We start from the raw sequence: 112,364 nt of genomic DNA, 5'->3' as shown, positions 1-112,364 counted from the left end.
CGGCTTGTACGCGGACACGAACGGCAGGAACGCGTCGACGACGCGGATGCCGGCGTAGGAGTCCGCGACCGCGGTACCGACGTGCACCGCGAGGAACGCCAGCGAGAGCAGCGACAGGTTGCGGTGCACCGCGTGCACGGTGAACCGGGGCCAGCGCGCACCGGCCGTGCGCCCGGCGTGCTCGGCGCCGAGCACGACCGTGGCAGTGAGCAGCAGCAGCGACACGAGGCCGGTGCCGCGGCTGGCGAACCAGAGTGCCTGGTCCATCGGGTCTCTCACCTTCCTTCGGGGAACCCGGCGACCGTCGTGACGGCGCCGTCGGCGGCGACCAGCCGGGCGGGGAGGTTGCGGGCGGCGAGCCACTCGGGGGCGTCGGGGCCGAGCACGACCGCTGCGGTCGACGCGGTGTTCGCGTCGACGCAGCTGGCGGCCGCAACCGTGACCGTCCGCCAGTGGACGGGAGCGGCGTCGCCGGTGCGCGGATCGACGATGTGGTGCACCTGCCGACCGGCTCGCTTCCACGTGCGGCGGGTGGTGCTGGAGCTGGCCAGGCCGCCGCCGGTGATCGTGACGACCGCGTCGGGCTCGGTGAGCGCGCGCTCGTGGTCGTCGCCGATCGCCATGCGCCAGCCGCCCTCCGGGGGCGGACCGGCGACGGCGGCGTCCCCGCCGAGGCTGACCAGCACCCCCGCGCCGGTGGCGAACGCCGCGGAACCGGCGATGCGGTCGGCGGCCAGCGCCTTCGCGGTGGCGCCCAGGTCCAGCTCTACACCCCGGGGCAGCACGACGGTGCGCGAGACCGGTTCCAGCCGCACCCGCCACCAGCCCGGTGCGGGGGCGGCCGGGGCGGGCGGGGCCGGCTCGTCGAGGGCCAGCTCGGCGAAGTCACGGTCGTAGCCGAGGCCGCGCACCGCGGCTCCGACCGTCGGGTCGACCAGTCCGTCGGTCTGCTGGGCCGCGCGCAGCGCGACCTCCAGCGCCTCGGCCAGGAGCGGCCCGACGGGCACGGCCGTCCCGGCGCGCTGGTGCAGCCGGGAGATCTCCGAGTCGGGGCGGAACCGGCTGCACGCGGCGTCGATCGCGGCGAGTTCGCTGCGCATCACCAGCCCGGCCGTGGGGAGCGCGGCCGGGTCGGTGACGGCGAGCAGGGCCGTGGTGCCGAGCGCGTGCAGGACGATCCGGTCGGCGCCGGTGGTCGACGTGGTCACGAGCCGCCCGTCGAGCCGGTGGGGGCCTCGTCGTGGTGCGCGGCGGCCGGGGGTTCGGTGGGCGGGGCCGGCGCGGAGGTGGTGGCCGGGGCCGCCTCGGCGGCCGTCTTCGGGGCCGTCTTCGGGGCCGTCGGCGCGGTCGTCGGCGCGGTCGTCGGCGCGGTCGTGGACGCCGTCTTCGGCGTCGCGGTCGTCTTCGGCGCGATGATCGCCGGGGCGAGCGCGGCCGGCGCGGTCCAGTCCTCGGTCGCCTGCGCGACGGGCTGCGGCGTGGCCGGGTCGGCGGCGGCACCCTGGGCGAACACGGTGCCGAAGGCGACGGCGAGCGCCGCCCCGCCGACCGCGGTCGCGGCGGTGGCGCCGACGACGCGGCGACGGCCCGCGGCCCGCTGCCCGACGCGGTCCAGGGGGGCTCGGTAGCGCGGGGAGGTCATGTCGACCAAGCAATCACGCGTCGCGCGCGTGGTTGCCGAACCTGAGAGACCAGGGTTGCGAACGGCGCTCCGACACCGATCACCGACGCGCCGAACGGTCGGTGATCCACCCGGACGTCGGTCCGAGTGCATCCGTTCAGCCCAGTCGCGTTCTCAGGGTGCCGCTCGGCGCGCCGCTCGTCCGCCCGCCGCAGCGACGGGCGGGCGAGCGGCGCTCACTCCGGCTTGATCTCGGCGAACCCGGTGTACGGGATGAGCGCGTCGGGCACCCGCACCGAGCCGTCGGCCTGCTGGTTCTGCTCCAGGATCGCCACCAGCGTGCGTCCGAGCGGCAGTCCGGAGCTGTTGAGCGTGGCCGCGAAGCCGCGGGTGCCGTCCTTGGCCTTCGTGCGGATGCCGGCGCGGCGGGCCTGGAACGTGCCGAAGTCGGACGCCGAGGCGATCTCGCGGTAGGCCTGCTGGCCGGGCAGCCACACCTCGATGTCGTAGGTGATCTGGGCGGAGAATCCGATGTCGCCCGCGGCCAGCTTCACCACGCGGTGGTGCAGCCCGAGCCGGCGGATGACGTCCTCGGCGTGCGAGAGCAGCACCTCCAGCTCCTCGCGGGACTTCGCCGGGTCGGCGAAGCGCACCAGCTCCACCTTGGCGAACTCGTGCTGGCGGATCAGCCCGCGGGTGTCGCGGCCGTAGGAGCCCGCCTCCGAGCGGAAGCACTGGGTGAGCGCCGTGTAGGCCAGCGGCAGGTCCTCCAGCGGCAGCGTCTCCTTGGCGTGCAGGTTCGTGACCGGCACCTCGGCGGTGGGGATCAGGTAGAGCTCGCGGTCGCCGACGCCGGTCTTGAACAGGTCCTCGGCGAACTTCGGCAGCTGACCGGTGCCGGTCATCGTGGTCGGGGTGACCAGCGTGGGCACCGCGACCTCGGTGTAGCCGTGCTCCTCGGCGCAGGCGAGGAAGAACTGGCCGAGCGCGCGGTGCAGCTTGGCGCCCTGGCCGCGCAGCACCGAGAACCGCGGCCCGGACAGCTTCACGCCGCGGGTCAGGTCGATGATGCCCAGCGCCTCGCCGATGTCGACGTGGTCGCGCGGGGCGAAGTCGAACTCGGGCTTGTCGCCCCAGACCCGCACCAGCTCGGCGTCGGCGTCGGTGCTGCCGTCGGGCAGCTCGTCGAGCGGCAGGTTCGGGATGCCCAGCAGCAGCTCGTTCAGCTGGACCTCGGCGGCCTGCTGGGCCTCGTCCTGCGCGGCGGCCTCGGCCTTCAGCTCCTTCGCCCGCGCCACGAGGGCCGGGCGCTCCTCCGCGCTCGCCCCCTTGACGGCGGCCGCGATCTTCTTGCCCTCCGCGCGGAGGGCGTCGCCCTTCTGGATCGCGGAGTTCCGCGCCGCCAGCAGCGACTCCAACGCGGCGACGTCGAGGACGTAGCCGCGCCGCGCGAGCTTGCGCACGGCTTCGGTCGCGGGATCGAGCAGGACGCGGGGATCGTGCATGGACCGAGCGTATCGGCAGGTGGGGGAGGTTTTCGGGCGCCCCTCCAAAGGGAGGTGGCGTGGACCACTGCACTGGTGCGAACGTGGAAGAGCGAGCACTCTGTCCGACAGGAGGGTCCCAGAGCCGTGTCCACTCCAGCTGTCCCGTCCTACGCATCCGGTGTGTCCGACGTGCCGCTGCTGGGCGACACGATCGGCGACAACTTCGACCGCACGGTCGCGACGCACCCCGATCGCGAGGCGCTCGTCGAGGTGCCGACCGGTCGCCGCTGGACCTACTCCCAGCTGCGCGCGGATGTCGACCGGCTGGCGCTGGGCCTGGTCGCGAAGGGGGTGCAGAAGGGCGATCGGGTCGGCATCTGGGCGCCGAACGTCGCCGAGTGGACGATGGTCCAGTACGCGACCGCGAAGATCGGCGCGATCCTGGTCAACATCAACCCGGCCTACCGCACGCACGAGCTGGAGTACGTGCTCAACCAGGCCGGGATCTCGATGCTGGTCTCGGCCGAGAGCTTCAAGACGTCCGACTACCGGGCGATGGTGGCCGAGGTGCAGCCGAAGTGCCCGAACCTGCGCACGGTGGTGTTCATCGGCACCCCTGAGTGGGACCAGCTGATCGAGGCCGGTGCGCAGGGCGACCCGGCGCAGCTCGCCGAGCTGCAGGCGAAGCTCTCCCCGGACGACCCGATCAACATCCAGTACACGTCGGGGACCACGGGCTTCCCGAAGGGCGCCACGCTGTCCCACCACAACATCCTCAACAACGGGTACTTCGTGGGCCGCGGGTGCAACTACACGCCCGAGGACCGCGTGTGCATCCCGGTGCCCTTCTACCACTGCTTCGGCATGGTGATGGGCAACCTGGCGTGCACCTCGATCGGCGCCACGATGGTCATCCCCGGCCAGGGCTTCGACCCCAAGGCCACGCTCAAGGCCGTCGCGCAGGAGCGCTGCACCTCGCTCTACGGCGTGCCGACGATGTTCATCGCCGAGCTGAACGATCCCGACTTCGAGTCGTACGACCTGTCCAGCCTGCGCACCGGCATCATGGCCGGCTCACCGTGCCCGGTGGAGGTCATGAAGCAGGTCGTCGCGCGGATGGGCATGGAGGAGGTCACGATCTGCTACGGCATGACCGAGACCTCGCCCGTCTCCACCCAGACCAGCATCGACGACCCGCTGGAGCTGCGGGTGTCGACCGTCGGACGGGTCATGCCGCACGTCGAGGTCAAGATCATCGACCCGGAGACGGGCCTCACCGTGCCCCGCGGCACCCCCGGTGAGCTGTGCACCCGCGGCTACTCGGTGATGCTCGGCTACTGGGAGGAGCCGGAGAAGACTGCCGAGGCGATCGACAGGGCGCGCTGGATGCACACCGGCGACCTGGGCGTCATGGACGCCGACGGCTACATCAACATCACCGGCCGGATCAAGGACATGGTGATCCGGGGCGGGGAGAACATCTACCCGCGCGAGATCGAGGAGTTCCTCTACACGCACCCGGACATCGTCGACGCGCAGGTCATCGGGGTGCCCGACGTCAAGTACGGCGAGGAGCTGTGCGCGTGGATCAAGATGCGCGAGGGCGCCGAGCCGCTCGACGCGGACAAGCTGCGCGAGTTCGCGACCGGCAAGCTCGCGCACTACAAGATCCCGCGCTACGTCATGATCGTCGACGAGTTCCCCATGACGGTCACCGGCAAGATCCGTAAGGTGGAGATGCGAGAGAAGAGCATCGAGATGCTCGGTCTGCAGGAGGCCGCCGCCACCCGTACCGCCTGAGCCCGATATGACCATTTAACGTCTGCACAGACACCGCCCGGCGCAGTAGGGTGGCCGAGCGCGTCCCGGTGTGATGCCGGGGCGCGCTCGTCGTGTGGCCAGGTGCGCTCGCGACGAAGGACTTTGACACGAACGAGGAACGGGTGAGCACGTGCCGACCGGCAGGGTGAAGTGGTTCGACGCCGAGAAGGGTTTCGGCTTCCTCGCTCAGGACGGCGGACCGGACGTGTACGTCCGCAAGACGGCGCTGCCGAACGGAGTCGAGACCCTCAAGCCCGGGCAGCGGGTCGAGTTCGGCATGGCCGAGGGCCGTCGCGGGCCACAGGCGTTGCAGGTGAGGCTGGTCGAGACACCGTCGGTGCACGAGGCCACCCGCCGGCCGGCTGAGGACCTGCACAGCCTCACCGAGGAGCTCATCCGCCTCCTGGAGACCAAGGTGCAGCCGGATCTGCGCCGCGGCCGCTACCCCGACCGCAAGACCTGCAAGCTCACCGCGGAGGTGCTCCGCGCGGTCGCGCGCGACCTCGACGGGTAGCCGCGGTCACAGGCTCGTGTTCAGCACCCAGGTGGCGCGGGCCGGGAACTCGACCTCACCGGTGTCGGTGTTGGTCTGCACGACCGCGCCGAGCTGATGCACCTCGGCGACGAGCAGCCGGTCCGTGGGCTCGGGCAGGGTCAGCTCGTACTCGGTCCGCTGGTCCGGGCCGAACACCGGGGTGCGCCCGTCGGTGCGGCTGCCGTCGGCGCTGACGATCGAGAACACGATCAGCCACGGGCCGGAGGCGACCTCCTGCGGCACCCTGACCTGCACCGGAGTGCCCGGCGGCACGCGCAGCTCGACCGGGGCGTCGGCGTCGTCCTGGCAGTCGGTCAACTCGACCGTGCAGTACTGGGTGGGCCGCGCGGCCACCGTGCGACCGTCCGCGGCGAACGTGACCTGCGGCAGCTCGCCCGAGCTCGCGCTGCACGCGGTCACCGCTCCGGTCAGCGCGGCGAGGACGGCGAGGAGCAGGACGCGACGCACCCGGTCAGCTTCCCACCCGCGCCGTCGGGCCCGTCACGGGAGCCTGGTGGCGCAGGAACGGCAGCAGCGCGCGGCCCCGGGAGACCAGCGCCGTCTGGATCCCCGCGACCCCCACCACGGCCGCGACGACGCCGAAGCCGAGCGCGTAGCCGTCGTGCGGCAGCAGCACGCCCAGGGCGCCGCCGAACACCCACGACAGCTGCAGGATCGTCTCCGACCGGCCGAACGCCGAGGCCCGCGATTCCTCCGGCAGGTCGCGCTGCACGACCGCGTCGAGGCAGACCTTCGCCACCGCGCTGGTGGTCGCCGCGACCAGCGCCACGGTCGCGGCCAGCGCGATCCCCGGCACGAACACGGCGGTGACGGCCGCGGCCACCGCGACCGCGATGCAGCTGACGATCACCGTGTCGGAGTGGCCGAACCGCATGCGGGACCCGGCGAAGTTGCCGACGAACGAGCCGAGCCCGGCCGCAGCGCCCACGATCCCGATGAGGGTCAGCTGCTGGGCGGCGTCGACGTCCGGCTGGGCCTTCACCACGAACGCGACGAACAGCGTGAGGAACCCGGTGAGGACGCGGATCGCGCCGTTGCCCCACAGCGCCACGACCACCGAGCGGCTCATCGGCGTCTTGCCGCGGTGGATCCGCACGGTCGCCGGCACCTCGCCGGCGGTCGCCTCCACCCAGCGCGGGATGCGGAAGCACAGCCACGTGCCGACCGCGCACAGGGCGGCGGTGAAGTAGAGCGCGCCCGCCGAGCCCCACAGCCAGCTGAACCCGGCCGCGAACCCGCCGAACACCGCTCCCGAGATCAGCCCGAAGACGGTCAGCCGGGAGTTCGTCTTGACCAGCGTGATCGCCGTGGGCAGCACTCTCGGCGTCACCGCCGCCTTCAGCACGGTGCACGACTTCGACAGCACCATCGTGCCCAGCGCGGCCGGGTAGAGCAGCCAGGTGTCGTAGTTGAGCGCCATGACCACGGCGAGCACGCCGCGGCCGAAGAACGACACCGCCATCGCCGCGCGCCGCCCGCGCTGCAGGCGGTCGAGCAGCGGCCCGATCACCGGCGCCACGACGGCGAACGGCGCGACGGTGATCGCCAGGTAGAGCGCCACGTTCGTCTTGCTCTCCGCGGTGGCCGCCGCGAAGAACAGCGTGTTGGCCAGCGCGACCGCCACCGCCGCGTCGACCGCGTAGTCGAACATGTTCGCGTACGTCAGCGCGGTCAGCCCGGAGCGGTCGGCCCCGTCGGCGGTGGTGGCGCGGTGGAACGCGCGGATGCCCTTCTGGGTGAGCTCCCGGCTGCGCATCGCGGCCACCCGGGTGACCGTGAGCTTGCGGGGCATCCTCACGCCCGGCTCGGCCGGCGCGGGCTCCGGCTTGGTGACCTGCGGCTCCTCCCGCGGCGGGGCGGCGCGGGGCGGTTCCTCCGGCGGGACGAACGGCCGCGGCGGCGGTACCCGGCGGTGCTCGGCCGGGTCGTAGTCGGGATCGTCGTGCCAGGGGTAGCGGCGCCGCGGGGTGTACGCGGCCGGATCGGACCAGTCCCGGCCGGGCGGCGGCGTCCCGGGCGGGGTGGTCGAGGCGGGCTGGGCGGGCGGAGCGGCCCGAACGCCGGACAGCCACGACCGGCGCCCGCGGCGCGGCCCGGACGGTGACTGGCTCGGCACCTCCCCATTCTGACCCACGGCCGGGACGTCAGTCGGGCACGAACCGCACCCGGTAGGCGGCCGGCCAGAGCTTGCCCGTGAGCAGGTACTCGCCGGGGCCGAGCACGGCGATGCCGTTGAGCACGTCGGTGCCCGCACGCGCCTGCGCGGGCAGCAGCCCCGCAGCGTCGACGACGGCGGTCACCCGTCCCGTCGCCGGGTCGATCGCCACGATCCGCTCGGTGCGCCACACGTTGGCCCACACCCGCCCGTCGACGCACTCCAGCTCGTTGATCTCCGGCAGCGGCTGGTCGCCGAGGGTGACCGGCACCTCGCCGAGCTCGGTGAACGTCTCGGGATCGTGGAAGCGCAGGCGGGCGGTGCCGTCGGAGCGCACCAGCCGGGTGCCGTCGAAGCACAGGCCCCAGCCCTCGCCGTCGATCGGGACCCGGCGCAGCACGGTCAGCGTGGCCCGGTCCCACTCCAGCGCGTACCCGTCCTGCCAGGTCAGCTGCCAGATCCGCGGGCCGACCACGGCGATGCCCTCGCCGAACGCGCCGTCGGGCAGGTCCGCTGCGCGGCGCACCGCCCCGGTCGCGGGATCCAGCTCCCGCAGCTGTGACCGGCCGGAGAGCCCCGTCCCCTCGTAGAGGACGCCGTCGGCCAGTTCGAGCCCCTGGGTGAACGCCGTGCGGTCGTGCGGCTGCTCGGCCAGCACCTCCACCCGCAGCCGAACGACCCCCGGCGCGGCGGCGTCCGGGCCGGTCCCGGCGCCGGCCGGGGCGCAGGCCGCGAGGGCCACCAGGGCCGTTCCGAGCAGGGCCACCGACGTGCGTCGCACGGGGCAGAGGGTGGCACAATCCGTGCAGTGACCTCCGCTCCTGACTCCGACCACACCGCCGTGCTCGTCGCCGCGGTGGAGCAGGCCCGGGCCGCAGCGGTCGAGGAGGCCGTGGCCGACCTCGGCCCCGAGACCGGGGAGACGGCCGTCGGCGAGCACCTGCGCGCGTTCGAAGAGCCCGGCGGCGCCGTCACCCACCAGTTCGAAGCCCGCCAGCCCGGCTACCGCGGGTGGATGTGGACGGTCACGCTCGCCGGCGGCCACCCGGTCACCGTCAGCGAGGTGGTCCTGCTGCCCGGCGACGACGCGCTGATCGCCCCGCCGTGGGTGCCGTGGGAGCAGCGGGTCCGGCCCGGCGACCTGGGTGTCGGCGACCTGCTGCCGACCCGGCCCGACGATCCGCGGCTCGTACCCGCGTACGTGCAGAACGACGATCCCGCCGTCGAGGAGGTCGCCACCGAGATCGGCCTCGGCCGGGAGAAGGTGATGTCGCGGGAGGGGCGGCTGGCGGCCGCCGCCCGCTGGCACGACGGCCCGCACGGTCCCGACTCGGACATGGCCCGCGCCGCACCCGAGCGGTGCGGCACCTGCGGGTTCTTCCTGCCGCTCGCCGGTTCGCTGCGCGCGGCGTTCGGGGTGTGCGGCAACGAGTACTCGCCCGCCGACGGCTCGGTCGTCTCGGTCGAGTTCGGCTGCGGCGCCCACTCCGCCGTGCAGGTCGAGCAGGGCTCCCCGGTGGCGGTCGCGGAGCTGGTGTACGACGACGGGGTCGACATGGAGGTCGTCCCCGAGCACGACCCGGTTGTGGTGACCTCCTGAACGATCCGTTCGACACCGCCGCCCTGCGGGCCGCGGTCCTGCGCTCCTGGGCGGACTCGCCCACCCGGTTCCGTGAGGACGCCAACGCCGAGGAGGACCTGGTCCTCGGCGGCTACGCCGGCGCCTGGTTCGTCGAGCTCGCGCAGAACGCCGCCGACGCCGGGGCCCGCCGCGTCCGCGTCGCGGTCGTGGACGGCGAGCTGCGCGTCGCCAACGACGGCGCCCCGCTGACCGCGGACGGCGTGGCGGCGCTGGCGTCCCTGCGCGCCTCCGCGAAGCGGGACGACGAAGGCTCGGTCGGCCGGTTCGGGGTCGGGTTCGCCGCTGTCCTGCCGATCAGCGCCGAGCCGCGGATCGTGAGCACGAGCGGCGGGGTGGCGTTCTCCGCGGCGCGCACCCGGGAGGAGGTCGCCGAGATCCCGGTGGCGGCGGCCGAGCTGGCCCGCCGCGACGAGCCGCCCGTGCTGCGGCTGGTGTGGCCCACCGACGAGGAACCGCCCGCCGAGGGCACCGAGGTGCGGCTGCCGCTGCGGCCCGGCGTCGACGCGCAGCAGCTGGTCGAGCAGGCCGCCGCGCTCGCCCCCGACCTGCTGTTGGCGCTGCGCGGGCTCACCGAGATCGAGGTGGCCGGGACCGTGGTGCGCCGGGTCGACGACGGCGACGTGGTCACCGTCGGGGACCGGCGCTGGCGGCTGGCCCGCGCCGCCGGGGAGCTGGCCGACACCGACCGCGACCGGGCCGCCGAGCAGCGCACCCGCGCCCGCTGGACGGTGACCTGGGCCCTGCCCGTCGACGCCGAGGGCCGCCCGGTCCCGCTCGGGGAGGACGTCGCGCACGCCCCGACCGCGACCACCGAGCGGCTCGCGCTGCCCGCCCGGCTGATCGCGTCGCTGCCGCTGGAGGCCGATCGCCGCCGGGTCCGCCCCGGTCGCGCCCTCGACGTCGTGCTGGAGGGGGCTGTCGCGGCGTACGTGGACCTGGTGGCGGCCACCCCGCCCGAGCACCGCCTCACGCTGGTGCCCGAGGCCGGGTTCCCGCGCTCCCCGCTGGACGGGCGGTTGCACGAGCTGCTGCTCGCCGGGCTGCGGACGGCCGCGTGGCTACCGGCGCCGCGCGGTGAGCTGGCGCCCGGTCGGGCCGAGTGGCTGGACGTGCCCGGCGCGAGCCCGCGGCTGGTCGAGCTGCTCGCCGACGCCGGCCTGGACCGGATCGTCACCCCGGTCGCCGATCCTGCGCCGCTGACCGAGCTGGGCGTCCGCCGGATCGGCCCCGCCGAGCTCGTCGAGCGGTTGTTCGGGCCGGAGCAGCCGCTCGCGTGGTGGGCCGAGCTGTACACCGAGCTGACCGGGCCCGCCGAGGCCGTCCCCGGCCTGGTCGAGGACCTGCGGGCGCTGCCGGTCCCGCTGGCGGGCGACCGGGTCGCGGCCGGCCCGGCCACCGTGTTCCTGCCGCCCGACGAGCACGATGCCCCCGTGGTCGGTCCACTCGCCCGGCTGGGCCTGCCGGGGCTGCACGTGGCCGCGCTCGCCCATCCGCTGCTGGAGCGGCTCGGTGCCCGGCCCGCCGAGGCGTCGGCGCTGCTCGCGCACCCGGCGCTGGTCGAGGCCGTCGAACGGTCGCTGGACGACGCCGAGGCCGGACTGGATCCGCTGCCGCTCGCCGAGGCCGTGCTGGCGCTGGTGGAGCGCACCGGGGAGGCGCCCGAGGCGTTCCGGGCGCTCGCCCTGCCCGACGAGGACGGCCGGCCCGCGCGCGCCGACGAGCTGATGCTGCCCGATGCGGCGCTGCGCCCGCTGCTCGCCGACGACGTGCCGATCGACGTGATCGATCCGGAGCTGGCCGCGCGGGTGCCGCGGGCGGCGCTGGTCGCGGTGGGCGTCCTGGACGGGTTCACGGTGGTCGTCGACGAGGAGCCGACCGGTCCCGACCACGACCTCGACGGCGAGGACGAGTGGTGGGACGCCGCCGACGAGCCGCCTGCCCGGCTGGTCGCGGTCCGCGACCTCGATCTCGTCGCCGACGACGCCTGGCCAGGGGCGCTCGCGCTGATCGCCGACGACCGCGACGCCCGGGCGGCCGTGTTCGTCCCCGGCGGGTACACGGCGTGGTGGCTCTCCCGCCACGCGCGGCTGGGCGGGCGGCGGCCCGACCACTGGCGGCTGGCCTCGGCGCACGAGATCGCGGGCCTGTACGACGCGGTCCCCGCGGATCTGGACGAGGAGCTGCTCGCCGCGATCGGCGTGCGCTCCGGGCTGGTCGTCGCCGACCGGGAGAGCGCCGACGACCTGCTCGACCGCCTCGCCGATCCGACCCGCACCCCGGACGCCGCGCTCACCTCCGCTGCGCACGCCGCGCTCGCCGAAGCCGTCGCGGCCGGGCGCGTCGCCGCGGACGACCTCGCCCTGCCCGACCGGGTGCGGGCGCTGGACGGTTCGGTCGTCGACGTCGAGGTCGCCGTCGTGCTCGACGAGCCGTGGCCCGCGGCCGTCCTGCCCGCCGGGGAGCTGGTCATCGGCGGCGACCCGCAGGCGCTGGCCGAGCTCCTCGACCTGCCGCTGGCGACCGACGTGGTCGCGGGCGCCGTCGACTCCACCGGCACGCCGACCCCGTGGCGGGCGCTGGCCGAGGTCGTGGTGACCTGCGACACCCTCGGCGTCGAGGTGCCGGAGGGCGAGCTGGTCCTGCACGACGAGCTGTGGGTGCAGCTGACCAGGCCCGAGCCGGCCCGCCGCCGCGTCCCGGTGTGGCGGGACGGTGCGACCTGGCACGCGGAGGACCCCGTCCGCGCGCTGCTCGCCCTCCTCGCGGCATGACGCGCGCGACGAGTGACCCCCCGGTCCCGCCGCCGTGCTAGACAGGGGCCCGTGGGTTCACTTCCTCGGCGGGTCTGTCTGCTCTCGGTGCACACGTCACCGCTGGAGCAGCCGGGCACCGGAGACGCCGGCGGCATGAACGTCTACGTCGCCGAGACCGCGCGGCGCATGGCCGAACGCGGGATCGCCGTGGAGGTGTTCACCCGGGCCACGTCGTCGGAGCTGGCGCCCGTCGTGGAGATGGCGCCCGGGGTGCGCGTGCGCAACGTGGCCGCCGGGCCGTACGAGGGGCTCGCCAAGAACGACCTGCCCAGCCAGCTGTGCGCGTTCACCGCCGGGGTGCTGCGCACCGAGGCCCGCCACGAACCCGGCTACTTCGACCTCATCCACTCCCACTACTGGCTCTCCGGCCAGGTCGGTTGGCTGGCCCGCGACCGCTGGGGCGTCCCGCTGGTGCACACCGCGCACACCCTGGCCAGGGTGAAGAACGCCGCGCTCGCCGACGGCGACGAGCCGGAGCCGATGGTCCGGGTCATCGGCGAGGACCAGGTGGTGGCCGAGGCCGACCGGCTCGTCGCCAACACCGCCGAGGAGTACCGCGAGCTGGTCGAGCTGTACTCGGCTGATCCGCGCCGCACCGTCACCGTGCCACCGGGGGTGGATCTCGAGCGGTTCTGCACCGGCGACCGCGCCGCCGCCCGGGCCGCGTTCGACCTGCCGCTGGACGCGGTCGTGCTGACCTTCGTCGGGCGCATCCAGCCGTTGAAGGCCCCGGACGTGCTCCTGCGCGCGGCCGCGGAGCTGCTGGAGCGCGATCCCGCACTGCGCGAGCGGTTGATCGTCGTGGTCGTCGGCGGGCCGTCCGGCAGCGGGCTGGCCGAGCCGAAGGCGCTGCAGGAGCTGGCGCAGACCCTCGGCATCACCGACATCGTGCGGTTCCTGCCCCCACAGGGCGGCTCCGCGCTCGTCGACGTCTACCGCGCCGCCGACGTGGTGGCGGTGCCCAGCCACAACGAGTCGTTCGGCCTGGTCGCGCTGGAGGCGCAGGCGTGCGGCACCCCGGTCGTGGCGGCGGCGGTCGGCGGGTTGCCCGTCGCCGTGGCGGACGGGGTCTCCGGCCTCCTGGTTCCCGGTCACCGCAGTGAGCAGTGGGCCGACGCCCTCGCCGCCGTCGCGCTGGCGCCGGAGCGGCGCGCCCAGCTCTCGCTCGGCGCGGTGAAGCACGCGAACTCGTTCTCCTGGGACCGCACCGTCGACCGGCTGCTCGACACCTACGCCGACGCGGCTGCGGAGTTCCGCGCCCGGCAGAGCGAAGGAGTGTCATGACCGACGCGACCGACCTGGACTCCCGGCTCGACGCCGCGCTGGCCGAGCTGGAGGTCGACTTCCGCCGCCACGGGCCCGGCCAGTTCCTGGTCAAGCTGCCCGGTACGGCCCGGCTGGAGACGAACTGCTGGGTGATCGCGCGCCCGCAGTCGGTGTTCGTGCAGGCGTTCGTCTGCCGCAGGCCCGACGAGAACCACGAGGGCGTCTACCGGTTCCTGCTGCAGCGCAACGCCCGCCTCTACGGGGTGCACTACGCGCTCGACCGCATCGGCGACATCCACCTGATCGGTCGCATCCCCCACGCCGTCGCCGGACCGGAGGAGCTCGACCGGGTGCTCGGCCAGGTGCTGGAGGCCGCCGACGGCGACTTCAACACCCTGCTGGAGCTGGGCTTCGCCACGTCGATCCGGCGGGAGTGGGCGTGGCGCACCGAGCGCGGCGAGTCGCTGGCGAACCTCAAGGCGTTCGCGCACCTCATCGAGGATTAGTCCGGTAGTTTCCCGGAACCCCGTGCAACCCCCGGCCGGGCAGGCTCCGTCTGCAGGGTCGAGATCCCCGGCCGTCGGGGGGAACACGGGAGGCAGGAATGGCGCAGCAGAGCGGACGCCGGATCCGGCTCATCGCCGCGGTGGGGGCCGCACTCATCGTGCTGACGGCCGGGGTCTCCTGCAGTGCGGCGGAGAACGCATCGCCGGGTGCCGCGGGGGAGCGAGGGGTCGCCGCGGCACCCGGCCAGGACAGGGCCCTGGACTCCGCCCATGGATCGGCCACGGCCGAGCTGGCACCCGGGGGAGCACCCGGCCGCGGGGGCTCCCCGGAGGTGCCCGCCCAGCAGCTCGACGTGGAGCGATCGGTCGTGCGCACCGCCGCGCTCACCGTCGACACCGCCGATGTGGCGGCCGCGGTGCGGCAGGTGCGCAGCATCGCGGTCACCGCGCAGGGCATCGTCGCGGAGGAGCGGCAGACCGGTGGCAGCGGCGCGTCGCTCACGCTGCGGATCCCCGCCGACAGCCTCGACCGGGTGATCGACGACGTGGCAGCGCTCGGGAAGGTCACCGACCGGCGCTCGCAGGCCACCGACGTCACCGACCAGATGATCGACCTCGACTCGCGGGTGGCCAGCCAACAGGCCAGCGTCGAGCGGATCCGGGCGCTGCTCGCGCGGGCCGAGTCGATCGCCGACATCACCCGCATCGAGTCGGAGCTGGCTCAGCGGGAGGCCGAGCTGGACTCGCTGAAGAACCGGCTCGCCGCGCTGCGCGGCAAGGTGGCGCTGTCCACGCTGACCGTGGACCTGGTCGGGACCGGGGCCGCACCGCTGCCCCCGGCGTCGGACACCCCGGGCTTCCTGCAGGGCCTGGCGGCCGGTTGGGAGACGCTCGTGCGGATCGCGATCGTGGTCGGCGCGGTGATCGGCTTCCTGATCCCGTACCTGCCGGTGGCCGCGGTGATCGTCGGGATCGCCTGGTTCGTGCGCCGCACCCTGCGCCGGCGGGCGCCCGCGGTGGCCGGGGCGGCGGTCGGGCAGGGCGGCCCGGGAGCCGAGGGGGAGTAGTGACCCCGGGCCACCCTGCAGGTGCCGCGGGCCCGCTGAGCGACACGATCGGGGGCTTCGTGCCGCCGCCGACGCGGGAACGACGAGGGGCGCCTCCCGCACCTGGGCCGGTGGTGGTGACCACGTACGCGGCGCAAACACGATCGCAGTAACAGCGCGTGAGGACAACCCTTTCGGGCTACCCCTTCCGGGTGTTCTCTCCTGCTCCCGCAGGTGATCGAATGTGTCCGTAGCATGGTGTGATCCATCGCACGCAAGGGAGCGCTCCGCCGATGTCCTTCCGCAGCACCTACCCCGACGTCGAGATCCCGGACACCTCGCTCTACGAGTTCCTCTTCACCGACTTCGGCGACCGTGCGGACGCGCCGGCGGTGATCGACGGGCCCACCGGCAACGCGATCACCTTCCGGCAGCTGCACGAGCTCGTGGACAAGGTCGCGGCCGGGCTGGCCGCGCGGGGGATCGGCAAGGGCGACGTCGTGGCGCTGTTCGCGCCCAACAACCCGTACTGGGTGGCGGCCTTCCACGGCATCATCCGCGCCAACGCCACCGTCACCAGCGCGAACTCGCTCTACACCGCTCCCGAGCTGGTGCACCAGCTCAAGGACTCCGGCGCCCGGATGATCATCACGGTGTCGCCGTTCCTCGACCGGGCCAGCGCGGCCGCCGCCGAGGTGGGCATCCCGGACGACGCGATCATCACGCTCGATCCCGCCGAGGGCCGCACCTCGCTCGCCGAGCTCGCCGCTACCGACGCCGCTCCGCCCGCGCTGGAGGTCGGTGCCGAGGACGTCGCGGTGCTGCCGTACTCGTCGGGCACCACCGGCCTGGCCAAGGGCGTGATCCTCACCCACCGCAACCTGGTCGCGAACCTCTGCCAGGTGGAGCCGGTGTTCTCGGTGACGCCGGAGCGCCGGCTGCTGGCCGTGCTGCCGTTCTTCCACATCTACGGGATGACCGTGATGATGAACAACGGCCTCTACCACCGCTCGACGGTGGTGACGATGCCGAAGTTCGAGCCGCAGGAGTTCCTGCGCGTGATCTCCGAGCACCGCGTCGACTACGTCTACATCGCGCCGCCGGTCGCGGTCTTCCTGGCCAAGCACCCGATCGTCGACCAGTACGACCTGTCGTGCATCGACACGATCTTCTCCGGCGCCGCCCCGCTCGACGCCGAGCTCGGCCACGCCGTCGAGAAGCGGCTGGGCTGCCGGGTGCTGCAGGGCTACGGCATGACCGAGCTGTCGCCGGTCAGCCACGCCCACCCGTTCGACAGCACCTACGACCTCAACAGCGTCGGGCTCGCGATCCCCAACACCGAGTGCAAGCTCGTCGACCCGGAGACCGGCAAGGAGGTCGGCCCCGGCGAGCGCGGCGAGCTGTGGGTCAAGGGGCCGCAGGTCATGCGCGGCTACCTGAACAACCCCGAGGCCACCGCCGCGACGCTGGACGCCGACGGCTTCCTGCACACCGGTGACGTCGCCACGGTCACCGAGGACGGCGTCTACACGATCGTCGACCGGGTCAAGGAGCTGATCAAGTACAAGGGCTACCAGGTGCCGCCCGCCGAGCTGGAGGCGCTGCTGCTGACCAACCCGCGCATCGCCGACGCCGCCGTCATCGGGGTGCGCGACGAGGAGGGCGAGGAGGTCCCGAAGGCGTTCGTCGTCAAGCAGCCGGGCGCGGAGGACCTCACCGAGGACGAGGTCATGGCCTACGTCGCCGAGCGGATCGCGCCGCACAAGAAGGTCCGCGTGGTCGAGTTCATCGACGCGATCCCGAAGTCGGCGTCCGGGAAGATCCTGCGCAAGGACCTGCGGGCGCGGGAAGCGCAGAAGGTCTGAGCCGGATCAGGGTGGCGACGGGCCGCGGCGTGCGGGAGGCTCGCGGCATGGAGGACAACGCACCGGCCACGGTCACGCCGCTGCGGCCCGGCACCGTCGTCGAGCCCGCCGGGAGCGGACCCGTCGTCGCGAGCCGATCGGTGACGGGCAGCACCGGCGTCGCCGGCAGCGTCGCGGTCGCGGGTTCCGCGGGGGTCGTGGGGAGCGTCGCGGTCGCCGGCAGCGCCGGGGTGGTCGGCAGCGTTGCCACGTCCGGCAGCGCGGGCGTGGTGGCGAGCGTCGCGACCTCGGGCAGCGTCGGCGTGCTCGCCAGCATCGCCACGTTCCTCTCCGCCGGGATCCGGGCCAGCATCGCCACGGTCGCCTGCATCGGCTGCCGCCGCTGCATCGCGTGCGTCGGCTGCATCGACTGCGTGGACTGCATCGGCTGCGTGGGGTGCGTCGGCCTGCGCGGGGCGGTGGGCAAGCGGGGCGTGCGGGCGGCCTGACGGCTACGGCCGTTCCCACCCGTACTCGCGGGTGACGGTGGCGACCCGGACCCGGTAGGCCCGGTACCACCGATCCCGGCCCAGCCGCTGCGCCTCCCGGTGCTCGGTCACCTGCTTCCACGACCGCGCGCTCGCCTCGTCGCGGAAGTAGGCGACGGTGATGCCGAGGCCGTCGCGGGCCGACTCGATGCCCAGCAACCCCGGCTGCCGCGCGGCCAGCTCGGCCATCCGCGCGGACGTCTCGGCGTAGCCGTCGTCGCCGTCCGTCCGCAGCGAGGTGAAGATCACAGCCGTGTAGGGCGGTTCGGGGGTCTGCGCGAACTCCACCGGTCACATCCAAGTCGGCGCCGCCGCGCGCGGGCCAGCGAGTTCCCGACCCCGGTGCACCGGCTTTCCGCCACCGCTGCCGCGCCCGTACCGTGGAGGACATGCGCCCGGTGGTCGGACCATGACCGCCCAGCCGCTGGACCGGCTGGGCGCCCGTCCGCTGTGGGAGCAGCTGCTGGCGGACCTGCGCCGGCGGCTGGCCCTCGACGAGTTCAAGGACTCCTTCCCGGGTGAGCTCGCGCTCGTCGCCGAGTACGGGGTGAGCCGGCACACCGTCCGGGAGGCGGTGCGGCGGCTGCGCGAGGAAGGCCTGGTGATCGCCGGCCGGGGCCGCACCCCGCGCCGCGCGGACCGGGGCGTGATCGAACAGCAGCTGGGGGAGCCGTACAGCCTGTTCACCGCGGTGGAGGCCACCGGCCAGGTGCAGCGCAGCGTGGTCCACACGCTCGACGTGCGCGCCGACGGGGTGGTCGCGGCCCGGCTCGGGCTGGAGGAGTCCACTCCGCTGGTGCACCTGGAGCGGCTGCGCCTGGCCGACGAGGTGCCGCTGGCCGTCGACCGCGTGTGGCTGCCCGAGAAGCTGGCCGCGCCGCTGCTGGAGGTCGACTTCAGCCGCACCGGCCTCTACGCCGAGTACGCCGCCCGCTGCGGAATCCGGGTCACCGGCGGGAGTGAGCGGATCAGCGCGGTCGTGCCCGACTCCGCGCAGCGGCGCCTGCTGGGGATCGGCCCCGACGTGGCCGCGCTGACCATCGACCGGCTCGGCCTGGCAGGCGACCAGGCCGTCGAGTGGCGGCAGACGCTGGTGCGCGCCGACCGGTTCAGCGTCACTGCCCGGTTCTCGGCGTCCGACGGGTACCGGGTCGGTTGATCACCGTGGTTTCCCGATCGAGGCCGTAGGATCGCCCAGGTGACCGACCACGGTGAGCCGCGCTGGCTGGACGCCGAGGAACGGGCGGCGTGGCTGTCGTGGATCGCCGCCACCACGCTGCTGGAGGCCGCGCTGGACCGCCAGCTGCAGCGCGACGCCGGCATGCCGATGGCGTACTACCAGATCCTGGTCATGCTCTCCGAGGCGCCGGACCGCACGCTGCGGATGGGGGAGCTCGCCGACCGCACGCTGAGCTCGCACAGCCGCATCTCGCACGCGGTGTCCCGGCTGGAGGAGCGCGGCTGGGTGCGCCGCGAGACCTGCCCCGGCGACCGCAGGCGCACCTTCTGCACGCTCACCGACGAGGGTCTCGCGGTGCTGGCGGCCGCCGCGCCCGGCCACGTCAACGAGGTCCGCAAGTACCTGTTCGACCGGCTCACCCGGGAGCAGGTGCGGCAGCTCATGGAGATCACGAACGAGATCCGCGCCGGGCTGACCGGGGAGTTCGTCGATCCCACCGAGGGGGCCCCCGCCCACGTCTGAGGCAATGAAAAGGTAAGAGCATGTCGACCCTCGTGCTGCTCCGCCACGGCGAGAGCGTGTGGAACGCCGAGAACCTGTTCACCGGCTGGATGGACGTGCCCCTCTCGGAGAAGGGCGAGCAGGAGGCCCGCCGCGGCGGCGAGCTGATGAAGGCCGCCGGGCTGCTCCCCGACGTGGTGCACACGTCGTTGCTGCGCCGCGCGATCTCCACGGCGAACCTGGCGCTGGACACGATCGATCGGCACTGGATCCCCGTCCGGCGCAGCTGGCGGCTCAACGAGCGGCACTACGGCGCGCTGCAGGGCAAGAACAAGAAGCAGACGCTGGAGGAGTTCGGCGAGGAGCAGTTCATGCTGTGGCGGCGCAGCTACGACACGCCGCCCCCGCCGATCGAGCCGGGCAGCGAGTTCTCCCAGGACGGCGACCCGCGCTACGCCGACCTCGGCGACGAGATGCCGCGCACCGAGTGCCTGGCCGACGTCGTCAAGCGCTTCCTGCCGTACTGGGAGGAGGCGATCGTCCCCGATCTGCGCGCGGGGAAGATCGTGCTGCTCGCCGCGCACGGCAACTCGCTGCGCGCGCTGGTCAAGCACCTGGACAACATCAGCGACACCGACATCGTCGGGCTGAACATCCCCACCGGGATGCCGCTGCGCTACGAGCTCGACGACGACATGCGCCCGATCAAGCCGGGCGGGGAGTACCTCGACCCGGAGGCGGCCGCAGCGGCCGCCGCAGCGGTCGCCGCGCAGGGCCGGTAGGCCGCGCCGCGGCGGCCGGGTGAACCGGGGGTGAACGGCAGCGGAACTGTTGCGCTCCGGAGCGTCGTCAGCGTCACGAACGGCCCGCTGAGCTGGATCGATGGCGGGTCCGGCTGCATACGATGGCGCCATGACCGCCACGGTCGGCATCCTCCTCGCGGTGTGCGGGGTGGTGATCGGTTTCCTCGTCGGTCGCCGCACCGTCCGCCGCCGGACCGCTTCAGCCCGCCGGCCCGTCGCCCCCGGTCCCACCCTCGCCGATCTCCTGCAGCGGGCGTTCCGCACCACCGAGCAGGGGCTGGCGGTGCTCAGCCGGCACGGCGACGTCGTGCTGCACAACCCGCGCGCGGAGGTGCTGGGGGTCGTCGGTGAGAACCGCGCCGACCGGCGGGCGGTCGCCGCGGCCGAGCGCGTCCACGGCGAGTCCGGGCCGCTCGAGGTCGATCTCTCCCCGCTCGACCGGCGGGGCCGCCGCCCCGCATCGGTGCACGCCCGCGTGCGCCCGCTCGGTGACGGGTTCGTGCTGGTCGAGGCCGTGGACACCTCGGAGGCGGTGCGTCTGGAGGCGACCCGCCGCGACTTCGTCGCCAACGTCAGCCACGAGCTGAAGACGCCCGTGGGCGCGATGGGGCTGCTGGCCGAGGCGGTGCTGGACGCGGCCGACGACCCGGAGGCGGTGCGCCGGTTCGGCACGAAGATCGTCGAGGAGTCCACGCGCATGGGCAACCTCGTCACCGAGCTGATCGCGCTGTCGCGGCTCACCGGTGCCGAGCGGCTGCCCGAGATGCACACCGTGGAGATCGACGAGGTCGTCGACGAGGCGCTCGCGCGGACGCGGCTGTCCGCGGAGTCGGCCGACATCGCGTTCATCGTCGACGAACCGAGCGGGCTCACCGTGCAGGGCGACCGGACGCTGCTGGTCACCGCCCTGTCGAACCTGTTGGACAACGCGATCGCCTACTCCCCGCCGAGTTCGTCGGTGTCGGTCACCCGCCGCCGCAGCGGGGACTGGGTGGAGATCGCGGTGACCGACCGCGGCATCGGCATCGCGCCGGAGCACCAGGAGCGGGTGTTCGAGCGGTTCTTCCGCGTCGATCCCGCCCGGTCGCGGGCCACCGGGGGAACCGGGCTCGGCCTGGCGATCGTCAAGCACGTGCTGGCCAACCACGGTGGCGAGGTGCGGCTGTGGAGCCGTCTCGGCACCGGATCCACGTTCACGATGCGGCTGCCCGCCGACCCGGCCTCCCGCCGTGCGGACGAGCAGCCCGCCCAACCTGCCGCTGTCGGGGGGACGCCATGACCAAGGTGCTGATCGTCGAGGACGAGGAGTCGTTCGCCGATCCGCTGGCTTTCCTGCTCCGCAAGGAGGGGTTCACCACCTCCGTCGTCACCACCGGCCCGGACGCGCTCGCCGAGTTCGACCGCAACGGCGCCGACATCGTCCTGCTCGACCTGATGCTCCCCGGCATGAGCGGCACCGACGTGTGCAAGGCGCTGCGCACCCGCTCGTCCGTCCCGGTGATCATGGTGACGGCCCGGGACAGCGAGATCGACAAGGTCGTGGGTCTGGAGATCGGCGCCGACGACTACGTCACCAAGCCGTACTCGGCGCGGGAGCTGATCGCGCGGATCCGCGCGGTGCTGCGCCGCGGAGCCGAGAACGGGGCCGGCGACGGCGCGTCCGGCGTGCTGACCGCCGGGCCGGTCCGCATGGACGTCGACCGGCACGTGGTCGCGGTCAACGGCACCGAGGTGCCGATGCCGCTCAAGGAGTTCGACCTGCTGGAGTACCTGTTGCGCAACGTCGGGCGGGTGCTCACCCGCGGGCAGCTGATCGACCGCGTGTGGGGCGCCGACTACGTGGGCGACACGAAGACGCTCGACGTGCACGTCAAGCGGCTGCGGGCGAAGATCGAGGCCGATCCCGGCAACCCGAAGCACCTGGTCACGGTGCGCGGCCTCGGCTACAAGTTCGAAGCCTGAGCATCGGGCAGGACACGGCCGGATCACGGCGTGATCACGGAACGGGTAGGGTGACGCCGTGCGGCTCGGCGTGCTCGACGTGGGCTCCAACACCGTTCATCTGCTGGTGGTGGACGCTGTGCGCGGGGGCCATCCCACACCGATGACGTCGGAGAAGACCGAGCTGCGGCTCGCCGAGCACCTCGACGCCGCCGGAGCGCTCACCCAGGCGGGCGCGGACGCGCTGGTCAAGGCGGTCGAGCGGGCCCGCGCGGCACTGGAGGCCGCCGAGTGCGGCGATCTGCTGGCCTTCGCCACCTCCGCCCTGCGCGACGCCGCCAACTCCGCCGAGGTCCTCGCCCGCGTCCGCGCCGAGACGGGCATCGCGCTGCAGGTGCTGCCCGGTGTCGACGAGGCGCGCTACACGTTCCTGGCCGTCCGCCGCTGGTACGGCTGGTCCGCCGGGCAGCTGCTCGTGCTCGACATCGGCGGCGGTTCCCTGGAGCTCGCCGCCGGCCGCAACGAGCACCCGGCCGCCGCGGCGTCCCTGCCGCTCGGCGCCGGCCGGCTCACCCGGGAGTGGTTCACGAGCGATCCGCCGGGGCGCAAGGAGATCGACGCGCTGCGCGCCCACCTCGACGAGGAGCTGGCCCCGATCGCCCGGCGGTTGCGTGCGGAGGGCGAACCGGATCTGGCGGTCGGCACGTCGAAGACGTTCCGCTCGCTGGCCCGCCTCACGGGCGCGGCACCGTCGGCCGCCGGGCTGCGGGTGCGGCGCACCCTGAGCGCCAGTGGGCTGCGCCAGCTGATCGCGTTCGTGACCCGCATGTCCTCCGCCGACCTGGCCGAACTCGAGGGCGTGAGCCCGAGCCGGGCCCACCAGCTCGCCGCCGGCGCACTCGTCGCGGAGGCCACGATGCGCGCGCTGGACGTGCCCGTGCTGGAGATCTGCCCCTGGGCACTGCGCGAAGGAGTGATCCTCCGCAGGCTCGATCTGCTCGATGGGACGGCCCAGACCGACCGCTCGGCGCACGAGGGCCCGCATGCTCTTGGCCGCTTGACGACAACAGAGGCACGGTGTAGCGGATGACTTCCGAGACCGATCACCCCCGCCAGCGCACCGTCGCTGAGCTGCTCGCCGAGCACGGCGACGTGGCGGCGACCGGGCGTCGCCGCAGGCGGCGGGCCGCCGACGGTCCCGACGACGTCGAGTCGAGCGTCGGCTTCACGACCGGTGGCCCGTCCTTCGACTACGCGCCGCCGTCCGTGCCCGACCGCCGCATCCTGCGCCAGCCCGTTCCCCCGGACGAGCCGCTGCGCCGCGGCCCGGTCACGCCGCCGCCCGCGTACGACCGGCCGCGCGACATCCCCACCGAGCGCATGCCGCGCGTGCCGGACCTGGGCCCGCGGCGGTTCCCCGAGCCGTCCGCGCCGGCCACCCCGCCCGGGCCGTCGGCCACGGTCCCGCCGATGCCCGCGGCGGCCCCGGCGAGCCCACCCGGCCAGCAGACGCGCACCATGCGCGCCCCCGTCGAGCCCCCGGCGCCGGCGCGCCCCGCGGGCCCGCCGCCCGCCGACCCGTGGGCGCGCGCCCGCCCCGAGCGGCGCCCCGACGACGACGGGGGCCCGCCCACGCAGGCCGGCGTCCCGCCGCTCGACGACGACTACGACGAGCCGTACGGCCGTCGCGGCGCTGCCGCCGCGCCGGGTGGGCCGCGTGGTCGCCGGGCGGGCTACGACGACGACCTCGACGGCTACGAGGACGAGTTCGACTCGGGGTACGACTCCGACTTGGACTCGGACGACTTCGACGACTCCGAGCTCGAGGCCGCCCGCGTGGCGGACGACGACGAGGCCGAGGAGACGTCCGGCAGTCGGACGCGCCGCCGCCGGGCGGCCGACGAGGAGGCGCCCGCCACGCAGTCGTGGGGTGCGGTCGTCGCGCAGTGGATCATCGGTGCGATCGGCGGCGCCCTGCTGTGGGTGGCGTTCCGCTTCCTGTGGCGGGACCTGATGGTGGTGGCGATCTTCGCCGCGATCCTGGTCACCGCCGGGCTGGTGTACGTGGTGCGGAACCTGCTGCGCACCACCGACACCCGCACCACCGCGTTCGCCGTAGGGGTGGGGTTGTTGCTCACGGTCTCACCCGTGTTGCTGATCCTGTTGGGGAAGTGACCGCGCAGGTCGCGCTGTCCACGGCGGCGGCGTACCCGGAGCCGACGAGGGCGGCCTTCGAGCTGGCTGCCGAGCTGGGCTACGACGGCGTCGAGCTGATGGTGTGGGCGGACGCGGCCAGCCAGGAGGTCGCGTCGGTGGAGCGGCTCTCCCGCACGTACGGGGTCCCGGTGCTGGCCGTTCACGCCCCGTGCCTGCTGGTCACCCAGCGGGTGTGGACGCCCGATCCGGTGCTGCGGCTGCGCCGCTCGATCGAGATGGCGTCGATCGTCGGTGCTCGGACGGTCGTGATCCATCCGCCGTTCCGCTGGCAGCGCCGCTACGCGGACGCCTTCCCCGACGAGGTCGCCGCCGGCCGGGACTCCGGCGTCGCGGTGGCCGTCGAGAACATGTACCCGGTGGTGCGGGGCCGCGTGCGCTCCGTGCCGTACACACCGGGCTTCGACCCCACGGAGACCGGCTACGAGCACTACACGCTCGATCTCTCGCACACGGCAGCGTCCGGGCAGGACGCGCTGGCGCTGCTCGACCGCATGGGTTCCGGGCTCGCCCACGTCCACCTGGCCGACGGCAGCGGCCGGCCGCGCGACGAGCACCTGGTGCCCGGGCGCGGCAGCCAGCCGTGCGCTGAGGTGTGCTCCCGGTTGGCCGAGCAGGACTGGTCGGGCACCGTGGTGCTGGAGGTGAGCACGCGCCGCTGCCGCACCCGCTACGAGCGGGCCGAGGTGCTGGCCGAGTCGCTGCTGTTCGCCCGCCTGCACCTGACCCGATCGGACGGACAGGGCGTCGACAACGTCACATCGTCGTCCGCCGATCGCGGGTGATAGACACGGCTGGTGGCACCACAGCAGACGGCTCCCCCGTTCAGTGGCGCGCTCGCCGTCCGACCGGCCGGGGACGGCCGCTTCGAAGCGGAGCTGGGCACGACGTGGACCGTCGGGCCCAAGGCGCACGGCGGTCTGATGATGGCGCTGATGGCCAAGGCGGCCCTGCTCCGGCTGGCCGACGAGGCGCCGGGCACGGCGCCCGATCCGCTCGCCGTGGCCGCCGACTTCCTGCGGGCCCCCGATCCGGGCCCGGTGACGCTCACGACCGACGTGGTGAAGATCGGCCGCACCGCGTCCGTGGTCGCCGTGCAGATGATCCAGAACGACAAGCCGATGCTCTCGGCGTCGGTGACGGCGGGCCGGCTGCCCGACGACGAGCCCGCGTGGGCGGAGGTGCCGGACCTGCCCGCCGAGCCGCCCGAGGACGCGATGGCGCCGTACAACGAGCGGCTGCCCACCGGCATCTCGAGCGCCTGCGAGCTGCGCTACGTCGGCGCGACGCTGCCGTTCACCCGCGGTGAGACCGGCCCACCGGTCATCGAGGGCTGGGTGCGCCCGCTCGGTGAGGAACCGGACGTGCTGTTCGCGCTGGTGGCGGGCGACATCATGCCGCCGACCCTGTTCAACGTCCTGGGCCGGATCGGCTGGGCGCCGACCGTGCAGCTGACCGCGCTGCTGCGGGCCCGCCCGGCGCCCGGTTGGCTGCGGCTGCGGTCGCGGGCGACCCTGATCGCCGGGGACCAGTTCGACGAGGACTGCACGGTCGTCGACTCGGCGGGCCGGATCGTCTGCCAGGCCCGCCAGCTCGCCCTCGCCCCCCGCTGAGCCGACCCGGCCCCGCCGCCGGAGAGGCGGCGCGCAGTACCGTCGTCGCATGACGCGGATCGCGGTGATCGGTGCAGGGAAGATCGGCGAGGCGCTGCTGGTCGGGCTGCTCGGGGCCGGCCACGCGCCGGACGAACTGGTGTTCACCGAGCGCTACCCGGAGCGGGCGGAGGAGCTCTCGGCGAAGCTCGGGGTGAAGGCGGTCGACGTGTCGACCGCGGGCTCGACGGCCGACGTGGTGGTGGTCGCCGTGAAGCCGCAGGACATCGATCCCGTCCTGGCCGAGCTGGGACCGGCGCTGCGGCCGCAGACGCTCGTCGTATCGCTGTGCGCCGGGCTGCCGACGAAGCTGTACGAGGACGCGCTGCCCGCCGGCACCCCGGTCGTGCGGGTCATGCCGAACACCCCGATGGTGGTGGGTGAGGCGATGAGCGCGGTTTCGCCGGGCACGCACGCCACCGAGGAGCACCTGAGCACCGTGGAGAAGATGCTCGGCTCCGTCGGCCGGGTGGTGCGGGTGCCGGAGTCACAGCAGGACGCGGTCACCGCGCTCTCCGGGTCCGGCCCGGCGTACTTCTTCTACCTGGTCGAGGCCATGATCGATGCCGGCATCCTGCTCGGCCTGCCGCGCGCGGTGGCCGCCGACCTGATCGTGCAGTCGGCGTTCGGCGCGGCCCGCATGCTGCGCGAGACCGATGACCACCCGGTGATCCTCCGCGAGGCCGTGACCTCCCCTGCGGGTACCACGATCGCGGCCATCCGCGAGCTGGAGCGACACGGAGTGCGCGCGGCGCTCATCGCCGCGATCGAGGCCGCGCGGGACCGTTCGGTCGAACTGGGCAAGCACTAGGGTCGGACGGTCGGTCGATCACCGACCGATCGGACGACACGTCTCACCCTGGCGCGCGGCTTGAGCGCTCGCCCGGGTAGAGCGGCCGGTCGTGCTCGTCACACCGGTCCCGCTAGACTCAGCTGACACGCCTGCACCCGGTCGAGCGACCGGGCCCGGTGAGACCTGAAGGCGGTGATCGGATGGCGGCCGATGAGCCCGAGATCCACCTCGCCCAGATGCAGTTCCTCACGGTGGCCGAGGTCGCGGCGATGATGCGTGTGTCCAAGATGACCGTGTACCGCCTGGTGCACTCCGGGGAGCTCCCGGCGGCGCGGGTGGGCCGGTCGTTCCGGGTGCCGCGCAACGCCGTCGAGGACTACCTGCGCAACGCCTACTTCGACGCGGGGTAGATCAGACCTGTTCACCGGACCGTACGACCGGACCGGTAGCATGGGCGTCCGGTCGTCGTCCCGTCCTGCGCGTTCGCGCGCCAGCGCGGGCGGGGCACCTTTCCGTCGTACCGAGGTAGATCGAGAAGGTCACGCATGGGTTCCGTCATCAAGAAGCGCCGCAAGCGGATGTCGAAGAAGAAGCACCGCAAGCTCCTCCGCAAGACCCGCGTGCAGCGTCGCAAGCTCGGCAAGTGAGCCTGCCCCCGGGGTGCGTCCGGTCACTCATCGCGTCGTGTGAGTGACCCGGGGTCGCCCCGGGGTCTAGCATCGGTCACCCACCGCGTCCTCCTCCTATCTGGCAGGGGTGGTCCGTGCCCCCATCCGTCGTGCTCGTCACCGGGGTGAGCCGGTTCCTCGGTGGCCATCTCGCCGCCCGGCTCGCCGCAGATCCCGGTATCGAGCGTGTGCTCGGCGTGGACATCGTGCCGCCGTCGCGCGACATGCTGCGCCGCATGGGGCGCGCGGAGTTCGTGCGCGCCGACATCCGGAACCCGCTGATCGCCAAGGTCATCTCGCGCGCCTCGGTCGACACCGTCGTGCACACGGCGCTCTCGTCGGAGCCCGCCCGTTCCGGCGGTCGCACGGCGATGAAGGAGATGAACGTCATCGGCACGATGCAGCTGCTCGCGGCCTGCCAGAAGGCCAGTTCGGTGCGGCGCATGGTGCTGAAGTCCACCACCGCCGTCTACGGGGCCAGCTCCCGCGATCCGGCGCTGTTCGACGAGACGATGACGCCGAAGGAGATCCCCTCCGGCGGGTGGGCCAAGGACGCCACCGAGATCGAGGGCTACTTGCGCGGGTTCGCCCGTCGCCGCCCCGACGTGTCGGTGACCGTCCTGCGGTTCAGCAACCTCATCGGCCCGCGTGTCGACAACGCGTTCACCAGGTACTTCTCGTTGCCCGTCGTGCCCACCGTCCTCGGCTACGACGCGCGCGTGCAGCTGCTGCACGAGGAGGACGGGCTGGCCGTCCTCGAACGCGCCGTCAGCGAGGAGATCCCCGGCGTGTTCAACGTCGCGGCCGACGGCGTGCTGCTGCTCTCCCAGGCGATCCGCCGGGCCGGCCGGGTGGCGCTGCCCGTTCCCGGGATCGCCGTCGGGTCCGTGGGCAAGCTGTTGCGCACCGCCCGCATCGTCGACTACTCCCCGGAGCAGCTGCGCCTGCTCAACTTCGGCCGCGTCGTGGACACCACCCGGCTGCGCCGGCAGTTCGGGTTCACTCCCCGGTGGACGACCGTGCAGGCCTTCGACGACTTCGTGCGGGGCGCGGTGCTGCGGCCCCTCCTCCCGCCCGACCGGATCGATGCGCTCGAGCGCGTGCTGCGCGAGGGCGGGATCACCGCCGGGCGGCAGGTCGACAAACTCCTCTCCGCCGTGGGGGCCCGATGACCTCCGAACATCCCGCAGTCCAGCGCCGCCGCCGCGCCGTGGACCGGGCCCGCAGCCGGGTCGGCGCGCCGGACGCCACCGGGGGAGGTGCCGAGGTGAGCGAACCGGAGACCCGGGCCCGCGTGATCCCGCTGCACGCCGACGACTCCTCCGGGCGCACCCGCTGGCGCCTCGGCGGCTCCGGGCCGACCACCCGCCGCCCGGCCGTGCCCTCACCGCGGTCCGCGGAACCGCCACCAGCGACCGAGGAGTCCGCAGAGGCGGGCGCCGAGGAGCCACCGGTGGACGAGGCCGCGGAGCAGACCCCGGCAGAGTGGGAGGAGGCGCTGACGACCGCGCTGGACTTCCTGCGTCGCCGCCTCGAGGGCGACTACGCGGTCGACGAGTTCGGCTTCGACGTCGATCTCACCGACAACGTCTTCCTACCGCTGCTTCGCCCGCTCTACCGGCACTGGTTCCGCGTCGAGACGATCGGCGTGCACCACGTGCCCGATGTCGGGGCCGCGCTCGTCGTCGCCAACCACTCGGGCACGCTGCCGGTCGATGCGCTGATGACGACCGTCGCCCTGCACGACGAGCACCCCGCGCGGCGGCACCTGCGGCTGCTGGGCGCCGACCTGGTGTTCCGGCTGCCCGGCGTGGGCTCGCTGGCCCGCAAGGCCGGCAGCACGCTCGCGTGCAACCCGGACGCCGAGCGGCTCATGCGCAACGGGGAACTCGTCGGCGTGTGGCCGGAGGGCTTCAAGGGCATCGGCAAGCCGTTCCGCGACCGCTACAAACTGCAGCGGTTCGGCCGCGGCGGCTTCGTCTCGGCGGCCCTGCGCACGCAGGTGCCGATCATCCCGTGCTCGATCGTGGGCGCGGAGGAGATCTATCCGAAGATCGGTGACATCCGTCCGCTGGCGCGGCTGCTCGGCGCCCCGTACTTCCCGGTGACGCCGACGTTCCCGTGGCTCGGCCCGCTGGGGGCGATCCCGCTGCCGTCGAAGTGGTACATCGAGTTCGGCGAGCCGATCCGCACCGACACGATCGATCCTGCCGAGGCCGACGACCCGATGACGGTCTTCAACATCGCTGACCAGGTGCGCGAGACCATCCAGCACACGCTCTACCGGCTGCTCGCGCAGCGGCGGAGCGTGTTCCTCGGCTGAGGTCCCTCAGCGCTTGCGGTAGGCGTACCCGACGGCCACCGCGCCGGCGATCGCGCCCGCGCCCAGGAGCGACGGCACGCCGATCTTGGCGGCCTTGCGGCCGGTGCGGAAGTCGCGGATCTGCCAGCCGCGCTCCTTGGCGATGTCGCGCAGCTCGGGGTCCGGGTTGACCGCCACCGCGGTGCCGACGACCGACAGCATCGGCACGTCGTTGACGGAGTCGGAGTAGGCGGTGCAGCGGCGCAGGTCCAGCCCCTCGGCGACGGCCAGCGCGCGCACCGCGTGCGCCTTCGCCGGGCCGTGCAGGATCTCCCCGACGAGCCGGCCGGTGTAGACGCCGTCCACGCTCTCCGCCACCGTGCCCAGCGCCCCGGTGAGGCCGAGCCGGCGCGCGATGATCTGCGCCAGCTCGACCGGGGTGGCCGTCACCAGCCACACTCGTTGCCCGGCATCGAGGTGCATCTGCGCGAGCGCCCGCGTGCCGGACCAGATGCGGTCGGCCATCAGCTCGTCGTAGATCTCCTCGCCGAGCGCGACGATCTCGTCGACGTTGCGGCCCGCGACGAACGACAGCGCGGTGTCGCGGTGCTCCGCGACGTTGGTCTCCCGCCCGCCGATGCGGAACTTCAGCTGCTCCCAGGCGAATCCTGCGAGGTCGGACGTCGTGAAGAACTTGCGCGCGGCGAGCCCCCGGGCGAAGTGGAAGATCGACGCGCCCATCATCATCGTGTTGTCGACGTCGAAGAACGCCGCCGCGGTGAGGTCGGGCTGTGGTGCTTCGGCCGGGGCGGGTTCGTTGCCGTCGCCCGCGGCCACCGCGGCCGCCGCGGACGCCTCGCCGGCGATCCTGGAACGTTCCGTGCCCTCGCGGTCGTCCGACGCTCCGGTGAGCGCGTCCTCTTCAGACACCACCTGCGGCCCTTCCGACCGGTTCCTCCAGCGCCACCCAGCCTAGTAGGAGCGGCCGCGGCCGCCGCGGGGTTTGCGCGACGGCCGCGCCCACCGGGTGGCTCGGGTTGGTCAGCCGCCGATGGTGATGCCGCGGCCACCCGGCAACAGCGGCGGCAGGTTGATCGGCGGCAGCAGCGGCAGCGGCAGCGGCACGTTGATCGACGAGGAGCCGGTCGGCGCCGAGCTGGGCGTGCTGCTCGACGAGGCGGACGTGTCCTCGTCCGCCTCGTCGGTGCTCGCCGCCGTGGTGGTCTCGTCGTCGTCCAGGAGGTCCGGCAGCAGCCCGTCCGGTCCCGCAGTGGGGTCGTCGTCGTACTCGTCGTCGTGGGACGACCCGTAGCTCGGCCGGCCGGCCCCGCGCGGCGAGCCGTCGTCGGCGTAGTCGCAGTCGGTCGTCGCCGGGATCGGGCCGAGCTGGTCGGCGTCGCCCGAGGTGACGTCCTCGCAGTACACCCGCTCCAGCAGCGCGGCCGCTCGACGGCGCAGCTGGTCGAGCAGCTGGATGGAGCGGTCGACCTCGGCCTGCGCCGACGCCGGCAGCTCCGACCGCAGCGCGGACAGCCTGCTCACCTGCTCGGCCGCCCAGGCCTGCAGATCGGCCAGCCGCGCCGGGTCGTGCGCGTCGTCCTCGGTGAGGATCAGGCTCGAGCCCTCGCCCGTGGCGGCGTCGAAGTCCATGATCGCCCCGCTCACCAGGGCGGGATCGGCCTGTGCGACCGAGGTCTTCGCCAGCTGCTCCACCTCGTTGAGCCGGGTGGTCGCCAGCGCCAGGTGCCGCTGGGCGCGCGCGTTCTGGTCGAAGGTGAGCGCGGTGCCGGCCGACTCCGCGACCCGCTTGATCCCGTAGAGCGCGTCGCCGGGCAGCGCGTCGCGGCTGGCGAACATGCCGCCGCCCGCGATCGCGACGATCGCCAGGAAGGCCGCCGACGCCGTGACGGCCATCCGGCGCAGCGGGTTGCGGCGGCGGGCTGCGCCCCCGCCGCGGGCCGGCCGGCTGGGCAGGACGTGCCGGCCCGAGCGGCGGCTGCGCGAGCGCCCGGCCGCGCTGCGGGTCGCTACGTGCGGCTGCGCCGCGGATTCGGCGTCGGTCCGGTCGTCGGCCTGCTCGTCCTCGGTGTCGGTGACGGGCTCGGTGTCGGTGACGGGCTCGGTGTCGGTGACGGGCTCGGCGTCCAGGTCGGGCTCGACGACGGGCGCGATCCGGGAGGTGACCTCGGTGTCCGACTCCGGGTGGAGGTCGGCGATCCGGGAGGTCGTCTCCGCAGCCGTCGGCGCGGCGCCCGCCGCCCCGCTGTCGGCGGCGAGCGCCGCGAGGACCCGGGCGCGAGCCCGCGCCTTCGACGCGGGATCCGGCGCGAAGGCCGATCCCGCGGCGCGCAGCATCGCCACGATCTCGAGTTCGCGAGCGAGTTCGGCGTCGATGGAGTCGGGGGATCGCCCCTGCTCCAGCGCCGCGGCGAACCGCTCTGCGTCGTTGCCCCGTCCGGCGGGCATGTTTGCCGTCCTCACTGCAGTCTCGCGCTCGTCGGCGCACCTGCGCGCGGTTGCTGCGGGTGCCCGAACCTTCGTCGTCCATCCGCACAACGAACCGCGGTCGCAGAGGTTACGGGCTGAAGACCGTTCACCGCATCGAGTCGTTCATTCGTCGCTCGCGTAACGATCGGGGCAACCTCGGCGATGGTCCTTGAACCGGTCATCGCAACCCCTCCGGAAGGAGTTGCGCGAGCCGCCGGACGGCGCGGTGCTGCAGCGCCTTCACGGCGCCCTCGTTGCGGTCCATGATCTGGGCCGTCTCGGCGACCGAGAGCCCCTGCAGGAAGCGCAGCTGGATGCACTCCTGCTGGTCGGGGTTGAGCTTGCGGACGCAGCGCAGCAGCTCCTCGTTGGTCGCCCCGTCGAGCACCTGCTGCTCCGGCCCGCTCGTGGTGGGCGAGAGCTCCACGAGGTCGCTCGTGGCGTGCTCCAGCCGGTACCGGCTGGACTTCACGTGGTCGAAGATCAGGTTGCGGGCGATCGTGATGAACCACGCGCCGATGTCGCGGCCCATGTAGCTGACCGAGCTGATGCGCCGCAGGCCGCGGACGAACGTCTCCGAGGTCAGGTCCTCCGCCAGGGTGCGGTCGCCGACCCGGAACAGGACGAAGCGGAAGACGACGTCGTAGTAGCGGTCGAACAGCTGGCCGAAGGCGTCCATGTCGCCGTTCTGCGCCGCCTTGACCAGCGTCCAGCCGCCGGTCGACTCCACGTCGCCGGCTGCGGTGTCGACCTCGTCGGCGGGGAGGTTCGGCTGCGGGAACGGCACCGCGGGATCGGCGTACTCGGCGGCGGGATCGGCCTGCTCGGGAACCGCGGCGCCGGCGCGGCCGTTGGGCGAGTACGCGGCGGCCCGGGGGCGGGGGAGCGCGGGGCCGCCGGGGACGGACTTCCGGGGCGAGCCGACCGAGCCCTGGGGTGGCCCGACCGGTGCTGCGGTCGTCGGTGTCATCGGAACCTCCCCACCCGCCGGGGTACGGGTGGTGTCGGTGCGGAGAAGCCGGTGCGGTCGCATCGGGCGAGTCATGACTCCGGGTCGGTTTCGCAAGGGTGCCGGTCACCACGCCGAGGATCGGCTCGCGGTGCTCTGCACAGAGGCTGCATGCCACTCCCTCGGGTGAGTCGGTGCGACGTCCCGGAGCGTCGTCGCGTCGAACTGTCTGTAGCGGCGGAGCATACGGGCGGGGAGGTGTCGGGAGGGACGGAGCAGCGCCCCTTCGCCGGTTCGTTCCGGTGAGCGGCTGACTACGCGCGGTCAACGTAACGAATGGGGCGTGTCGGCGTGTCGCGACCGACCGGTCGACGCACTCGGCACCGTCCGTCGCACATGACAGACTCGGATGGATCCGAGTGCCCGGACGCCACCGCCGATGACCACTGGAGCACCGTGGACCGCACGCCAACCCCTCCCGCCGACGGCCGGCCCGAGCTGATCGCCGATCTCGTCTCCGCCGCAGCGGCGCGCACTCCCGATCACCTCGCGATCATCGATGTGACCAGCGGGAACAGGATCACGTGGGCAGCGCTCGACGCCGCGGTCGACGCGGAGGCGCTGCGGCTGCGGGCGGCCGGCGCGCTCCCCGGGGAACGGGTCGTCGTGCGGTTGCGCGGCGGCGCGGGCTTCTGCATCTCCGTGCTGGGGGCGCTGCGCGCCGGCGCGATCGCCGTGCCGGTCGGAGCGGTGGCCGTCCGCAGAGAGCTCGACATCGTCTTCGGCGACTGCCGTCCGAAGGTCGTGGTGACTGCGGAGGGTGACGACGCGGCGGTCGGCAGCGCAGCCGCTGTGGGGGCCGCAGTGCTCGGTCCGCCGGCCGCCGGCGCGCCGAGCGGTCCGCTCGCGGAGCCAAATGACAACGCTGTGATTCGGACTGCCGGCGACCCCGAGGACGTCGCCCTGCTGATCTACACGTCCGGCACCACCGGCACCCCGCGCGGCGTCTGCCTGTCGCACCGCGCGGTGCTCGCCAACCGGGCTCAGGCCGCCGCTCTGCGGCCGTCCCCGGTGACCCCGGTCGACCGGGTGCTGCTGACGATGCCGCTGTTCCACGTGCTCGGGTTCGCGGCCGGCGTGCTGCAGGTGTGCTGGTCCGGCGCGACCGTCGTCCTCGCCGACAACCCCGACGCCGAGACGGTCCTCGACGTGCTCGTCGCCGAGCGGATCAGCGCGCTCGCCGGGGTGCCGTCGATGTACCGCGCGCTTCTGGACCTGCCCGGCGAGCGGCTGCGGTCGGCCACCGCGGGCCTGCGGGTGTGCACCTCGGGCGGCGCGCCGCTGCCCCCGGAGTGGCTCACCGCCTTCCACGAGGCGACCGGCCTGTGGATCGTCGAGGCGTACGGGCTGACCGAGGCGGGGCCGGTCGTCACCAGCAACGCCTTCGACCGGCCGCCGAAGCCGGGCTCGGTCGGGCGGGTGCTGCCGGGCATCGAGCTGCGGCTGGTCGACGCCGAGGGGCGGCCGCTGGAGTCGATCGCGCCGGCGCAGGACGCGGGCGTCGACTGGGACGAGTGGGCCGACGACCCGGCCGACGACACCGGGCGCGTCGCGCTGCGCGGGCCGAACCTGTTCTCCGGCTACTGGCCGGACCGCACCGGCGGCCCCGACGCCGACGGCTGGTTCCGCACCGCCGACGTGGGCTTCCTCGACGCCGACGGCGACCTGCACCTGGTCGACCGCGCGTCGGACGTGGTGATCGTGAGCGGGTTCAACGTGTTCCCGCGCGAGGTGGAGCAGGTGCTCGCCGAGCTCGACGGGGTCGCCGAGGCGGCGGTGGTCGGCGCGCCCGACGAGCGGCTCGGCGAGGTCGTCAAGGCCGTCGTGGTGCGCAAGCCGGATGCCGAGCTGACCGAGGCTTCGGTGCGGGCGCACTGCGCCACCCGGCTCGCCCGGTTCAAGGTGCCCGCAGTGATCGAGTTCGCCGAGGCGCTGCCGCGCACGCCCACCGGCAAGGTCGCCCGGCGGGTGCTGGCCGGCGGCAACCGCTGAGCCGGCGCTCTCGGCGGGGACGGTGGGGCGAGGATGATGGGGCCGTGCACAAGGTGACCGTCTACACGCGCAGCGGCTGCGGCCTCTGCGTCACCGCGGAGCAGGACGTCGAGCGGATCTGCGGCGAGCTGGGCGTCGAGTGGGAGGTCGTCGACGTCGACACCGATCCCGAGCTGCGCGCGGAGTACGGCGACCGGGTCCCGGTGATCGCGATCGACGGCAAGGAGCACGGTTACTGGCGCGTCGAGGAGGAGCGCTTCCGCGCCGCACTGGTCTGACCCGAAGATGGGGTGATGCGCATCTCCCGGCCGGTCGCCGCCCTCGTCGGCGTGCTGGCGGTAGCAGCGGCGGTCGGTGCGGGGCAGCTGGTCGCCGGCCTGCTCGGGCCGGGTTCGGCGCCCCTGCTCGCCGTCTCCGACGCGGTGGTGCGGCTGGCGCCGGCGTGGCTGGTGCGGTTCGGCGAGGCGCTCGGGCCCGAACGGGACAAGCTGGTGCTCCAGCTCGGGGTGGGCGTCGTCCTGCTCGTGGCGGCGGCCGTTGCCGGCCTGCTCTCCCGTTCGGCGCCGCAGCCCGGCGTCCGGGTGCTGATCGGGCTGGGCCTCACGGGGTTCGCGGCGGTGCTGTTCTCGCCCACGTTCGCCCTGCTGGACCTGGTCACCCCGCTCGTGGCGCTGGGGACCGGGATCGGCGTGTTCCGGTGGCTGCACGGGCTCGTCTCCGCACCGGGTGAACCGGCGGCCGACGGGCCGTCGCGGCGGGCGGTGCTGGCCGGTGCGGCGGGCGGCGTCGGGCTCGCGGCGCTCGCCGGGGGAGTGGGCGGCTGGGCACTGGGCCGCCCGGCGGTGAACTCGCGGGCCGACGTCACCGCGATGCTGCGCGCCGCGCCGGTCGCCACCGCCCCCGCGCTGCCGCCGCTCGCCGACTTCAGGGAGAGCGGTACACCGTCCTTCCTGACGCCGAACGCGCAGTTCTACCGGATCGACGTCGCCCTGCGGGTGCCGTCGTTGCAGGCGGCGGACTGGTCGCTGCGGCTGCACGGGATGGTCGAGCGCGAGCTGACGCTGACCTTCGCCGACCTGATGAGCCGACCGCTGGTCGAGCGGGACGTCACGCTCGCCTGCGTCTCCAACCCGGTCGGCGGTGACCTGATCTCCACGGCCCGCTGGACCGGCGTCGAGCTGCGCCCGCTGCTGCTGGAGGCCGGTGTCCGGCCCGGTGCCGACCAGCTGTTCAGCCGCAGCGCCGACGGCTGGTACACCGGCACCCCGCTGGACGTGCTGCTGGAGCCCGATCGTGGCGCGCTGCTGGCCGTCGGGATGAACGGGGAGGCGCTGCCGCCTCAGCACGGGTTCCCGGTGCGGATGGTCGTGCCCGGCCTGTACGGCTACGTGTCGGCCACCAAGTGGGTCGTCGAGCTGGAGGCCACCACCTTCGTCGGGCAGCAGTCGTACTGGCTGCAGCGCGGCTGGGCCGAGCGCGGCCCGATCAAGACCGGGTGCCGCATCGACCGCCCGCGGCCCGGGGTCGACCGGCCACCGGCGGGGCCAGTCGTGGTCGCGGGCACCGCGTGGGCGCAGCACACCGGCATCTCCCGCGTGGAGGTGCGCGTGGACGGCGGCCCGTGGCAGGAGGCGGAGCTGTCGGCCGAGGTCAGCCGCGACACCTGGCGGATGTGGCGCACGACGGTCGTCCTCCCGCCCGGCGAGCACCGGGTCGAGGCCCGCGCCACCGACGCCCGGGGGGTCGTGCAGACCGAGGAGACGGCCGATCCGCTGCCCGACGGGGCCACCGGGTGGCCGGCCGTCGTCGTGTTCACGGGCTGAGCGGTGTGGATGGGCTGAGCGCGGCGGACCGGGCCGCGGCTTGGCAGGATCGGCGGGTGCGGAAGATCCAGCGCATCACCGTCCTCGGCGCCGCCGTCGCCGCCGCGCTCGCGCTCGCCGCCTGCGCCGACGCGAGCCCCGCGCCCGCACCGGCCCCCACGCCGGCGGCCCCCGCCACCACCGCCCCGCCCGCCGCCACCGGAGAGACGACGACCGCCCAGGTGTTCGGCCCGGCGTGCGGCCTGCTGCCGCAGGGCGAGGCCCCCGGCTCGCTCACCGCCATGGCCGAGCGGCCGGTCGCGACCGCGGCCGCCGACAACCCGCAGCTGTCCGCGCTGACCACCGTCGTGCGGGCCACCGGGCTGGGCTCCGCGCTGGACCAGCAGAAGGCCGTCACCGTCTTCGCGCCCGCCGACACCGCGTTCGTGGCGCTGCGCGCCGAGCTGGGCGAGGCCGAGTACGCCGAGCTGCTCGCGGACACCGACGCGCTGAGCGCTCTCCTCACCCTGCACGTCGTCGGCACCCGCTACGACGCGAGCGGGCTCGTCGCCGAGCAGACGGTGATGTCGATGGGCGGCGCCGAGCTCACCGTCGGCGGCACCGCGCAGGCGCCGACGATCACCGGCCCGGCCGGCACCGCCGCGGCCGTCCTCTGCGGCAACATCCCGACCGCGAACGCCACCGTGTTCGTGATCGACAAGGTGCTGCTGCCGAAGGAATGACGGCGCCGGGCGATCGGCGTGAGTCAGGGAACGACGTACTGAGGGAGGACGTGACGTCGACCGCACGCCGCATGCACCGTTCGGCGGTGTCCGGTGCCCGGCGGCGGTCCGCCGCGCACCATCGGCTCCCGGCTCGCGTCGAGAGGCGAACGGGGTGATGCCCGAGGTCCGGCGCCCGCGCGCCGGGTGCGCCGAACGGCCCGTCCCCGGCGCCCACCGGTTCCGCCTGCGGAGGGGCCGCGGCGTGAGCACGCTCTCGACCAAGATCGCAACTTTGTGCGTGTCTTCACAAGCGGCTACCGTGTTCTGCAGCCGCCGTCAACCCCCCCGTTCTCTCGGGGACTGACGGCCCCGGGACGAGCGGCCCCACGCGCCGCTGCGCCCGCCCACGGCCCAGCCGAGCGAGGAGACAGACGTGACTGCGCCGCCGGATCCCGCACAGGGTCCCGCAGAGGGTGCCACCGCCACGCGGCGGGCCATCCCCGAGGCCAGCGTCGCCCGGCTCGCGGTCTACCTGCGCATGCTGCGCGAGCTGGCCGAGCAGGGCGCCGAGACGGTGTCGAGCGAGGAGCTCGCCGTGGCCACCGGCGTCAACCCCGCGAAGCTGCGCAAGGACCTGTCCTACATCGGTTCGTACGGCACCCGGGGTGTCGGCTACGAGATCGCGCCGCTGCGCCACCAGCTGGAGGAGGCGCTGGGCCAGAACCACGCCCAGTCCGTCGCGCTGGTCGGCGTCGGCAACCTCGGGCACGCGCTCGCCGGGTACGGGGGCTTCGCCGGTACCGGCTTCCCGGTCACCGCGCTGTTCGACATCGACCCCGACCTGGTCGGCATCCGCATCAACGGCATCGTCGTCGAGCACGTGCGCGAGATCCCGCGCGTGTGCGCCGAGCGCAAGGTCACCATCGGCATCATCGCCACCCCGGGCCCGGCCGCGCAGGGCGTGTGCGATCAGCTGGTGTCCGCGGGTGTGCGCAGCATCCTCAACTTCGCGCCCGTCGTGCTCCAGGTCCCCGACGAGGTCGAGGTGCGCAAGGTGGACCTGGCCGTCGAGCTGCAGATCCTCGCCTTCCACGTGGCCCGCCGGCACCTGGAGGCCAACGCCTCCACCGAGGCGAACACCGGGGCCGGGGTCAACGGCCACACAGTGAACGGAACCGGAGGGCTCCTGCAGTGAGCGTGCTGGTCGTCGGGATGTCGCACCGCAGCGCCCCGGTCGGCGTGTTGGAGCGGGCCGCTGTCGGCGCGGAGGACGTGCCGAAGCTGCTCGACGAGATGCTGCGCAGCGCGCACATCTCGGAGGTCGTGCTGCTCTCGACGTGCAACCGCATCGAGACCTACGCCGTCGTCGACGCGTTCCACGGCGGGCTCGCCGACGTGAGCGAGGTGCTGGCCCGGCACGCCGGCGTGCCGGTGACCGAGTTGACCAAGCACCTCTACGTGCACTACGCGGGCTCGGCCGTGCAGCACCTGTTCGCCGTCGCCGCCGGGCTCGACTCGATGGTGGTCGGCGAGGCGCAGATCCTCGGCCAGCTGCGCGCGGCGTACGCCACCGCGAAGGAGCTGGGCACCGCGGGCCGGGTGCTGCACGAGCTGTCCCAGCACGCGCTGCACGTCGGCAAGCTCGTGCACTCGCGCACCGGCATCGACGCCGCGGGCGCCTCGGTGGTGTCCGAGGCGCTGGCCGACGCCGCGACCGCGCTCGGCGGGTCGCTCGCCGGCGTCCGCGCGGTGCTGGTCGGCGCGGGCGCGATGGGCTCGCTCGCCGCGGCCCACCTGCGGCGGGCGGGCGCGAGCGAGATCGTCGTGCTCAACCGCAGCACCGACCGCGCGGACCGGCTCGCCGAGATCACCCGCGAGAACGGCACCCCGGCGCGCTCCGGCGGGCTCGACGAGCTCACCGCGGAGCTGGCCGGCGCCGACCTGCTCGTCGCGTGCACCGGCGCCGTGGGCAGCGTGGTGGGGCCCGCCGAGGTCGGCGACCGTTCCGGCCGTCCGCTGGTCGTGTGCGACCTCGGCCTGCCCCGCGACGTCGAGCACGCCGTGGGGGAGCTGCCCGGGGTGACCGTCGTCGACCTCGCGACGCTGCAGCAGCGGCTGTCCGCGGGCGGCCGCGGTGCGTCCGTCGCCATGGCACAGGAGATCGTCGCCGAGGAGGCGCAGGCGTTCCTCGCGGCCCAGCGCTCCGCCGAGGTCACCCCCACGGTGACCGCGCTGCGCAAGCGGGCCGCCGAGGTGATCGACAGCGAGCTGCTGCGGCTGAACTCGCGGCTGCCCGACCTCGACGAGAAGGTGCGCGCCGAGTTCGCCAAGAGCGTGCACCGCGTCGTCGACAAGCTGCTGCACACCCCCACAGTCCAGGTCAAACGGCTCGCCGAGGGCCCGGACGGCGACACCTACGCGCAGGCGCTGCGCATCCTGTTCGAGCTTGACCCGCAGGTGCCCGCCGCCGTCGCCGCGCAGCGCAGCGGCGACGTGCTGGCCGCGCTGGAGAACCGGCCCGATCGCGAGGATCGCCGATGAACCACGAGAAGCTGCGCATCGGCACCCGGGCCAGCCGGCTCGCCGTCGCCCAGACCGGGCTCGTGGCCGAGCGGCTGCGGGCCGCGGGCATCGAGACCGAGCTGGTCGAGATCACCACCCCGGGCGACCGCTCGTCGGCGCCGATCCCCGAGGTCGGCGTCGGGGTGTTCGTCTCCACGCTGCGCGACGCCCTCGCCGCGGGCGAGGTGGACGTCGCCGTGCACTCGTACAAGGACCTCCCCAGCGCCCCGGACCCCCGGCTGGTGCTGGCCGCGGTGCCTCCCCGGGAGGACCCGCGCGACGCGCTCGTGGCCCGCGACCGGCTCGTGCTCGGCGAGCTGCCGCAGGGCGCCCGCGTCGGCACCGGGTCGCCCCGGCGCACCGCGCAGCTGCAGGCACTCGGCCTGGGCATCGAGGTGGTCCCGATCCGCGGCAACGTCGACACGCGGATCGGGAAGGTCACCTCGGGGGAGTTGGACGCCGTCGTCGTCGCGGCCGCCGGCCTGCGCAGGCTGGGCCGGATCGACGAGGCCAGCGAGCTGATCGACCCGCTGCAGGTGCTGCCCGCACCGGCGCAGGGTGCGCTGGCCGTGGAGTGCCGCGTCACCGACGTCGAGCTGGTCGGCCGGCTCGCCGCGGCACTGGAGGATCCCTACACCCGGGCGGCCGTCGCCGCCGAGCGAGCCCTGCTGGCGGGGCTCGAGGCCGACTGCAGCGCGCCGATCGGCGCACTCGCCGACGTCGTGTCCGATCTGGACGACGACGGCCGGCCGGTCGACCGCCTCTCGCTGCGGGGCGTGGTCGGCACCGTCGACGGGGCGCTGCTGCGCGCCTCCGTCACCGGAGAGATGGACGACGCCGAGAAGCTCGGCGCGGCACTGGCCGCCGAGCTGCTCGACCTGGGCGGCGACGCGTTGCCGTCGGGACCGCCAACGAGGACCTCTGGATCGGGAGCTCCCTAGAAGATGACTGCACCAACCGCACCCCCGGGACGGGTGGCCTTCGTCGGCACCGGCCCCGGCGACCCCGGCCTGCTGACCGTCCGTGCCCGGACGGCGCTGACCACCGCGCCCGTCGTCGTCCACGACGTCGACGTGCCGTCGCCGGTGCTCGCGCTCGCCGCCGAGGGCGCCGACGTCCGGCCCGCCGTCGGTGAGCCCGAGGACGTCGCCCGCGACCTGGTCGCCGCCGCGGCCGACGGCCGCACCGTCGTCCGCTTGGTGACCGGCGACCCGATGTCCACCGACTCGGTCGTCGCCGAGGCCGCCGCCGTGTCGAAGTCCGGTGTCCCGTTCGACGTCGTGCCCGGCGTGCCCGCCGGCACGGCCGTGCCCGCTTACGCGGGTGTGCCCGTCGGCTCGGCGCACGTGGAGATCGACGTGCGCGCCGGCGTCGACTGGGCCGCGCTCGCCGCCGCGCCCGGCGTCCGGGTGCTGCACGCCACCGCAGCGCACCTGGCGGAGATCACCACCGGGCTGACCGAGAACGGCGTCGACGGGCAGACCCCCGCCGCGATCACCGTGAACGGCACGTTCACCACGCAGAAGACCGTCGAGACCACGGTCGCGCAGCTGGCGGCCGCCGGTGGCGAGCTCGAGGGCCAGCTGGTGGTCACCATCGGCGAGCCGGTCGCGCGGCGCGGCGAGCTGTCGTGGTGGGAGTCGCGCGCGCTGTACGGCTGGCGCGTGCTCGTGCCGCGCACCAAGGACCAGGCCGGGGTGATGACCGAGCGCCTGGCGATCCACGGCGCCACCGCCGAGGAGGTGCCCACGATCGCCGTCGAGCCGCCGCGCTCACCCGCGCAGATGGAGCGCGCGGTCAAGGGCCTCGTCGACGGCCGCTACCAGTGGGTGGTGTTCACCAGCACGAACGCCGTCCGCGCCGTGTGGGAGAAGTTCGGCGAGTTCGGCCTCGACGCCCGCGCGTTCTCCGGCGTCAAGATCGCCTGCGTGGGCTCGGCCACCGCCGACGCCGTGCGCGCGTTCGGCATCAACCCGGAGCTCGTGCCGAACGAGACGTCCCCGGCCGAGGCCTCGTCCGAGGGCCTGCTGCAGATCTTCCCGCCATACGACGACGTGCTCGACCCGGTCGACCGGGTGCTGCTGCCGCGCGCGGACATCGCCACCGAGACGCTGTCCGCCGGTCTGCGCGAGCGCGGCTGGGAGATCGACGACGTCACCGCCTACCGCACGGTGCGCGCGGCCCCGCCGCCCGCCCCGATCCGCGAGGCGATCAAGACCGGTGGTTTCGACGCGGTGTGCTTCACCAGCTCGTCGACCGTGCGCAACCTCGTCGGCATCGCGGGCAAACCGCACGCGCGCACCATCGTGGCGTGCATCGGCCCGGCGACCGCCGAGACCGCCCGCGAGTTCGGCCTGCGCGTCGACGTGCAGCCGGAGCAGCCGCGTGTGCCCCTGCTCGTCGACGCCCTCGCGGCGCACGCGGCGAAGCTGCGGGCCGAGGGTGCCCTGCCTCCGCCGCGGAAGGTGAAGGCGCGGCGGCGCTGAGGTGACAGGTCCCGCCCGCCCGGTGCCCGGAGGCGGGATCCCACAGCCCCGACGCAACGAACGGCACTTTCGTCTACTCAGAGTGGACCAAAGTGCCGTTCGTTGCATTCGGGGCGGCGAAGCAACCGCCAGTTGTCCACATCGGCCCTCGGCCATCCACAGATCTCAAGATCATCGGGGGCGGCGCTCCGTACGCCGCACCATCGAGCACGTGCCTCGGAACGAGATCCCCGCGGAGGAATGCGCGGCCCTGTGCGGTGCCCTCATCGTGCACGTTTCCCGGTTGGAGCGGCTCGGGTTGCCGCGCAGCACGATCGCGAAGCGCTGCCGGCCCGGTGGCCCGTGGCGTCGGCTCCTGCCCGGCGTGGTCAAGCTGACCAACGGCCCGCCGACTCGCGATGACCGGCGCAGGGCTGCGCTGATCTACTGCGGGGCCGGGGCGCTGCTCACCGGGGCCGATGCACTGGAGCTGCACGGGATGCAACGGATGCCGAGCCCGTGGGGTCCGGTGCACGTCTTGGTCGACGAGGACTGTCGGCGCTCCGGATCCGGACGCGTGCTGGCCGAGCGAACGTCGCGACTGCCGGTTCCGGCACCGGGCCGGTGGCCACTGGCCCCGATCGGGCGCGCGGCGCTCGACCTCAGCCGTCGGCTGACCGATCGGGACCAGGTGCGGGCCACGCTGGCGGAGGTGGTGCAGCGCGGCAGGTGCACGGCGATGGAGCTGTCCGCCGAGCTGGAAGCGGGCAGCGGCCGCGGTAGTGCGTTGCCGCGCAGCGTGCTGCGGGAGATCGGAGTCGGAGTGCGCTCCGTCACCGAGGCGCAGGCGCGCGAGCTGGTCCGCCGTTCCGGGCTTCCGCTGCCGGTGTGGAACCCGCAGGTCTACGACGGAACAGGGCGGTTCCTCGCCATGCCCGATGCGTGGTTCGACGATGTGGCGCTGGCCTGGCAGATCGACTCCGTCGAGTGGCACGCGGATCCCGTCGGCTACCGGACGACGCTGGAACGGCGTTCCGCGCTCGCCGCGGCCGGCATCGTCGTGATGCACACCCTGCCGAGCAAGCTCGCGGTGAACCGCGACGAGGTGCTCGCGGAACTCCGCGCGATGTACCGACACGCCTGGTCGAGGCCGCGACCGAACGTGATCGCTGTGCCTGCTTGAGCTGAGCCCCGGCGTGGTGCCGCCCGAAGGCGACGAACGGCACTCTCGTCCACACCGAGTGGACGAGAGTGCCGTTCGTCGCGTCAGGCGTAGGGTCACAGCATGGGATTCCCCCTGCACCGCCCCCGGCGCCTGCGCTCCACCCCCGCGCTGCGCCGCCTCGTCACGGAGACCGATCTCGCGCCCCGGCACCTGGTCCTGCCGCTGTTCGTCAAGGAGGGCGCGACCGAGCCGGTGCCGATCGCGTCGATGCCCGGCGTCGTGCAGCACACCCGTGACTCGCTGCGGAAGGCCGCTGCAGAAGCGGTCGCTGCTGGCGTGGGCGGGATCATGCTGTTCGGCGTGCCCGCCGAGCGGGACGCGACGGGATCGGCCGGCGTCGACCCGGACGGCGTGCTCAACGTGGCCCTGCGCGACGTGCGGGCGGAGGTCGGCGACGACACGGTCGTGATGGCCGACACCTGCCTGGACGAGTTCACCGATCACGGGCACTGCGGTGTGCTGGACGAGCACGGCCGGGTCGACAACGACGCCACGCTCGACGTCTACGCGCGGATGGCGGTCGCGCAGGCGGAGGCGGGCGCCCACCTGCTCGGCCCGAGCGGCATGATGGACGGCCAGGTCGGGGTGATCCGGCAGGCGCTGGACGAGGCCGGGTTCCACGACACCGGCATCCTCGCCTACACCGCGAAGTACGCTTCGGCGTTCTACGGCCCGTTCCGCGAGGCCGTCGACTCCCAGCTCAAGGGTGACCGCAAGACCTACCAGCAGGACCCGGGCAACCTGCGGGAGGCGCTGCGCGAGCTGGCCCTCGACCTCGAGGAGGGCGCAGACATCGTCATGGTCAAGCCGGCGATGTCCTACCTGGACGTGCTGCGCGCGGTCGCCGAGACCGCCGACGTGCCGGTGGCCGCCTACCAGGTGTCGGGCGAGTACGCGATGGTCGAGGCCGCGGCGACGAACGGGTGGCTCGACCGGGACCGCGCGATCCTGGAGACGGTCACCGCGATCCGCCGGGCCGGCGCCGACATCGTGCTCACCTACTGGGCCACGGAGCTGGCGACCCGCCTCCTCCGCTGAGCGTGGCCAGGGGGGTGTGTACAGCGTCGAGACCACTGCGCTGCCCGACACGCCGCTCGGTACGCCACCACCTGGTGCGGCACGGCCTCGCCGAGCTGGACGCCGACCACAGGGGCAGGCTCGGGCGGTGTCTTCCCGAGCGTCGTCCTGAGCGAGCCAGGATGTCAGGCCGGTCGAGGCGACCGGGCTGAGCCGCCGCACGATCGTGTTCAGGTTCGCCTCCAGGTGCGCGCGCAGCTCGGCCTCGACCTCCGTGGGGTCGTCGCTGCGGCAGGCGGCGATCAACCCCAGGTTGGCTCGATGGCGTTCGGCGCTCATGTCGTCGCTCCAGTCGACGGGGTCGAACACCAGCCGGGTGTACCGCTCGGCAGCGTCCCAGAGCGGACTGAGCAAGCGCAGGTCCCACTTGCTCGCCGCGGGGCGGATGAGTGCGGCGTGGAACTCGCGGTGGATGTCCAGGCGCTCCTCGCCCGGCGGCGCGGCGACCACGCAGCCACGGACCTCGCCGCGCGCATCGGCGCCCCGCGGATCACGCAGCGGCTGCGCGCTCGGAGCACGCTCACCGAAGCCCGGAGTGCGCCTGAGCCGGGCACCACCGCACCCTGACCACAGCGCGCACACAGCCCACGAACGCAACGAACGGCACTCTCGTCCACTCGGAGTGGACGAGAGTGCCGTTCGTTGCCCTCCAGGCTCAGGGTTTCAGTCAGGGCTTCAGGTGCCCGCTGCTCACATCCCGACCGCTCGTTCCAGCTCGTGCGCCGCCGCGTACGGGTCCAGTTCCCCGGCCGCCACCCGCGCGGCCAGCTCCGGCAACGCGCTGCGCCCCCGGATCTCGCCGTCGTCGACGTCTTCGGCGTCGTGGGCCGCAAATGAGCTCGGGAACGTCGTCGACCAGGGGCTCGCCGCGATCCCGATGACCGATCCCGGTAGTGCTCCGCGATCGTCTCGCAGGGCGTACCGAGGCATGGATCCCGCATAGATCACGCTCATGGGGCGGGAACACCTGAGCATCGGGCTGCCGCATCAGTTCCGGTCGGCCATGTGCATCGTTGCGCGCGCGACCGGGTCGCAGGCAGTCATCGCACGTCCCTGCGTCTGCGAGAAGGTCCTTCACCGTTCACTGGAGACGCGCATGAGTGCAGAGCTGCACGGGCTCTCCCCTGCAGGAAATGCGCGGAGGTCGTACTCAGCCGGCCGGCACTGCTCGCCTCGTCTGTCGGGATCGGTTGCGGCCTCGGAGTGCTGCCGTACTACCCGAACGGCCTCTTCATCCCGAGCTCGAGAAGGCGTTCGGCCGGGGCCGGACCGCGCCGTCCGGCCTGGCGCTGATCGGCTCGCTCATCATGGTGCTGACAGCACCCTTCATCGGTTCCATCGTCGACCGGTTCGGCGTCAAGGTCCCGGCGGCCCTTTCGCTGGTGTCGATGGCCCTCGCGTACTTCGCGCTGTCGATGACCGGCTCCTCTTGCGGGGCCTACCCGGACGATCTGGGTGCTGATGTACGTGTTCGGCGCCGCGTCGACCGTCGTGGCCTTCACCCGCACGGTCGACGAACGGTTCGTCCGCGGACGCGGCCTCGCGCTCGGCATCGCGACGGGGAACGCCGGAGCCCCCTGCTGATGGCGGGGATCCGCGCTGCGACCGGCACCTGCACGCTCCCGCAGGTCCTGGGCCTTGCTCGTCGTGGCGGCCTCCCTGATGGTCGGCCTGCCGCGCTCCCCGCAGGTGGAGCACGTCGCACCCTCGACGCCGAGTGTGCCCGACACCGCCTCCTGAGCGGGGTGCGGCACGACGCCGAGCACCTCCCACCGGTCCCTGGCCCGGGCCGGTGGGCGGAGGTGCTCGGCGCGCTCGGGAGCACCCGCGCCACCCACCGCGCGAGCCGCAGGAGACCGGGCCGCACCGGAATCGCGGCGCTGAGGCCAGGCATCGGTGCGCTGGACGAACCGTGGTGCTGCGCGGTGCGTCACACCGTTGTTGCGCCGCCGTGCTGGACACGGACGGCGTAGGCCGCTTACGTTCCGCGGCATGACGTCGCCTTCCGACCCGCAGTGGCCGGGACAGCAGCCTCCGCCGGGGCAGGGGTACGGCCAGCCGGGTTACGGCCAGGGCCCGTACCAGCAGGGCCCGCCCGCAGGGTACGGCCCGTCCCCGCAGGGCTACGGTCCGCCACCGGGGTACGGGCAGCAGCCGCCGCCCGGGTACGGTCAGCAGGCGGCTCCCGGTTACGCGCCGCAGCCGGCACCCGGTTACGGTGCGCCGCAGCAGGGGTACGGACCGCCGCCCCCGCAGCCCTACGGCCAGGGTTACGGACCGGGCGCGCCGCTGCCGGTGCCGCCGGGCGCGCCGGGGCCGATCCCCGAGTGGTGGGAGCGGCTCGTCGGCCGCATCATCGACAACATCCTGTTCGCGGTCGTCTACTTCGTCGTCTCGATGATCGCCGGGGCGCTGTTCCTCACCGCGGTCACGTTCGATCCGACGACGGGGACGGTCAGCGGCGGGCTCTCGCCGCTGGCGCTGGCGCTGCCGGGCATCGTCGCGGGTCTGCTCTACGGCGCGTACGACGTCGTCATGCACGGCCGCTCCGGCCAGACGCTGGGCAAGATGGTCATGAAGACGCGCCTGGTCACCCCGTCCGGGCAGCTCGCCGACCAGGCGACGCTGCTGAAGCGGGCAGCGATCTACCCGGCAGGTGTGTTCATCGTCAGCGGCCTGCTCGGCTTCCTCGGCCCGCTGTCGCTGCTGAGCACCCCGGTGATCGCGATCTTCACGATCGTCGACGGCATCTTCGTGATCACGAACACGCCGCTGCGGCAGGCGCTCCACGACAAGTGGACCAACACGATCGTGGTGAAGGCCCAGTAGGTCGCGCAGCCCCGGCACCGGTCACGACATCCGATCGTGGCCGGTGCCGTCGTGTCTGCGGCACCGATCAGCTCTTACCCTGGACCGCGTGACCACCCCGCACGACGGGCCGTACCCGGGTCCGTACGCCCGGCGCGACGCCCACGGGGCGCCGCCGCCCGTGCCGGGCGTCTACAACCCCTACCGCGAGCCGATCACGCCGAGGAGCTCCGGCCTGCCGCCCACCCCGCCCACGCCGGCCCGTGAACCGCGGCCGCCGCTGCTGCTCGTCGCGCTCGGCCTGCTGGCGCTGGGCGCCCTGCCGTGGCTCGTGCTCGGACTCGCGCTCACCTTCCTCCCGCTCAACGTGCAGGGCGCGATCGACGAGGGGCAGCTGGCCGGCACCCCGCTGGAGACGTGGTCGGTGCAGGAGATCACCGACGTGGTGCGCACCGGCGCGATGGTGACGCTGGCGCTGGCCGTCGCCCACCTCGTCCTGGTGGGGCTCACGTTCCGCGGCAGTCGGGCGGCGCGGACCGCGCTCGCCGCGCTCACCATCGGGTTCCTGCTGGGGCTGGCGTTCCTCACCGCGACCTCGGGCTCGATGGTCTTCGCGGTGCTGCTGGTCGTGCCGTTGATCGGTACCGGGCTGCTGCTCAGCCGCGCGGTGTCCGCCTGGTTCGCCGGGCCCCGAGCCGGGATGTGAGACTGGCGGTCGTGGGTAGCCCCAGCTCCGTTCCGACCACAGCGCAGTCCACGAGCGCGTCCGCGCGCCTGTTCACCGACGCTTCCGCGGTCATCCCCGGCGGCGTGAACTCGCCGGTGCGGGCCTTCGCGGCCGTGGGTGGCACCCCGCGCTTCATCACTTCCGCGCAGGGCGCCTGGCTCACCGATGCCGACGGCAACCGCTACGTGGACCTCGTCTGCTCATGGGGCCCGATGATCCTCGGGCACGCCCATCCCGCCGTCGTGGACGCGGTGCGCGCCGCCGCCGGGCAGGGGCTGTCGTTCGGGGCGCCGACGCCCGCCGAGGTGGAGCTGGCGAAGGAGATCATCGCCCGGGTGCGGCCGGTCGAGCAGGTGCGGCTGGTCAACTCCGGCACCGAGGCCACGATGAGCGCGATCCGCCTCGCCCGCGGCATCACCGGGCGCACCGCGATCGTGAAGTTCGCCGGCTGCTACCACGGGCACGTCGACGCGCTGCTCGCTCAGGCCGGGTCCGGCGTGGCGACGCTCGGGCTGCCGACCAGCCCCGGCGTCACCGGCGCTCAGGCTGCCGACACGATCGTGCTGCCGTACAACGACCTCGAGGCGGTCCGCGCGGTGTTCGCCGAGCGCGGCGACCAGATCGCGTGCGTGATCACCGAGGCCGCGGCCGGCAACATGGGCGCGGTGCCGCCGAAGCCCGGCTTCAACGCCGGTCTGCGCGATCTCTGCCACGCGCACGGCGCACTGCTGGTGATGGACGAGGTCATGACCGGGTTCCGGGTCTCCCCGGCGGGCTGGTTCGGCATCGACGGGGTGGCCGGCGACCTGTACACGTTCGGCAAGGTCATGTCCGGCGGGCTGCCCGCCGCCGCGTTCGGCGGTCCGGCCACGCACATGGCCCACCTCGCCCCGGCCGGGCCCGTCTACCAGGCCGGCACGCTGTCCGGGAACCCCGTCGCCGTCGCGGCCGGGCTGGCCACCCTGCGGAACGCCGACGCGAGCGTGTACGCCGCCCTGGACGCCAACGCCGCCCGCCTGGCCCAGCTCGTCGGCGACGCCCTGAGCGCGGCCGGGGTGGAGCACCACGTGCAGCTGGCCGGCAACCTGTTCTCGGTCTTCTTCACCGACGGCCCGGTGCACGACTACGCCGCTGCCCAGGCCGCCCAGAACTGGCGGTTCCCGCCGTTCTTCCACGCGCTGCTGGAACGCGGCGTGTACGCACCGCCCAGCCCGTTCGAGACGTGGTTCGTCTCCGCCGCGCTCGACGACGACGCGTTCGCCGTCATCGAGGCCGCCCTCCCGGCAGCGGCGCAGGCGGCCGCGGCCGCGGAGGCACCGTGACCGAGCGCACGATCGTGCACCTGCTGCGCCACGGCGAGGTGCACAACCCGGAGAAGATCCTCTACGGCCGGTTGCCCGGCTTCCGGCTGTCGACCCGTGGGGAGCGGCAGGCCGAGATCGTCGCCGAGCACCTCGCCGACGCCGATCTCGCCGCGGTCGTGGCGTCGCCGCTGGAGCGCGCCCAGCAGACCGCGGCCCCGACGGCGAAGCGGCACGGCCTCGAGATCGTCACCGATGAAGGGCTCATCGAGGCGGACAACGCGTTCGAGGGCCAGCGGGTCGCCGTCGGGGACGGGGCGCTGCGCAGCCCGAAGCACTGGCCGCTGCTGCGCAACCCGTTCCGACCGTCCTGGGGCGAGCCGTACCGGCAGATCGCGGAGCGGATGCTGGCCGCGGTGCACCGCGCGCGCGAGCTGGGCGCCGGCCACGAGGTGCTGTGCGTGTCGCACCAGCTGCCGATCTGGACGCTGCGCCGCTACGTCACGGGGCAGAAGCTCTGGCACGATCCACGCCGCCGCCAGTGCGCGCTCGCGTCCCTCACCTCGCTCGTGTTCGAGGGCACCGAGCTCAAACAGGTCCGCTACAGCGAGCCCGCGGGGTCGAGCGACCCACGGGTCACGGGCGCATGAGGCGGCTCGCCTGCCTGCTCGCCGCGCTGCTCGCCGCCGTCGTCCTGGCCGGCTGCGGGGTGGGCGCGGACGCGGTCGAGCGCAACCAGGAGTTCGTGTTCGTCGCCCCCGGCGGGCAGACGGCGATCACCTACGATCCGCCGGAATCCCGCCGTCCGGTGAGCGGCATCGAGGGGGAGAGCCTGCTGCGGCCGGACGCGATCGCGGCGCTCGCCGACTACCCCGGCCGCGTCGTGGTGGTCAACATCTGGGGCTCGTGGTGCGGGCCGTGCCGCGAGGAGGTCCTCGACCTGCAGGCCGTGGCCGACCAGATGGCCGACTCCGGGGTCGCGGTCCTGGGCATCGACGTCAAGGACGAGCGGCACTCCGCCGCGGACTTCCTCACCGCCCGCGGCGTCCGCTACGACTCGATCTTCGATCCGGCCGGGCGCAGCTTGCTGAGGCTGCACGGGTTCCCGCGCAACGTGGTGCCGTCCACGGTGGTGTTCGACAAGCAGCACCGGGTGGCCGCGGTGTTCCTGGCGCAGGTGTCGCAGGTGCAGCTGCGACCGCTGCTGGACCGGCTGGTGGCCGAACCCGCGGCGTGACCCCACCGTTCCACTACGCGTTGTAGAACCCGGTCGCCGGGCTCGCGGCCAGGGTGCTTACGCTGGATGGGATGGATCCCGCCACCGCACTCGCGGTCTCCGGCCCGCTGCTGCTCGCAGCGGTCGTCGCTGTGCTGGCCGGGGCCGTGAGCTTCGCCTCGCCGTGCGTGGTGCCGCTGGTCCCCGGCTACCTCGCCTACCTCGCTGGGCTGGTCGGGGTCGAGGCGCCGCTGCAGCAGGACCGCGGCCGGTTCCGGGTGGCGGGGGCGGCGGCGCTGTTCGTCGCCGGGTTCACCGTCGTGTTCGGCGCGATCATGGTCGGCGTCGTGTGGCTGGCCGACGCGCTGCTGGCCAACCAGGAGGTGCTGCAGCGCATCGGCGGCGTCGTCATGGTCGTGATGGGGCTGGCGTTCGTCGGGCTGGTGCCGTTCCTGCAGCGCGAGCGGCGGCTGCACTGGGTGCCCCGCGCGGGTGTGTGGGGCGCGCCGCTGCTCGGCGCGGTCTTCGGCCTCGGCTGGGTGCCGTGCATCGGCCCGACGCTGGCCGGGGTCGTCGCCGTCGCCGCCGGCACCGGCGGAGGCTCGCTGCGCGGGGTCGTGCTGGTGCTGGCCTACTGCGCGGGCCTCGGCCTGCCGTTCGTGCTGATCGCGCTCGGCGCTTCGCGGGCGGTCCGGGCGCTGGGCTGGCTGCGCCGCCACACCCGCACCATCCAGATCGCCGGTGGCGTGCTGCTCGTCGCGGTCGGGGTGCTGCTGCTCACCGGGGTGTGGGGCCGACTCATCGCGAGCCTGCAGGTCGCGATCGCGGGCTTCGAGCCGGTGCTGTAGCCGTGGTCGACTCCCTGGAACGACCGGCTCCCGGTCCCGTGCGCACCTCGCCGTTCGCGGTGCTGCGCAACGCCTGGCGCGGCCTGACGTCGATGCGCACCGCGCTCGTCCTGCTGTTCCTGCTCGCGGTGGCGGCGCTGCCGGGCGCCCTGCTGCCCCAGCGCTCGCTCAACCTGAATCTGGTCGACCAGTACTTCACCGACCACCCCGACCTGGCCCCGCTGATGGACCGGATCGGGCTGTTCGACGTCTTCGCCGCCCCCTGGTTCGCCGCCATCTACCTGATGCTGATGGTGTCGCTGATCGGGTGCGTGCTGCCCCGCTCCGTGGAGCACCTGCGCGCCCTGCGCACCCCGCCGGTCGCGACGCCGCGCAACCTCGGCCGGCTGCCGCACCACGCCACCGGCCCGGTCGACGGCACCCCGGACGAGGTCGCGGACCGGGTGCGCGCGCTGCTGCGCGGCTGGCGCAGTGCGGAGCGGACCGAGGAGCGCGCCGGTGCCGGGGTGCGGGAGTTCTCCGCCGAGAAGGGTTACCTGCGCGAGGCCGGGAACGTGCTCTTCCACCTGGCGATGGTGGGCCTGCTCGTGGGCTTCGCGGCCGGCAAGCTGTACGGCTACGAAGGCAGCGTGATCATCCCGGTCGGCAACCAGTTCTGCAATTCCGGCATCCTCGGGTACGACTCCTTCCGGGCCGGGCTGCGGGTCGACGGCACCGAGCTGGAGCCGTTCTGCCTGCGCATCGACCAGTTCGAGGCCAGCTACCGCGCCGACGGGCAGGCGGCCGACTACCGCGCCGAGATCGGCTACCAGACCACCTCGGACCTGGATGAGGGGAGCACCGCCGAGTGGCGGCCCGCGACGCTGGCCGTCAACGCCCCGCTGCGCGTCGACGGGCTGCGCGTCTACCTGATGGACCACGGCTACGCGCCGCGGTTCACCGTGACCTTCCCCGACGGCCAGCAGCGCACCGGGGAGATCCAGTGGCGCGTCGTGGACCCGAGCACGCTGCTCTCGGAGGGCGCCACGAAGTTCGAGCGCCCCGGCATCACCGACGAGGAGCAGCGCCGCACCAGCCAGCTGGCGATCACCGGGCTCTTCGCCCCGACCAGCTCCGGTGGCGACGTGGTGACCTCGGTGTTCCCCGCGCTGCGCGATCCCGAGGTAGCGGTCGACGTGCTGCGCGGTGATCTCGGTCTGGACGACGGCCGCGGCCAGTCGATCTTCCAGGTCGATCAGCGGCAGATCGAGTCCGGTGCGCTGCAGCGGGTGGCCCGCGCCAACCTCGTGCCCGGCCAGGAGATCACCCTCGACGACGGCACCGTGATCCGCTTCGACGGGGTCAACCAGTGGGTGGGTGTGCAGGTCAGCCACGATCCCGGGCAGGACTGGGTGCTGGTGTTCGCGATCGCGGTCCTGATCGGCATCACCCTGTCGCTGACGATCCGCAGGCGCCGGTTCTGGGTGCGGCTGCAGGCCGCCGACACCGAAGGCCGTACGGTCGTGGAGCTCGGCGGGCTCGCCCGCACCGACCGCGCCGGCTACGGCGAGGAGTTCGACCGCCTCCGGGCGGAGCTGTTGGGCCCTGAGAAGAAGGACGGCTGATGCTCGCGCAGTACTCCGACTGGTTCTACATCGCCGCCGTCGCCGTCTACGTGCTGGCGATGGTGCTGCACGCCTACGCGCAGGCGGCGGTGCGGACCCGCCGACCGGTGCTGGTCGGTGCGGGCGGCACCCCGGCGGACATCCCCGCCGCGGAGGAGCAGCCGGCCCGGGCCGTGGGTGCTCGCGCGGCGAACATGGGCGTCTCGGTGGCGGTGCTGGGCGCCCTGCTGCACCTGGCGTCGATCGTCGCCCGCGGCCTGGCGACCGAGCGCTGGCCGCTGGGCAACATGTACGAGTTCATCTCGATGATCACCTTCGCGGCGGTCGTGACGTGGCTGGTCATGCTGCGCCGCGTCCCGGCGGCCCGTTCGGCGGCACCGTGGGTGCTGCTGCCGATCGTCGTGCTCATGACGCTGGGCGGCACCGCGCTCTACACGGCCGCGGGCCCGGTCATGCCGGCGCTGCGCTCCTACTGGCTGCCCGTGCACGTCACGGCGATCGCGATCTCGTCCGGCCTGCTGATCGTGTCCGGGGTGGCGAGCATCCTGTTCCTGCTGCGCAGCGGGAGCGGCGTCCCGGCGGCGATCGCCGAGCGCATGCCCACCGCGGACGTCCTCGACCGCGTCGCCTACCGCGTCATGATCGTCGCGTTCCCGCTCTACACGTTCGCGGTCGTGGCCGGCGCGGTCTGGGCGGAGGCCGCGTGGGGCCGGTTCTGGGGCTGGGACCCGAAGGAGACGGTCGCGTTCGTCGCCTGGGTCATCTACGCCGCCTACCTGCACGCACGGGCGACCGCGGGATGGCGCACGGGGCGGGCCGCGTGGATCAACATCGCCGGTCTGACTACGATGATCTTCAACCTGTTCTTCATCAACCTGGTCGTCGCCGGGCTGCACTCATACGCAGGAGTGGGGTGACGCTCGTCGGCTCGACCCGCGGGCACCTCGCGACTACCGTCGGCGTTCGTGAGCGGGTTCAGCGGTCAATCTGATGCGACCGGCGGGATGAGTGCATGACCCAGAGTGAGACCTCGAAGGGGACCGGTTCGGCCGAGGACTACCCCGACGGCTCCGTGGGCCGCTACGTGCGGGAACGCTGGGGTCAGACACCGGCATCGGGCATCCCCGCGCAGAAGCCGGACGAACCGGCCACCGGGCGGCACTCGCTCACCCCGCCCGGAGGTGTGGAGGAGGTGCCGGCCTCGCCCGCGCCGCGGCCGGCCGTGCGCTGGGTCGATCCGGCTGCCGTGGCCGCCCAGCAGGCGCAGCGGGCCCGGTCGGAGCAGGCGAACGGGCAGGCCGAGGGCGCCGACCTGGCCTCGGCGCGGTTGTTGCGCAAGGTCAAGCGGCCCCCGCAGTCGGGCTGGCGGCGCGCGATCTACCTGATGAGCGGGCGGATGATCAACCCGGGGGAGAGCCCCGCCGACATCCGCCGCCGTGAGCTGACGGCGCGGGTCAACCATCCGCTGCTGGGCTGCCACAAGATCGCGATGCTGAGCCTCAAGGGCGGTGTCGGGAAGACGACGGTGACCGCCACGCTCGGCGGCACGCTCGCGTCCCTGCGCGGTGACCGTGTCGTCGCCGTCGACGCCAACCCGGACCGGGGCACGCTCAGCCAGAAGATCCCGCTGGAGACCAGCGCCACCGTGCGGCACCTGCTGCGGGACGCGCAGCGGGTGCGCCGCTACGCCGACGTGCGCGCCTACACCTCGCAGGGCCCGTCGCGGCTCGAGGTGCTGGCCAGCGAGCAGGACCCGGCTGTGTCGGAGGCCTTCTCGGAAGAGGACTACCGGCGCACGGTCAACCTGCTGGAGCACTTCTACAACATCGTGCTCACCGACTGCGGCACCGGCCTGATGCACTCGGCGATGTACGGGGTACTGGGGCTGGCCGACCAGCTGATCATCGTCTCGTCGGGCTCCATCGACGGGGCGCGCAGCGCCTCGGCGACGATGGACTGGCTCGACGCGCACGGCCACGGCGACCTGGTCGCCAACGCCGTCGCGGTGATCAACTCGGTGCACCGCCGATCGGGGAGCGTGGACCTCGACCGGGTCGCGGAGCACTTCGCTGCGCGGTGCCGGGCCGTCGTCCGCATCCCGTTCGACGAGCACCTGGAGGAGGGGGCGGAGATCGATCTCGACCGGTTGGCGCCGGCGACCCGCGACGCGCTCCTGGAGCTCGCCGCCGTGGTGGCCGACGCGTTCGAAGCCGGCGCCTGAATCGCCGCGGCCGATCGACGTCATCTCGCGCGGCGGCCCGGCACCGGGCCGCCGCGCGGGGGACGTTCGCTGATCCTCGTCAGTCCTTCGGCGGGTCGTTCTGCTGGCGGCGGACCTGTTCGGCGAGTCTGCGGAGGAACTCCGGGTCGTCGTCGGGTCCGGCGATGCGCCGGACCGGACCGGTGGCCTGCCTGCGCGGCGGCGGCTCCGCGATGCCCGCGCGCGCCGAATGCATGGCGCGCCACAGCACCAGGGCAACGATGGCCGCGCCGATGAGCGCGACGAGGATCAGCATGGTCCAACCACCTCCACGTCCGAGATTAGCCGTTCGGAGGTGGGGGCGGGGTGAGTCGCGCGACTCGTCGCCGGACGGTCACGACCTCGCGGGCGGGACGGTGGCCTCGCTGGTGAGGTCGGCGAGCAGCTTGCGCACCTCGGATTCCCGGAACCGGCGGTGGCCGCCGGGCGTGCGGATCGATCCGATGCGGCCTGCGGAAGCCCACCTCGTGACGGTCTTGGGGTCGACGCGGAAGAGCGCGGCGACCTCTCCGGGGGTGAGGAGCCGCTCGTTGTCGCTGGTCGTGACGGTCACACTGGCCTCCACTGGTGGATGCACTAACCGGGCCATCGTGACATCGGGGACCCCGGGTAGGCGAACGGTTGGGTGTAGGTAAAGGGCTCTTAAAGGACGAACCGGACAGGGCGGGTGACCCACGCCGCGGGCTACCCTCGTGGGCATGGACGAGCCGGAACGCACCCACGGCCTGGCCGCCACGTTCGCGCTGTACGCCCTGGCCAGGGTCGGCCTGGTGGCGGTCGTCGCGGGCGTGCTGGTCGCGTTCGGCGTGCCGCTCCTGGTCGGCGTGCTGGTCGCGCTCGTGGTCGCGCTCCCGCTGTCCATGGTGCTGTTCCGGGGCATGCGCGCGCGGCTGGACGCCGCGCTGGACGCCGCCGTGCGTCGTCGCCGAGCCGAGCGGGAGGCGCTGCGGGCGAAGCTGCGCGGCGAGGACCTCGGCGGGGAGAGCGAGGCGCGGGTCGGCTCAGAGCCAGCCGGAGAGGGCCAGTCCGACGGCCGTTCCGGCTGACCACACCAGCAGCAGCAGGCCGGTCTTCGCCAGCACCGGGATCAGGTCGCGACCGCCGACGCCGCTTCGCACGGTCCGTGTGACGGAGATCGCGAGCGGGGCGGCGAGCAGCCCGAGCACCAGCGGCCAGGCGAGCAGCGCGAGCACGACCGAGAACAGCAGCGGGATCAGCACGATGGCCGCGTACAGCCGACGGGTGTCCCGGTCGCCCAGTCGGACGGCGAGGGTGCGCTTGCCCACGGCGGCGTCGGTCGGGATGTCGCGGAGGTTGTTGGCCACCAGCACCGCGGACGTGAGCATCCCCACGCCCACCGAGGCGACGACGGCCGGCGCGGTCACCGGGGCGTCCTGGGTGATCACTGTGCCGAGCACGGCGACCGGGCCGTAGAAGACGAACACCGCGAGCTCGCCCAGCCCGGCATAGCCGTACGGGCGCTTGCCCCCGGTGTAGAACCACGCCGCGAGCACGCACGCCGCGCCGACCGCGATCAGCCACCACGTGCCCGACAGCGATACCAGCGTGAGCCCAGCCAGCCCGGCGATCGCGAAGCAGGCGAGCGCCGCCGTCCGCACCGCCTCGGGGGAGGCCAGCTTCGACGCGACCAACCGCACCGGCCCGACCCGTTCGTCGTCGGTGCCGCGGATGCCGTCGGAGTAGTCGTTGGCGTAGTTCACGCCGACGCCCAGCGCCAGTGCCACGATCAGGGCGAGCAGGGCCCGCCACGGGCCGAACGCGTGCGCCCCGATCGTCGCTCCGCACCCGACGAGCACCGGGGAGACCATCGTCGGGAGGGTGCGCGGCCGCGCCCCCTCGATCCATTCCGCGACCGTCGCCACGGGGTGCAACCGTAACCGCTCAGCCGTTCGTGATGCCCGACGCATCGATCGTCACACCGGACTCGCCCGTCGAGGCGCCGGACGCGCTGATCGTGACGTCGCCGACGGTGACGCCGGACTCGTCGACCGCCGGGTCCCCGGCCGCGACCACGGTCCGGTCGAGCGCCGCGGGCGGGACGGCCGTCGGGGTGCGGTCCATCGCTGCGACGGGCGCCGCCGCGGCGAGCAGCGTGACCTGTTCGGGTACTGCCGCGCAGGGTGCGACGTCGCCGGCATCGGGCACGACGGCGGCGTCGAGGAACTGGTTCAGCCCGATCTGCAGGAACTCGCCGACCGCGGTGACCAGGCGGCAGTGCACGGGCACCCCGGCGTCGCCCGCCGCGATGCCGACGATCTCGGACGCCGGGTCGGGCGCGGCGTACACCGCGGCGGTGGCGTCGCTCGCGACGCGGGAGAGGCGGACCGAGCCGGTCCACAGGTACTCGACGGTGACCCAGGAGTTGTCCTTGAGGCCGAGGTCGTCCCAGAAGGTGCCGTCGGCGAGGTCGATGCCGGCCGGGTTCTTCACGGTGCGGCCGAACTGGTCCTTGCCGCCGTTGTAGCCGTCCCGGTACGCCGCCTGCGCCTCCGGTGTGCCCTGCGGTAGGTCCTTCCACTCCTGGCGGACGTCCGGCGGGTTCCAGTAGTCGTCACGGGTGTTCCACGGCCCCACGTCCCACACCGGCGCGAACGCGCAGCGGCCGTTCGGGGCGCACACCTTCACCGAGTAGTCGTGGCTGCCCTTCGGCGAGAGCGCGCGGCGGGACGGGAGGGCGACGAAGTGGTCGCGCTCGACGATCACGTGCCCGTTGGCCGTCGTGCCGCCGACCAGGCCCTCCCGGGTGGCGAACACGCGGTACGACAGCGGCGCGGCCTCGACGGCCTCGGGGGCGCCCTCGGCGCCGCGGAGGGGCTGCGCGGAGAGCGTGAGCTCGTCGACCTCGCCCGGGCCGCTCAGGACGAGCCGGCCCTGGACGTGCCTGGTCGGCTCGGGGAGCTCGACGGTGCCGGTGGCGTCGGCGGGCACCCACTCGGTCCAGTTGCCGTTCGCCCGCCGCCCGCGGACGTCGACGGTGGCGCCGGGGGCGTCGCCGGAGATCTGCGCGGTCACCCGGGTGGTCGGGTCGGGCAGCTCGTGGGCGGGGAAGGTCAGCAGGCCGATGGGGATCGGCGGTGCGCCGGCGCTCTCCGGGCTGCCCTCGGCGGCGGGTGCGGCGAACGTGCCCTCGTCGGCGAGTCGGGCGGTGCCGCCGTCGACGACGACACCGACCGCGTCGCCCGCGGCGAGGTCGACCGGCCACGTCGTCCAGGTGGTGTCCGCGGCGGCGGTCGGCGCCGCTCCGACGAGCGCCCCGAGCATGGTGGTGGCGATCGCCACCGCCGTCGCTCCGCAGAGCCGCATCCGCATCTGCCGTAACCCCCGAGTGACTGCTGTGACTGGAGTGCTTGTTGTGACTCGACAGCAGATCGCACAGACGAGTAACGGTCAATCAGCGGAGAGTGAGCACTCCCAACGGGCGTAGGGGTTCGTCACCCGCCGGAGTGGAAGAGATCGACCACCGCTGCCCGATCGGGCTTGCCGATGCCGCGCTGGGGGATGTCGGGGACGACGCGGACCCGGCGGGGCACGGCGTGCCGGCCGAGCGCCGCGCGCACGGCCGCGGTCGCCGCGTCGGGGGTCGCGCCGGGATCGAGCACCAGCGCCGCGGCCACGACCTGACCCCACTCCGCGTCCGGCAGCCCCACGACGCAGGCCGCGCGCACGCCGGGCTGCGCGGTCAGCACGTCCTCCACCGCGGCCGGCGCCACCTTCTCCCCACCGGTGATGATCACGTCGTCGGCGCGGCCGAGGACGGCCAACCTGCCGTTCACCCAGCGGCCCAGGTCGCTGGTGCGGAACCGGCCGCCGGCGAACGCCGCAGCGGTCTCCTCGGGCATGCCGAGGTAGCCGTCGGCGAGCGTGGGCCCGCCCAGCACGATCCGGCCGTCTTCCAGCTCGACGGTGACTCCGTCCAGGGGCACCCCGTCGTAGACGCAGCCGCCCGCGGTCTCGCTCATCCCGTACGTCGTGACGACCGCGACCCCGGCCGCCCGGGCTCGCTCCCGCAGCGGCGCCGGGAGCGCCGCGCCGCCGACCAGCACCGCGGAGAACCCGCGCAGCGCCCGCAGCCCGGCGTCGGCGCCCGCGTCGGCCGCGTCGAGGATGCGGGCCAGCTGGGTGGGCACGAGGCTGGTGTAGCGGCGCTCGCCGCCCAGCCGTTCGGCGGCCGCGGCGAAGTCGTCGGGCCGGAAGCCGCCGCGCAGGTCCTGCACGACCGGGCGGGTGCCGGCGAGCAGTGACCGCACCACGACCTGGGCCCCGGCGATGTGCTCGGCGGGCAGGGCGAGCAGCCAGCGGCCGGGACCGCCCAGCCGGGTCGCGGTGGCCTCCGCCGAGGCGCGCAGGGCGGCGGCCGGCAGCAGCACCCGCTTCGGACGGCCCGTCGACCCGGAGGTGGCGATCACGAGCGCGGCCCGGCCGGCATCGCCCACCTCGCCCGGGTCGCGGGTGCCGGGCAGCACCGCCGGTCCACCGTCGAGGGCCGCCTCCAGCGCCCGCGCCAGCGCCTCGATCGCGGCTGGTGAGCCGTCGACGGGCACGAACGTCGGCCTCACCATGTCGGGTGACCACCCGTTCGGACCAGTTCGTGACCTGTGGTCATCAGTTTTCGGACGAACGCCACCCGACCGCCCGGGTTTCGGATCCGCGCTGCTCGGGGACCATGAACCATGGCCTCAAAGGACGGACACCGCAGCGGCTGCCCGCCGCTGTCCGCCCCGGCCGTGCGCGCCGACGACGAGCTGATCGAGAGGCTGCGCCGCGGCGAGGTCCCCACCTGCGCCGATCCGCTGGTGCGGCTGCTCGCGGCCTGGCGCGCGGAGGTCGCGGCCGGGATCGACGCCGGGATCGACACGGGAATCGGCACCGGAACCGACACTGCGATGACCGGCGGTCAGTAGAACCACGGGTGACCCGACCAGTCGGGCGCCCGCTTCTGGAGGAACGCGTCGCGGCCCTCGATCGCCTCGTCCGTCATGTACGCCAGACGGGTCGCTTCGCCCGCGAACAGCTGCTGGCCGACCAGCCCGTCGTCGACCAGGTTGAACGCGAACTTGAGCATCCGCTGCGCCTGCGGCGACTTGCCCATGATCTCCCGCGCCCACTGCAGCGCCTCGGCCTCCAGCTGCGCGTGCGGTACGACAGCGTTCACCGCGCCCATCTGGTGCATCTGCTCGGCCGTGTAGGTGCGGCCGAGGAAGAAGATCTCGCGGGCGAACTTCTGCCCGACGTGCCGGGCCAGGTACGCCGAGCCGTAGCCGCCGTCGAACGAGCCCACGTCGGCGTCGGTCTGCTTGAACCGGGCGTGCTCCGCACTGGCCAGCGTCAGGTCGCACACCGCGTGCAGCGAGTGGCCGCCGCCGGCCGCCCACCCGTTCACGACCGCGATGACGATCTTGGGCATGAACCGGATGAGCCGCTGGCACTCCAGGATGTGCAGCCGCCCGACCCGGGCCGGGTCGACCGTGTCGGCGGTCTCCCCGGACGCGTACTGGTAGCCCGTCCGCCCGCGGATGCGCTGGTCCCCGCCCGAGCAGAACGCCCAGCCGCCGTCCTTGGGGGAGGGGCCGTTGCCGGTGAGCAGCACGCAGCCGACGTCGGAGGTCTGGCGGGCGTGGTCGAGTGCGGTGTACAGCTCGTCGACCGTGTGCGGGCGGAAGGCGTTGCGCACCTCGGGCCGGTTGAACGCGATCCGCACTGCGCCGACGTCGACCGCCCGGTGGTAGGTGATGTCGGTGAACGAGAAGCCCGGAACCGGCTTCCACGCCGACGGATCGAAGATCTCGGAGACCTGCTCTGTCACCTGCTCTGGCACCCGATCACAGTAGGCGGCCGCGATCTGCGTGCGTCGACGGAGGCGCCGGCCGGGGCACGGCTGGCAGGATCGGCGCGTGCAGACCCTATCCAAGGGGGCGAACACGACGCTCCCGGCAGGACCCGTCGCCGTGACCGTCGCAGCGGCGGCGCCGGTGGACATCTCCGCGCTCCTGGTCACCGCGAGCGGCACGGTCCGCAGCGACGACGACTTCGTCTTCTACAACCAGCCGCAGGCCACCGGTGTGCGCTACCGGCCCGACGGCGTCGACGTCGACCCGGCGGCGGTGGAGCCGGAGATCGAGCGGGTCGTCGTCACCGCGAGCCTCGACGGCCGCGGCCCGGCCACGTTCGGCCAGCTCGGCGGGCTGCGGCTGGACGTCGCCGTGGGCGGCGCCCCGTTCGTCGCGTTCGTCCCGGACGGGCTCGGCCCGGAGACCGCGCTGCTGTGCGTGGAGATCTACCGCCGCGACGCGCAGTGGAAGGTCCGCGCGGTCGGCCAGGGCTACGCGGACGGGCTGGCCGGCATCGCCACGGACTACGGCATCACCGTCGACGAGGAGCCGCAGGCCCCTGCGCAGCCCGCCGCCCCGCCGCCCGCACCGGGGAAGATCAACCTGGACAAGGGCCGCGTGTCGCTGCAGAAGCGCGAGACGGTGTCGCTGGTCAAGACCGGAGCCCCGGCGCTGCGCCGGGTCGCGATGGGGCTGGGCTGGGACCCGGCCCGCGGCGGGCGCGACATCGACCTGGACGCCTCGGCGATCACGATCGACCGCCGCGGCCGCAGGTCCGACTCGGTGTGGTTCATGAGCAAGAGCGCCTACGACGGCGCGATCGCGCACTCCGGTGACAACCTCACCGGCGCGGGCGAGGGCGACGACGAGACGATCGAGGTCGATCTCGCCAGGCTGCCCGACGACGTCGTCGCGGTCGTGTTCACCGTGAACTCCTTCCGCGGGCAGAAGTTCACCGAGGTCGCGCGGGCGTACTGCCGGCTGGTCGACCTCGACGGCCGCGCCGAGCTCGTCCGGTTCGACCTCACCGACTCCGAGCCGCGCACCGGCGTGATCATGAGCGTGCTGCACCGCGCCGGGGCCACCTGGGAGATGACCGCGATCGGTGAGTTCCACGACGGCAAGACCGTGCGGGCCATGTACGGCCCTGCCGAGGAGACGGTGGCCGGGTTGCTGCGCTGACCGGCGGGAACCAGCCGGCCGGTCCGCGGCGTTGATCGGGTCGTGGACGTCGTGACCCCTGCTCGTGCGCGGATCGACGGTCGGTTGCTGGCCGGCGTCGGGCTGGCCGGGGCGGCCGTGGCGGTGCTGACGATCGGCGCGCTGCACCTGCTCGCCGCGACGAGCGTCGACCCGGTGCGCCGCACGATCAGCGAGTACGGGATCGGGGAGTTCGGCTGGCTGTTCAACATCGGCGTCCTGGCGCTGGCCGCCGGTGCCGTCGCGGTGCTCGGCGCACTGATCGGCAGCGGCCGGGTGCGGCTGGTCTCGCCCGCCACCCTGCTCTACGGCGCCGGTGTGGCGGGGCTGGTGCTGGTCGTCGTCTTCGAGAAGACGAACTGGGCGATCGGGCCGAGCCTGTCCGGCACGATCCACCGCTACGCCAGCCTCGTCGCGTTCATCGCGCTGCCGCTGGCCGTGGTGCTGCTCGGCCGGGCGGTCGGGGCCCGCTGGGCCGTCGGGACGGGTGCGGCGACGCTGGTCTGGCTGGCCGTGACCCTCATCGGCGTCCCGCTCGGACCGGTGATCGGCAAGCCGTGGTGGCAGGTGTGGCCGCTGGGCCTGATGGAACGCGTGCTCGCGCTGACGATGGTGCTGGGCGTGGTGGCGCTCGGCGTGTGGGTGCTGCGGCAGCGTCCGCGGCCCGGGTCGGAGGAGACGGACGCGACCGGACACGGGGTACGGTCGGGGGATGCCTGAGACCCCCACCGTCCGACTGAGCAACGGCGTCGACATCCCGCAGGTGGGGTTCGGCGTCTTCCAGGTGCCGCCGGACGACACCGCGGCCATCGTGGTCGCGGCCCTGGAGGCCGGTTACCGGCACATCGACACCGCCCAGGGCTACGGCAACGAGACCGGCGTCGGCCAGGCGATCCGCCAGGTCGGGCTGGACCGCGACGAGGTCTTCGTCACCACGAAGCTGGACAACTCCCGGCAGGGCCGCGACGAGGCCCGCAAGGCCCTCGACGAGAGCCTGGAGCGGCTCGGCTTCGACTACGTCGATCTCTACCTGATCCACTGGCCGCGGCCGTTCGCCGATCGCTACGTCGAGACCTGGCAGGGGTTCGAGCAGATCCTCGCCGAGGGCAAGGCGCGCGCGATCGGCGTGTCCAACTTCCTGCCCGCCCACCTGCAGCGGCTCGCCGCCGAGACCGGGACGGTGCCCGCGGTCAACCAGATCGAGCTGCACCCGTACCTGCAGCAGGCCGAGCTGCGCGCCTACCACCGCGAGAACGCCATCGCCACCGAGGCGTGGGCGCCGATCGGGCAAGGCGGCGAGCTGCTCGCGGATCCCGCGATCACGGCGCTGGCCGACGAGTACGGCAAGACGCCCGCCCAGATCGTGCTGCGCTGGCACCTGCAGCTCGGCAACATCGTGTTCCCCAAGACGGTGCGCCCGCAGCGCATGCGGGAGAACCTCGACCTGTTCGACATCGAGCTGACCAGCGATGACATGGCCGTGATCGGCGCGCTGGACCGCGGCCGGCGGCTCGGGCCGGACCCGGAGACGTTCGGCTGATCGGGGCTCCGTCCTGCGAAACCGGCCGATCAGGCCTAGCGTGGGAACGATGTTGGCAATCACCGACTTGGCGGCCGAGGCCATCAAGACCCTGACCACCGATGCGGAGCTCCCCGAGGGCGGGGGGCTGCGCATCGCCGCCCCCAACCCCGACCAGGGGCTGGAACTGACCCTCGCCGGCCAGCCGGCCCAGGACGACGTCGTGCTGTCGGGGGACGGGGTGTCCGTGTTCCTCGACGCGACCGCGGCCGCGGTCCTCGACGACAAGGTCCTCGACGTCCAGCAGGCCCCGACCGCCGACGGCGGCCAGGAGCTGCGGTTCGCGATCGCTCCGCAGCAGCCGGGCGCCGGCGTCTGAGGCTCATCGCCTGACCCCTCACCGTCGCGAGGCACGCGGCGCGGACGAATGTGCGACCAGGCAGGATGGGCGCCATGACCGCACCGACGTACGAGCCGATGCCCGACGACTGGGACCGTGCGCTCGTCGTCGTCGCCCACCCCGACGACCTCGAGTACGGCGGCTCCGGCGCGGTCGCGGTGTGGACCGCGGCCGGCCGGACCGTCACCTACCTGCTCGCCACCCGCGGCGAGGCGGGCATCGACACGATCGAGCCCGCCCGGTGCGGCCCGCTCCGCGAGGCCGAGCAGCGCGCCGCCGCAGCCGAGGTCGGCGTCGACCCGGACACCGGCGTGGAGTTCCTCGACCACCCCGACGGGCTGGTCACCTACGGCGTCCCGCTGCGCCGCGACATCGCTGCCGCGATCCGCCGGCACCGGCCGCAGCTGGTCGTCACCAGCAACCACCACGACACCTGGCCGGGCGGCCACCTGAACCAGGCCGATCACATCGCGGTCGGCCGGGCCACGATCGACGCCGTCCGCGACGCCGCCAACCGGTGGCTGTTCCCCGAGCTCGGGGAGCCGTGGACCGGGGTGCGCTGGATCGCGGTCGCGGGATCACCGCAGAGCACGCACGCCGTCGACATCGGCCCGGTGTTCGACCGCGCCGTGGCCTCGCTGGCGGCGCACCGCGAGTACCTGGCCGCGCTCGGCGGGGCCATGGCCGAGCCGGAGACGTTCCTGCGCTCGGCCGCCGAGGAGACCGCGAAGGGTCTGCCCGGGGCCGAGCTCGCCACCGCCTTCGAGGTGTTCGCGCTGTGAGCGGACCGGCCACCCGGACCGCCCGCGCGATCGTCGACGAGCTGGTGCGCGGCGGCGTCACCGACGTGGTGCTCTGCCCGGGCTCGCGCAACGCGCCGTTCGCGTTCGCCCTGCACGCTGCCGACGCGGCCGGGGCGCTGCGCCTGCACGTGCGCATCGACGAGCGCGGCGCCGGGTTCCTGGCGCTGGGGCTGGCCCGCGGCTCCGGGCGGCCGGTGCCGGTGTGCACCACGTCCGGCACCGCGGTCGCGAACCTGCATCCCGCTGTGCTGGAGGCCGCCCACAGCGGGGTGCCGGTGATCGCGCTGACCGCGGACCGGCCCACCGACCTCGTCGGCACCGGCGCCAGCCAGACCATCGATCAGCACGGCCTGTTCGGGACCGCCGTGCGGCAGTTCGCCACCGCCTCCACCGACGACCGGCGCGTCCGCGCCCAGGTGTGCCGGCTGCTCGCTGCCGCCGCCGGGCCGTGGCCGGGACCCGTGCACCTCAACGTGCCGCTCGCCGAACCGCTCGTCCCCGCTGACGAGGCGTGGCCGCCGGGGCGCCCCGACGGGGCCCCCTGGACGGCCGTGGCGCCGTCCGTCCCGCACGTACCGCCGCTGCCGCTCGACCCCACCGCACCGACGCTCGTCATCGCCGGGCAGGGGGATCCGGGGCCCGACTACGACGGGCTGCCCGTCGTCGCCGAGCCGGGCTCGGCGGCCTGGGCGGGCGCGCTGCGCGCCGGGCCGTGGCTGCTGGACGAGCCCGCGCTGCGCCCGCAGCAGGTGATCGTCGCCGGCCGGCCCACCCTGCACCGCCCGGTGCAGCGGCTGCTCGCCGACCCGGCCGTGGCCGTGTACGCGCTGGCCGGGTCGGGACCGTGGACCGACGTGCCGGCCACCGTGCGCGCGGTCGGGTCGCTGCCCACGATGCTGCCCGATCCCGCCTGGTACGACGCGTGGCTCGCGGCCGACCGGGCGGCTAGCGCGGCGCTGGACGCGGTCCTCGACGCCGGCCAGGCTCCGATCGGGCTGCGGCTGGCCCGCGAGCTGGTGGCCGGTCTCCCGGCGGGGGCGGCGCTGACGCTCGGCTCGTCCAACCCGGTGCGCGACGTGGCGCTGGCCGCCCGCCCGCGCGCCGGGCTCACGGTGCTGGCCAACCGCGGGGTGGCGGGCATCGACGGCACCGTCTCCACCGCAGCCGGGCTCGCGCTCGCGCACGGTGGCCCGGCCTACGCGCTGCTCGGCGACCTCACGCTGCTGCACGACGTCACCGGCCTGGTGATCGGGCCCGAGGAACAGCGCCCCGACCTGACGATCGTCGTGCTCAACGACCGGGGCGGCGGGATCTTCGGCCTGCTCGAACAGGGCGCGCCGCAGTACGCCGGAGCGTTCGAGCGGGTCTTCGGCACCCCGCACACCGTGGATCTCGCGGCGCTGGCTGCCGCCGTGGGCATCCAGCACACCGCCGTCGCGCCCGCCGATCTGGCGGGAGTGCTGGCCCCGGCGCCCGGGATACGGATGATCGAGGTCCCGGCCGACCGCAGCACGCTGCGGGCCGCTCACGCAGAGTTGCGCAAGGTGATCGGTGCGGCCGTGGCGGAAGCGGTCGCCGGCCGGGCGTAACGGGGGCCGTGACGTGCCCGACAGCAAGATGGAGCTCCCCAGCGCCCGGCCCGGCACTGCCGTGTCGTCGTCGACAACGACAGGGGTCATCGAGTTGCCCATCACGGTCCGTGGTCTCGTCCGCGCGCCGCTCGTGGAGGTGGCGGCGCTGGCCGCCTGCGTCGCGGTGGGCGCGCTCGCCGTGGTCCTGCTGCCGCACGATCCCGTCGGCGTCGGCGTGCTGCACCACCTGCCGGCCGACCTGGCCGTCGTCGCGGCCGCCCTGCTCGCCGCCGCGGCCGGTACCAGCGGGAACCCGCGGACCCGGCTCGTCGCCGCTGCCGTCGCCGCGTACGTCACCGTGCCGCTGCTGCTGCGCGGGGTGCCCGGCGAGGTGGAGCAGTTCTGGCTGCTCGCCGCCAGCACCGCCGCGCTCGGGTCGGTCGGCCTCCTGGCGCTGACGCTGCGGACCGCGGTCCCCCGCCCCGACCGCGCGCCGCTGCTGATCGGCGGGCTCGCCACCGCGTTGCTGATCGCCGTCGTCGTGGCCCGGGCAGTCGCCCCGGATGCGCCGCCGTCGTCCTGGCTGGTGCTGGGTGCGGGGATGCTGGCCTGGTCCGGCGCCGGTGCGGTCGGCATGCTCGTCACCGTGTCCGGCACGCTGCACGGCCGGGTGCTGCCGCGCCGGGTCGGGGTAGCGTTCGTCGCGCTCGCCGCCGCGCACGCGATCGCGCTGGTCTCCGGCACCGCACCCGGCGCCGTCGACGGGCCCGTCGGGCAGGCGCTGCAGCTCGGCGCCGCGCTGCTGTTGGTCTGGGCCGCGGCCGGGCACCTCGCCGCGACCGTGGACGGGGTGCGCGACCGGCTCGCCGCCGCCGACGCCGCGCTCGCGGCCGCCGCCGACCGCGAGGAGGAGCTGCGCGCCGCCGTCGCCGCCCTCCCCGGGCCCGAGGCCGGTGAGCTGCGCCGCCTCCTCGACGAGCGCGAGGACCCGCCCGACGGTGCCGCCGTGGCGCCGCTGCTGCGCGATCTGGCCGTCGTGCACCGCTCGTCCGGGCTCGCGGTGGACCTCGACGTCGATCCCGACCTGCGGGTCGGCATGGACCACTGGGCACTCGGCCAGGTGCTCACGAACCTGCTGGTCAACTGCGAACGGCACGCTCCGGGGGCGCACGTGTGGCTGCGCGCGCGCCGGGAGAACGGCCGGGTCCGGCTCGAGGTCGCCGACGACGGCCCCGGCCTGCCCGAGGGCGCGGCCCCCGAGGTGCTGCGCAGGGACGGACACGGGCTCGCCACCGCCGCGGAGATCGTCAACCGCTACGGCGGCACGTTCACGCTCATCTCGGCCGAACGCGGCTGCATCGCCGCGCTGGAGCTGCCCGTGCAGCGGATCGGCTGAGCGCTACCCGCGATCCTCGCGACCGTCCTCGGGATCGACCCCGGGCTCGTCCTCGAGCGCCTCACGCACCGCGAGCAGCTTCGCCGCGGCTTCGCGCACCTCGGTGTCGGGATCGGACTCCGCGACGATGCCGCAGCCCGCGTACAGCCGCGCGTAGCGCCCGTCCAGCTGGGCGCAGCGCAGCGCCACCCCCAACTCACCGTCGCCCTCGGCGTCGACCCAGCCGACCGGACCCGCGTAGCGCCCGCGGTCCATCGACTCCAGCTCCGCGATCAGCGCGACCGCCGCCTCGCGCGGGGTGCCGCCCACCGCGGCCGTCGGGTGCACGGCCTCCGCGAGCAGCAGCAGCGAGGCGGGCGACTCCGCGGGCAGTGTGCCGCGCACGTCGGTCGCCAGGTGCGACACGTTGCGCAGCTCCACCACCGACGGCACCTCCGGCACCTCCAGGGAGGCGCACAGCGGCCGCAGCGAGTCGGCCAGGGAGTCCACCGCGAGGGCGTGCTCGTGGCGGTCCTTCGCCGAGGCCAGCAGCTGCTGCGCCACCCCCTCCGCGTCGGCCGCACCGCCCTCGCCCAACCAGCTCGTGCCGGCCAGCACCCGCGCCGACACCGTGCCGCCGCTGCGCCGCACCAACAGCTCCGGCGTGGCGCCGACCAGCCCGTCCACCGCGAACGACCAGCACGTCGGGTAGCGGCGGGCCAGACCCGCCAGCAGGAACCGGCCGTCGAACGGGCGCTCGGCGACCGCCAGCAGATCGTGCGCCAGTGCCGCCTTCGCCAGCTCACCGCGGCTCATCCGGCGGGCGGCCTCGGCGACCGCGGAGCGGTACCCGGCCACTGTCATCTCGCCGTCGGAGTAGCGGATCGGGCCGGACGGCTGCACCGGGCTGACCGACCACACGGCCGACGGCCCGTCGCCGGAGAACTCGGTGATCCAGCACACCCCGCCGCGGCGGCCGACGACCACTCGCGGCACCACGAGCACCGAACCCGGCGAGTCGTCGGCGAAGGTGAAGCTGGCGAACGCGAGCGGGCCGGTGCCCGGCACCCCCACCTCGTCGGTCACGTCCAGCTTCGCGACGAAGCGGCGCCACCACGCGTCGGCGTCGGCGAACCGCGAGGCCCCGGCACCGGTGAACCGCGCGACCTCGCCCCACCCGACGACACCCTCCCCCTCGCGCAGCCAGCACAGGGGGTTCTGCGCGTCGGGGAGCAGGTCGAGGAGCCGTCCGGGCTCCTCGACGAGCCGCGTCCGGACGCCCAGACCGGCGGGTAACGGGGCGGTCGTCACGTCACCGAGGGTATGAGGACGAGGGCGCGCCTGCGCGTCCACCCCACGAGGCGCTGACCACAGCGGCGGCCCGGTCCCGGCTAGAGTCACGGGCCGTGACCGGGACACCGCAGGCGGGCCCGCCCAGCGCGGGCGCCACCGTCACGAAGCTGGCGGACGAGTTCGCCGACCTCGTGCGCCCGGTCGTGCGCCTGTTCCGGGCCAGGGCCGCGGAGTTCGTCGCCGGGCTCGCGCTGCTGATCACCGCACTGGCCGTGTTCGCCGTCGCCGGCGCCGCGGTCGACGACCGCAAGATCGAGGCCAACCTCGCCGTCGCCCAGGCCGAGGTGCTCGAGGGCTCGTCGTTCACCCGCACCCTCGTGCGCTTCACCACCGCCACCGGCGAGACCGTCGTCCCGGCCGACGGGGTGGCCTACCCGCGCGGCACGCAGATCGGGGAGACGATCTTCGTCGAGTACGACTCGGCCGATCCTGACCTCGTGCGGGTCGCGGGGCGCACGGCGCTGAGCCAGTCGGGCCCGCTGGCGCTGGCGGTGCTGGTCACGTGGGTGCTCCTCGGACCCCTCGCGTGGTGGTTGAAGCGCAAGCGCGGCACCGCTGCGTAGCACTGCGGATGCCCGTGCCTCTTCCGGCGGGCAGGGTCGATCCCGTGTTCCCGCCCACTCCCGAGCACGCCGCGGTCGACGTCACCGGTGCAGCCGAGCTGATCGCCGCCCTGCACGGACCCGCCCCGGCCGCCGCCGTCACGACCGTGCTCGCCGCCCCGCACCGGCACCTCCCGCCCGTGCTGCACGCGCTGGCCGCGGCGCTCTTCGCCGGCGGGCACCGGGAGGAGGGCGCGACCTGGTACCACGTCGCTCAGCTGCGGACCCGATTCGACGTCGCCCGCTGCGCCGATCCCACCGTCGGCGGCGCCGTCGCGATCCTGCGCCAGCGGTACGGCGAGCCGATCAACCGCTGGACGTTCGCCGACGCGGCGCGGCTGCGGCGGATCGTGGAGCGCGCGGTCGCGTGGGACCGCGCCCACCCGCACGCCTACGACCACCGCTGGATCAACCTGCACGGCATGGGCGCGTTCGGCACGCAGCCCGACCGGCCGCTCAGCCGGCCAGAGGCGGAGTGGCCCGCCATCGCCGAGCAGGTCCGTGCGGACTACCTGACCGGCCTGGAGCAGGCCGTCGCCCGCGTGCAGGAACGGCCCGGCCCGTAGGGTCGAGGCCGTGATCCGGGCCGATCTGGACAAGGACCCCCACGCCGTCGCCGCGATGTTCGACGGGGTGGCCCGCCGCTACGACCTGACGAACACCGTGCTGACCGCGGGCATGGACCGCCGGTGGCGGGCGCTGACCCGCAGGGCGCTGCGCATCGGGCCGGGGGACAAGGTGCTGGACCTCGCCGCCGGCACCGCCGTGTCGACGGTGGAGCTGCAGCGGTCGGGCGCGTGGTGCGTCGCGGTGGACTTCTCGCTGGGCATGCTGGAGGCGGGAGCGCACCGCAGCGTGCCGCGGGTGGCCGGGGACGCGCTGAACCTCCCGTTCGCCGACGCCGTGTTCGACGCGGTCACGGTCCAGTTCGGGATCCGCAACTTCGCCGACGCGGAGCGTGCACTGCGGGAGATGGCGCGCGTCACCAAGCCGGGCGGCCGGCTCGTGGTGTGCGAGTTCTCACGTCCCAAGTGGACGCCGTTCCGCAGCGCCTACTACTTCGGCCTCGAGCGGATCCTCCCGGCGGTGGCGGACGTGGTGTCCAGCAACCCCGAGGCCTACCGCTACCTGGGCGAGTCGATCCGGGACTGGCCCGACCAGGCCGCACTCGCCCGCACGATCGCCGCCGCGGGTTGGGGCGAGGTCGCCTGGCGAGACCTCGTGGGCGGTGCGGTCGCTCTGCACCGCGCGGTGCGCACCGGGTAGACGGGTCCCCAACCTGGGTGTTTAGACTCGCCTCGGACTTCGTGAATTCCTTCACAAGGAGCCGCCAGTGGCTGCACCCGTTCCCACCACGTCCGACGGGGAGGCCGACGTCATCGTCGTCGGTGCCGGTCCCGCCGGCTCGACCGCTGCCGCGTACCTCGCGCGCGCCGGGCTGGATGTCCTGCTCCTGGAGAAGTCGACGTTCCCGCGCCCCAAGGTGTGCGGTGACGGGTTCACCCCGCGGGGGATGAAGCAGATCATCGACCTGGGCATCGACTGCTCGGAGAAGAACGGCTGGCTGCACAACAAGGGCCTGCGGGTCGTCGGTGGCGGCGTCACCCTCGAGCTGGAGTGGCCCACGCTGGCGAGCTTCCCGAACTTCGGCGCGGTGCGCCCGCGCCAGGACTTCGACGAGCTGCTGGTGCGCAACGCCGAGAAGGCGGGTGCGCGGCTGCACGAGGACACCACGATCACCGAGGCGGTGCTGGACGACGCCGGGCGGGTCGTCGGCGTGGCCGGGCACGTCGGGCGCGGCAAGGACAAGCGGCCGGTCCGCTTCCGGGCTCCGCTCACGCTCGCCTGCGACGGGGTGAGCGCACGGCTGGCGCTGTCGGTGGGCATCAGCAAGCGCGACGACCGGCCGATGGGCGTGGCGGTGCGCCGCTACTACACGAGCCCGCGCACGAACGACGACTACCTGGAGAGCCACCTGGAGCTCTGGGACCGCTCGGATCCGGCGCACCCGAAGCTCCTGCCGGGCTACGGCTGGATCTTCGGGATGGGCGACGGTACGTCGAACGTCGGCCTGGGGATCCTGTCGACGTCGAAGGCGTACGGCACCACCGACTACCGGGCGCTGTTGCGGTCCTGGCTGGACGGCACCCCGGAGGAATGGGGATACCGCGAGGAGAACGCGGTCGGCCCGGTCGGTGGGGCGGCGTTGCCGATGGGGTTCAACCGGACCCCGCACTACCGGCCGGGCCTGTTGCTGGTCGGGGACGCGGGCGGGATGGTCAACCCGTTCAACGGGGAGGGCATCGCGTACGCGATGGAGTCGGCGGCGATCGCGGCGCGGGTGGCGGTGCAGGCGCTGGCCCGCTCCGGGGCGTCCGCCGAGGCGGCGCTCGCCGGCTACCCGGCCGCGCTGAGCGACGCGCTGGGCAGCTACTACCGCATGGGCAACCTGTTCTCGAAGCTCATCGGCAACCCGACGATCATGGGTCTGGCCACGAAGTACGGGCTGCCGCGGACCACGCTGATGCGGTTCATCCTCAAGCTGCTGGCCAACCTGTACGACCCGCGCGACGGTTCGGTGAGCGACCGGGTGATCGTCGCGATGACCAAGATCACGCCCAGTCTCTAGTAAGGGTTGCCTGACTAAGGCCGGTGAGCAGCGGCTACTAGGGTCGGATCGCCGGTCGGCATATCGAAGACGAGGTGCCTGGATTGCTCGACTCCTACCTCCCTCTGGTGCTCCTGTTCGCGTTGGCCGGCGCGTTCGCGCTGTTCTCCGTGACGGCCGCACCGTACGTCGGTCCGCGGCGGTTCAACCGCGCGAAGCTGGACGCCTACGAGTGCGGCATCGAGCCGTCGCCGGACCCGGTGGTGGGGGCCGGGCGCATGCCGGTCGCCTACTACCTGACCGCGATGTTGTTCATCCTGTTCGACATCGAGATGGTCTTCCTCTACCCGTTCGCGGTGAGCGCGGACCGGCTCGGCGTGTTCGGCCTGGTCGAGATCGTGCTGTTCATCGTGACCGTCGGGTTCGCCTACGTCTACGTGTGGCGCCGCGGCGGACTCGACTGGAACTAGGAAGCTGACATGGGACTCGAGGAACACCTGCCGAGCGGCGTCCTGCTCACCAGCGTCGAGAAGCTGGTGAACTGGACCCGCAAGTCCTCGCTGTGGCCGGCGACGTTCGGCCTGGCCTGCTGCGCGATCGAGATGATGACGACCGGCGCCCCGCGCTACGACCTCGCGCGCTTCGGCATGGAGGTCTTCCGGGCCTCGCCGCGGCAGGCCGACCTCATGATCGTGGCCGGGCGGGTCACCAACAAGATGGCCCCGGTGCTGCGCCAGATCTACGACCAGATGCCCGAGCCGCGCTGGGTGCTGGCGATGGGCGTGTGCGCCTCGTCCGGCGGCATGTTCAACAACTACGCGGTCGTGCAGGGCGTCGACCACATCGTTCCGGTCGACATGTACCTACCGGGTTGCCCACCCCGGCCGGAGATGCTGATCGACGCGATCCTGAAGCTCCACGCCAAGATCATGGATGAGCCGCTGGGGACCAAGCGCGCCGCGCAGCTGGCCGAGTCGGGCCACAAGACCGAGCTGGTGCCCTCGTCGGTGAAGTTCGCGCCCGAGGAGCGGGTCGACGAGAGGCGCCGCGCCGCCCTGCTGCCGCCGCTGGAGGGGAAGAAGTGAGCAGCGACACCGAGGGCACCTCGAAGGAGTCGGCCGAGCCGACCGGCGGTGCGCACTCCTCGGCCGAGGCCGGCGGAGCCGACACCGCCGCCCACCGCGCGGCCGGTGGCGAGCCGCCCGCGGCCGGCGAGCTCGAGCAGACCGCGCCCACCGAGGGCGGTACCCGTCCGGCCGCGCCGCCGACGCGCAGCCGCAAAGGCATGTTCGGCGTGCCGGACTCCGGTGACACGAGCGGGTTCGGCGGGCTGCAGCTGCCCGGTTGGACACCCCCGCCCGCCGAGCGCCCGTTCGGCGGATGGTTCGACGAGTTCGCCGACGACTTCGCCGCCGCGCTGGACGAGCGCGGCGTGGGCCGCTCGGCGATCCAGCAGATCACGATCGACCGCGGCGAGATCACCTTCTACGTGCGGCGGGAGAAGATCGTCGACATCTGCCGCACCCTGCGCGACGACGAGTACCTGCGCTTCGAGATGTGCTCGTCGGTGTCGGGCGTCGACTACGGCGTGGACGTGCCGCAGCGGCTGCACGTCGTCTACCACCTGCTGTCGATGACCTACCGCAGGCGCATCCGCCTGGAGGTGGCGCTCGACGTCGACGACCCGCACGTCCCGTCGATCGTCGAGGTCTACCCGACCGCCGACTGGCACGAGCGGGAGACCTGGGACATGTTCGGCATCGTCTTCGACGGTCATCCCGCGCTCACCCGGATCCTCATGCCGGACGACTGGGAAGGGCACCCGCAGCGCAAGGACTACCCGCTCGGCGGCATCCCCGTCGAGTACAAGGGGGCGGAGATCCCGCCGCCCGATGAGCGGAGGGCGTACTCGTGAACGCGGAGATCCCGACTCTGTCTCGACGAGCGGAGGGCGCACTCGTGAACGGACCGGCGCGGAGATCCCGACCCCGTCCCGACGAGCGGAGGGCGCACTCGTGAGCACCCAAGACAACACGGACGTCTACGCCGCCACCGAGACCCAGACCACCGAGGGCACGGTCTACACCCTCACCGGTGGCGACTGGGACACGTTGATCGACGAGGAGCACGACGACCGCATCGTCATCAACATGGGCCCGCAGCACCCGTCCACGCACGGGGTGCTGCGCCTGGTGCTCGAGCTGGAGGGCGAGACCGTCCAGCAGGCCCGTTCGGTGATCGGCTACCTGCACACCGGCATCGAGAAGAACTGCGAGTACCGGACCTGGACCCAGGCCGTCACGTTCGTGACGCGCATGGACTACCTGTCCCCGATCTTCAACGAGACCGGGTACTGCCTCGCGGTGGAGAAGCTGCTGGGTGTCGAGGCGCCGCGCCGGGCCCAGATCGGCCGGGTGATGCTCATGGAGATCAACCGGATCGGCTCGCACCTGGTCTGCCTGGCCACCGGCGGCATGGAGCTGGGCGCGCTCACCGGTATGACGGCCGGGTTCCGTGAGCGCGAGGAGGTCCTGCACCTGCTGGAGTTCCTGACCGGGCTGCGCATGAACCACGCGTTCGTGCGGCCGGGCGGGCTCGCGCAGGACTTCCCCGAGGGCTGGTACGAGCGCGTCACCGACTTCATCGAGGTCATGCGGGAGCGGCTGCCGCAGTACGACAAGCTGCTCACCGGCCAGACGATCTGGCGCCAGCGCCTGGAGAACGTCGGCTACCTGCCGCTCGACGGATGCATCGCGCTGGGCGCCACGGGCCCGATCCTGCGCTCGGCCGGCCTGCCGTGGGACCTGCGCAAGGTCGAGCCGTACTGCGGCTACGAGGAGTACGACTTCGAGGTCCCGGTCGCCACCGAGGCCGACTGCTACGCGCGCTACCGGCTGCGCCTGGCGGAGATCCACGAGTCGCTGAAGATCATCGAGCAAGCCGCGGCGAAGCTGAAGGAGACGCCCGGCCCGGTGATGGTCGAGGACCGCAAGATCGCCTGGCCGGCCCAGCTCTCCATCGGCAGCGACGGCATGGGCAACTCGCTCGAGCACGTCCGCAAGATCATGGGCCAGTCGATGGAGTCGCTCATCCACCACTTCAAGCTGGTGACCGAGGGTTTCCAGGTACCGCCGGGCCAGGCCTACGCCGCCGTCGAGTCGCCGCGCGGCGAGCTCGGCTTCCACGTCGTCTCCGACGGCGGCACCCGGCCGGTGCGGGTGCACGTGCGCGAACCCAGCTTCGTGAACCTGCAGACGATGCCCGCGATGTGCGAGGGCGGGATGGTCGCCGACGTCATCGCCGCGGTGGCGTCGATCGACCCCGTCATGGGAGGTGTGGACCGATGACCGCCCCGGAGGGGAGCTCGCCGTTCGACGAGGTCACCCGGCAGCGCACCAAGGAGATCATCGCGCGCTACCCGCAGCCGCGGTCGGCGCTGCTGCCGCTGCTGCACCTGGTGCAGTCGGTCGAGGGCCACGTCAGCCAGGAGGGCATCCGCTACTGCGCGGAGGCGTTGGACCTGACCACCGCCGAGGTGTCCGCGGTCGCGACCTTCTACACGATGTACAAGCGCACCCCGTGCGGCGAGCACCTGGTCAGCGTGTGCACGAACACGCTGTGCGCGGCGCTCGGCGGCGACGCGATCTTCGAGCGGATCGCCGAGAAGCTCGGCGAGGACGGCAAGCCGCTCGGCCACGAGGAGACCGCAGGCGAGCCGGGCACCCCCGGATCGATCACGATCGAGCGGGCCGAGTGCCTCGCCGCCTGCGACTTCGCCCCGGTGATCCAGGTCAACTACGAGTACTTCGACAACCAGACCGTCGAGTCGGCCGAACAGCTGGTCGACGCGCTGCGGCGCGGTGAGAAGCCGGCGCCCACCCGCGGCGCCCCGCTCACCGACTTCCGCACGGCGGAGCTGGAGCTGGCCGGGTTCCACCCCGACCTCGCCGCCAGCGTGGAGGGCCCGTCCGCGGCGCCCGAGACGCTGCGCGGTGTCGAGCTGGCCGCCGAGCGCGGCTGGGCCGCACCGGCCCTGCCCGACGAGATGCCCGCATTCCCGGCGCTCCCGGAGAAGAGCTGATGACCGATCCACTGACCCCGGTGCTCACCCGCAACTGGCGGGCGGAGCGCTCCTGGAGCCTGGCGGCGTACGAGCAGGCGGGCGGCTACCGGGCGCTGCGCCACGCGCTCACCGCGCACCCCGACCAGATCATCGCGCTGGTGAAGGACTCCGGGCTGCGCGGCCGCGGCGGCGCGGGCTTCCCGACGGGGATGAAGTGGAGCTTCATCCCGCAGGGACCGGACGGTCCCGGTGCCAAGCCCAAGTACCTCGTGGTCAACGCCGACGAGGGCGAGCCGGGCACCTGCAAGGACATCCCGACGATGATGGCCGACCCGCACTCGCTGATCGAGGGCTGCATCATCACCTGCTACGCGATCCGCGCGAACTTCTGCGCGATCTACGTGCGCGGTGAGGCCCTGCACCCGATCCGCCGGGTGCGTCACGCCGTCGAGGAGGCCTACGCCAAGGGATACCTGGGCAAGGACATCCTCGGTTCGGGCTTCGACCTGGACATCGTGGTGCATGCGGGTGCCGGTGCCTACATCTGCGGTGAGGAGACCGCGTTGCTCGACTCGTTGGAGGGCAAGCGCGGCCAGCCGCGGCTCAAGCCGCCGTTCCCGGCGACGTCCGGGCTGTACGCCTCGCCCACTGTGGTGAACAACGTCGAGACCATCGCCTCGGTTCCCCACATCGTGGCGGGCGGCAGCGAGTGGTTCCGGTCGATGGGCACCGAGCAGAGCCCGGGCCCGAAGATCTACTCGATCTCCGGGCACGTGGAGCGGCCCGGCCAGTACGAGGCCCCGCTGGGCATCACGCTGCGCGAGCTGCTGGACATGGCCGGCGGGATGAAGGACGGCATCCCGCTGAAGTTCTGGACGCCGGGTGGCTCCTCCACTCCGCTGTTCACCGCGGAGCACCTCGACGTGCCGCTGGACTTCGAGGGCGCGGCCGCCGCCGGCTCGATGCTCGGCACCACGGCGGTGCAGGTCTTCAACGAGACCGTCAGCGTGCCGTGGGCGGTCATGAAGTGGACCGAGTTCTACAAGCACGAGAGCTGCGGCAAGTGCACGCCCTGCCGGGAGGGCACCTACTGGCTGGTGCAGATCCTCGAGCGGATGGTGCACGGCCAGGGCACCGAGGAAGACATCGACACGATGCTCGACATCTGCGACAACATCCTCGGCCGCTCGTTCTGCGCCCTCGGTGACGGTGCGACCAGCCCGATCACCAGCGCGATCAAGTACTTCCGCCACGAGTTCCTGGACCTGATCGCGGCGCAGCCCGCGGTCGCGCGCCCGGAGCAGCTGGCCGAGCTTTCCGGAGCCTCCGCATGACACTGGCACCCGACGAGCAGAAGGCGCCCGTCCCCGAGGGGCACGTCCGGCTCACGATCGACGGCCGGGAGGTGATCGCCCCGAAGGGCGAGATCCTCATCCGCACGTGCGAGCGGCTGGGGATCATCGTGCCGCGGTTCTGCGACCACCCGCTGCTCGATCCCGCCGGGGCGTGCCGGCAGTGCCTGGTCGAGGTGGAGCTGGGCGGCCGACCGATGCCGAAGCCGCAGGCCAGCTGCACCATGACGGTGGCCGACGGCATGGTCGTGCGCACCCAGCACACCTCGCCGGTGGCCGCGAAGGCGCAGGCGGGCGTGATGGAGCTGCTGCTCATCAACCACCCGCTGGACTGCCCGATCTGCGACAAGGGCGGTGAGTGCCCGCTGCAGAACCAGGCGATGACCACCGGGCGGGCCGACTCCCGGTTCCTGGAGAAGAAGCGGACCTTCCCGAAGCCGCTGGCGATCTCCACCCAGGTGCTGCTGGACCGCGAGCGCTGCGTGCTCTGCCAGCGCTGCACCCGGTTCTCCGAGGAGATCGCCGGTGATCCGTTCATCGACCTGCTCGAGCGCGGCGCGCAGCAGCAGATCGGCACCGCGGCGGACAAGCCGTTCCAGAGCTACTTCTCCGGGAACACCATCCAGATCTGCCCGGTCGGCGCGCTCACCAGCGCGGCCTACCGGTTCCGGTCGCGGCCGTTCGACCTGAAGTCGACCCCGGGCGTCGCGGAGTTCGACTCCAGCGGCTCGGCGATCCGCGTCGACACCCGTCGCGGCGTGGTGATGCGCCGGCTCGCCGGCAACGACCCCGAGGTCAACGAGGAGTGGCTGGACGACCGGTCCCGGTTCGCCTTCCGCTACCTGACCTCCGCGGGGCGCATCACCCGGCCGATGGTGCGCCGTGAGGACGGCGAGCTCCACGAGACGTCGTGGACCGATGCGCTCGCCGTGGCGGCCAAGGGTCTGCTCGCGGCGAAGGAGGCTGCGGGGATCGGGGTGCTGGCCGGTGGCCGGCTCACCGTCGAGGACGCCTACGCCTACGCCAAGTTCGCCCGCGTCGCCGCCGGCACCAACGACGTCGACTTCCGGGCCCGCCCGCACTCGGCGGAGGAGCTGGACTTCCTCGCCGCGCACGTCGTCGGCACCACCCCGGACCACCTCAGCTTCACCAAGCTCGAGGCCGCGCCCACGGTGCTGTGCGTCGCGCTGGAGCCGGAGGAGGAGGCGCCGATCGTCTACCTGCGGCTGCGCAAGGCGGCCCGCAAGCGCGGGCAGCGCGTCTACCACCTCGGCCAGTGGACCACCCCGGCCGTGGAGCGCACGTCGCAGTCGCTCGGCTCGGCCGCCCCGGCCGCCAAGGACAACCTCATCCCGGCGGTGCCCGGTGCGGAGGCGGCGGTTCTGCGGGATCTGCCGGCCGACGTCGTCGCGGCGCTCTCCGAGCCGGGCGCGGTGATCCTCGTGGGCGAGCGGGCCGCGGAGGTCTCCGGCCTGTACTCGGCCGTGTCGGTGGTCGCCGCCAGCACCGGCGCCACCATCGGCTGGATCCCGCGCCGGGCGGGCGAGCGCGGCGCGCTGGACGCCGGTGCGGCGCCGAACCTGCTGCCCGGTGGCCGCCTGGTCACCGACGCCGCGGCCCGGGCCGAGATCGAGAAGGCCTGGGGCCTGCCGGCCGGGTCGATCCCCGCGACCGTCGGCCGCGACACCGACGAGATCCTCGCCGCGGCCGCGATCGGCGACCTGTCGGCGCTGGTCGTCGGCGGGCTCGACCCGAACGACCTGGCCGACCCGGCCGCTGCCCTCGACGGGCTGCGCGAGGTCGGGTTCCTGGTCAGCCTGGAGATGCACACCTCGGCGGTCACCGAGCTGGCCGACGTCGTGCTGCCGGTGGCGCCGGACGCGCAGCGCGCCGGCAGCTACCTGAACTGGGAGGGCCGGCTGCGGTCCTGGGAGCCGGCGCTGGACCCGAGCGGCGTGCTGCCCGACTGCCGCGTGCTCGACACGCTGGCCGTCGAGATGGACGCCGACCTGTTCACCCAGACCCCGGCCGCCGCGGCCGGCGAGCTGGCCCGCCTCGGCACGGTCGAGCGGAAGGCGGCACCGCCCACGGTCGAGGCCGGGGTGCCGTCGGTACCGGGCTTCGGCCAGGCCGTGCTCGCGACCTGGCGCCAGCTGCTCGACGCCTCGTCGATGTCGGTCGACGAGCCGGCGCTGGCCGGCACCGCGCGGCCCGCCCTGCTGCGGGTCAACGCGGCCACGGCGGAGCGGCTCGGGCTCACCGAGGGCGCGCCGGCCACGGTCCGCACCGAGCGCGGCTCGATCACGCTGCCGGTGGAGCTGGCCGACCTGCCCGACGGTGTGGTGTGGCTGCCGGGCAACGCCGAGAACTCCCGTGTGCGCGCCACGCTCGGCGCCGGACACGGTGATCTGGTGGGGGTGTCTGCATGAGTGCGTCAGCGTTGCCCGCAGGGCTTGCGCCGGAGGCGCTGGGAGAGCACAGCATGAACGCGTGGTCTGCGGGTGCCGGCGCGTGGTTGGCGCAGGCGCAGGTCGACGGGATGACCGAGACTCAGCGCCTGCTGGCCGACGACCCGCTCTGGCTGATCCTGCTGAAGGTCGTCGCGCTGTTCGCCCTCGGCGTGGTGCTGACGCTCTTCATGATCAACTGGGAGCGCAAGGTCGTGGCCCGGATGCAGCAGCGTCCGGGGCCCAACCGGGTCGGCCCGAACGGGTGGCTGCAGAGCCTCGCCGACGGCCTCAAACTGGCCTTCAAGGAAGACATCATGCCGGTGATGGCCGACAAGCGCGTGTACTTCATCGCGCCGGTCATCTCCACGATCCCGGCCTTCGTCGCCTTCTCCGTGATCCCGTTCGGCGGCAAGGTCTCGATCTTCGGCGAGGAGACCGTCCTGCAGCTGGTCGATCTCCCCGTCGGGGTGCTGGTCGTGCTGGCCTGCAGCTCGGTCGGCGTCTACGGGATCGTGCTCGCCGGCTGGTCGTCGGGCTCCCCGTACCCGCTGCTCGGCGCGCTGCGCTCGGCGGCGCAGGTGATCTCCTACGAGATCGCGCTCGGCCTGTCGATCGTCGGCGTGATCCTCTACGCCGGCTCGCTCTCCACGGCCGACATCGTGGCCGGCCAGGAGTTCGGCTGGAACGCGATCCTGCTGGCGCCCAGCTTCGTGGTCTTCGTGATCTCGATGGTCGGTGAGACCAACCGCGCCCCCTTCGACCTCCCGGAGGCCGAGTCGGAGCTCGTCGGTGGGTTCCACACCGAGTACAGCTCGCTGAAGTTCGCGCTGTTCTTCCTCGCCGAGTACGTCAACATGGTCACGGTCTCGGCGATGGCGACCACGCTGTTCCTCGGCGGCGGGCAGATCCCGTGGCTGCCGGCGCTGTGGGACGGGTTCAACAACGGCTGGATCCAGTTCCTGGCGTTCATCGTCAAGACGCTGGTCTTCCTGTTCGTCTTCATCTGGCTGCGCGGCACCCTGCCCCGGCTGCGCTACGACCAGTTCATGCGGCTGGGCTGGAAGGTCCTGGTGCCGGGCAGCCTGCTGTGGATCCTCGCGGTCTTCGCCATCCGCACGATGCGCCAGAGCGGCTTCGGCGTGACCGGCGTGCTGATCACGGTCGCGATCGCGCTGGTGATCGTGCTGGCGATCGCGTTCGCCGTGCCCGACCGCCAGGTCCAGACCGAGCCCACCGTCGAGCTGGCCTCCGACTACCCGGTGCCGCCCCTCGATCTGTCCGTGCCCGAACGCAAGCGCCGCAAGCCGCGTCACGCGGCCGTCGACGCCCCGTCGGCGCGACCCGCCGCCGTGGGCGCATCCGCGAAGGAGAACGACGATGTTTGAGTTCTTCAAGGGCTTCGGCGTCACCTTCTCGACGATGTTCAAGAAGGTCGTCACCGAGGAGTACCCGGAGGACTTCCCGCCTGCCGCACCCCGTTACCACGGCCGCCACCAGCTCAACCGCCACCCGGACGGGCTGGAGAAGTGCGTCGGGTGCGAGCTGTGCGCCTGGGCCTGCCCGGCGGACGCGATCTACGTCGAGGGCGGCGACAACACCGAGGAGGAGCGCTACTCCCCGGGTGAGCGGTACGGCAAGGTCTACCAGATCAACTACCTGCGCTGCATCGGCTGCGGCCTGTGCATCGAGGCCTGCCCGACCCGGTCGCTCACGATGACGAACTTCTACGAGCTGGCCGACGACAACCGGCAGGACCTGATCTACACGAAGGAGCAGCTGCTCGCGCCGCTCCTGCCGGGCATGGAGGCGCCGCCGCACCCGATGCGGCTCGGCGACGACGAGCAGGACTACTACGTCAAGGGCCCGGAGCTGGCCAAGGCCGGGCACAGGTCCGATCCGGTGGGGGAGCAGGTCAAGTGACGATCGAGCTGCTCGCACAGGCACCGGCCGGCGAGGTCATCGGCCTCGGCGAGTCGATCACGTTCTGGATCATGGGCGCGCTCGCCCTGCTCGGTGCCCTCGGCGTGGTCCTCGCGCGCAACGCCGTGCACTCGGCGCTCTGCCTGGCCGGGACGATGCTCTCGCTCGCGGTGCTCTACATCATCCAGGGCGCACCGTTCCTCGGCTTCGTGCAGATCATCGTCTACACGGGCGCCGTGATGATGCTGTTCCTGTTCGTGCTGATGCTCGTCGGCCGGGAGAGCTCCGACTCCGTGGTCGAGGTGCTGCGCGGACAGCGAGTGGCCGCCACCCTGTTCGGCATCGGCTTCGCCGCGCTGCTGCTCGGCGCGGTCGGCGGGGCGCTGTTCTCCGCGCCGTCGATCGGGCTCTCGCCGGAGGACGCGGCGGGCCGCAACGTGCACAACATCGGTGCGCTGATCTTCACCGAGTACCTGTTCGCGTTCGAGCTCACCTCGGCGCTGCTGATCACCGCGGCGCTCGGCGCGATGGTGCTGGCCTACGCGCAGACCAAGGGCCGCAACAAGCGCGGCCAGCGCGCGACCGTCGTCGCCCGGCTGCGCGGCGAGCACGACCGGATCTCCCCGCTGCCCGGCCCGGGTGTGTTCGCCACCGGCAACTCGGTAGCGGTGCCTGCGCTGCTGCCCGACGGCTCGATCGCGCCGGAGTCGATCTCGTCGATCATCGACGCCACCCCGATCGAGCCCGCCGGCCAGCCGGAGCCGGACGCGCACGCGCTCACCGGCAAGCGGGACGAGGAGGAGGACCAGTGAGCCCCGCGAACTACCTGCTCCTGTCGGCGCTGCTGTTCTCGATCGGCGCCATCGGGGTGCTGGTCCGGCGCAACGCGATCGTCGTGTTCATGTGCGTCGAGATGATGCTCAACGCCGTGAACCTGTCGCTGGTGACGTTCGCCCGCATGAACGGCGCGCTGGACGGCCAGGTGATGGCCTTCTTCGTGATGGTCGTGGCCGCCGCGGAGGTCGTCGTCGGCCTGGCGATCATCATGTCGATCTTCCGTACGCGTCGGTCCTCGTCGATCGACGACGCGAACCTGCTCAAGTACTGAGAGACGAGCACACATGACTGAGCTCCCCGAGATCGGCGCCGCGACCGGCGTCGCGTCCCTGGCCTGGCTGCTGTTCGTGCTGCCGGCGCTGGGTGCGCTGGTGCTGTTCGTACTCGGGCGCCGGGCCGACCGCTGGGGCCACTGGCTCGGCGTGCTGACGGTGGTCGCGTCGTTCGTCGTCGGCCTGCTGATCTTCATCGAGACCACCGGCCTGCCCGAGGACCAGCGCACCCGCGAGCTGTCGCTGTTCGAGTGGATCGGCGTCGGCGGGCTGCACGTCGACTTCGGCCTGCGGCTCGACCCGCTGTCGCTGACGTTCGTGCTGCTGATCACCGGCGTCGGGTCGCTGATCCACATCTACTCGACCGGCTACATGAGCCACGATCCCGGCCGGCGGCGCTTCTTCGCCCAGCTGAACCTGTTCGTCGCGGCGATGCTGGTGCTCGTCCTCGGCAACAACTTCGTGATGCTCTACCTCGGCTGGGAGGGCGTCGGTCTCGCGTCGTACCTGCTGATCGGCTTCTACCAGGCCCGCCCGGCCGCGGCGACGGCCGCCAAGAAGGCGTTCGTCATGAACCGCGTCGGCGACGTCGGCCTGGCGATCGCGATCTTCCTGCTGTGGACGAACCTCGGCACGATCCAGTACTCCGAGGTGTTCGCCAGGGCCGGGGAGCTGTCGACCCCCGTGCTCGTCACGGTCACGATCATGCTGCTGCTGGGCGCCTGCGGTAAGTCCGGCCAGTTCCCGCTGCAGGCCTGGCTCCCGGACGCCATGGAGGGCCCGACCCCGGTGTCGGCGCTCATCCACGCGGCCACGATGGTCACCGCGGGCGTCTACCTGATCGCGCGGGCCAACCCGCTCTACAACCTGACCGAGACCGGCCGGCTGATCGTCGCGCTGATCGGGGTGATCACCCTGACGCTCGGGGCGATCATCGGCTGTGCCAAGGACGACATCAAGAAGGTCCTGGCGTACTCGACGGTCAGCCAGATCGGTTACATGATCTTGGCGGTCGGGCTCGGCCCGGCCGGGTACGCGCTGGGCATCACGCACCTGCTCACCCACGGCTTCTTCAAGGCCGGGCTGTTCCTCGGCGCCGGTTCGATCATGCACGCCATGAACGACACCGTCGACATGCGCCACTACGGCGGGCTCTTCAAGTACATGAAGATCACGTCGGTGACGTTCCTGCTCGGCTACCTGGCGCTGATCGGCATCCCGCCGTTCGCCGGCTACTTCTCGAAGGACGCGATCATCGAGGCCGCGTTCGACGCGGGCGGCTGGCAGGGCTGGGTGTTCGGCGGATTCGCCACGCTGGCGGCCGGCCTGACCGCGTTCTACATGACGCGGCTGGTGTGCATGACGTTCTTCGGCGAGGAGCGCTGGCGCAACGTGACGAGCGAGGACGGGCGCGAGTACCACCCGCACGAGTCGCCGTCGTCGATGACCGTGCCGATGATCCTGCTGGCCGTCGGGTCGGTCGCCGCCGGTTTCGTGCTCACCAACGGCCACCTGCTCGCCGACTGGCTGGTGCCGTCGCTGGGTGAGCTGCAGGAGGCCGAGCCCGGCACCGGCGCGCTGCCGCACTCGGTCATCCCGTGGCTGGTGCTCGGCTGCACGGTGCTCGGTGCGCTGCTCGCCTACGTGTTCGTCGGGCGCCGCCCGACCCCGGTGGAGCAGCCGCAGGAGGTGTCCTGGCCGGTGCGGGCGGTCCGCAACGACCTCTACACCAACGCGATCAACGAGGCCCTCTTCGAGAAGCCCGGTCTCGCCCTCACCTCCGCGTTCGTCGCCACCGACGACCGCGGCGTGGACGGCGTGGTCAACGGCACCGGCTCGCTGCTCACCGGCAGCTCGGGCCTGCTGCGCCGGCTGCAGACCGGGTTCGTCCGCTCCTACGCGCTGTCGATGCTCGGGGGCTCGGTCCTCGTGGTCGCGGCGCTGCTGGTGGTGCGGTTCTCATGAGCGCGTCAGCGTTCCCTGAAGGGGCCGCGCCGAGGGCGCCTGGAGATACGGCATGAGCGGAGGAATCGTGCTCCTGATCCTGCTGCTGCTCCCGCTGGTGGGGGCGGCCGTGGTGGCGTCGATGGCGGGCAACCAGCGCGCCGCGAAGCTCACCGCGTTCGCGTTCGCGATCGTCGAGCTGGTGCTCACGGCCGTCGCCTGGTTCGCCTACTCGGTGGCCGACGCCGAGGCCGGCACCCGGTTCCAGCTGGAGCTGGCGGTCGACTGGATCCCGGCGTTCGGCACCCGGTTCGCGCTCGGCGTCGACGGCATCGCGCTGGTGATGATCGCGCTGACCGCGGTGCTGGTGCCGATCGTGCTGGGCTTCTCGTGGGAGGAGAAGCTCCCCGCGGGCCGCACGGTCTCGGGCCTGATGGCGCTGATCCTGGCCACGCAGGGCCTGCTCGTCGGCGTCTTCGCCGCCACCGACGTCTTCCTGTTCTACGTGTTCTTCGAGGCCATGCTGATCCCGATGTACTTCCTCATCGGGCGCTTCGGCGGGCCGCGCCGGCAGTACGCCGCGGTGAAGTTCTTCCTGTACTCGCTGCTCGGCGGGCTGATCATGCTGGCGTCGGTGATCGGGCTGTTCGTCGTCAGCGGGCAGCGCCTCGGCCAGGGCACGTTCAGCTGGGGCGAGCTGCAGCAGCTGGCGGCGACCCTGCCGGAGTCCACGCAGATCTGGCTGTTCCTCGGCTTCTTCGTCGCCTTCGCGATCAAGGCGCCGCTGGTGCCGTTCCACACCTGGCTGCCCGACGCGGGCCAGCAGGCCCCGGTCGGGGCGGGCGTGCTGCTCGTCGGCGTGCTCGACAAGGTCGGCACGTTCGGCTTCCTGCGCTACTGCCTGCCGCTGTTCCCGCTGGCCTCGCAGCGGCTCGCGCCGCTGGTGCTGGTCCTGGCGGTGATCGGCATCCTGTACGCGGGCATGGTGGCGATCGGCCAGAAGGACCTGAAGCGGTTCGTGCCCTACACGTCGATCGCCCACTTCGGGTTCATCGCGCTGGGCATCTTCGCCTTCTCCACGCAGGCGTTCGCCGGTTCGACGCTGTACATGGTCAACCACGGCATCTCGACCGGCCTGCTGTTCATCGTGATCGGCCTGCTGATCGTCCGCGGCGGCTCGACGCTCGTCGCCGACTACGGCGGCGTGCACAAGGTGGCGCCGCTGCTGGCCGGCACGTTCCTCGTGGCCGTGCTCGCGTCGCTGGCGCTGCCGGGCACCAACTCGTTCGTCAGCGAGTTCCTGGTGCTGATCGGATCGTTCCCGCGTGAGCCGGTGTTCACGATCCTCGCGACCGTCGGCATCATCGTCGCCGCCCTGTACGTGCTCTGGCTCTACCAGCGCACCATGCAGGGCCCGCTGCGCGGCACGGCCGTGCTGGGCGCGGCCGGCGGGCCGGGCACCGTGATCGACCCGGTCGCTGCGGCGGAGAAGGGCCGCACGTCCTTCACCGACCTGGGCAAGCGCGAGATCGCCGTGCTGACCCCGCTGATCGTGCTGATCATCCTGCTCGGGTTCTTCCCCGGGCCGGTCCTCGACGTGATCAACCCGTCCGTGCAGTCCACGCTGACCGAAGTGGGTCTGGTCGACCCGGTGGGAGCCACCCGATGACCCCGCTCACCGTCCCCGAGATCAACTACGGGGCGCTGCTGCCGCTTCTGATCATCCTGGGCGCGGCGTGCATCGCCGTGCTGCTGGAGGCGTTCCTCCCGCGCCACCAGCGGTGGCCCTCGCAGGTCGTCCTGTCGGTCGTGGCGATCGCCGCGGCCGGAGTGGCGCTCGGCGTGCACGCCAGCGGCACCACCGCTGAGGACCTCACCGCGGTGGGCGAGACCAACGCCGTCACCATCGCGGGTGCGCTCTCGGTGGACCGCCCCGCGATGTTCCTGTGGGGCACCCTGCTCGCGCTCGGGCTGGCCAGCGTCCTGCTGATCGCCGACCGGTCCGTCGAGCCCGGCGGTGCGATCGTGGCCTCAGCCATGGAGCGGGCCGCGGTCGGCGGCGGCAAGCCGGTCAGCGCGGCGCCCGGCACGAGCGAGGACCGCGGCTACGGCGCGCCGGACCAGGCGCCGACGATGCAGACCGAGGTCTTCCCGCTCATGCTGTTCGCGCTGGGCGGCATGATGACCTTCGTCGCGGCCAACGACCTGCTGACGATGTTCATCGCGCTCGAGGTCCTGTCGCTGCCGCTGTACCTGATGTGCGGGCTGGCGCGGCGGCGCCGGCTGCTGTCGCAGGAGGCGGCGGTCAAGTACTTCCTGCTCGGCGCGTTCGCCTCGGCGTTCTTCCTCTACGGTCTCGCGCTGATCTACGGCTACTCCGGCACGATCCGGTTCGCCGAGATCAGCGATTCGCTCGCCACGTCGACCCGGTCCGACTCCCTGCTGTTCGCCGGTCTGGCCCTACTGGTCGTCGGCCTGCTGTTCAAGGGTTCGGTGGCGCCGTTCCACACCTGGACCCCGGACGTCTACCAGGGCGCGCCCACCCCGGTGACCGCGTTCATGGCGGCGTGCACGAAGGTGGCGGCCTTCGGCGGGATCGCCCGCGTGCTGTACGTGGCGTTCGGCGACGCGCGGTGGGACTGGACCCCGGTGCTGTGGGTCGTCGCGGTCATCTCGATGGTCGTCGGTGCGGTGCTCGGGCTCGCGCAGACCGACGTGAAGCGCATGATCGCGTACTCGTCGATCGCGCACGCCGGCTTCATCCTGCTGGGCGCGATGGCGGTCACCGAGGAGGGCGTGTCGGGCACGCTGTTCTACCTGCTCGCCTACGGCTTCACCACGATCGCGGTGTTCGGCGTGATCAGCCTGGTGCGCGACGCCGACGGTGAGGCCACCGCGATGTCGCGGTGGGCGGGGCTGGCGAAGCGCTCGCCCGTGCTCGCCGGGGTGATGACCTTCCTGCTGCTCGCCCTCGCCGGTATCCCGCTGACCAGCGGGTTCACGTCCAAGTTCGCGGTGTTCTCCGCGGCGCTCGGTGCCGGTGGGGCGGTGCTGGTGGTGATCGCGCTGGTGGCGAGCGCCGTCGCGGCGTTCTTCTACCTGCGCCTGGTCGTGCTGATGTACTTCAGCGAACCGCCTGCCGACGGACCGTCGGTGGTGGTGCCCGGGGCCTTCACGACGGTGGCCATCACCCTGGGCGTGCTCGTCACGCTCCTGCTGGGTGTGCTGCCGACCCTGGCCTTGGGATGGGCGGGTTCCGGCGGGTTCGTAGGCTAGTGGGGTGACTAGCAGCGCAGTGGCCGGGGTCGAGCTCGGCGATCCACAGCTCGCAGCCGCCGTCGGGGCCGGGCTGGCCGAGGTCGAGGAGCTGCTGCACCAAGAGGTGCGCAGCGACTTCGAGTTCGTCACCGAGACGTCGCTGCACCTCATCGACGCCGGTGGCAAACGGTTCCGGCCGCTGTTCACCCTCCTCGCCGCGCACGTCGGCCCGCGGCCGACCGCGCCCGAGGTCATCACGGCGGCCGCCGCGGTGGAGATGGTGCACCTCGCCACGCTCTACCACGACGACGTGATGGACTCCGCGACGATGCGCCGCGGCGCGCAGAGCGCCAACGTGCGCTGGGACAACAGCGTCGCCATCCTGACCGGCGACTTCCTGTTCGCCCACGCGTCGCGGCTGCTCGCCGGCCTCGGCCCGGATGCGGTGCGGATCATCGCGGAGACGTTCGCTGAGCTGGTGACCGGCCAGATGCGCGAAACCCGTGGTCCGCAGCCGGGGCAGGACCCGATCGAGCACTACCTGGCCGTGGTCGCGGAGAAGACCGGTTCGCTGATCGCCACCTCGGGCCGCTTCGGCGCGATGTTCTCCGGCTCACCCGCCGACCAGGTCGACTCGCTGCAGCGCTTCGGGGCGATCATCGGCACGGCGTTCCAGATCTCCGACGACATCATCGACATCGCCTCGCCCGCCGTCAGCTCCGGCAAGACCCCGGGCACGGACCTGCGCGAGGGCATCCACACCCTCCCGATCCTCTACGGCCTGCGCGGTACCGATCCGGGGGCGAAGCGGCTGCGCGAGCTGCTCGTCAAGCCGCTGACCGACGACGCCGAGGTCGACGAGGCCTTGACGATCCTGCGCACCGGTCCCGGCATCGAGCGCGCCCGCGACATCCTCGCCGGGGAGGCCGCTGCGGCCCGTGCCGAGCTGGGCAAGCTGCCCTCCTGCCCGGCCGTGGACGCGATGGCGGCGCTCACGACGTACGTGGTCGACCGGACGGCCTGACGACGGCGCTGCGGGGCCCCTGGAGCGCGAAGCGCCGAGCCAGCCACAGCTGGGTCGTGCTCACGTTCAGGGCCAGGCAGGCCCAGACCGCGGTGACCTCGACGATTAATGCGGCGTTGCCCACTGTCGTGAGCGCGGCAAGCGCCCCGAGCGCCGCGGGGACGGTGGGCACGGCGTGGCTGAGTGCCCGCCGCAGCTCCGTTCCCGCCCGGGCCGCGCTCAGGGTCTTCGTGATGGCCCAGGCGACCGCGAACAGGGCGATCAGGACGCCCGCGAGGGCCACCCACTCCGTCGGGCCGGGTACGAGCCACTGTGGCTGCACCTGCGGCAGCCAGCCGACCAGCAGCGCGGAGACGCCGAACCCGGACCAGCAGGAGACGAGGGCGATCGTGGTCCCGCGCCGGACCCGCCGCACGGTCGCGGCGGGACGGTTCGCCGGGTCCGCCTCCGCCGAGGGAACCGCCCCGAACTCCCACGCGGTGAACGTGAACCGCAGCGCGGCGGCCACCAGTGCGAGGGCGAGCAACGCCGTGACCCACGGCGCGGCCCTGCCCACCGGGGCGGTCCCGAAGGCGAGGAAGCCGAACTGGAGGTACAGGTACGCGCAGACGTCGCCGCCCGTCGCCCGCCGTGCTGCCGCGATCGCCCGCTGCCGCGCCGTTTCCTCGTCGGCCGGCCGGGACGCCACTTCGAGCGCGTCCCGGACGGCCGGAGCCTGCACCGCCGCCAGGACGACGCCGGGGAAGAGGAGCTCGTGGTGGTACAGCGCGTGAACCGTGCTGCCGGCCGCGACGGCGGCGACGGTCAGGTGCGCGGCTGCGAACCCGAGCGCCCGGCGGCGCCGGGCCGATGCCGCGGCGTCACTCAACGAGCTGCCAATCGGAGGGCCGGGAGTCGTCGGCGAAGCTGGCGTGGCCGGTGACCGCCGTGGACTGCGGCCAGTGTCCCTCGGGGAATCCGGTGTTGTTGCCGAGCCGGTTCTGGATCACGGCCTTGGTGGACGTGACGGCCCCGTCGATGGTGGCCGACGCCACGGCGGTCGCGCCGTAGTAGGTGGCGATCGCCGCCACGAACGTGAGGGCCGCGGCGCCGATCGCGGCGCCGGCGGCCGAGGCGAAGACGGCGACGGCGAAGGCGCCGGCGGCGGCGGCGAGGCCGAGGAGTGCGACGATCGTCGCCACCCAGAACTGATGGATCGCGCCGGCCAGGTCGTTGAGCGCCTTGTTGATGTCGGCGCAGGCGTCGGCGATGGTCGTGAGCGCGTTGGCCTGGGGGAGCAGCGTCGCGTTGTAGGCGCTCCCGGCAAGGCCCTTCCAGAGCCGCGCACCGGCCAGTTCCGACGGGTTCATGGCGGCCTTGACGGTGGTGACCGCCTCCTGGATCGGCCCGGCCCACACTGCACCGGCCCGGACGAGATCGTCGGGCACCCCGGGCTCGTCGATGAGCACCTGGATCTGGGTCAGGGCGTCGTTGGTCTGCCGCGTGACGTCGTCGACCGCCTGCACCACCGTTTCGGCCCCGACGGGCAGCTCCGCGGCCACCGACCGCACCGCCGCCGAGGCGGATGCGACGTCCTGCCGGATCCGGTTGAGCAGATCCTGCGCCTGCTGGACGAGATCAGCGGTCCCGTACGTGGTGGGGCTCGTCATCCCGGCCGACGCTCCCCTCACCAGTTCTTCTTGATGTCGTGGAGGAGCTGGGCCTCCTCGGCCTCGTACGTGTCCGCCGCGAGGCGCAGCGCGGTGGCGACCCGATCGAAGTTCTCGGCCGCTTCGTGCAGCAGGGTCGAGTACTTGATCACGAGCTGCCGGTTCATGCCCTCCAGCTCGGCGCCGTACCGGCTGAGCTGGCGGATGTCGAGAAGGGTGGCGTCGGCCGCGTCCCGCGCGGCGCGCGCCCGCTGCGCGAAACCGGCCCAGCTCTCGGCATCGGCACGCAGTTCGGCGATCCGCACGGCGATCGCGTGCTCGCCCGGGGAGGTCTCCGCGGTGGTCATCGCGCCTCGGTCCATCGGGTGTCCGGCATGGGTCTTCGCCTCCGGGTCGGGGTAGGTGCCGGGACGCTAACCCGAGCGAGGTGATCACCGTGGGCGTTCGGCGGAACTGGCCCGCAGCCGCGAGCGCCGGGGGAGAGAGGCCGTCGGCGAAGAGCGTGCTCGCCTCGACCGAACACAGCCGCGGGGAGCGGAGAGCACCGCATCAGCACCTGGGTGACGAGGGGACCGGCGGAGCCGGGAACGACGATCGGCTGCGCGGGCTGCGTGCGGGTCCCGGACGCGAGGCGCGGCTCTCGACCACACCACGACGGATCAGGCGAGGCGACCGAGCAGGAGAACGACGCGGCGGTCGCACACGCCATCGGCACGGACTACCGCTCCTCCGCGGTGACCAACGGACTCCCGACGGTCCGCAGCACCGCCCGCAGACCAGGACACCCCGCGAGCGCATCGGCCGGCGCCGCGGCGATCCGCTGCAACGCCTCCGTGAGGGTCGCACCGATCTCCCGCTCCAGCTCGGCGTCGCCGGCGTGCCCGACCCACTCCGGGGCCACGTCGAGTTCGGTGATCGCGTTCCGCTGGATCGTCACGCGCACGTGCCCGCCGACGCGCTCGACGGTCCGCGTCGAGGACGTGCTCGCGGCCAGCGCCGACCGGAACTCGTCGATCTCGCCGATCGCGCGCAGCAGGGCGTCCACGGACGGCGGGGTGACGTCCGGCGGGGCCGGCGGATCGGCCGCCAGCGCAGCGACGAGGTGCTCCTGCTGCGCCGCCGCGAGCGCGCGCAGCACGGCAGCGGACAGACCCTCGGGGCCGACGTCGCGGCGCCAGGTGGCGCGGAGCCGCACCGCGGCCGTCGTGCCGCCCTCGTCGAGCCGGATCAGGACGGGGTGGGAGTGCTCGGAAGGGGGTGCCATCGGGTTTCCTCCAGCGCCGCGGTGAACGCCGCGACGCTAACCCGACGACACCCCCTTCCGCGGGCGTTCGGACGAACTCGGCTCAGCCGACGACCGTCCAGGTGTCCTGGCCGTTCAGCAGAGCCTGCAGGTCGGCGGGCTTGTCCTTCTTGGCCTGCTCCACCTGGGCACGGACCGCGTCGTCGTAGGTGGGGCGCTCGACGCTGCGGAAGATGCCGACGACCGTGTGGTTGAGGTCCTGGTCGGACAGGCGGGACAGGGCGAAGGCGAGGTTGTGGTCGGTCTGGTCGTGGACGACGATGTCGGCCTCGTCGACCTCGTCGGCCTTCGCGATGCCCAGCCCGAAGCCCTCGCGCACGACCGCGTAGGCGCCCTTGCCGTCGTCGAGCGGCGGGCCGAAGCGGATCGGCTCACCGTGGGTGACCGAGATCAGCCGCTGGTCCTTGGTGTCGGGCTTGCGGAGCAGGTCGAAGCTGCCGTCGTTGAAGATCGGGCAGTCCTGGAAGATCTCCACCAGCGCGGTGCCGCGGTGCTCGGCGGCGGCCTTGAGCACGGCGGTCAGCGAGGCGCGATCGGAGTCCAGTGCGCGCCCGACGAAGGTGGCCTCGGCGCCCAGCGCGAGCGAGACGGGGTTGAACGGGTAGTCGACCGAGCCGTACGGCGTCGACTTCGTGATCTTGCCCTGCTCGGAGGTGGGCGAGTACTGACCCTTGGTGAGCCCGTAGATCCGGTTGTTGAACAGCAGGATCTTCAGGTTCACGTTGCGGCGCAGCGCGTGGATCAGGTGGTTGCCGCCGATCGAGAGCGCGTCGCCGTCACCGGTGACCACCCACACCGACAGGTCCGGGCGGGACACGGCCAGTCCGGTCGCGATCGCCGGGGCGCGGCCGTGGATGGAGTGCATCCCGTAGGTGTTCATGTAGTACGGGAAGCGCGAGCTGCACCCGATGCCGGAGACGAAGACGGTGTTCTCCCGCTTGACCCCCAGGCTCGGCATGAACTGGCGCACGGCCGCGAGGATCGCGTAGTCACCGCAGCCGGGGCACCACCGCACCTCCTGGTCGGAGGTGAAGTCCTTCGCGGTCTGCTTCTCGTCGGTGGTGGGGACCCCGTCGAGGCCGCCCAGCCGGGGCAACCCCAGGTCGATCGCCGTCATGCGCGCACTCCAGACAGGTGGTCCAGGAACAGGTTCTGCAGCTCCTCCGCCTTGAACGGCAGCCCGGCGACCTTCGTGTAGCTGTGCGCGTCGACCAGGTAGCGGCCGCGCAGCAGCAGGGCGAGCTGACCGAGGTTCATCTCCGGCACGAGTACCCGCTTGTAGCGGGACAGCACCTCACCGAGGTTGGCCGGCAGCGGGTTGAGGTTGCGCAGGTGCACCTGCGCGATCGAGTGGCCGAGCGCCCGGACCCGGCGGCACCCGGCGCCGATCGGGCCGTAGGTCGAGCCCCAGCCGACCACGAGCAGCTCCGCGTCGCCGTCCGGGTCGTCCACGACGACGTCCGGGACCGGGATGTTGGCGATCTTGGCCGCGCGCAGCCGGACCATCTTGTCGTGGTTGTCCGGGTCGTAGGAGATCGAGCCGCGGCCGTCGGCCTTCTCCAGGCCGCCGATGCGGTGCTCCAGCCCCGGGGTGCCCGGCACCGCCCACGGCCGCGCCAGCGTCTGCTCGTCGCGCAGGTACGGCCAGAACTCGCCGGACCCGTCCGGCGCGTTCGGCTCCGTCGCGAAGCCCGGATCCACGCTGGGCAGCGATTCGACGTCCGGCACCTTCCACGGCTCGGAGCCGTTGGCCAGCGACCCGTCCGACAGGAGGATCACCGGTGTCCGGTACTTCACCGCGATCGTCGCCGCCTCGATGGCCGCGTCGAAGCAGTCACCCGGGCTGGCGGGAGCGATGATCGGCAGCGGTGCCTCGCCGTTGCGGCCGAACATCGCCTGCAACAGGTCGGCCTGCTCGGTCTTGGTCGGCAGACCCGTCGACGGGCCACCGCGCTGCACGTCGATCACGAGCAGCGGCAGCTCCAGAGCCACCGCCAGGCCGATCGTCTCGGACTTCAGCGAGATGCCCGGACCCGACGTGGTGGTGACCCCGAGCGCGCCGCCGAACGCCGCGCCCAGCGCCGCACCGACTCCGGCGATCTCGTCCTCGGCCTGCACCGTGGTGACGCCGAAGTTCTTGTGCTTGGACAGCTCGTGGAGGATGTCCGACGCCGGCGTGATCGGGTACGAGCCCAAGAACACCGGCAGCCCGGTCACCCGCCCGGCCGCCACGATCCCGTACGCCAGCGCGGTGTTGCCGGTGATCTGCCGGTACGTGCCCGGCGCCAGCTTCGCCGGGGCGACCTCGTAGGTGACCGCGAAGGCTTCGGTCGTCTCGCCGTAGTTGTGCCCGGCACGGAAGGCCAGGATGTTCGCCTCGGCGATCTCGGGCTTCTTGGCGAACTTCTCCCGCAGGAACCGCTCGGTGCTCTCGCTGGGCCGGTGGAACATCCACGACAGCAGCCCGAGCGCGAACATGTTCTTCGCCCGCTCGGCGTCCTTCTTCGACAGCCCGGTCTCCTCGAGCGCGGTGCGCGTGAGGGTGGCCATCGGGATGGCGTGGACCTGGTACTTCTCGGTGAGCGAGCCGTCCTCGAGCGGGTTGGTCTCGTAGCCGACCTTCGCGAGGTTCCGCTTGGTGAACTCGTCGGTGTTGACGATCAGCACCCCGCCCTGGGGCAGGTCGGCGATGTTCGCCTTCAGCGCGGCCGGGTTCATCGCCACCAGCACGTCCGGCCGGTCACCCGGGGTGAGGATGTCGTAGTTCGCGAAGTGCAGCTGGAACGACGACACGCCGGGCAGGGTCCCGGCGGGGGCCCGGATCTCGGCGGGGAAGTTCGGAAGCGTGGACAGGTCGTTGCCGAACGCCGCGGTCTCGGAGGTGAACCTGTCGCCGGTCAGCTGCATGCCGTCGCCGGAGTCGCCGGCGAACCTGATGACCACACGGTCGCGCTGCAGCACCTTGCTTCCGTCGCTCCCGGGGGAGGCGGGTTCGACGGCGGTGTCAGTTGTCATTCGGGGTCGTCCTGAGGTTGTGGGCGGACGGGCGGACTACGGCCTTCCAACCGAGGTTAACTCGGCCACACCTGCACTGTCCGCCAGGCTTCGCGGAGGTCACAATCATCTGTTCGGGCCTGGCGAACCGGGGCGTTACCTCGCGCTGCTCTTGCTGCTGATGCGAGCGCGGAGCTGGGCGATGAGGTCCTGGGCCTTCGGCGAACGGATCGAGTCGGCCTGCCGGGCCACCTCGATCTCCAGCACCTCGGCCTGCGTGTCGAGCATGGCGGCCGAGCGCAGCGTCGCCTTCGTCGCGATCGCGAGCTCGCGCGGGGCCGCCGCGGCCTTGGCGGCCATGGCAACCGCGGCCTCCTTGACGTCGTCGACGACGCGGTGGACGAGCCCGATCCGCTCCGCCTCCGCGGCGTCGGCGGCCTCCCCGAACAGCGAGAGCGCAGCGGCCCGCTGCACGCCGACGGCGCGGGTGAGCATCCACGTGTAGCCGCCGCCCGGGTGCAGACCGATCTGCAGGAAGCGCGAGTCGAACTTCGCGGTCGGCCCGGCGAGCCGCACGTCGCAGGCGAGCGCCAGGTTCATGCCCGCACCGACGGCGGCGCCGTTCACGGCCGCGACCGTGGGCAGGGGGCAGTCCGCGATCGCGAGGAAGCCGCTGTAGACCGAGCGGAGCGTCTCCGGCTCGGCGGCGGCCAGCTGGGCGAGGTCGGCGCCGGCGCAGAAGGCGGGGTCTTCCCCGGTCACGACGAGCGCGCCGACGTTCTCGTCGGCCACGACGGCGTCGACGGCCTTGACGAGCTTGGCGGCGATCTCGAGGTTCATCGCGTTGCGCCGAGCGGGATCGGACACCGTGATGACGGCGACGCGGTCACGGATCTCGGTGCGGACATCAGCGGCCATGCCGAGATCCTCCCCTGCCGGGGCGTTACTCGCGGCGTTGCGCTCGTCACGCATGCGCCAGCGCGAAGCCGATCGCGGCCCGTGCCGCGGTGACCTGGGCGCGCGTGCATTCCTGCGGGGACGTGCGCGGGCTGTCCGGGTAGACCTCGGTGGTCGTCGTGAACGGTGCGCCGGTGACCCCCGCGCACAGCCCGAGCTGCGAGAACGCGTACGCGATCACGCCGGGGGCGACGACGGGCGAGCCGATGATCTTCCCGGCCGCGTCCGCCGGCGCGATGTGTGTGACATCCGCCACTGCGTCGAGCACCGCCTGCTGGAACTCGAGCTGCGGGTTCGCGGCGTCGGCGACGAGGTAGAAGCCGTCGGGGATGTGCCCGGGAACGAACTCGACGCCGTCGCGGGCGGCGAGCGCGGGCCGGAACTCCTGCTCGTCGCTGTCGGTGGTCTCGTGCAGGTCGACGTGCACCAGCACGCGGGCGTCGAGGCCGTCGACAAGTGCGGTCAGCGCGGCGGCCTCGGGTGCCGGGCGGGTGGTGCGGAAGGAGCGGTTGGGATCGACCGCGTCGGCGTTCCAGCGCTGCACGCGCTCGTAGGCCCACGGACTCACGCACGGCGCCACGAGCAGGTTGACGCCCGGGGTGCCGGCGCACTCCCCGGCGAACCGCAGCGCGCCGAGGACGCCGCTGGTCTCGTAGCCGTGCACGCCGCCGGTCACCAGCGCGCAGGGCAGGTCGATGCGCCAGTCGCGGCTGCGCAGCGCCACCAGTGGGTGGTCGCCGACGCGGCCGTAGCGGATCACTTCGTACGGGCCGCGCAGCTCCTCCACCACCGACAGCACGTCGTCGGTGTAGCTGCGCACGGGCTTCTGCACGGACCGCCACTGCACCACGTCGTCGGCGGTCCAGGGGCGGCCGGGAGTGCCGATGGGATACGGGGCCGCCATGCGTGGAGTCTAGAACTTGGTCGCTTGACAAAGTGTGGCGGGCGTCGCACCCTCGTCCGCGACCGTGGACGAGGGGGACGCGCATGCCCGCGCGCAGCTGGCGGAACTGGGCCGGGGCCCAGCGCACCGATCCCGTGCGCGCGGTCGTCGCCCGCGGCGCGGGAGAGGTCGCCGACGCCGTCCAGGCCGCGGCCCGCGACGGGCTGCGGGTGAAGGCCATCGGCTCCGGGCACTCGTTCTCGGCCATCGGCGTGGCCGACGGGGTGGCGGTCGTCGTGTCGGGGGATCCGCGGGACGCACGGATCGACAGCGCCACCGGGCTCGTCACGGTGCCGGCCGGGATCACGCTGCGCCGGCTCAACCGGCTGCTGTGGGAGCACGGGCTGGCCCTGCCCAACCTCGGCGACATCCAGGAGCAGACGATCGCCGGCGCGCTCGCCACCGGCACGCACGGCACCGGCGCGGCCGAGCAGTGCATCGCCGCGCAGGTGCGGGCGCTGGACATCGTGCTGGCCGACGGCTCACTGGTGCACTGTTCGCCCACCGAGGAGCCCGAGCTGTTCTCCGCCGCGCGGGTCGGGCTGGGCGCGCTGGGGATTCTCGTCAACGTGACGCTGCAGGCGGTGCCGGCCTTCCGGTTGCACGCGGTCGAGCAGGTCCTGCCGCTCGACGAGGTGCTCGCCGAGCTCGACGCGTACGTCGACGGCAACGACCACTTCGAGTTCTACTGGTTCCCGCACACCGACGTCGCGGCCACGAAGCGCAACAACCGCACCGAGGCGACCGCACCGCGGCGGGGCCGGCTGGCCGCGCTCGTCGGCGACGAGCTGCTCGGCAACGTCGGGTTCGGGCTGACCTGCCGGATCGGGGAGGCGCTGCCCTCGCTCGTGCCGCGGATCAACCGGTTCGTCGCGCCCAGGATGTCCGCGGGGGAGTACGTCGACCGCTCCTACGAGGTGTTCTGCAGCCCGCGACGGGTGCGGTTCGTGGAGATGGAGTACGCGGTGCCGCGGGCGGCGGTGCACGAGGCGATCGCCGGGCTGCGCGGGGCGGCCGAGCGGCACGCACGGGCCGTCACCTTCCCCGTCGAGGTGCGGTTCCTCGGTGCCGACGACATCCCGCTGTCCACCGCGTCCGGGCGCGACACCGTCTACATCGCCGTGCACGTCCACCGCGGCCAGCCGCACGAGGCGTACTTCGGTGCCGTCGAGTCGGTGATGACCGCGCTCCACGGGCGGCCGCACTGGGGCAAGCTGCACACCCGCACCGCAGCGCAGCTGCGCACCGTCTACCCGGGCTTCGACGACTTCGTGGCCCTGCGCGACCGGCTCGATCCCGAGCGCCGGTTCACCAACCCCTACTTGGAGCGAGTGCTCGGATGAACGTCCACGACCTGACCACGCCCGCGCTGCTCGTCGACGCGCACGCGCTGACGGCGAACCTCGCGGACATGGCCGCCGCGCTGCCCGGCCCGCGGTGCCGCCCCCACGTCAAGGCGCACAAGACCACCGCGCTCGCTAAGTTGCAGGCGCGGCACCACCCCGGGTTCACGGTCGCCACGGTCCGTGAGGCGGAGGGCATGGCCGCCGCCGGGCTCGGCGACGATCTGCTGCTGGCCAACGAGGTGCTCGACGCGCGGCGGCTCGGGGCGCTGGACGCGCGGATCACCGTGGCGATCGACTCCCCGGAGACGCTGCAGGCGGCCGTCGCGGGCGGGGTGCGCGAAGTCGTGATCGACGTCAACGTGGGGTTGCCGCGCTGCGGCATCGCGCCGGAGAGGGCCGGGGCGCTCGCCGACGCCGCCCGCGCCGCCGGGCTGGAGGTCCGCGGGGTGATGGGCTACGAAGGCCACCTCATGCTCGTTCCCGACGAGGCGGAGAAGGCGAAGTACACCGAGGAGTGCATGGCGAAGCTCCTGGCCGCGCACGCCGACGTCGGAGGCGAGCTGATCTCCGGCGGTGGTACCGGGACCTACCGGACCAACAAGTGGGTCACCGAGGTCCAGGCCGGCTCGTACGCGCTGATGGACACTGCCTACACCAAGGCTGGGTTGCCGTTCCGGCAGGCGCTCACCGTGCTCGCCACCGTGATCTCGGTCAGCGAGGGCTGGGCGGTCGCCGACGTGGGCCTCAAGGCGCTCGGCATGGACCACGGCAACCCGACGATCCCCGGCGCGCAGGTGTGGTTCTGCTCCGACGAGCACACGACGTTCGCGCCGGAGCAGCCCGTCGCTGTCGGGGACCGGATCCGGGTGCTGCCCGCGCACGTCGACCCGACCGTCGCGCTGCACGAGCGCATGCACCTGGTGGACGGCGACGAGGTGATCGACACCTGGGCGGTGGACCTGCGGGGCTGGTGAGCCCGTCAGCCGAGCACCCGCGACCCGGGCCGGGTGTAGGTGATCTGCAGGGCGTCGCGGCGGTAGGGGCCGTCGTTGCGGGTGCCGGAGTGCCACAGGTGGCCGTCGAACACCAGCGCCGACCCGGCCGTGAGCGGGATGCGCCGCTCGCCGGGGACCCGCACGTGGTGGGTGTCGCGGGGCGCGAGCTTGCGCCACGTGTGCGTGCCCGGCACCACCCGGGTCGCCCCGCCCTCCTCGGTGACGTCCACCAGCGCGACGATCGCGATCACGCCCTGCGCGCCCGTGCCGTCCGGGATCCCGGTGAAGTCGGCGTGCAGCGCCTGGGCGCCGAAGCCCGGGTTGGGTGCGCGCACGTTCACGCCGGCGAGCTCGGCGTCCGGGCCCAGTAGGTGCTCGACGACCGCCCGCAGCCGCGGGGCGGAGGTGAGCGCATCGATCGCGGGGCCGGTGGGCGTGCCGTGCCCGGTCCCGGTCGGCCCGTCGTCGCGCGCCTCCCGCAGTGCGGCGAGGGTCGCCTCGTGCACGGCGGCCAGCGACGCCGGGTCGAGCAGCCCGTCGAGCACGACGTAGCCGTCCCGGTCCAGGGCAGTGGTGTCGACGTTCGCGCTGGTCATGGGCCTATCGTCGGCGTTGACGCGACGTCAGCCACAAGTAGTTCCCGGAACACCGAACCCTCGGTGAGCGTTTTACCTGGCAGAACGCGGAACGAAAGGTCGGGATCGGCGTGCACTCGCAGATGAACGGGCTGAAGACGGCTCTCCTGCTGGGCGCCATGAGCGCCCTGGTGCTGCTGGTCGGTTCGTTGTTCGGGCGCACCGGCCTGGTGATCGCGGCGATCGTCGCGATCGCCATGAACGGCTACGCGTACTTCTACTCGGACAAGATCGCGCTGCGTGCGATGCACGCCCGGCCCGTGACGGAGGCCGAGGCACCCGCCATGTACCGCGCGGTGCGTGAACTGGCGCAGGCCGCGCACCAGCCGATGCCGCGGCTGTACATCAGCCCGACGGACGCGCCGAACGCGTTCGCCACGGGCCGCAACCCGCGCAACGCCGCCGTGTGCGCCACGACGGGCCTGCTCGCGATCCTCAACGAGCGCGAGCTGCGCGCGGTGCTGGGCCACGAGCTCTCGCACGTCTACAACCGCGACATCCTGATCTCGTCGGTGGCCGGCGCGATGGCGTCGATGATCGGGTTCCTGGCGAACATGGCGATGTTCGCGGGCCTGTTCGGCGGCAGCGAGGAGGACCGGCCCAACCCGATCGCCGCGCTGCTGATCGCGCTGCTCGGCCCGATCGCTGCCGGCATCGTGCAGATGGCCGTCAGCCGGGCGCGCGAGTACCAGGCCGACGCGAGCGGCGCCGAGCTCACCGGCGACCCGCTGGCGCTGGCGTCGGCGCTGCGGAAGCTGGAGCGCGGCACGCAGCTCGCGCCCCTGCCCCCGGACCCGCAGCTGGCCAGCCAGTCGCACCTGATGATCGCCAACCCGTTCCGGGCGGGCGACCAGCTGGCGCGGATGTTCTCCACCCACCCGCCGATCCAGGACCGGATCCGGCGGCTGGAAGCGATGGCCCAGCGCGGTTACCGGGGCTGAGCCTCACGTACGGACCGGCTGCGGGAACAGCTCCGCCGAGCCGGCCCTGCCACGCCGCGGTGACGGCGTCCCGGTCGATCGGGTCGCCGTAGGAGTAGTGGGTAGGCGCTGATCCCGCAGCCGTTGTCGTCCTCGGCGTCGATGCGCCCGCCAGCAGCTCTCCGATCTCGCGGATGATCCGCGCGGCCACGGCGACGGGTGCTGCAGGCCGGCGCCACCAGCTACGTGATCTCCCCCGGCGTGCTCGCAGGCGTGGCCCCGGACCCGGACCGGGCCCCCGGTCGGCTGCCCGCCCGTCGGCTCGCTCGGTGAGGCCACTGCGGCGGCGTTCCTCGATCAGCTGGACGATGCCGTGCTCCTCCAGCTGGCGCAGGTGGTAGTTGATCTTCTGGCGCGGGATGCCGAGCGTGCGGGCGAGGCTCGACGCCGAGCCGGGTGCGGTGGCCAGCTCGGTGAGGATGCGCGCCCGTGCGGGTCCAGTGCCGCCTCGGCGGCCGCCGGATCGGTGATGACGTCCAGGTCGAGTACGCACCGACGGTCCCATCGGAAGAAAACTTGTCGATGAACGGTCGTCGGTGGGCCGCGGCATGATGGCGGCGTGACCGACCAGCAGCTCAGCACCATGAGCGAGTACGGCGTGCTGGGCGTGCGCGACGTCGACTTCGCCCTCGACCGCGTGCCCCCGTCGCCGCCGCTCGCGGCGCTCGTGGAGCGGTACTGGCGGGTCACGTGGGAGATGCCGGCGGGCCGCACGGCGTCGGTGGTCCTGCTGCCGACCCCGAGCGTCAACGTCGTGCTCGACGCCGGGCGGCTCGCGATCTACGGCGTCACCCACGACCGGTTCACGTACACGTTCCGCGGTGCCGGTCGGGTGTTCGGCATCAAGTTCAGACCGGCCGGGTTCCTGCCGTTCCTGCGCCGGCCGATCGCGGGCCTGTTCGGCCGGGCCCTGCCCGCCGAGCAGCTGTGGGGCCCCGACGCGACCGAGCTGGCCGTCGCGCTGCAGGCCGAGCCGAGCCTCGAGGGCCTCGTGGCGCTCACCGAGCGGTTCCTCACGGCACGCTGGCCGGAGCCCGATCCGCAGGTCGAGTTGGTGCAGCGGATCGTCGCGGCGCTCCTGCACGACCGCGAGATCACCCGCGTCGAGGAGGTCGCCGTACGCTTCGGCATCCCGATGCGCACGCTGCAGCGGATGTTCGCCCGCTACGTCGGCGTCAGCCCCAAGTGGGTGCTGCGCCGCTACCGGCTGCACGAGGCGGCTACGAGGCTCGCGGAGGACCACGACCGGCCGTGGGCCGAGGTCGCCGCCGAGCTCGGCTACTTCGACCAATCCCACTTCATCCGCGACTTCACCCGCGCCATCGGGCTCACCCCGGTCGCCTACGCGCAGGCGTGCCGCCGCCGGACGGCGCCGCTGAGCGCTTGAGTCAGCCGCCGAGCGGCAGCGCCGCGATCGGCTCCCAGCAGAAGATCCCGCGCTGCGGATCCTGCTGCACCGCCAGCAGGTGCACCTCGTTCACCGGCAGCGGGAACGGTCCGGTGCCGGTCATCGCGGCGAGCGGCTCCCGCAGCACCTCGTCGTCCCCGTCGGCGATGCCGTAGCCGACGCTGATGTGCGGCGCGTACGGCGGGATCGGCAGTTCCCGACCGGGATCGAGCTCCGCAGCAGCCGCCCGGATCGCGGTCACCAGCGCCGTCCACTCGGGGCTCGCCGGAGCGTCCACCGTCACCGCGTACTCGGTGACCCGCGGACCGTCCAGCTGCAGCGTGAACGGCGGCAGCGTCGCCACCGCCCGCGCCACGGCCGCCGTGATGTCCGCGACCGGCGGGATCGTCGGGTCGGCCAGGAACCACGGCAGCCGCGTGACGGTCGCGTGGAACCACTCCGCGGGCTGCACCGCGCAGAACGGCACCTGCCGGATCGGTTCGTGGAACGGGACCAGCGCCTCGCGGAGCGCCTGGCCGGGCAGCGCGTACACGTGCAGGGCGCCGCGCAGCCACGGCCAACGCATCCAGGTGAAGATGTCCTTCACCGTGATCTTCACCTCAAGATCGTCACCTCAGGCGGGCACCTGGACGCCGGGCAGTCGGCCCGTTCCGCCGCACGTGCGGCACTCCTGCATCTGCGCGGTCGGGATCGGCTCGCCGTCGGCCACGCCCATGCGCGGCATCAGCGTCGCACCCTTGCCGTCGCAGTGGTGGCACCACGTGGACCGGGTGAGCGGCACGTTCACCGACCACTGCCAGAGCCACTCGGACATGGCCCCGTTCTACCCGATCTCGCGGCTCAGTTGGGTGAACGTCAGCGGAAGTTCGTGAACTGCAGGGCGATGCCGAAGTCGCGGCTCTTCAGCATCCGGATCACCGCCTGCAGGTCGTCCTTCTTCTTGCCGCTCACCCGCAGCTGGTCGCCCTGGATCTGCGGCTGCACGCCCTTGAGCTTCTCGTCGCGGATGGCCTTCGCGATCTCCTTGGCCTTCTCCGACGAGATGCCCTGCACGATCGTGCCGGTGACCTTGTAGGTCTTGCCGGACAGCGCGGGCTCGCCCACGTCGAACGCCTTCAGCGAGATGCCCCGCTTCACCAGCTTCTCCTTGAAGACGTCGATCGCGGCCTTCGCCCGCTCCTCGGTCTCCGACGTGATCGTCACCGCCTGGTCGCCGCTCCAGGCGATCGACGTGCCGGTGCCGCGGAAGTCGAACCGTGTCGACAGCTCCTTCGCGGCCTGGTTGAGGGCGTTGTCCACCTCCTGGCGGTCGACCTTGCTCACCACGTCGAACGACGGATCCGCCATGCCTTCCTCCCCGCCGGTGGGGGTCTGCTGCGAGCCCCCGAACCGGCTGTCGTATGCTCCTCTACGCGCCACGGCGTACCCCGGGGGGTTGCCCGAGCGGCCAATGGGAGCGGACTGTAAATCCGTCGCGAAAGCTACAGAGGTTCGAATCCTCTACCCCCCACCACCCGGGTCAACGGCCCCTGACCAGCGAGGCGCTGGGAAGGGGCCGTTGGTCGTTCCGGGAGCTGTGACCGGCTGCAGGCGGCGCACTGCCACGCGGCCCCGGCCGGTGTGATGCACCTCTCGACATTCTCTGCGGCGGTGGCCGTTCGGGGTGGCGGCGTCGGTGCGCAGCGATGTCCCGCAACCGCAGGGGGCGATACCCCGAAGGGATCATCTTTGAGCGACCCTCCACGTCCGTTCGGGTCCGCCTAATGCGGTGATCGGGTCAACTCGGACGCGAATCGGGAACAGACGTAACAGTGATCCCCGGCTGGGCGAGCTCTCGAGTGCTTCCCGAGCTAGGAGAGTCCGTGAGCTACCAGCAGTACCCGCATCATCAGCCTGCTCCCCCTCAGGTTCCGCCGGCGAAGAAGAGGAAGTGGCCGATCGTCCTGGGGGTGATCGCTGCCATATTGGTTCTCGGTTCCGCGTTCAACAACTCGAAGGAGTCCGGTTCCAGCGCCGGTGACGACCGTGCTGATAACCGCGCGCAGGCGGTCGCTGCCCTGCCTACCAGGACTTACTCGGCGCCACCTCCCACATTGGACCCGGTCGGGGCCGACGAGCCGGAGCTGCTGGTCGTCCCCTCGAACCTCAAGGGGCAGAACATGGCGGTGGTTCTGGATGTCCTGCGGAAAACAGGATTCACGAACGTCCGGACCGCGAGTGCCGACAAGCACGACACGGTTGTCATCCTTCCGCAGAACTGGACGGTGACCAAGGTCAGTGCAAAGGAAGGCTCCACCATTCCTTCGGACACGCTGATCGTTGTGACCGGTACGAAGCAGTGAAGTCCGGAAACGGTTGACCATCCCTTTGTTGGATGGTCAACCGTGTCGGCGCGAGTGGACCCCGAACCTTGACGACCGGGTGTGTCTCGACCGAGGGCAGCACCGGCGGCAAGCCCGCCTGTCCCGCACGAGCGGGCTCCGTGGATCCTGTGCGCACGCTCCGCGCTTTCCCGACGCCGTGTCGGTAAGATGGTGACGTCCTGTCAGGATCCTTGAAGGGGTTGCCATGTACATCGTCCACAACCGCCTCGACGTGCCCGCCGAGGAAGCCGAGGCGTTCGAGAAGGTCTTCGTCGACAGCATGCGCGCGACGCTCGGCGGGGTGCCCGGCCTGCGCCGCAGCCAGCTGCTTCGGCCCACCAAGCCCGGTGCTCCCTACATCTCGACGATGGAGTTCGACTCCGAGGAGGACTTCCGGGCCTGGATGCGGTCTGACTCGTTCAAGGCTGCGCACTCCGACGCGCAGTCGCCCGGGATGCAGGCGCCCTCGTCGATCGAGTTCTTCAACGTGATCGAGGACTTCTCGGACTGATCTCCGGTCAGCGCCTGCCCTGCTCGCGCTCCCGCAGGTACGGCCGCAGGAGGGCGTCGAGCAGGCGCAGGGCCCTGCTCCCGTCGTCGGCGTCGATGTCGTGGCACGCCCGCAGCACCGCGGCGTTGATCAGCTCGGCCATGTGCTCCGGATCGGGCTCGCCGAGCTCGCGCAGGGAGTCGATGAGCGGTTCGCGCAGGCGAGCGTGCAGCGCGGCGCTGTGCTCCTGGAGCACAGCCGGTGCGACGAGGGTGCGCAGGGCCTTCGCGACCGCTTGCTCGGGGCCGGTGAAGAGCGCGACGTTGGCCTCGACGTAGGCCCACACCCGGTCGGCGGGGGTGGCTGCGGCGGCGACGTGGTCGAGGACGTGGGCGGTCCACGCGGGGAAGACGTCGGCGACGACCGCGTCCAGTAGGGCGTCGCGGGACGGGAAGTACTGGTAGATGCTGGGCCGGGCGAGGCCGATGCGGGCGCCGACGGCGCCCGGCGACGGGGCCTCGCCGGTCTCGGCGATGATCGCGCGGGCGGCGTCCAGGATCGCCCGTCGCTGCCGCTTGCGGTGCTCGGCCACGCTCGGCGCCTGGATGCGCGGCACGTCGTCCTCCGATCTGCTGGACGCGTTCAGGGTCTGCAGGGCTTGCGGTACCGACACTAGCTCCCCGGGGCGGGTTGCCGACAGGGTGTTGGTATCATGGCCTGGACCCGGTCGGTTTGCCGGATTCCTCCCGTGATGTCATGTCGAGGAGGAGCCGAGACAGAGGGAGTTGGCGTCATCGTGGAGTTCCTGAGGCTTCTGCTGCTCTTCCTGCACTTCATCGGCATGGCGGTGCTCATCGGCGCCTTCATCGCCCAGATGCGGCAGAAGCCGGAGGACGGGGGTCGCCGCCCGTCGGCCGGCATCCTGCACGGCGCGCTCACCCAGCTCATCACGGGTCTCGCGCTGGTCGGCATCCGCGAGGGCGCGCTCGACATGCCCGTCGACCACGTCAAGATCGCCGTCAAGCTGCTCGTGGTCCTGGTCATCGTGGTGCTGGCGCTCGTGGGCAGGCGCAAGTCGCTCAACAACGCCCTGTTCGGCGCGGTCGGCGTCCTGGCCGTGCTCAACGTGGCGATCGCCGTCTTCTGGCGGTAGACCGCAGCCCGCCTCGCCGGGGGTGCGACACTGGATCTCCCCTGACCCGTGCAGCGGAGACCGATGATGAGCCTGTTCCAGAGCCGGCTGAGCCCGATCGACTCCCAGGCGCGGGCGGACGTGTGGCTGCGCGTGGGCACGCTCGGGTTGACCGGGGTCGTGGCCGTCGTCGCGATGCTGCTGCGCAGCCAGGACCCGACGCTCTCGACCATCCTGTTCTGCGTGGTGATCGGGCAGTTCGTCCTCTGCGTCGCCGACGTGGTGGCGCGGCACCTGCCCGCCCGCCGCCGTTAGGAGTCAGTGCGCGGCCACCGGCTGCGCCGTGGGCACGTCCCCGATGCGCTCCAGCGCATCGATGATCAGGTTCCAGAAGCGCTTCGCGTCCAGGCCGATGCCGATCTGGGTCCGGCAGTCCGGCGGGGCGGGGCGGCGCACGTCGACCACGGTCGCGCCGGTGGTGAGCCGGCCGCCCAGCTCGACGTCGATCGGCGCGTTGCGGGTGGTGACGATCGTGGGGTCGATGACCCGCGCCACCGCCACCGGGTCGTGCACCGGCGGCGCCCCGAAGCCGTGGAACTCGCGGTAGCGCTCGGCGTAGAAGTCGAGCACCTCCGTGACGAACCGCGCCGGCCCGGTGCCGATCGCGGCGATGCGTTCGCGGACGTCGTCGGTGGCCAGCGCGTCGTGGGTGACGTCGAGGGAGATCATCGTCACCGGCCAGTCCTCGTGGAACACGATGTGGGCGGCCTCGGGATCGGTGGCGACGTTGAACTCGGCTGCGGGTGTCCAGTTGCCGCCGGAGAGCGAGCCGCCCATGAACACGACCTCGCGGACCCGCTCGACGATGCGCGGCTCCCGCCGCACGGCCATGGCGATGTTGGTCAGCGCGGCGGTCGGCACGAGCGTGACCGTGCCGGGTTCCTCGCGCATGATCGTCTCGATGATCAGGTCGACCCCGTGCCGCGGATCGAGCGGCACGGCCGGCTCGGGCACCGTCGGTCCGTCCATGCCCGTGACGCCGTGGATGGCCTCGGCCACCTCCAGGGTGCGCACCAGCGGACGGGCGTGACCGGCCGCGATCGGCACCCCGGTCATGCCGGCGATCGTGGCGACGATCCGGGCGTTGCGGGTGACCTTCTCCAGCGTCTGGTTGCCCATCACGGTGGTCACCGCGAGCAGTTCGATCTCGGGGCTGCCGTGCGCCAGCAGCAGGGCGACGGCGTCGTCGAGGCCCGGATCGCAGTCGATGACGATCTTCTTCGGCATGGGCCCAGCCTGACCGACCGCCTCGGCGTGGCGCCAGTCCTCTCCACCGCCCGACGAGTGATGGTCAGGCGCCCTGCTCATCGGCGAGGCGCTGCAGGTACCCGGCGAAGCGGTCCCGATCGGCCGGATCCCACCCTGCGGTGATCCGGATGAACGCCGCGCGCTGCCACTGCAGTACCGCGGCGAGCAGCGCGCGGCCCTCCGCCGTCGGCGCGACGGCGGCCCGGCGACCGTCGTCCTCGTCCGAGCGGCGGGTGAGCAAGCCGGCCTCCACCGCGTCCCGGACGAGCCGGCTCGCCCCTGACCGGTCGATCCCGAGCTGGTGCGCGGCACCGGCGATCGTCGCCACCGGGCCCGCGGCGGCGACTGCGGTGAGCACCTGCACGTGGCGGAGCTTCCGGTCCTGCAGCGTCGGCGCGAGCGACCACCGCCGCGACCAGAAGCGGACGAGCCGGAAGAGGGCGGGGCCTCCGTCGGGCGCGGACACACCCACACCCTATCGCGTGCGTTTCGCATGTATAGTGCGTGCGAAAAGCACGCAAAGGAGCTACCCGAGGTCGTTCTCGACCACACGATCGTCCCGGTGGCCGACCGGCACGCGGCCGCAGCGTTCCTCGCTGACCTGCTCGGACTGGTCGCGGGGCCGGCGGAGGGTCCGTTCGTCCCGGTCGTTCTGGACGGCGGCACCACGCCCGACTTCGACGACCGCGTGCCGCCGGCGGTGCCGGGGCACTGGGGTTACCGGGTCGACGACGCCACCTTCGACGCAGCGCTCGCCCCCTCGCCGCCCGCCCCGGAGATCCTGTGCGGACGGGGCCGGGGCACGGTTGGGACCGAGGGGTGGACACGGCCGAAGGCCGTCGTGTCTACGTGCGCTCTCCCGACGGCCACGTCTACGAGCTCCTGGTCACGCGCGTACCCTGACCACGTGCTTCTCGTCGCGATCGAGCCCGGCGTCACCCTCGCGGAGACCACCGCGCTGGTGTCCGCCGCGCCGCTGCAGAACCCCGAGCCTCCGGCCAACAAGGGCGAGGAGTTCGGCAAGGCGTCGCCGGTCGCGCTGGTCGTGATCCTCGTGCTCGCGGTCGTGACCGCGTTCCTCATCCGCAACATGACGAAGCGGATCCGGCGGCTGCCCGAGAGCTTCGACCCGCCCGCCGCTTCGACCGACGAGCCGGCTGACGCTTCGGGAGATGCCGACCGCGAGCGGTCCTGACAGGCTGGTGGCATGCCGAACCGGCTCGCCACCGCCACCAGCCCGTACCTGCTCCAGCACGCGGACAACCCGATCGACTGGTGGGAGTGGTGCGACGAGGCGTTCGCCGAGGCCGCCCGCCGCGACGTCCCGGTGCTGCTCTCCGTCGGCTACGCCGCGTGCCACTGGTGCCACGTCATGGCGCACGAGTCCTTCGAGGACCCGGAGATCGCCCGGAAGGTGAACGAGGGGTTCGTCGCGATCAAGGTCGACCGCGAGGAACGCCCCGACATCGACGCCGTCTACATGGCCGCCACCCAGGCACTCACCGGTCAGGGCGGCTGGCCGATGACCTGCTTCCTCACCCCGGCCGGTGAACCGTTCCACTGCGGCACGTACTACCCGCCGACCCCGCGGCACGGCATCCCCGGCTTCGGCCAGCTCCTCGACGCGATCACCCGTGCCTGGCGCACCGACGGCGCCCGCGTGCGCGGGGCCGCCGGGGAGATCGCCGGCAAGCTCGCGGACGGCGCGAGCGCGCTGCTCCCGCCGGCGCCCGTCGACGAGCGGGTGCTCGCCCGCGCCGTCGAGAAGCTCGCCGAGTCGTTCGACCGCGGGCACGCGGGCTTCGGCAGCGCGCCGAAGTTCCCGCCGTCGATGACGTGCGAGTTCCTGCTCCGCCACCACGAGCGCACCGGCTCCGAACCCGCCCTGCGCATGGCCACGGCCACCTTGGCGGCGATGGCCCGCGGCGGGCTCTACGACCAGCTCGCCGGTGGGTTCGCCCGCTACAGCGTCGACGCGGGCTGGGTGGTGCCGCACTTCGAGAAGATGCTCTACGACAACGCGCTGCTGCTGCGCGGGTACGCGCACCGGGCGCGGACGAGCGGCGATCCGCTGGCGCTGCGGATCGCCGACGAGACCGCGGCGTTCCTGCTCACCGACCTGCGTACGCCGGAGGGTGGGTTCGCCTCCGCGCTCGACGCCGACGCCGCCGGGGAGGAGGGTCTGACCTACGTCTGGACCCCGGCGCAGCTGCTCGAGGTGCTCGGCGCTGAGGACGGGGCATGGGCCGCCGAGCTGCTGTCGGTGACCGAGGCGGGCACGTTCGAGCACGGCGCCTCGACCCTGCAGCTGCGCAGAGATCCGGATGATCCGCAGCGGTGGGCGCGGGTGCGGCAGGCCCTGTTGGCGGCCCGCGCGCAGCGGCCCCAGCCCGCGCGGGACGACAAGGTCGTCACGGCGTGGAACGCGCTGGCGGTGCTGGCGCTCGCCGAGGGCGGGGCAGCGCTGGGCCGGCCGGACTGGGTGGCCGCCGCCGTCGAGACCGCCGACCTGCTGCTGCGCACGCACATGGTGGACGGGCGGCTGCGCCGCTCGTCCCGGGCCGGCGTCGTGGGGGCGGCCGCCGGGGTGCTCGACGACCACGCGTGCCTCGCCGAGGCACTGCTCGCCCTGCACCAGGCCACCGGGGAGCGGCGCTGGCTGGCCGCGGCCGTCGACCTGCTGGACGTCGCGGTCGCCCACTTCGCCGATCCCGCCGCGCCCGGCGCGTTCTTCGACACCGCCGACGACGCCGAGGCGCTGCTGCACCGGCCCCGGGAGATCACCGACAACGCCACGCCGTGCGGCAGTGCGGCTCTGGCGTCGGCGCTGGTGACGGCCTCGGTGCTGGTGCACGACGGCGACCGCTACCGCGACCGGGCCGAGGCGGCGCTGCGGCGCGCCGGGGCGCTGATCGACGCCTACCCGCGCTTCGCCGGGCACTGGGCAGCGGCAGCGGAGGCGCTGCTGCGCGGGCCGCTGCAGGTCGCGGTGGTCGGCGCCGGGGCCGACGAGCTGCTGGCTGCTGCCCGGCGGGCGGCACCCGGCGGCAGTGTCGTCGTGGCGGGGGAACCGGATGCTCCGGGAGTCCCGCTGCTCGCCGACCGTGCGCTGGTGGGCGGGGCGCCTGCGGCCTACGTGTGCCGCGGCTTCGTGTGCGACCGCCCGGCCACGACGGCGGCGGAGGTGGAGGAGGCCTTGGTTCACCTCCGGTGAACGCAGGTCCGCAGCCCCTGTATCGGTGTAATCTGGTAATCACATCACGATGCAGGAGGTGCGGAGATGTCTGGTCGGATGCACAAGGGTTGGTACATCCGAGCCGGCCGCGGACCGGGCCGCGGCGGTTGGCAGCAGGCCGACCTGCCCAGCACCGAGGATCTCGGCGCGTGGCTCGCCGGGCGGCTGCCCGACGACTGGTTCGTCGCCCCGCCCGAGGTCACGGTCGACCGCGAGGAGATCCTGATCGTCGGTGAGCTCGCCCCCGTCGAGGGCGACTTCCCCGACACCGACACCGGACGCGCGGAGCGGGCCGCGGCTGCGTCCGGCCGCATCGCGCGCTGGCGCGAGGCCACCCGCGACGAGCGCATCGAGATCGCGCGCCAGGCCGAGCACCGCTACAGCCGCAAGGTCGCCTGGGGTGCCCGCATCGGCGAGGTCGAGGAGCTGTTCACGATGGCGTCGGTGCCGGTGATGACCCGGTTGCGCCAGCCGGAGCGGATCGTGCTCGACACCCTCGTCGACGCCGGGGTGGCGCGGTCCCGCTCCGACGCGCTCGCCTGGGCCGTCCGGCTGGTCGGCCAGCACGCCGAGGAGTGGCTCACCGAGCTGCGCGAGGCCATGGCGAAGGTCGACGAGCTGCGCAGCAAGGGGCCGACCACCAAGGGCGGCGAGGCGAGCTAGCTGTACTGACCCGGGAGGTTGTTGACAGTTAGGCGGCGAGTCGGGTGGCTGGGGGTCGGCCACCGAGAGCGGAGTGGGCGCGTCGAGTGTTGTAGC

At 73.0% G+C, this 112,364-nt stretch carries 117 protein-coding genes, 1 tRNA gene and 2 pseudogenes (1 of these 120 running past the window's edge); 84 read left to right on the top strand and 36 right to left on the bottom strand.

What is annotated here, in order from left to right; translation table 11 throughout:
* The 4 genes from BUE41_RS22860 to serS all read right to left on the bottom strand — a co-directional run.
* Positions 1-267 carry the beginning of a ferric reductase-like transmembrane domain-containing protein gene (locus BUE41_RS22860; protein ID WP_073459292.1) on the bottom strand. It extends 342 nt beyond the left edge of the window, so only the first 267 of its 609 coding nucleotides appear in the window; it begins with the start codon at positions 265-267; the stop codon falls past the left edge of the window.
* A gap of 8 nt (positions 268-275) precedes the next feature.
* Positions 276-1,208: an FAD:protein FMN transferase gene (locus tag BUE41_RS22855; RefSeq protein WP_234997495.1), complete on the bottom strand. Its 933-nt coding sequence runs from the start codon at positions 1,206-1,208 to the stop codon at positions 276-278.
* Positions 1,205-1,642 (bottom strand): hypothetical protein, encoded by a 438-nt coding sequence (locus BUE41_RS30900; RefSeq protein ID WP_073459290.1) that lies wholly within the window; start codon positions 1,640-1,642, stop codon positions 1,205-1,207. Before BUE41_RS30900 ends, BUE41_RS22855 begins: the two co-directional genes overlap by 4 nt.
* A gap of 215 nt (positions 1,643-1,857) precedes the next feature.
* Positions 1,858-3,126, bottom strand: a complete 1,269-nt coding sequence (gene serS / locus BUE41_RS22845; protein WP_073459288.1) for a serine--tRNA ligase — start codon at positions 3,124-3,126, stop codon at positions 1,858-1,860.
* 126 nt (positions 3,127-3,252) lie between these two features.
* Between serS and BUE41_RS22840 the strand changes: the two genes are divergently transcribed.
* On the top strand, positions 3,253-4,908 hold the full coding sequence (locus BUE41_RS22840; protein WP_073459287.1) for an AMP-binding protein: 1,656 nt from the start codon (positions 3,253-3,255) through the stop codon (positions 4,906-4,908).
* 151 nt (positions 4,909-5,059) lie between these two features.
* Positions 5,060-5,443, top strand: coding sequence for a cold-shock protein (locus BUE41_RS32725; protein WP_073459285.1), 384 nt, complete (start codon positions 5,060-5,062; stop codon positions 5,441-5,443).
* 6 nt (positions 5,444-5,449) lie between these two features.
* Here BUE41_RS32725 and BUE41_RS22830 read toward each other — a convergent pair whose 3' ends face one another.
* The 3 genes from BUE41_RS22830 to BUE41_RS22820 are packed head-to-tail and all read right to left on the bottom strand — an operon-like array spanning position 5,450 to position 8,421.
* A complete protein-coding gene (locus BUE41_RS22830; protein ID WP_073459283.1) occupies positions 5,450-5,932 on the bottom strand; it encodes a DUF2771 family protein in 483 nt (160 codons plus the stop codon).
* A 4-nt stretch (positions 5,933-5,936) separates the two neighbouring features.
* Positions 5,937-7,601 (bottom strand): MFS transporter, encoded by a 1,665-nt coding sequence (locus tag BUE41_RS22825; RefSeq protein ID WP_234997493.1) that lies wholly within the window; start codon positions 7,599-7,601, stop codon positions 5,937-5,939.
* 28 nt (positions 7,602-7,629) lie between these two features.
* A complete protein-coding gene (locus BUE41_RS22820) occupies positions 7,630-8,421 on the bottom strand; it encodes a glutaminyl-peptide cyclotransferase (protein ID WP_084755675.1) in 792 nt (263 codons plus the stop codon).
* 27 nt (positions 8,422-8,448) lie between these two features.
* On the opposite strand from BUE41_RS22820, the gene BUE41_RS22815 reads away from it, so the two are divergent.
* The 7 genes from BUE41_RS22815 to BUE41_RS22785 all read left to right on the top strand — a co-directional run bounded on the left by BUE41_RS22815 (position 8,449) and on the right by BUE41_RS22785 (position 17,266).
* On the top strand, positions 8,449-9,240 hold the full coding sequence (locus BUE41_RS22815; RefSeq protein WP_327194779.1) for a DUF3027 domain-containing protein: 792 nt from the start codon (positions 8,449-8,451) through the stop codon (positions 9,238-9,240).
* On the top strand, positions 9,237-12,053 hold the full coding sequence (locus BUE41_RS32500) for a sacsin N-terminal ATP-binding-like domain-containing protein (RefSeq protein ID WP_073459369.1): 2,817 nt from the start codon (positions 9,237-9,239) through the stop codon (positions 12,051-12,053). The genes BUE41_RS22815 and BUE41_RS32500 overlap by 4 nt, the downstream gene beginning before the upstream one ends.
* 51 nt (positions 12,054-12,104) lie before the next feature.
* Positions 12,105-13,379, top strand: a complete 1,275-nt coding sequence (gene mshA / locus BUE41_RS22805) for a D-inositol-3-phosphate glycosyltransferase (RefSeq protein WP_073459279.1) — start codon at positions 12,105-12,107, stop codon at positions 13,377-13,379.
* Complete coding sequence (locus BUE41_RS22800; protein ID WP_073459277.1) at positions 13,376-13,867, top strand: type III secretion system chaperone family protein; 492 nt, start codon at positions 13,376-13,378, stop codon at positions 13,865-13,867. The genes mshA and BUE41_RS22800 overlap by 4 nt, the downstream gene beginning before the upstream one ends.
* Positions 13,868-13,965: 98 nt before the next feature.
* Positions 13,966-14,934, top strand: a complete 969-nt coding sequence (locus BUE41_RS22795) for a DUF4349 domain-containing protein (protein ID WP_073459276.1) — start codon at positions 13,966-13,968, stop codon at positions 14,932-14,934.
* A gap of 272 nt (positions 14,935-15,206) precedes the next feature.
* A complete protein-coding gene (locus tag BUE41_RS22790) occupies positions 15,207-16,778 on the top strand; it encodes a 4-coumarate--CoA ligase family protein (protein WP_073459274.1) in 1,572 nt (523 codons plus the stop codon).
* 47 nt (positions 16,779-16,825) lie between these two features.
* Positions 16,826-17,266, top strand: a complete 441-nt coding sequence (locus BUE41_RS22785; protein WP_200804066.1) for a hypothetical protein — start codon at positions 16,826-16,828, stop codon at positions 17,264-17,266.
* 3 nt (positions 17,267-17,269) lie between these two features.
* Here the strand turns inward: BUE41_RS22785 and BUE41_RS22780 are convergent, their stop codons facing one another.
* A complete protein-coding gene (locus BUE41_RS22780) occupies positions 17,270-17,593 on the bottom strand; it encodes an antibiotic biosynthesis monooxygenase family protein (protein WP_073459272.1) in 324 nt (107 codons plus the stop codon).
* A 121-nt stretch (positions 17,594-17,714) separates the two neighbouring features.
* Between BUE41_RS22780 and BUE41_RS22775 the strand changes: the two genes are divergently transcribed.
* The 14 genes from BUE41_RS22775 to BUE41_RS22710 all read left to right on the top strand — a co-directional run bounded on the left by BUE41_RS22775 (position 17,715) and on the right by BUE41_RS22710 (position 29,380).
* Positions 17,715-18,464, top strand: a complete 750-nt coding sequence (locus BUE41_RS22775; RefSeq protein ID WP_073459270.1) for a GntR family transcriptional regulator — start codon at positions 17,715-17,717, stop codon at positions 18,462-18,464.
* 39 nt (positions 18,465-18,503) lie between these two features.
* Positions 18,504-19,007 (top strand): MarR family winged helix-turn-helix transcriptional regulator, encoded by a 504-nt coding sequence (locus BUE41_RS22770; RefSeq protein ID WP_084755651.1) that lies wholly within the window; start codon positions 18,504-18,506, stop codon positions 19,005-19,007.
* Between the two features lie 20 nt (positions 19,008-19,027).
* Complete coding sequence (locus BUE41_RS22765; RefSeq protein WP_073459267.1) at positions 19,028-19,768, top strand: phosphoglyceromutase; 741 nt, start codon at positions 19,028-19,030, stop codon at positions 19,766-19,768.
* Between the two features lie 130 nt (positions 19,769-19,898).
* A complete protein-coding gene (locus BUE41_RS22760; RefSeq protein WP_084755649.1) occupies positions 19,899-21,068 on the top strand; it encodes a sensor histidine kinase in 1,170 nt (389 codons plus the stop codon).
* Positions 21,065-21,751 carry a response regulator transcription factor gene (locus BUE41_RS22755; RefSeq protein WP_073459263.1) on the top strand — a complete coding sequence of 229 codons (687 nt, stop codon included), beginning with the start codon at positions 21,065-21,067 and terminating at the stop codon, positions 21,749-21,751. Before BUE41_RS22760 ends, BUE41_RS22755 begins: the two co-directional genes overlap by 4 nt.
* A gap of 58 nt (positions 21,752-21,809) precedes the next feature.
* Positions 21,810-22,820 carry a Ppx/GppA phosphatase family protein gene (locus tag BUE41_RS22750; RefSeq protein ID WP_084755647.1) on the top strand — a complete coding sequence of 337 codons (1,011 nt, stop codon included), beginning with the start codon at positions 21,810-21,812 and terminating at the stop codon, positions 22,818-22,820.
* The gene (locus BUE41_RS22745) at positions 22,817-23,905 is read left to right on the top strand and encodes a hypothetical protein (RefSeq protein WP_073459261.1); all 1,089 of its coding nucleotides are present in this window, start codon (positions 22,817-22,819) and stop codon (positions 23,903-23,905) included. Before BUE41_RS22750 ends, BUE41_RS22745 begins: the two co-directional genes overlap by 4 nt.
* Positions 23,902-24,729, top strand: coding sequence for a sugar phosphate isomerase/epimerase family protein (locus BUE41_RS22740; protein WP_073459259.1), 828 nt, complete (start codon positions 23,902-23,904; stop codon positions 24,727-24,729). The genes BUE41_RS22745 and BUE41_RS22740 overlap by 4 nt, the downstream gene beginning before the upstream one ends.
* A gap of 12 nt (positions 24,730-24,741) precedes the next feature.
* A complete protein-coding gene (locus tag BUE41_RS22735; protein ID WP_200804065.1) occupies positions 24,742-25,557 on the top strand; it encodes a thioesterase family protein in 816 nt (271 codons plus the stop codon).
* Between the two features lie 49 nt (positions 25,558-25,606).
* The gene (gene proC, locus BUE41_RS22730; RefSeq protein ID WP_073459256.1) at positions 25,607-26,407 is read left to right on the top strand and encodes a pyrroline-5-carboxylate reductase; all 801 of its coding nucleotides are present in this window, start codon (positions 25,607-25,609) and stop codon (positions 26,405-26,407) included.
* A gap of 182 nt (positions 26,408-26,589) precedes the next feature.
* Positions 26,590-26,799, top strand: coding sequence for a helix-turn-helix domain-containing protein (locus tag BUE41_RS22725; protein ID WP_073459254.1), 210 nt, complete (start codon positions 26,590-26,592; stop codon positions 26,797-26,799).
* Between the two features lie 135 nt (positions 26,800-26,934).
* Entirely contained in the window at positions 26,935-27,036 is a 102-nt protein-coding gene (locus tag BUE41_RS22720; RefSeq protein ID WP_010241351.1) for a 30S ribosomal protein bS22, read from the top strand.
* A gap of 116 nt (positions 27,037-27,152) precedes the next feature.
* Positions 27,153-28,229 (top strand): NAD-dependent epimerase/dehydratase family protein, encoded by a 1,077-nt coding sequence (locus tag BUE41_RS22715; RefSeq protein ID WP_073459252.1) that lies wholly within the window; start codon positions 27,153-27,155, stop codon positions 28,227-28,229.
* Positions 28,226-29,380, top strand: coding sequence for a lysophospholipid acyltransferase family protein (locus BUE41_RS22710; protein WP_084755645.1), 1,155 nt, complete (start codon positions 28,226-28,228; stop codon positions 29,378-29,380). Before BUE41_RS22715 ends, BUE41_RS22710 begins: the two co-directional genes overlap by 4 nt.
* Before the next feature lie 6 nt (positions 29,381-29,386).
* Here BUE41_RS22710 and BUE41_RS22705 read toward each other — a convergent pair whose 3' ends face one another.
* The 3 genes from BUE41_RS22705 to BUE41_RS22695 form a co-directional block, all read right to left on the bottom strand.
* On the bottom strand, positions 29,387-30,289 hold the full coding sequence (locus tag BUE41_RS22705) for an HAD family hydrolase (protein ID WP_407691681.1): 903 nt from the start codon (positions 30,287-30,289) through the stop codon (positions 29,387-29,389).
* Positions 30,290-30,400: 111 nt separating this feature from the next.
* Positions 30,401-31,825 carry a DUF5667 domain-containing protein gene (locus BUE41_RS22700; RefSeq protein ID WP_073459249.1) on the bottom strand — a complete coding sequence of 475 codons (1,425 nt, stop codon included), beginning with the start codon at positions 31,823-31,825 and terminating at the stop codon, positions 30,401-30,403.
* Between the two features lie 199 nt (positions 31,826-32,024).
* A complete protein-coding gene (locus BUE41_RS22695; protein ID WP_084755642.1) occupies positions 32,025-32,816 on the bottom strand; it encodes a sigma-70 family RNA polymerase sigma factor in 792 nt (263 codons plus the stop codon).
* A gap of 435 nt (positions 32,817-33,251) precedes the next feature.
* Here BUE41_RS22695 and BUE41_RS22690 point away from each other — a divergent pair, with 435 nt between their 5' ends.
* From BUE41_RS22690 to hemB, 10 genes are all read left to right on the top strand, one after another.
* Entirely contained in the window at positions 33,252-34,847 is a 1,596-nt protein-coding gene (locus BUE41_RS22690; protein WP_234997491.1) for an AMP-binding protein, read from the top strand.
* A 44-nt stretch (positions 34,848-34,891) separates the two neighbouring features.
* The gene (locus BUE41_RS22685; RefSeq protein WP_073459247.1) at positions 34,892-35,125 is read left to right on the top strand and encodes a glutaredoxin family protein; all 234 of its coding nucleotides are present in this window, start codon (positions 34,892-34,894) and stop codon (positions 35,123-35,125) included.
* A 15-nt stretch (positions 35,126-35,140) separates the two neighbouring features.
* Entirely contained in the window at positions 35,141-36,670 is a 1,530-nt protein-coding gene (locus BUE41_RS22680; RefSeq protein ID WP_073459355.1) for a molybdopterin-dependent oxidoreductase, read from the top strand.
* 56 nt (positions 36,671-36,726) lie between these two features.
* Positions 36,727-37,392, top strand: a complete 666-nt coding sequence (locus BUE41_RS22675) for a fasciclin domain-containing protein (protein ID WP_073459245.1) — start codon at positions 36,727-36,729, stop codon at positions 37,390-37,392.
* A gap of 415 nt (positions 37,393-37,807) precedes the next feature.
* Positions 37,808-38,569, top strand: a complete 762-nt coding sequence (locus BUE41_RS22670; protein ID WP_073459243.1) for a redox-sensing transcriptional repressor Rex — start codon at positions 37,808-37,810, stop codon at positions 38,567-38,569.
* The gene (locus tag BUE41_RS22665) at positions 38,566-39,915 is read left to right on the top strand and encodes a glutamyl-tRNA reductase (protein WP_073459241.1); all 1,350 of its coding nucleotides are present in this window, start codon (positions 38,566-38,568) and stop codon (positions 39,913-39,915) included. The genes BUE41_RS22670 and BUE41_RS22665 overlap by 4 nt, the downstream gene beginning before the upstream one ends.
* A complete protein-coding gene (hemC, locus tag BUE41_RS22660; RefSeq protein ID WP_073459239.1) occupies positions 39,912-40,877 on the top strand; it encodes a hydroxymethylbilane synthase in 966 nt (321 codons plus the stop codon). The genes BUE41_RS22665 and hemC overlap by 4 nt, the downstream gene beginning before the upstream one ends.
* Before the next feature lie 3 nt (positions 40,878-40,880).
* A complete protein-coding gene (locus BUE41_RS22655) occupies positions 40,881-42,422 on the top strand; it encodes a bifunctional uroporphyrinogen-III C-methyltransferase/uroporphyrinogen-III synthase (protein ID WP_073459238.1) in 1,542 nt (513 codons plus the stop codon).
* A 211-nt stretch (positions 42,423-42,633) separates the two neighbouring features.
* A complete protein-coding gene (locus BUE41_RS22650) occupies positions 42,634-43,584 on the top strand; it encodes a hypothetical protein (protein WP_234997489.1) in 951 nt (316 codons plus the stop codon).
* A 102-nt stretch (positions 43,585-43,686) separates the two neighbouring features.
* A complete protein-coding gene (hemB, locus tag BUE41_RS22645) occupies positions 43,687-44,664 on the top strand; it encodes a porphobilinogen synthase (RefSeq protein ID WP_073459236.1) in 978 nt (325 codons plus the stop codon).
* 279 nt (positions 44,665-44,943) lie between these two features.
* Here the strand turns inward: hemB and BUE41_RS32990 are convergent.
* A pseudogene (locus tag BUE41_RS32990) lies at positions 44,944-45,153 on the bottom strand (FCD domain-containing protein); the annotation flags it as partial.
* On the opposite strand from BUE41_RS32990, the gene BUE41_RS32140 reads away from it, so the two are divergent.
* Complete coding sequence (locus BUE41_RS32140) at positions 45,100-45,270, top strand: hypothetical protein (protein ID WP_234997487.1); 171 nt, start codon at positions 45,100-45,102, stop codon at positions 45,268-45,270. The pseudogene BUE41_RS32990 and the gene BUE41_RS32140 overlap by 54 nt on opposite strands.
* Positions 45,271-45,393: 123 nt before the next feature.
* Here the strand turns inward: BUE41_RS32140 and BUE41_RS31455 are convergent, their stop codons facing one another.
* The gene (locus BUE41_RS31455; protein WP_200804064.1) at positions 45,394-45,633 is read right to left on the bottom strand and encodes a hypothetical protein; all 240 of its coding nucleotides are present in this window, start codon (positions 45,631-45,633) and stop codon (positions 45,394-45,396) included.
* A 531-nt stretch (positions 45,634-46,164) separates the two neighbouring features.
* Here BUE41_RS31455 and BUE41_RS32495 point away from each other — a divergent pair.
* The 10 genes from BUE41_RS32495 to BUE41_RS22590 all read left to right on the top strand — a co-directional run bounded on the left by BUE41_RS32495 (position 46,165) and on the right by BUE41_RS22590 (position 55,428).
* Positions 46,165-46,287: a hypothetical protein gene (locus BUE41_RS32495; RefSeq protein ID WP_268794534.1), complete on the top strand. Its 123-nt coding sequence runs from the start codon at positions 46,165-46,167 to the stop codon at positions 46,285-46,287.
* Positions 46,288-46,695: 408 nt separating this feature from the next.
* Positions 46,696-47,532 carry an RDD family protein gene (locus tag BUE41_RS29850; protein ID WP_084755637.1) on the top strand — a complete coding sequence of 279 codons (837 nt, stop codon included), beginning with the start codon at positions 46,696-46,698 and terminating at the stop codon, positions 47,530-47,532.
* Between the two features lie 88 nt (positions 47,533-47,620).
* Positions 47,621-48,217, top strand: coding sequence for a hypothetical protein (locus BUE41_RS22625; protein ID WP_073459230.1), 597 nt, complete (start codon positions 47,621-47,623; stop codon positions 48,215-48,217).
* A gap of 68 nt (positions 48,218-48,285) precedes the next feature.
* Positions 48,286-49,560: a glutamate-1-semialdehyde 2,1-aminomutase gene (hemL, locus tag BUE41_RS22620; protein WP_234997498.1), complete on the top strand. Its 1,275-nt coding sequence runs from the start codon at positions 48,286-48,288 to the stop codon at positions 49,558-49,560.
* The gene (locus BUE41_RS22615; RefSeq protein WP_073459228.1) at positions 49,557-50,189 is read left to right on the top strand and encodes a histidine phosphatase family protein; all 633 of its coding nucleotides are present in this window, start codon (positions 49,557-49,559) and stop codon (positions 50,187-50,189) included. The genes hemL and BUE41_RS22615 overlap by 4 nt, the downstream gene beginning before the upstream one ends.
* Entirely contained in the window at positions 50,186-50,776 is a 591-nt protein-coding gene (locus tag BUE41_RS22610; RefSeq protein WP_073459227.1) for a TlpA family protein disulfide reductase, read from the top strand. The genes BUE41_RS22615 and BUE41_RS22610 overlap by 4 nt, the downstream gene beginning before the upstream one ends.
* Before the next feature lie 71 nt (positions 50,777-50,847).
* Entirely contained in the window at positions 50,848-51,603 is a 756-nt protein-coding gene (locus BUE41_RS22605; protein WP_073459226.1) for a cytochrome c biogenesis CcdA family protein, read from the top strand.
* Positions 51,604-51,605: 2 nt separating this feature from the next.
* Complete coding sequence (gene resB, locus BUE41_RS22600; RefSeq protein WP_073459224.1) at positions 51,606-53,207, top strand: cytochrome c biogenesis protein ResB; 1,602 nt, start codon at positions 51,606-51,608, stop codon at positions 53,205-53,207.
* Positions 53,207-54,124 (top strand): c-type cytochrome biogenesis protein CcsB, encoded by a 918-nt coding sequence (ccsB, locus tag BUE41_RS22595; protein ID WP_073459222.1) that lies wholly within the window; start codon positions 53,207-53,209, stop codon positions 54,122-54,124. Before resB ends, ccsB begins: the two co-directional genes overlap by 1 nt.
* A 95-nt stretch (positions 54,125-54,219) precedes the next feature.
* Entirely contained in the window at positions 54,220-55,428 is a 1,209-nt protein-coding gene (locus BUE41_RS22590) for a MinD/ParA family ATP-binding protein (protein WP_084755635.1), read from the top strand.
* Positions 55,429-55,507: 79 nt separating this feature from the next.
* Here BUE41_RS22590 and BUE41_RS22585 read toward each other — a convergent pair whose 3' ends face one another.
* The gene (locus tag BUE41_RS22585) at positions 55,508-55,723 is read right to left on the bottom strand and encodes a hypothetical protein (protein WP_073459220.1); all 216 of its coding nucleotides are present in this window, start codon (positions 55,721-55,723) and stop codon (positions 55,508-55,510) included.
* 78 nt (positions 55,724-55,801) lie between these two features.
* Positions 55,802-56,020 carry a BldC family transcriptional regulator gene (locus tag BUE41_RS22580; protein ID WP_143172296.1) on the bottom strand — a complete coding sequence of 73 codons (219 nt, stop codon included), beginning with the start codon at positions 56,018-56,020 and terminating at the stop codon, positions 55,802-55,804.
* 145 nt (positions 56,021-56,165) lie between these two features.
* On the opposite strand from BUE41_RS22580, the gene BUE41_RS22575 reads away from it, so the two are divergent.
* Complete coding sequence (locus BUE41_RS22575) at positions 56,166-56,513, top strand: DUF4229 domain-containing protein (RefSeq protein ID WP_073459348.1); 348 nt, start codon at positions 56,166-56,168, stop codon at positions 56,511-56,513.
* Here the strand turns inward: BUE41_RS22575 and BUE41_RS22570 are convergent.
* From BUE41_RS22570 to menE, 3 genes are all read right to left on the bottom strand, one after another.
* Positions 56,469-57,350: a 1,4-dihydroxy-2-naphthoate polyprenyltransferase gene (locus BUE41_RS22570; RefSeq protein WP_073459215.1), complete on the bottom strand. Its 882-nt coding sequence runs from the start codon at positions 57,348-57,350 to the stop codon at positions 56,469-56,471. The two genes, BUE41_RS22575 and BUE41_RS22570, sit on opposite strands and share 45 nt — an antisense overlap.
* Positions 57,351-57,369: 19 nt before the next feature.
* Positions 57,370-58,797: a hypothetical protein gene (locus tag BUE41_RS22565; RefSeq protein WP_073459214.1), complete on the bottom strand. Its 1,428-nt coding sequence runs from the start codon at positions 58,795-58,797 to the stop codon at positions 57,370-57,372.
* A gap of 122 nt (positions 58,798-58,919) precedes the next feature.
* The gene (gene menE / locus BUE41_RS22560) at positions 58,920-60,047 is read right to left on the bottom strand and encodes an o-succinylbenzoate--CoA ligase (RefSeq protein ID WP_073459211.1); all 1,128 of its coding nucleotides are present in this window, start codon (positions 60,045-60,047) and stop codon (positions 58,920-58,922) included.
* Positions 60,048-60,158: 111 nt separating this feature from the next.
* On the opposite strand from menE, the gene BUE41_RS22555 reads away from it, so the two are divergent.
* Positions 60,159-60,389, top strand: a complete 231-nt coding sequence (locus BUE41_RS22555) for a hypothetical protein (RefSeq protein ID WP_073459210.1) — start codon at positions 60,159-60,161, stop codon at positions 60,387-60,389.
* Here BUE41_RS22555 and BUE41_RS22550 read toward each other — a convergent pair.
* Positions 60,383-61,303, bottom strand: coding sequence for a 1,4-dihydroxy-2-naphthoyl-CoA synthase (locus BUE41_RS22550; RefSeq protein ID WP_234997485.1), 921 nt, complete (start codon positions 61,301-61,303; stop codon positions 60,383-60,385). The two genes, BUE41_RS22555 and BUE41_RS22550, sit on opposite strands and share 7 nt — an antisense overlap.
* Before the next feature lie 130 nt (positions 61,304-61,433).
* Here BUE41_RS22550 and BUE41_RS22545 point away from each other — a divergent pair, with 130 nt between their 5' ends.
* From BUE41_RS22545 to BUE41_RS31450, 7 genes are all read left to right on the top strand, one after another.
* Positions 61,434-62,498, top strand: coding sequence for a TerD family protein (locus tag BUE41_RS22545; protein WP_200804063.1), 1,065 nt, complete (start codon positions 61,434-61,436; stop codon positions 62,496-62,498).
* 51 nt (positions 62,499-62,549) lie between these two features.
* On the top strand, positions 62,550-63,236 hold the full coding sequence (locus tag BUE41_RS22540) for a DUF998 domain-containing protein (protein ID WP_159444955.1): 687 nt from the start codon (positions 62,550-62,552) through the stop codon (positions 63,234-63,236).
* Complete coding sequence (locus BUE41_RS22535) at positions 63,229-64,056, top strand: aldo/keto reductase (RefSeq protein WP_073459206.1); 828 nt, start codon at positions 63,229-63,231, stop codon at positions 64,054-64,056. The genes BUE41_RS22540 and BUE41_RS22535 overlap by 8 nt, the downstream gene beginning before the upstream one ends.
* A gap of 49 nt (positions 64,057-64,105) precedes the next feature.
* Positions 64,106-64,414 (top strand): adhesin, encoded by a 309-nt coding sequence (locus BUE41_RS22530; RefSeq protein WP_073459205.1) that lies wholly within the window; start codon positions 64,106-64,108, stop codon positions 64,412-64,414.
* A gap of 74 nt (positions 64,415-64,488) precedes the next feature.
* A complete protein-coding gene (locus BUE41_RS22525; RefSeq protein WP_073459203.1) occupies positions 64,489-65,217 on the top strand; it encodes a PIG-L deacetylase family protein in 729 nt (242 codons plus the stop codon).
* The gene (gene menD / locus BUE41_RS22520; RefSeq protein WP_073459200.1) at positions 65,214-66,827 is read left to right on the top strand and encodes a 2-succinyl-5-enolpyruvyl-6-hydroxy-3-cyclohexene-1-carboxylic-acid synthase; all 1,614 of its coding nucleotides are present in this window, start codon (positions 65,214-65,216) and stop codon (positions 66,825-66,827) included. Before BUE41_RS22525 ends, menD begins: the two co-directional genes overlap by 4 nt.
* A 94-nt stretch (positions 66,828-66,921) precedes the next feature.
* On the top strand, positions 66,922-68,205 hold the full coding sequence (locus BUE41_RS31450) for a sensor histidine kinase (protein WP_200804062.1): 1,284 nt from the start codon (positions 66,922-66,924) through the stop codon (positions 68,203-68,205).
* A 3-nt stretch (positions 68,206-68,208) separates the two neighbouring features.
* On the opposite strand, the gene BUE41_RS22510 is transcribed toward BUE41_RS31450, so the two are convergent.
* Complete coding sequence (locus BUE41_RS22510) at positions 68,209-69,495, bottom strand: isochorismate synthase (RefSeq protein WP_073459196.1); 1,287 nt, start codon at positions 69,493-69,495, stop codon at positions 68,209-68,211.
* 95 nt (positions 69,496-69,590) lie between these two features.
* Between BUE41_RS22510 and BUE41_RS22505 the strand changes: the two genes are divergently transcribed.
* From BUE41_RS22505 to BUE41_RS22415, 19 genes are all read left to right on the top strand, one after another.
* Entirely contained in the window at positions 69,591-70,100 is a 510-nt protein-coding gene (locus BUE41_RS22505) for a DUF3592 domain-containing protein (protein ID WP_084755631.1), read from the top strand.
* A gap of 44 nt (positions 70,101-70,144) precedes the next feature.
* Positions 70,145-70,705 (top strand): hypothetical protein, encoded by a 561-nt coding sequence (locus BUE41_RS22500; RefSeq protein ID WP_073459194.1) that lies wholly within the window; start codon positions 70,145-70,147, stop codon positions 70,703-70,705.
* 10 nt (positions 70,706-70,715) lie between these two features.
* The gene (locus tag BUE41_RS22495) at positions 70,716-71,405 is read left to right on the top strand and encodes a demethylmenaquinone methyltransferase (RefSeq protein ID WP_073459192.1); all 690 of its coding nucleotides are present in this window, start codon (positions 70,716-70,718) and stop codon (positions 71,403-71,405) included.
* Between the two features lie 67 nt (positions 71,406-71,472).
* Positions 71,473-72,768, top strand: a complete 1,296-nt coding sequence (locus tag BUE41_RS22490; RefSeq protein WP_073459190.1) for a geranylgeranyl reductase family protein — start codon at positions 71,473-71,475, stop codon at positions 72,766-72,768.
* Positions 72,769-72,851: 83 nt separating this feature from the next.
* Complete coding sequence (locus tag BUE41_RS22485; RefSeq protein WP_073459188.1) at positions 72,852-73,217, top strand: NADH-quinone oxidoreductase subunit A; 366 nt, start codon at positions 72,852-72,854, stop codon at positions 73,215-73,217.
* A gap of 9 nt (positions 73,218-73,226) precedes the next feature.
* Positions 73,227-73,832, top strand: coding sequence for a NuoB/complex I 20 kDa subunit family protein (locus BUE41_RS22480; protein ID WP_073459186.1), 606 nt, complete (start codon positions 73,227-73,229; stop codon positions 73,830-73,832).
* Complete coding sequence (locus BUE41_RS22475; protein WP_073459183.1) at positions 73,829-74,662, top strand: NADH-quinone oxidoreductase subunit C; 834 nt, start codon at positions 73,829-73,831, stop codon at positions 74,660-74,662. The genes BUE41_RS22480 and BUE41_RS22475 overlap by 4 nt, the downstream gene beginning before the upstream one ends.
* A gap of 100 nt (positions 74,663-74,762) precedes the next feature.
* The gene (locus tag BUE41_RS22470; RefSeq protein ID WP_073459181.1) at positions 74,763-76,094 is read left to right on the top strand and encodes an NADH-quinone oxidoreductase subunit D; all 1,332 of its coding nucleotides are present in this window, start codon (positions 74,763-74,765) and stop codon (positions 76,092-76,094) included.
* The gene (nuoE, locus tag BUE41_RS22465; RefSeq protein ID WP_073459180.1) at positions 76,091-76,828 is read left to right on the top strand and encodes an NADH-quinone oxidoreductase subunit NuoE; all 738 of its coding nucleotides are present in this window, start codon (positions 76,091-76,093) and stop codon (positions 76,826-76,828) included. Before BUE41_RS22470 ends, nuoE begins: the two co-directional genes overlap by 4 nt.
* Positions 76,828-78,144 carry an NADH-quinone oxidoreductase subunit NuoF gene (gene nuoF, locus BUE41_RS22460; RefSeq protein ID WP_073459179.1) on the top strand — a complete coding sequence of 439 codons (1,317 nt, stop codon included), beginning with the start codon at positions 76,828-76,830 and terminating at the stop codon, positions 78,142-78,144. The genes nuoE and nuoF overlap by 1 nt, the downstream gene beginning before the upstream one ends.
* Positions 78,141-80,591, top strand: coding sequence for an NADH-quinone oxidoreductase subunit G (locus tag BUE41_RS22455; RefSeq protein WP_073459178.1), 2,451 nt, complete (start codon positions 78,141-78,143; stop codon positions 80,589-80,591). Before nuoF ends, BUE41_RS22455 begins: the two co-directional genes overlap by 4 nt.
* 110 nt (positions 80,592-80,701) lie before the next feature.
* Positions 80,702-81,997 (top strand): NADH-quinone oxidoreductase subunit NuoH, encoded by a 1,296-nt coding sequence (gene nuoH, locus BUE41_RS22450; RefSeq protein WP_073459342.1) that lies wholly within the window; start codon positions 80,702-80,704, stop codon positions 81,995-81,997.
* Positions 81,990-82,532, top strand: coding sequence for an NADH-quinone oxidoreductase subunit NuoI (gene nuoI, locus BUE41_RS22445; protein WP_073459177.1), 543 nt, complete (start codon positions 81,990-81,992; stop codon positions 82,530-82,532). The genes nuoH and nuoI overlap by 8 nt, the downstream gene beginning before the upstream one ends.
* Positions 82,529-83,344 carry an NADH-quinone oxidoreductase subunit J gene (locus BUE41_RS22440; RefSeq protein WP_084755627.1) on the top strand — a complete coding sequence of 272 codons (816 nt, stop codon included), beginning with the start codon at positions 82,529-82,531 and terminating at the stop codon, positions 83,342-83,344. Before nuoI ends, BUE41_RS22440 begins: the two co-directional genes overlap by 4 nt.
* Entirely contained in the window at positions 83,341-83,640 is a 300-nt protein-coding gene (gene nuoK, locus BUE41_RS22435; RefSeq protein WP_073459176.1) for an NADH-quinone oxidoreductase subunit NuoK, read from the top strand. The genes BUE41_RS22440 and nuoK overlap by 4 nt, the downstream gene beginning before the upstream one ends.
* A 13-nt stretch (positions 83,641-83,653) precedes the next feature.
* Positions 83,654-85,606, top strand: a complete 1,953-nt coding sequence (gene nuoL / locus BUE41_RS22430) for an NADH-quinone oxidoreductase subunit L (RefSeq protein ID WP_073459174.1) — start codon at positions 83,654-83,656, stop codon at positions 85,604-85,606.
* Between the two features lie 52 nt (positions 85,607-85,658).
* Positions 85,659-87,254, top strand: a complete 1,596-nt coding sequence (locus tag BUE41_RS22425; protein WP_073459171.1) for an NADH-quinone oxidoreductase subunit M — start codon at positions 85,659-85,661, stop codon at positions 87,252-87,254.
* Complete coding sequence (nuoN, locus tag BUE41_RS22420) at positions 87,251-88,861, top strand: NADH-quinone oxidoreductase subunit NuoN (RefSeq protein WP_073459169.1); 1,611 nt, start codon at positions 87,251-87,253, stop codon at positions 88,859-88,861. Before BUE41_RS22425 ends, nuoN begins: the two co-directional genes overlap by 4 nt.
* A 4-nt stretch (positions 88,862-88,865) precedes the next feature.
* Positions 88,866-89,867 (top strand): polyprenyl synthetase family protein, encoded by a 1,002-nt coding sequence (locus tag BUE41_RS22415; RefSeq protein ID WP_073459167.1) that lies wholly within the window; start codon positions 88,866-88,868, stop codon positions 89,865-89,867.
* On the opposite strand, the gene BUE41_RS22410 is transcribed toward BUE41_RS22415, so the two are convergent.
* From BUE41_RS22410 to BUE41_RS22375, 8 genes are all read right to left on the bottom strand, one after another.
* Positions 89,836-90,735 carry a hypothetical protein gene (locus tag BUE41_RS22410; RefSeq protein WP_073459164.1) on the bottom strand — a complete coding sequence of 300 codons (900 nt, stop codon included), beginning with the start codon at positions 90,733-90,735 and terminating at the stop codon, positions 89,836-89,838. The genes BUE41_RS22415 and BUE41_RS22410 overlap by 32 nt on opposite strands.
* Complete coding sequence (locus BUE41_RS30895; RefSeq protein ID WP_073459162.1) at positions 90,728-91,516, bottom strand: hypothetical protein; 789 nt, start codon at positions 91,514-91,516, stop codon at positions 90,728-90,730. Before BUE41_RS30895 ends, BUE41_RS22410 begins: the two co-directional genes overlap by 8 nt.
* 17 nt (positions 91,517-91,533) lie before the next feature.
* Positions 91,534-91,863 (bottom strand): hypothetical protein, encoded by a 330-nt coding sequence (locus BUE41_RS22400; protein WP_073459160.1) that lies wholly within the window; start codon positions 91,861-91,863, stop codon positions 91,534-91,536.
* A 371-nt stretch (positions 91,864-92,234) separates the two neighbouring features.
* On the bottom strand, positions 92,235-92,780 hold the full coding sequence (locus tag BUE41_RS22395) for a hypothetical protein (protein ID WP_073459158.1): 546 nt from the start codon (positions 92,778-92,780) through the stop codon (positions 92,235-92,237).
* Between the two features lie 82 nt (positions 92,781-92,862).
* Positions 92,863-93,936, bottom strand: a complete 1,074-nt coding sequence (locus tag BUE41_RS22390) for a 2-oxoacid:ferredoxin oxidoreductase subunit beta (protein ID WP_073459156.1) — start codon at positions 93,934-93,936, stop codon at positions 92,863-92,865.
* Positions 93,933-95,834 (bottom strand): 2-oxoacid:acceptor oxidoreductase subunit alpha, encoded by a 1,902-nt coding sequence (locus BUE41_RS22385; RefSeq protein WP_073459154.1) that lies wholly within the window; start codon positions 95,832-95,834, stop codon positions 93,933-93,935. Before BUE41_RS22385 ends, BUE41_RS22390 begins: the two co-directional genes overlap by 4 nt.
* A 135-nt stretch (positions 95,835-95,969) precedes the next feature.
* On the bottom strand, positions 95,970-96,731 hold the full coding sequence (locus BUE41_RS22380) for an enoyl-CoA hydratase (RefSeq protein WP_073459152.1): 762 nt from the start codon (positions 96,729-96,731) through the stop codon (positions 95,970-95,972).
* Positions 96,732-96,777: 46 nt separating this feature from the next.
* On the bottom strand, positions 96,778-97,674 hold the full coding sequence (locus BUE41_RS22375; RefSeq protein ID WP_073459150.1) for a M14 family metallopeptidase: 897 nt from the start codon (positions 97,672-97,674) through the stop codon (positions 96,778-96,780).
* An 83-nt stretch (positions 97,675-97,757) separates the two neighbouring features.
* Between BUE41_RS22375 and BUE41_RS22370 the strand changes: the two genes are divergently transcribed.
* Positions 97,758-99,056, top strand: a complete 1,299-nt coding sequence (locus BUE41_RS22370) for a D-arabinono-1,4-lactone oxidase (RefSeq protein ID WP_073459148.1) — start codon at positions 97,758-97,760, stop codon at positions 99,054-99,056.
* Positions 99,053-100,033 carry an alanine racemase gene (locus BUE41_RS22365; RefSeq protein ID WP_073459146.1) on the top strand — a complete coding sequence of 327 codons (981 nt, stop codon included), beginning with the start codon at positions 99,053-99,055 and terminating at the stop codon, positions 100,031-100,033. The genes BUE41_RS22370 and BUE41_RS22365 overlap by 4 nt, the downstream gene beginning before the upstream one ends.
* Before the next feature lie 5 nt (positions 100,034-100,038).
* On the opposite strand, the gene BUE41_RS22360 is transcribed toward BUE41_RS22365, so the two are convergent.
* On the bottom strand, positions 100,039-100,650 hold the full coding sequence (locus BUE41_RS22360; RefSeq protein ID WP_073459144.1) for a phytanoyl-CoA dioxygenase family protein: 612 nt from the start codon (positions 100,648-100,650) through the stop codon (positions 100,039-100,041).
* A gap of 110 nt (positions 100,651-100,760) precedes the next feature.
* Here BUE41_RS22360 and htpX point away from each other — a divergent pair, with 110 nt between their 5' ends.
* Positions 100,761-101,630, top strand: coding sequence for a zinc metalloprotease HtpX (gene htpX / locus BUE41_RS22355; RefSeq protein ID WP_073459142.1), 870 nt, complete (start codon positions 100,761-100,763; stop codon positions 101,628-101,630).
* Between the two features lie 400 nt (positions 101,631-102,030).
* Here the strand turns inward: htpX and BUE41_RS32985 are convergent.
* Positions 102,031-102,174 (bottom strand): annotated as a pseudogene (locus BUE41_RS32985) (hypothetical protein); the annotation flags it as partial.
* A 54-nt stretch (positions 102,175-102,228) separates the two neighbouring features.
* Here BUE41_RS32985 and BUE41_RS22345 point away from each other — a divergent pair.
* A complete protein-coding gene (locus BUE41_RS22345) occupies positions 102,229-103,056 on the top strand; it encodes an AraC family transcriptional regulator (protein ID WP_084755625.1) in 828 nt (275 codons plus the stop codon).
* Position 103,057: 1 nt separating this feature from the next.
* On the opposite strand, the gene BUE41_RS22340 is transcribed toward BUE41_RS22345, so the two are convergent.
* The 3 genes from BUE41_RS22340 to BUE41_RS22330 are packed head-to-tail and all read right to left on the bottom strand — an operon-like array spanning position 103,058 to position 104,424.
* The gene (locus BUE41_RS22340; protein WP_073459140.1) at positions 103,058-103,675 is read right to left on the bottom strand and encodes a 2'-5' RNA ligase family protein; all 618 of its coding nucleotides are present in this window, start codon (positions 103,673-103,675) and stop codon (positions 103,058-103,060) included.
* A gap of 15 nt (positions 103,676-103,690) precedes the next feature.
* Positions 103,691-103,891, bottom strand: coding sequence for a hypothetical protein (locus BUE41_RS22335; protein WP_073459139.1), 201 nt, complete (start codon positions 103,889-103,891; stop codon positions 103,691-103,693).
* 41 nt (positions 103,892-103,932) lie between these two features.
* The gene (locus BUE41_RS22330; protein WP_073459138.1) at positions 103,933-104,424 is read right to left on the bottom strand and encodes a YajQ family cyclic di-GMP-binding protein; all 492 of its coding nucleotides are present in this window, start codon (positions 104,422-104,424) and stop codon (positions 103,933-103,935) included.
* Positions 104,425-104,506: 82 nt separating this feature from the next.
* On the opposite strand from BUE41_RS22330, the gene BUE41_RS22325 reads away from it, so the two are divergent.
* The 3 genes from BUE41_RS22325 to BUE41_RS22315 all read left to right on the top strand — a co-directional run bounded on the left by BUE41_RS22325 (position 104,507) and on the right by BUE41_RS22315 (position 105,951).
* Positions 104,507-104,590, top strand: a tRNA-Tyr gene (locus BUE41_RS22325).
* A 349-nt stretch (positions 104,591-104,939) separates the two neighbouring features.
* Complete coding sequence (locus tag BUE41_RS22320; RefSeq protein WP_143172295.1) at positions 104,940-105,419, top strand: hypothetical protein; 480 nt, start codon at positions 104,940-104,942, stop codon at positions 105,417-105,419.
* 226 nt (positions 105,420-105,645) lie between these two features.
* Positions 105,646-105,951: an antibiotic biosynthesis monooxygenase family protein gene (locus BUE41_RS22315; RefSeq protein WP_073459136.1), complete on the top strand. Its 306-nt coding sequence runs from the start codon at positions 105,646-105,648 to the stop codon at positions 105,949-105,951.
* A 7-nt stretch (positions 105,952-105,958) separates the two neighbouring features.
* On the opposite strand, the gene BUE41_RS22310 is transcribed toward BUE41_RS22315, so the two are convergent.
* On the bottom strand, positions 105,959-106,546 hold the full coding sequence (locus BUE41_RS22310) for a TetR/AcrR family transcriptional regulator (protein WP_073459135.1): 588 nt from the start codon (positions 106,544-106,546) through the stop codon (positions 105,959-105,961).
* 180 nt (positions 106,547-106,726) lie between these two features.
* Here BUE41_RS22310 and BUE41_RS22305 point away from each other — a divergent pair, with 180 nt between their 5' ends.
* Together BUE41_RS22305 and BUE41_RS22300 are read left to right on the top strand one after the other, a co-directional pair.
* Complete coding sequence (locus tag BUE41_RS22305; RefSeq protein WP_073459134.1) at positions 106,727-107,083, top strand: hypothetical protein; 357 nt, start codon at positions 106,727-106,729, stop codon at positions 107,081-107,083.
* Positions 107,084-107,149: 66 nt separating this feature from the next.
* Positions 107,150-107,377, top strand: a complete 228-nt coding sequence (locus tag BUE41_RS22300; protein ID WP_073459133.1) for a hypothetical protein — start codon at positions 107,150-107,152, stop codon at positions 107,375-107,377.
* 3 nt (positions 107,378-107,380) lie between these two features.
* On the opposite strand, the gene uriH is transcribed toward BUE41_RS22300, so the two are convergent.
* Positions 107,381-108,349 (bottom strand): uridine-preferring nucleoside hydrolase UriH, encoded by a 969-nt coding sequence (uriH, locus tag BUE41_RS22295; RefSeq protein WP_073459132.1) that lies wholly within the window; start codon positions 108,347-108,349, stop codon positions 107,381-107,383.
* 64 nt (positions 108,350-108,413) lie between these two features.
* Positions 108,414-108,836, bottom strand: a complete 423-nt coding sequence (locus tag BUE41_RS22290) for a MarR family winged helix-turn-helix transcriptional regulator (RefSeq protein ID WP_073459336.1) — start codon at positions 108,834-108,836, stop codon at positions 108,414-108,416.
* Positions 108,837-108,932: 96 nt separating this feature from the next.
* Here BUE41_RS22290 and BUE41_RS31445 point away from each other — a divergent pair, with 96 nt between their 5' ends.
* From BUE41_RS31445 to BUE41_RS22270, 3 genes are all read left to right on the top strand, one after another.
* Positions 108,933-109,565 carry a VOC family protein gene (locus BUE41_RS31445; protein ID WP_200804061.1) on the top strand — a complete coding sequence of 211 codons (633 nt, stop codon included), beginning with the start codon at positions 108,933-108,935 and terminating at the stop codon, positions 109,563-109,565.
* A gap of 12 nt (positions 109,566-109,577) precedes the next feature.
* Positions 109,578-111,584 carry a thioredoxin domain-containing protein gene (locus tag BUE41_RS22275; RefSeq protein ID WP_073459130.1) on the top strand — a complete coding sequence of 669 codons (2,007 nt, stop codon included), beginning with the start codon at positions 109,578-109,580 and terminating at the stop codon, positions 111,582-111,584.
* A 66-nt stretch (positions 111,585-111,650) separates the two neighbouring features.
* Positions 111,651-112,268 carry a hypothetical protein gene (locus BUE41_RS22270; protein ID WP_234997483.1) on the top strand — a complete coding sequence of 206 codons (618 nt, stop codon included), beginning with the start codon at positions 111,651-111,653 and terminating at the stop codon, positions 112,266-112,268.
* Positions 112,269-112,364: the final 96 nt, after the last annotated feature.

This window comes from Pseudonocardia thermophila, assembly GCF_900142365.1.
GTDB classification, from domain to species: domain Bacteria; phylum Actinomycetota; class Actinomycetes; order Mycobacteriales; family Pseudonocardiaceae; genus Pseudonocardia; species Pseudonocardia thermophila.
The sequence above is the reverse complement of the archived record's forward strand: the minus strand, read 5'-3'. Positions and strand labels throughout refer to the sequence as shown.

Coding starts and splice junctions, on each gene's coding strand:
- BUE41_RS22610 (WP_073459227.1), top strand. CDS start 50,186: ATGAGGCGGCTCGCCTGCCTGCTCGCCGCGCTGCTCGCCGCCGTCGTC.
- BUE41_RS22655 (WP_073459238.1), top strand. CDS start 40,881: ATGACTGCACCAACCGCACCCCCGGGACGGGTGGCCTTCGTCGGCACC.
- ccsB (WP_073459222.1), top strand. CDS start 53,207: ATGCTCGCGCAGTACTCCGACTGGTTCTACATCGCCGCCGTCGCCGTC.
- BUE41_RS22480 (WP_073459186.1), top strand. CDS start 73,227: ATGGGACTCGAGGAACACCTGCCGAGCGGCGTCCTGCTCACCAGCGTC.
- BUE41_RS29850 (WP_084755637.1), top strand. CDS start 46,696: ATGACGTCGCCTTCCGACCCGCAGTGGCCGGGACAGCAGCCTCCGCCG.
- BUE41_RS22300 (WP_073459133.1), top strand. CDS start 107,150: ATGAGCCTGTTCCAGAGCCGGCTGAGCCCGATCGACTCCCAGGCGCGG.
- BUE41_RS22765 (WP_073459267.1), top strand. CDS start 19,028: ATGTCGACCCTCGTGCTGCTCCGCCACGGCGAGAGCGTGTGGAACGCC.
- BUE41_RS22425 (WP_073459171.1), top strand. CDS start 85,659: ATGAGCGGAGGAATCGTGCTCCTGATCCTGCTGCTGCTCCCGCTGGTG.
- BUE41_RS22455 (WP_073459178.1), top strand. CDS start 78,141: ATGACACTGGCACCCGACGAGCAGAAGGCGCCCGTCCCCGAGGGGCAC.
- menE (WP_073459211.1), bottom strand. CDS start 60,047: ATGGTGAGGCCGACGTTCGTGCCCGTCGACGGCTCACCAGCCGCGATC.
- nuoE (WP_073459180.1), top strand. CDS start 76,091: ATGACCGCCCCGGAGGGGAGCTCGCCGTTCGACGAGGTCACCCGGCAG.
- BUE41_RS22575 (WP_073459348.1), top strand. CDS start 56,166: ATGGACGAGCCGGAACGCACCCACGGCCTGGCCGCCACGTTCGCGCTG.
- BUE41_RS22800 (WP_073459277.1), top strand. CDS start 13,376: ATGACCGACGCGACCGACCTGGACTCCCGGCTCGACGCCGCGCTGGCC.
- BUE41_RS22375 (WP_073459150.1), bottom strand. CDS start 97,674: ATGGCGGCCCCGTATCCCATCGGCACTCCCGGCCGCCCCTGGACCGCC.
- BUE41_RS22565 (WP_073459214.1), bottom strand. CDS start 58,797: ATGCGGATGCGGCTCTGCGGAGCGACGGCGGTGGCGATCGCCACCACC.
- BUE41_RS22530 (WP_073459205.1), top strand. CDS start 64,106: ATGTTGGCAATCACCGACTTGGCGGCCGAGGCCATCAAGACCCTGACC.
- proC (WP_073459256.1), top strand. CDS start 25,607: ATGACGCGGATCGCGGTGATCGGTGCAGGGAAGATCGGCGAGGCGCTG.
- nuoI (WP_073459177.1), top strand. CDS start 81,990: ATGTTTGAGTTCTTCAAGGGCTTCGGCGTCACCTTCTCGACGATGTTC.
- hemB (WP_073459236.1), top strand. CDS start 43,687: ATGGGATTCCCCCTGCACCGCCCCCGGCGCCTGCGCTCCACCCCCGCG.
- BUE41_RS22775 (WP_073459270.1), top strand. CDS start 17,715: ATGACCGCCCAGCCGCTGGACCGGCTGGGCGCCCGTCCGCTGTGGGAG.
- BUE41_RS22365 (WP_073459146.1), top strand. CDS start 99,053: ATGAACGTCCACGACCTGACCACGCCCGCGCTGCTCGTCGACGCGCAC.
- BUE41_RS22795 (WP_073459276.1), top strand. CDS start 13,966: ATGGCGCAGCAGAGCGGACGCCGGATCCGGCTCATCGCCGCGGTGGGG.
- BUE41_RS22380 (WP_073459152.1), bottom strand. CDS start 96,731: ATGGCCGCTGATGTCCGCACCGAGATCCGTGACCGCGTCGCCGTCATC.
- BUE41_RS22385 (WP_073459154.1), bottom strand. CDS start 95,834: ATGACAACTGACACCGCCGTCGAACCCGCCTCCCCCGGGAGCGACGGA.
- BUE41_RS22535 (WP_073459206.1), top strand. CDS start 63,229: ATGCCTGAGACCCCCACCGTCCGACTGAGCAACGGCGTCGACATCCCG.
- BUE41_RS22390 (WP_073459156.1), bottom strand. CDS start 93,936: ATGACGGCGATCGACCTGGGGTTGCCCCGGCTGGGCGGCCTCGACGGG.
- BUE41_RS22725 (WP_073459254.1), top strand. CDS start 26,590: ATGGCGGCCGATGAGCCCGAGATCCACCTCGCCCAGATGCAGTTCCTC.
- BUE41_RS22785 (WP_200804066.1), top strand. CDS start 16,826: ATGGAGGACAACGCACCGGCCACGGTCACGCCGCTGCGGCCCGGCACC.
- BUE41_RS22590 (WP_084755635.1), top strand. CDS start 54,220: ATGACCCAGAGTGAGACCTCGAAGGGGACCGGTTCGGCCGAGGACTAC.
- BUE41_RS30900 (WP_073459290.1), bottom strand. CDS start 1,642: ATGACCTCCCCGCGCTACCGAGCCCCCCTGGACCGCGTCGGGCAGCGG.
- BUE41_RS22760 (WP_084755649.1), top strand. CDS start 19,899: ATGACCGCCACGGTCGGCATCCTCCTCGCGGTGTGCGGGGTGGTGATC.
- BUE41_RS22695 (WP_084755642.1), bottom strand. CDS start 32,816: ATGACACCGACGACCGCAGCACCGGTCGGGCCACCCCAGGGCTCGGTC.
- BUE41_RS22395 (WP_073459158.1), bottom strand. CDS start 92,780: ATGGCACCCCCTTCCGAGCACTCCCACCCCGTCCTGATCCGGCTCGAC.
- BUE41_RS22270 (WP_234997483.1), top strand. CDS start 111,651: ATGTCTGGTCGGATGCACAAGGGTTGGTACATCCGAGCCGGCCGCGGA.
- BUE41_RS22555 (WP_073459210.1), top strand. CDS start 60,159: ATGGCCTCAAAGGACGGACACCGCAGCGGCTGCCCGCCGCTGTCCGCC.
- nuoF (WP_073459179.1), top strand. CDS start 76,828: ATGACCGATCCACTGACCCCGGTGCTCACCCGCAACTGGCGGGCGGAG.
- BUE41_RS22370 (WP_073459148.1), top strand. CDS start 97,758: ATGCCCGCGCGCAGCTGGCGGAACTGGGCCGGGGCCCAGCGCACCGAT.
- BUE41_RS22360 (WP_073459144.1), bottom strand. CDS start 100,650: ATGACCAGCGCGAACGTCGACACCACTGCCCTGGACCGGGACGGCTAC.
- hemC (WP_073459239.1), top strand. CDS start 39,912: ATGAACCACGAGAAGCTGCGCATCGGCACCCGGGCCAGCCGGCTCGCC.
- BUE41_RS22680 (WP_073459355.1), top strand. CDS start 35,141: ATGCGCATCTCCCGGCCGGTCGCCGCCCTCGTCGGCGTGCTGGCGGTA.
- BUE41_RS22400 (WP_073459160.1), bottom strand. CDS start 91,863: ATGACCACCGCGGAGACCTCCCCGGGCGAGCACGCGATCGCCGTGCGG.
- BUE41_RS22585 (WP_073459220.1), bottom strand. CDS start 55,723: ATGCTGATCCTCGTCGCGCTCATCGGCGCGGCCATCGTTGCCCTGGTG.
- BUE41_RS22755 (WP_073459263.1), top strand. CDS start 21,065: ATGACCAAGGTGCTGATCGTCGAGGACGAGGAGTCGTTCGCCGATCCG.
- nuoH (WP_073459342.1), top strand. CDS start 80,702: ATGACCGAGACTCAGCGCCTGCTGGCCGACGACCCGCTCTGGCTGATC.
- nuoN (WP_073459169.1), top strand. CDS start 87,251: ATGACCCCGCTCACCGTCCCCGAGATCAACTACGGGGCGCTGCTGCCG.
- BUE41_RS22720 (WP_010241351.1), top strand. CDS start 26,935: ATGGGTTCCGTCATCAAGAAGCGCCGCAAGCGGATGTCGAAGAAGAAG.
- BUE41_RS22605 (WP_073459226.1), top strand. CDS start 50,848: ATGGATCCCGCCACCGCACTCGCGGTCTCCGGCCCGCTGCTGCTCGCA.
- uriH (WP_073459132.1), bottom strand. CDS start 108,349: ATGCCGAAGAAGATCGTCATCGACTGCGATCCGGGCCTCGACGACGCC.
- BUE41_RS30895 (WP_073459162.1), bottom strand. CDS start 91,516: ATGACGAGCCCCACCACGTACGGGACCGCTGATCTCGTCCAGCAGGCG.
- BUE41_RS22330 (WP_073459138.1), bottom strand. CDS start 104,424: ATGGCGGATCCGTCGTTCGACGTGGTGAGCAAGGTCGACCGCCAGGAG.
- serS (WP_073459288.1), bottom strand. CDS start 3,126: ATGCACGATCCCCGCGTCCTGCTCGATCCCGCGACCGAAGCCGTGCGC.
- BUE41_RS22700 (WP_073459249.1), bottom strand. CDS start 31,825: ATGCCCGCCGGACGGGGCAACGACGCAGAGCGGTTCGCCGCGGCGCTG.
- BUE41_RS32495 (WP_268794534.1), top strand. CDS start 46,165: ATGTACGTGTTCGGCGCCGCGTCGACCGTCGTGGCCTTCACCCGCACG.
- BUE41_RS22315 (WP_073459136.1), top strand. CDS start 105,646: ATGTACATCGTCCACAACCGCCTCGACGTGCCCGCCGAGGAAGCCGAG.
- BUE41_RS31455 (WP_200804064.1), bottom strand. CDS start 45,633: ATGCCTCGGTACGCCCTGCGAGACGATCGCGGAGCACTACCGGGATCG.
- BUE41_RS22335 (WP_073459139.1), bottom strand. CDS start 103,891: ATGTCCGAGTGGCTCTGGCAGTGGTCGGTGAACGTGCCGCTCACCCGG.
- nuoL (WP_073459174.1), top strand. CDS start 83,654: ATGACTGAGCTCCCCGAGATCGGCGCCGCGACCGGCGTCGCGTCCCTG.
- BUE41_RS22790 (WP_073459274.1), top strand. CDS start 15,207: ATGTCCTTCCGCAGCACCTACCCCGACGTCGAGATCCCGGACACCTCG.
- BUE41_RS22745 (WP_073459261.1), top strand. CDS start 22,817: ATGACTTCCGAGACCGATCACCCCCGCCAGCGCACCGTCGCTGAGCTG.
- BUE41_RS22710 (WP_084755645.1), top strand. CDS start 28,226: ATGACCTCCGAACATCCCGCAGTCCAGCGCCGCCGCCGCGCCGTGGAC.
- BUE41_RS22525 (WP_073459203.1), top strand. CDS start 64,489: ATGACCGCACCGACGTACGAGCCGATGCCCGACGACTGGGACCGTGCG.
- BUE41_RS22275 (WP_073459130.1), top strand. CDS start 109,578: ATGCCGAACCGGCTCGCCACCGCCACCAGCCCGTACCTGCTCCAGCAC.